Below are 93,244 nucleotides of genomic sequence, written 5' to 3' on the forward strand. Positions count from 1 at the left end.
CGCGGGAGGCCACGGCGTGCGCGATGCCCAGCGCCCACTGGTCCCAGTTCGGGCGCGGGCCGACCTGGCCGATCACCTTCGGGCTCATCAGGACCTGCTCTCAGCCGATCCGGTCGGCGCCAAGGGGGACGTCGTGCGTGCGGCACGCTCCCCGGTCCTATGCGCTGGCCGCGACGACGAGCACGAGCAGGGGTAGGTCAGATGGTGGCAGGTCCGCTGATCAGTAGTGGCCGGTCGCGAAGGCGTGCGAGCAGCGCGGTCAACGAGTTCGATCAGAGGCCTGGCCGTCGAGCACTTCAGCATGAGTTCCGAAGAGGTCATGCCAACCAGTCGTACCCCAACGGCTACCCCAACGAGCCTCGGTCCGTGACTATCCGCAGCAGCCCGTGAAGCCCTCTGACCAGCGGAAACGTACGTCTGAGGACGTGGACGAACCCTCTTCGGCCTCTTCACACCGAAGAGGTCACTGGTTCGAACCCAGTATCGCCCACCGAAGGAGAAGGCCCCTGACCAGCGGAAACGCTGGTCAGGGGCCTTCTGCGTCGTGTGACGTACGAGTCGCGCGTGCACCGTTCGGCTCGGAAGCCCGACGGGCGACTCCCGAGCCCTGGTGGCAGACGCGGTCAGGCTGTGGCGAGCGACTGTTCGACGCGCTCTGCGCTGCCGGTGACGAGCCCACGATCGATCGCTCGCCGGGACGCGAGCCACATCACGACCGCGACCAGGAGCACGGCCGACTCTGAGACGGTCAGTGACCAGACGATGCCCGAGAGCCCGAACCAGAGGTTCCCGAGGATCACGATCGGGATGAAGAGCACGCCCTGCGCCAACGAGATCACGATCGCCGGGGTGGCGCGCCCCGTGGCCTGGAAGAGCGAGGTGAGGAGTCCGGTGAACCCGTTCATGACCATCGCGACGAGCTGTGCCGTGAGGATCGTGACGCCGATCGCGAGCATCGACGGGTCGGCCGAGAAGGCGGAGAACAGTGGCCCACGGAAGGCGAGCACGGTCGCCGCCGAGACCAGGGAGATACCGCCCACCGCGAGCGCGGAGACGCGCACGGCCGAGCGGAGACGGTTCCGGTCCCCCTTGCCGTACGCGTAGGCGAGCAGCGGGAGGACGCCGAGCGTGATGCCCATGACGAGGAACTCGGGCACCTGGGCGATGCGGACCGCGACGCCCATGGCCCCGAGCGCGCTGTCACCGTAGGCGACGGCGAGGTTGTTGAGCACCAGGGACGTGACGATCAGGAAGGAGGCCTGGAGCAGCTCGCTCACGCCCACGCCGAAGACGGGCTTGAGCACGGCGGGGGAGAGCGTGAACCACCGTGGAGCGAGGCTCATGTGCTCGCTGTTGCGTTGCAGCCAGCGGACGAAGTAGGCGACGAGGCCGAGGTTCGACAGGCCCATCGCGAGGGCCGCGCCGGCGACGCCCTGGTGCAGCACGAGGATGAGCAGGACGTCGAGCACGACGTTCGCGACCGTGGAGCCGACGAGCCCGATCATGACCTGACGGGCGGCGCCCTCGGCGCGCACGAGCTGTTCGAGGCAGAACGCCGCGGTCAGCACCGGCACGAAGGCGAGCATGACGCCCACGTACGAGCTCGTCGCGGGCACGGCGGCGGCATCCGCGCCGAGGAGCGACACGAGAGGGTTCAGCAGGAGCAGACCGAGGCCGCCGAACACCGCCCCGGCGACCACCGACCCCCAGACGGCGAACGACGAGACGTGCTTGATCTCGCCCGCCGTCGCGGGATCGCGGTCCACCGCGCCGAGCATCCGGGAGACGAGCGCGCCGCCGCCGACGCCGAACACGCCGCCGATCGCCATGACGAGCCCGAGCAACGGCGTGCCGAGCGTGATCGCGGCGAGGAGAGCGCTGTCGTGCAGCGAGCCGATGAATCCGGCGTTGATGACGTTGTAGACGGCGCCGACGATCATCGCGGCCGCCATGGGCACGCACAGGTGCACCAGGGCGCGGACGATGGGCGCGGAGGCGAGGTACCAGTGGTTGGTGCCGACGTCGTCCGTCGTCACCGTGGGGTCTAGGGTGTTCGAGCTCATGACGGCTCCTTTCGGGCAGGTTCGATGGCGCGGCGGCGGACGCCGACGCGGCGAGGTGGGGCTGGTCGATCTGTGGGGTGGGGCGGCGGCGCCCTCGTGGCTACGAGCGGGTGGGCTGCGGCAGCTCCGCGGTGATCTTCGTGAGCAGGGCGAGTAAGGTGGCCCGCTCCTCGGGGGTCAGCGGGGCGAGGATCGTCTCGTCGGCCTCGGCCATCGCGACGTCGAAGCCGGCGATGAGCTCGGTTCCCGCCGGAGTGGCGAAGACACGCTTGCGGCGTTCGTCACCGCTCTGCGTGCGGCGCTCGATCAGGCCGCGGCGCTCGAGCCCCTGCAGGAGGCTCGAGACGCTCGCGGCGCTCGTGCGGCTGACCTCTGCGATGTCGCGCTGGATCGCCCCCGGGTTCTGCACGAGGTACCCGAGCACGAAGGCCTGCTCGTGGCTGAGGTCGCGCTCGCGGATCCAGTCCTCGCCGACCTTGCGCTGCGCCCATCCGATCCACCGGACCAGCTCGAGACTGCTGGAGAGTCTGATGCCCTGTTCGCTCATAGTTAGAACACTAACTGTTTGATCTCTAACCGTCAACCATCGAACTGATGGCTCGTACGCTTCCCGCCACCGGGCCCGACGGCGGCGACCTCCCTGACGAACGGCTGACGGCGTCGGACAGCGGCGAGACCTTCCCGGTCCACCTGACGGCGTCCCGAGGCATCCGAGGCATCCCGGAGGCCCGGCAACCGGGCTGCGCGCGACGACGGCGCCCCACCCGGTGCTTCGACCGGGTGGGGCGCCGTCGTCAGGATGTGGCGGCTGGCGCAGAACAGGGCGCCTCGTGTCAGGCCGCGGCGACCTCCCGCGGGAAGAGCCGCGCCATGACGTCCGACAGCGCGATGACCCCGGCGACCGAGGCGCCGTCGGTCACCACGGCGAGGTGGTTGCGGGTCTCGCGCATCTGGGCGAGAGCCGCGTAGACGGGCACGGACCGCTCGAGCGTGAAGGGCGGCCGCATGAGCTCTGCCGCGGGACGGTCGAGGCCCACGTCGAGGGTGTCGCGCACGTGCACGACCCCCGAGATGCTGGTGTCGTCCCCGAGCAGGATCCGCAGGTGGCCGGACGCGCGCGTGGCCTCCTGCACGTCGTGGACGGTGGCGTCGAGCGGGACCATGGTGGGCCTGCCCTGACCTGTGAGCAGGTCGCCCACGGTGAGGGTCTGCAGGTCCAGTGCCCCCGAGAGCTGGGCGAAGTACGCCGGGTCCAGGGCGCCGACGTTGGCCGAGTGCTCCACGAGGTGACGCAGGTCGTCGGCGCTCTGGCCCGAGGCGATCTGCCCCGTCGGCTCGACGCCGACCTTGACCAGGCACCAGTTGGCCATGTTGTTGAGCCCTGTGAGCAGGGGGCGGGTCAGCCACATGAAGCCGCGCATGGGGATGGCCAGCAGCGTGGCCGAGGTCTCGGGGTGAGCGATGGCCCACGACTTGGGGGCCATCTCGCCGACGACCAGGTGCAGGAACGTCACGATGATCAGCGCGAGGACGAACCCCGCGGCGTCCGCGACCCACAACGGGGCGCCCCACGCCTCGAACGCGGGCGTGAGCCAGTGGTGGACGGCCGGCTTGGTGATGGCGCCGAGCGCGAGCGTGCAGGCCGTGATGCCGAGCTGCGACCCGGCGAGCAGCACGGTCAGCTCGGTCGAGCTGCGCAGCGCGGCCCGCGCCGAGCGGCTGTTGGGGGCGGCGTCCTCGAGGCGGTGCCGCTTGGCGGCGAGCAGCGCGAACTCGACGGCGACGAAGAACGCGCTGAGCGCGATGATGACGACGGTGATGGCCACGACGACCCAGGGGTTGCTCATCGGTCGCCCTCCTCGGTCTCGGGCGTCGCGTCAGGCGCGGCGTCGGGTGCTGGCAGCGGTCGGTCGTCCGTCGGGAACGTCACACGGACCAGCGACGGGACGTGGCGCTCGACCTCGACCACGTCCACGCGCATCCAGGCGGGCTCCGGTTCCGCAGCGAGGGCGAGGTCGGCCGGGTCGAGCGGCAGCTCGACGACGATCCCCTCACCCGGTTCGAGCAGCGAGCCGTGCTGGTCGATCACGAGGCCCGCGATCGTCTCGTAGTCGCCCCGCGGCAGGTCGCGACCGATCGCGCGCTCGACCTCGTCGATGTGGGTGTCTCCGGGCATGACCCAGATCCCGTCGTCGTCGCGCGGGGCGATGGTGGGCGTCGCGGGGTCGTGCTCGTCGGTGATCTCCCCGACGAGCTCCTCGGCCAGGTCCTCTGCCGTCAGGACGCCGGCGAACCCGCCGTACTCGTCGATCACGCACGCGAGCTGGTTGCGGGTCTCGGTGAGCTCGCGCAGGGCGTCGGGCAGGCTCATCGCTGTCGGGACGACGACCACGGGGCGCATGAAGTCCTGGGTCGGGACGTCGTCGCCGTGCGTGGTCGTCAGGACGTCGACGAGGTGGACGACGCCCACGACCTGGTCGTCGTCGGCGAGCACCGGGTAGCGCGAGTGTCCCGCCGCCATCCGTGCCCGCACCTCCGCGAGGGTGTCGCCCGCGTGCACGACGTCGACGCGGGCGCGCGGGATCATGGCGTGCTCGACGTCGCGCTCGGGGAAGTCGAGGATGCGGTCCAGGAGGACCGAGAGCTCGCCGGGGAGGTCGCCGCTCTGCCGGGAGTCCGCGACGATGTGCTCGAGGTCACGGGCCGTCGCCGAGTGCTCGACGTCGTGGACCGGCTCGATCCGCAGCGCCTTGAGCAGGAGGTTCGAGGCCTGGTCGAAGATCTTGATGAGCCACCCGAACACGGCCAGGTAGATGGTCGTCGACCGGGCCAGCCACAGGGCGACCGGCTCGGGCCGGGCGATCGCGAGGTTCTTGGGGAAGAGCTCGCCGAAGATCATCTGGACGAACGTCGAGAACACCAGGGCCAGGACGGTGCCCACCGCGATGCCCACGCCGGTCGGGACGCCGACCCCGCCCAGGGCCTCGCCCAGGGACTCACCGACGAGCGGCTCGGCGACGTAGCCGACCAGCAGCCCGGTCACGGTGATGCCCAGCTGGGCGCCCGAGAGCATGAAGGACGTGCGCTTGGTGACGGCCAGGGCACGCTTGGCCCCCGCGTCGCCCGAGCCCGCGCGTGCGCTCAACCGTGACCGGTCGACCGCCATGTACGCGAACTCCTGGGCGACGAAATAGCCCGTCACGGCCGTGATCGCCACGATCACGACGACGCCGAGCAGGAGTGTCAGCACCCACATCAGAACCTGCACCCCCTCGTCGCAGCATCGGTGGCCGGCACAAGGGGGTTCGTACTGTCTGCGTCCATGTCTCTCTCAGATCGCGGGTGGATTCCGTCAGGTCAACGCGGAAGGGGGCCTGAGCGTTCCCAGGATCCCGCACGAGTTCTCCGCTGGGTCGCCCGCAGCCCCACGAGTGGTCGCCACGAGCGCTCGTCGCGGGCGGGAGGCGGCGACGTAGGGTGTGAGCGACGACCGACGGAGCGAGCGAGGAGATCGACATGGCTTCCACTGCCGCGGCCCAGGCGACCGTCAGCGACGTGCTGGCCGAGCTCGAGGCCCTGGAGGACCCCAAGATCCGTGCGGTGAACGAGCGCCACGGGGACGACCACGGCGTCAACCTCACCAGGCTGCGCGCGGTCGCGAAGAGCCTCAAGACCCAGCACGAGCTCGCGGAACAACTCTGGGAGACCGGAGACACCGCGGCGCGCCTCGTGGCGATCCTGGTCTGCCGCCCCAAGTCCTGGTCGGCCGCGGAGCTCGACGCCATGCTGCGCGACGCGCGTGTCCCCAAGGTGCACGGGTGGCTCGTGAGCTACGTCGTCAAGAAGAGCCCGCACGTCGAGGAGCTGCGCACCGCGTGGTTCGCCGACCCCGACCCGGTCGTCGCGAGCGCCGGGTGGGCGCTGACGACCGACCGCGTGGCGAAGTCCCCCGAGGGGATCGACCTGTCGGGGCTCCTCGACCGCATCGAGGCCGACATGAAGGACGCCCCTGAGCGCCTGCAGTGGGCCATGAACGAGTGCCTCGCGAACATCGGCATCCACCACCCCGAGCTGCGCGCCCGTGCGGTCGACATCGGCGAGCGGCTCGAGGTCCTCAAGGACTACCCGACGCCCCCGGGCTGCACGTCGCCGTTCGCGCCGACCTGGATCGCGGAGATCGTCCGGCGTCAGACGCAGGCCTAGCGGCCTCCGGTCACTGCCCGACGGCGGCACGCGCGCGCACCGCGAGAGAGACCACGGTCGCGACGGCCAGGAGGACCGTCGCGACGAGGAAGGTCGTCTGCATGCCGGCCGAGATCGAGGCCACCGTGGCGCCCTGGACCTCGACCGACCCGGTCGCCGCCGCGAACACGGCGCCCATGGCCGAGGCGCCCGCGATGAGGCCGAGGTTGCGCGAGAGGCTCAGGACGCCCGAGACGGTCCCACGGCGTCGTGCATCGGCCGTCCTCATGACGGCGGTGTTGTTCGCGGCCAGGAAGAGCTGGTAGCCAGGAGTCAGGACCACGAGCGCGAGCACGTATCCGGGCAGGCCCCAGGCGGGAGGCAGCACCACGAGCAGGACGGCCCCGGCCGTCATGGTCAGGAGAGCGACGGTCGTCATGGCGCCCGCGCCGGCACGGTCGACGCCCCTCCCGGCGACGACGCCGGTCAGCGCCGACACGACCGGCCCGACCGCGAGCGTGAGGCCGATCGCGGCCTCGTCGAGCCCCAGCCCGCCTGCGAGGTAGAAGGGGCCCACGACCAGGGTGCTCATCATCACGGTCGCGACGAGCAGGTTCATGAGCAGGCCACCGCTCAGGGCGCGGGAGCGCAGGAGCCCCCACGGCACGAGCGGTGCAGCCGTCCTGCGCTCGATCGCGACGAGCAGCGCGACGAGGACCGCTGCGCCCACGAGCAGCGGTCCGGCGCCGACCTGTGGGACGGCGTCAGGAGTCATCGCGAGGGCGCCCGCCACCAGGGCCGCCGTGAGCACGAGGGCGCCCGCGACGTCGAACCTCGCGCCCGACCGGGCCGGGGCGGGCTCGTCGCCGAGGCCGCGCCAGGTGAGCACGATGGCGACGCCCGCGAGCGGCAGCATGGCCACGAAGCCCGCCTGCCAGCCCGACGCGGCGATCAGCAGCCCGCCCCCGGCGGGCCCCAGCGCGGTCCCGACCGCCGAGGTCGTCCCCAGCAGCCCCATGGCCGCTCCGGTGCGTGCCTCGGGCACGACGTCCCGCACGAGTGCCAGGGGCAGCGCGATCATGACGGCGGCGCCGACCCCCTGCAGCGAGCGGGCCGCGACGAGCGCCGCGAGGGAGGGCGCCAGAGCGCACGCGAGCGTCGCGGCCGTGAACAGACCGAGGCCCCCGAGGAGCACACGCTGTCGCCCGAGGGCGTCACCGAGCCTCCCCACGGCGACCGCGGTCACGGTCATGGCCAGCAGGTACGCCAGGACGACCCACTGCACCCGGCCGAAGGGTGCTCCGAGCTCGTGCGCGAGCGTGGGCAGCGCGACGTTCGCGACGCTCGTGCCGAGCGAGGCCAGGAGCGTGGCGAGCGCGAGCGCACCCACGAGTCCTGACCGGGAGCGGGGTGCGTGCGGGGTGAGGTTCATACCGCCGAGGTTGCCGGTTCGACCCGGATCCGGCAATGCTCGTTGCCAGAACTGGGACAGCGTGGTGGGATGGTGCGATGGACGACCCCACGGCAGCGATCGGACGCGCACTCGACCAGGTCGGGCCACGGCTCGGTGCCCTCCGGCGGCGACGCGGGATCACCCTCGCGGCGCTCGCGGACACGACGGGCATCTCCAAGAGCACGCTGTCGCGGCTCGAGACCGGGGGGCGCAAGCCCAGCCTCGAGCTCCTCCTGCTGCTCGCACACGCCTACCGGGTACCGCTCGACGAGCTCGTGCGCGCCCCGGAGACGGGAGACCCCCGCATCCGGCTCACCCCGCGGAGGGTCAACGGCCGGGTGGTCGTGCCCCTGACCCGGCAGCCCGCGAGCCAGCACGCCTGGAAGATCCTCGTCCCGCGCAAGGCCGCCGAGCCCATGCTCACGACGCACGACGGCTACGAGTGGCTGTACGTGCTCACGGGCCGGCTGCGGCTCGTCGTGGGGGACCGGGACATCGTGCTCGACGCCGGGGAGGTCGCCGAGTTCGACACCCGCACGCCCCACTGGTTCGGCAGCACGGGCCAGGAGGGCGCCGAGGTGCTCAGCCTGTTCGGGCCGCAGGGCGAGCGGGCCCACACCCGCACCGACCTCACCCCCGACGACGCGTTCGGCCGCGAGGACACGACGAGCGTCACCGCCGCGCCCGGCACCAGTCCGGAGACGCTGCCCGACGGCGCGGCGCCCGCCCTCCCTGGTGCCGTGCCCTGACGCGCTGCCCGCGCTCGCCGTCCCGCCCCGCGTCCCGGGGCACGCCCGCCGCGGCCGTGACCCCGGGCACGTCCGGTCACCGCGCGACCGGCACGACCTCCCCGGTCACGGTGTCCGCGCGGAACGCCCGCTCGAAGCGGGCCTGCCCGGCCTGGACCGCGCACTCCACGCGCGCCTCGCCGCGGGCCACGTCGTCCGCGGTCACGGTGTACGTGGGCGTGAAGTACAGGGCGTCCTCGCCGGGGGCCAGGCGCACGGCCGGGAACTGGGCCGTCACGTCCCCGTCGAAGCTCCCGCTCAGCGCGGCCGTGACGGGCTCGTCGCCCTGGTGCCGGAAGCGCCCGGTGAACGCCAGGATGTCGCCGGCCCGCAGCCCCGGCGCGGCCGGGCCGTAGTTGGCGTCCTGGGCCTCGCGTGTGCCGAGCACCTGGTCGCCGTCGTACCCCTGACCGATCTCCTTCCAGGTGTGCACGCCCCAGTCGCCGCCCTCGGCCGAGATGACGTGCGACGCGCCCACGCTGACCCACTGCGCGGGGCGCCCCGGGGTGATCGAGCGCAGCACCATGGTGAAGTCGCCGCCGCCGTCGTCGTCGACGAACGTCTCGACGGCCTCCCCGAGGGCCGCGGGCGAGAGCGCCTCGGGCTCGACCCGCGCGAAGACGATCTCGCGGTACCCGTCACGCTCGTAGAGCACCCCGAGCGACCCGTCGGCGAGCACGGCTCCCGTCGAGTACGCGCTCGAGCCCGCGCAGATCGTCAGCGCGGGTCGCCAGCTCGCACCCTCGTCGTGCGACACGCTGAGCACGGTGTTGCGGCGCAGGTCGGCGTCGCAGTTGTTCGTCGCGAGCAGGGGAGCGGCCACGTCGGTCACGTCCCCGAGCCGCAGGACGCTCCCGTTGTCGCTCGGGTCGGGCAGGTCGTGCACGGGGTGCAGCGGCCCGTACGAGCGACCGCCGTCGGTCGAGACCGCCTGCAACCGGCACCCCTTCGCGCGCGAGCTCAGCAGCAGGCGACCATCGCGCAGCTCGACGACCTTGTTCTCGTTGGCCCCGGGGCCCGTGGGCTCGCCCAGCGTCCAGGTGTCGCCGTGGTCGTCCGAGTACGCCGACGCGGCGCGGATCTCGCCGCGCAGGAGCAGGACCATCTGCTGGACCAGGCGCCCGGCGAACGGTCCGGTCTCGATCTGGATCCCGGCGCCTGCCGCGGCGAACAGGCCCGTGACGCCCTGCGGCTTGAGCGAGGCCGTGACGCGGCGGTGGGTCCACGTCAAGCCGTCGTCGTCGGAGAACGACAGGTCGACGTGCTGGACGTCGTCCTCGGGCTCGATCCCCTCGACCGCCTCGAAGAACCCCGCGTGGGTCCCCGCCGAGTGGAAGCAGAAGATCCGCCCGGTCACCCTGTCCACGAGCAGGCTCGGGTCGCCGAACCCCTGGAGCCCCGTGCCGACGCGCACGTCCTGCTGGGGCTCCCAGGTGCGGCCGTGGTCGAGGCTGCGCCGGACCAGGAGGTCGATCGTGTTCGGCAGGTCGTCGAGGTTGGGGCGTCCGTCGTAGGCCGCGAGGACGGTTCCCCGCGTGGAGACGGCCAGGGCGGGGATGCGGTACTGGCGGTGTCCGCCGAGGCCGCGAGCGGCCAGCACCTGATGGGTGATTTCGTGGGGGTTCGTGCGCATCCTCCAGTTCTACCCCGTCGGACGCGGGGATCCACGCCGCGGCGGCCTCGCGTCGCGTCCTCGCGGCCTGCCCGACGGCGTAGCGCACCTCCGCGCGGAAGGTGCGCGACGCCGTCGGGCCGGGGAGGTCAGGCGCTCCGCCGGGCCGCGCGCGCGGGCGACCACGGGACCGCGCGGCCCGCGGCGAGCGAGGCCGGGACCGACAGGACCCGCTGGTTCGTGCTCCCGCGGAAGGGGAGCGTGAGGTCGCGTCGCGCGATCTCGAACCGGCCGTCGACCAGGACGTCGAGACCCGCGAGCAGCTCGCGCTGGTCGGGGGAGCCCGCGAGCAGCTCCTCGAACGTGTAGCCGCTCCAGCACCACACGTCCTTGGACGGGCCCGGCTGCGCGCGCAGGCGCCGCACGAGGCGCAGGCACACGCCCGTGTTGAGGAACGGCTCGCCGCCGAGCAGCGACAGACCCTGCACCGACTCGTGCGCGAGGTCCGCCAGGATGCGTTCCTCGAGCTCGTCGGTGTACGGGGAGCCGTAGCGAAAGCTCCAGGTCGCCTCGTTGAAGCAGCCCTCGCACGCGAACAGGCACCCGCTCACGTACAGGCTGCAGCGCACGCCCTCGCCGTCGACGAACACGAACGGCTTGTAGTCCGCGACGTAGCCCTGGCTGAGGCGCTCCGAGCGCCAGTGGGGCTGCGGGTCCCGCGGCACGACGGCCTCAGTCTTCCGCAGGGCTCGTGCGGGCTGCGGACTCCTCGCAGCTGGCCTCGCCGGCGACTCCGGTCATGCCGGCAGCTCCGACCTCGCCGAGGCTCACGGCCCCGGCCATGTGCTTGACGCGCGAGGAGATCTCGACGTGCCGGCCGTGCACCATGGGCCGCTGCTGCGGGTTGCCCAGGTACCCGCACGTGCGCTTGACGACGTCGCACGTGCGCGGGTCCGTGTTCCCGCAGCCCGGGCACGCGAAGCCGCGCGCGGTCGGCGTGAAGTCGCCCGCGTAGCCGCACGCGTAGCAGCGGTCGATCGGGGTGTTGGTGCCGAGGTACCCCACGCGGTCGTAGGCGTAGTCCCACACGGCCTCGAGCGCCTTGGGGTTCTGCTGGAGCACGGGGTACTCGCAGTAGTGGATGAAGCCGCCCGACGCATACTGCGGGTAGTCCATCTCGAAGTCGAGCTTCTCGAACGGCGTCGGGTCCTTGCGCACGTCGTAGTGGAAGCTGTTCGTGTAGTACTCCTTGTCGGTGATGTCCGCGACCTCGCCGAACTTCTCGCGGTCCATGCGGGCGAACCGGTCCGTCAGGCTCTCGCTCGGCGTCGAGTAGACGCTGAAGTGGTAGCCGTGCTCGGCCGTCCAGGCCCGGGTGTGCGCGTGCAGCTCACGGAGCACGCGCAGCGTGAGGGCCTTGGCCTCCGGGTCCTGCTCCCAGGCACCGCCGTAGAAGGCCGCGGCGACCTCGTAGAGCCCGATGTACCCGAGCGAGACCGTCGCACGCCCGGCGCGGAAGAGCTGGTCGACGTCGTCGTCGGGCGCGAGGCGCTCGCCGAACGCGCCGTGCACGTACAGGATCGGGGCGTTGCCCGGCACGGCCTGCTTGCAGCGCTCGATCCGGTACACGAGCGCGTCGCGCACCGTGACCAGGCGCTCTTCCAGCAGCGCCCAGAACGCCTCCTGGCTGCCCTGGGCCTCGAGGGCGATGCGGGGCAGGTTGAGCGTCACGACGCCGAGGTTCATGCGGCCCTCGACGACGTCGTTCCCGTCCTCGTCCTGCCAGCCCTGCAGGAACGAGCGGCAGCCCATGGGCATCTTGAAGCTGCCCGTGAGCTCGACGATCCTGTCGTAGCTCAGCACGTCGGGGTACATGCGCTTGGTGGCGCACTCGACCGCGAGCTCCTTGATGTCGTAGTTCTCGTCGCCCGGCTCGAGGTTGAGCCCGCGTCGCAACGTGTAGATGAGCTTGGGGAAGATCGCGGTGCGCCCCTCGGCCCCCAGACCCTTGATGCGGATCTGCAGGATCGCCCGCTGGATCTCGCGCTCGAGCCAGCTCGTGCCGAGCCCGAACCCGACCGAGGTGAACGGGGTCTGCCCGTTCGAGGTGAACAGCGTGTTGATCTCGTACTCGAGGCTCTGCATCGCGTCGTAGATGTCCTTGGACGTCTTGGCCCGTGCGTACGCGTCGTGCGTCGAGGCGTCCGGGAGCCACCGCTCGGCCTCGACGAGGTGCTTGGCGTGGTTCAGCGCGGCGTAGGGGGCCAGGAGCTCGTCGATCCGGTTGACCGAGCAGCCGCCGTACTGGCTCGAGGCGACGTTCGCGATGATCTGCGTGATCTGCGCCGCGGCCGTCTGGATCGAGCGGGGCGGCTCGACCTGGGCGTTGCCGATGCGGAAACCCTCGGACAGCATGGTCCGGAAGTCGATCAGGCAGCAGTTCGTCATGGGCGCGTAGGGGTGATAGTCGAGGTCGTGGTAGTGCAGGTCGCCCTTCTGGTGCGCGTTGGCGACGTGCGGGGGCAGCATGCGCAGCCCCACGGCCTTGCCCACGGCACCGGCCGTCAGGTCACGCTGGGTGTTGAAGACGTCCGAGTCCTTGTTGGCGTTCTCGTTGACGACGGCCGAGTCCTTGCTGATCAGACCGACGATCGAGTGGTTGAGGTCGGTCGACCGGCTGCGCGCGAAGTCCCGCTGGACCCGGTAGTCGATGTACGCCCGCGCCACCTCGTACTCGCGGGACTCGAGGAGCTCGTGCTCGACGACGGCCTGGATCTCGTAGATCTGGACGACCTCGGCGAAGCGCACCGAGATCTCCGCGACGACCCGCGCGAGCACGCCGTCGAGGGTCTGCTCGACGAACGGCGTGAGGTCTCCGTGGACGTCCTCGTAGGCCTTGCGAAGGGCCGCCCGGATGCGGGCGTCGTCGAACGCCAGGCGGCGCCCGTCCCGCTTGAGCACTGTCAGGGACGTCGCTCCCCGTGACGCGACGTCCTCGTCCTGCGCGACCTCGACCGGGCTCATGTGCGACCACAACCTCTCGACGGACGCCTCGGGCCGGCACGACCTCGCCGGCACGCCGAGGCGCGATGGGAACTAGATGTAGTAGCAATTACACCCGTGTCATCCCACATGTAGTGGCCAATCCCGGGCGAGCCGGGACCTTCCTCCCTGAGGTCGGGACGTTGGTCACCCGCGCCGTCGGACCAAGGGCCCGCGTGCGGCGGACGCCGGGTGGCGGTCGCCCGCACGTCGCCCCCGGCGTCGCAGGAGAGCCCGCGCGGCGTCCGGGTGTCGGGCCCGTCGGAAGCCTGGTAGACCGGCAGGGGGAGGGCGTGCAGCAGCGCCCGCGCACCGCTCGTGACGAAGGAGTGCCGGACATGACCCGTCGACACGTCTCGTGGGTGGGGGAGGACGACCCCGACCGCGTGGACACGGCGGTCCTCTCGCTCGGGGCAGACCGGTTCGAGTGCCTCGGGACCTCACGGGGACCGACCTACGTGACGGCCTGGTCCCTGACCACCGGGCCGCACTGGGTCACGCGCAGGCTCGAGGTGACGGTCCGGGGGCAGGGCTGGTCCCGCGACCTGCAGCTCGAGCGGGCGGGATCAGGGGAGTGGGGCGCGGAGGTCTCGCACTCCGGGGCGGCCCCGGTCGACCTCGGGACCCCCGGCATCGAGGCCCCGTCGTCGCTCGCGGGCGCGCTCGACTGCGACCTCGCGCTGTGCCCCGTGACGAACTCCATGCCGATCCTGCGCCTCGGGCTGCTGGGCGCCCGGGCGCCGGTCACGCCGACCTCCTTGACCATGGCCTGGGTCGAGGTCCCCTCGCTGCGGGTCGTGCGCAGCGAGCAGGTGTACGCCGCGAGCTCCCCGTACGACCCGACGGTCGGGCGCGGGGTCGTCACCTACACGAGCGCGACGCGCGACGTCACGGCCGACCTCACGGTCGACGCCGACGGCCTCGTGATCGACTACCCGCACCTCGCGCGCCGGGGCTGATCGACCCCGCGTCTCCGCGGCGCGCTCTTCGCCCGACCGGAGCGCACCTGCCTGCAGCACGAGCTGGTCGGACCGCACCCACCTGGAGGAGCTCATGGACGAGGCGACGCACGGCTGGGAGCTCATCGAGCCACCCGTCGCGGGGGACGAGGCCGCGACGCTCCTCGGCTCGCTCGAGCGTCAGCGCGCGACGTTCGCGTGGAAGGTCGGCGGCCTCGACGCCGAGGCGCTCGCGGTCAAGGTCGCGGCGTCCGAGATCACGCTGGGAGGGCTTCTCAAGCACCTCGCGTTCGTCGAGGAGCTGTGGTTCTCGACCACGCTCCACGGCCGCGCCCCGGGCCGGCCGTGGGACACGGTCGACTGGGACCGGGACCCGCAGTGGCCGTGGACCTCGGCGGCCCAGGACAGCCCGCAGTACCTGTACGACCTGTGGCGCACGGCTGTCGTCCGGGCGCGCGCGGCGATCGACGAGGCGCTCGCCGACGGCGGGCTCGACCACCGGGTCGTCTGGCAGCCCGGGAGCGACGGCGAGAAGTCCAGCCTGCGCCGCGTCCTGGTCGACCTGATCGAGGAGTATGCCCGGCACGTCGGGCACGCCGACCTGATCCGTGAGTCGATCGACGGCCTGGTCGGGGAGGACCCGCCCGGCGTGCCGGTGCTCTACCCGCTGCGCGGGCGCTGAGCCGTGTCTGGAGCGTCGGCGCGGCTCAGCTCCCGTCACGCAGGTCGCCCGGCGCACTGTCCTCCAGGACGATCCGGTCGAAGACCGCGGTGCACTCCTCGCCCAGGGGCGCCTGTGCGAGGAAGCCGATGCTCACGGGCAGGTCGGTGTAGAGCCGGAAGAGCCGGACGAACTCCCAGGTCTCGCCGTCGCGCGACGCGTGGAAGGCCCACGCGGGCCCGGTCCGCACGATCCGCAGGTGCACCGTCTCGTCGGCGACGTCCCACGAGTTGCAGTCGTCGGTGAACTCGTTCGTCACGGTCGAGACGACCATGGCCTGCCCCTGCGGAGACTGCTCGAAGCAGAGCTTGGCCCAGTGCCGCTCGTCGGCCCACAGGACCAGCGCGCCCGCGTCGAAGGTCGTGCGCCGGGTGGTCACCCGGACCCGCGCGGAGAGGGCTAGCTCGGCGGCGGCGTCGAACACCAGGGCCGGGGCCGCGTGCTGGGGCGGGGCGCCCAGGGCGTCGTCGGTCCAGTCGGTGCCGGCCGGTGCGGTGAGGGTCACGGCGTCGCCGTCGACCTGACCTGCGCCTTCGTGGGACAACCAGTGCAGCGTGGGGAGGGAGATCTTCGTCACGCGCACACCCTACCCACGTGAGCCCGCGACGTGGAAGCGCTCCCGCACCGCGCGTGTCCCGCACCGTGCGACGCCCGGAATCGCACCGTGCGACGAGGAGAGCCTCCTCCTGGTCGACGGCGTCGCACCCGCGGCGCAGGGCCCCTCGGACGCCCCCTGGCGGCTAGTCCTCGCGCGGCTCGAGGCGGAACGTCGCGGCGGCCGCCGTGGCTCCGGTCACCGAACCGACGATCGCCGGACCGTAGTGGTCGTACTTCGCGTGGTAGGCCGCGTCGACGGCCGGGTGCACGGTGCCGGGAGGTTCGACGAACGCGACGTCCTTCTCGATGCCACCGGCGCGGACGCGGCCTCGCGGGTCGGCCAGGGCGCGGCGGAACCATCCGTTCTCGCGGCCGTAGGCAGAGCGTACGTAGACGTCGTCCCCCACGCGCACGACCCAGATCGTCACGTACGGCCGCAGCGTCCCGTCGGGCCGCGCCGAGGAGACCTGCAGCTCCTCGGCCCGGCCGATCCTGTCCAGCTCCTCGGCGGTCCAGGCCGCCGTCGTCGGTCCCGTCATGGTGATCGCTCCTCGTGTCGGTCGATGGGTCGGTGCACGTCGTGGCCCGGACCAGGGTCCGGGGCAGGCCGCGGTATCGAACCTACGGCTGGAGGGTCCCGCGTGGGAGGTCGTGCTGGTACCAGGACCGGGACGTCACGACCGCCCGCCGACCACTGGGTGACGACAGGGCGGGGACGCCCCACGCCTTGCCACCCCTCGGGCGCGGCAGCAGACTCGACCGATGGAGAGCACCGAGACCGGCGCGGCGTCCGCACCGACCGACGCCGTGGTCCGCCCCGACCACAAGGCCACCCTGCACCGGTACCTCCAGGCCGCGCGCGACGCGCTCGTCTGGAAGCTGGAGGGGCTCGACGAACGGGCCGCACGCTGGCCCTGGACGCCCACGGGGACCAACCTGCTCGGCCTCGTCAAGCACGCTGCCGGGGTCGAGTTCGGCTACTTCGGGCAGACCTTCGGGCGCGGGTGGCCCACGCCCGACGACGTCCCGTGGATGGCCGAGGACGCCGCCGACGGGGAGGACAACGCCGACATGTGGGCGACGGTCGAGGAGTCGATCGGCTCGGTCGTGGACCTGTACCGCCGCGTCTGGGCGTTCGCCGACGAGACGATCGCGACCCTGGACCTGGACGCGACCGGCCGGGTGCCCTGGTGGCCCGACGACCGTTCCAGGATCACGCTGCTCCAGGTCATGGTGCACGTCACGAGCGACCTGGCCCGCCATGCGGGGCACGCCGACATCCTGCGCGAGCTCACCGACGGGAGCGCGGGTCTTCGGGCGGACCAAGACAACCTCCCACCGTTGTCGGCGCACGACTGGTCGGCCCACGTCGAGCGGTTGCGAGCCGTCGCGGACGAGGCGCAGCACCGCGCGGACGCGCGCCGCACCTGACCGGGGCGCCCGGTGGAGCCGACGGCGTCACGCGCGTGACGCCGTCGGGCCCCCGTGGTCCTGGGGCGTGCCGGGAGCACCCACGGCCACGGGCCTCCTGGCCTCCCGACGGGAGGCCGCCGTCCGCACGGCCGCCCACACGACCACACCCAGGCCCGCGCCGAGCACCGGGTAGGTCGCGGCGAGGCGGGCGAGCGAGAAGACGGTCACCGCGTGGTCGGTCGCGAGCAGCCGCACGACCGCTCCGAGCATCCCCGCCACGGCGCCGGCCGTCATGCTCAGGACCGCGGAGCGCAGGTGCTGCGGGGCGGCGACGGGCAGGGAGGCCCGCCACCAGCGCACCACGAGCGCCACGAGCACGACGAACCCGGCGAACGAGCTCCCGTGCTGGAGGTACTTGTACACCGCGACCCCGGCGACCGGGGTCCGCAGGACGTCCCAGGTCTGGACCGCGGTCCCGCGCAGGTGCGTGAAGTCGTCCCAGAGGACGTGGGTGAGGGTCCCCGCCACGGCGAACCCTGCGACGGCCACCGCGATCACCGGCGGGCCCGCGGCGCGGGTCGACACGTCGGGGGAGAGGGGCCTCCGCCGGGGCAGCGCGGCCAGGTAGGGCCCGCGGACCACGAGGACCCACAGGGCCGTGCAGGCCACGGCGAGGGCGAGGTCGACGGTCACGACGCCCAGCAGACGGTGCGTGGCGTGGGCCAGCTCGTCGGTCCCGGGCCACAGCACGTCGAGGAACAGGGGAGCGTCCGGGACCATCGCACCGATCGCGGACGCGGGCAGCGCCCAGAGGAGGAGAGCGGGGGAGAGCGCGCGCCTCGCCGGCCCTCCGGCGAGGGGGAGCGCGACCAGGGCATGGACAGGGGTGTAGGGCGCGGGCGACATGATGCCCGCTCGTCGAGCCGGCCGACAGGGGCTGCCAGGACATGGGCCGGAGGGTCGGAGTCGGACATCTCACACTTTGTGGACACTCTCTGGTTCGGAGGAAAATAGTGTGCCAAGCGCGTACCCTCCAACGGACCACCTCCATATGCGACTCACCATCAAGCCCAGACGACGGGTGGCTCCGGGTGATCTCAGCTCGACCGGGCGTGTCCTGCCCAGGAAGGATCCGCGGAGCGGCGGTAGTTTGCCCTGTGGTGAGGCACGAGCCTCGCCGCAGGACGTGACGCGAGGAGCCGAACATGGGTATCGACGAGGCGAAGGACAAGGCTGCGGCCGCTGCCGGCGAGGCCAAGGAAGGCCTGGGCGGCCTGCTAGACAAGGCCAAGGAGTTCCTGACCGACGACCGGATCGACGACGTCGCCGAGAAGATCAAGGGAATCGCGCCCGACTCGGTCGACGGCCACGTCGACACGCTCGCCGAGAAGGCCAAGGAAGTGAACGACTGACCGGGCGAGGAACGCACGGTACCGGCCGAGGTCGGTAACATCGGAGGGCGCCGCCGTCTGGCGGCGCCCTTTCGAATGCCCTGTTGAGCTGCTAGGAGCGCGCACCGTGTCAGACGTCGTATCGTCACCTTTGTCCATCACTCTCGACGGGGAACGGACCACGGTGGAGACGGGGACGACCGGCGCGGACCTGTTCTCGGGCCGCCGCGAGGTCGTCGTCCTCCGCGTGAACGGTGAGCTCAAGGACCTCGACACCCCCGTCGCCGAGGGTGACGAGGTCGAGGGCGTGACCATCGACTCGCCCGACGGGCTCGACGTGCTGCGTCACTCGGCCGCGCACGTCCTGGCCCAGGCCGTGCAGCAGGTCAACCCCGACGCCAAGCTCGGCATCGGCCCGCCCGTCCGCGACGGGTTCTACTACGACTTCGACGTCGAGACCCCGTTCACGCCCGAGGACCTCAAGGCCCTCGACAAGGTCATGGCGCGCATCATCAAGGACGGGCAGACGTTCAAGCGTCGTGTCGTCACCGACGACGAGGCCCGTGCCGAGCTCGCGAACGAGCCCTACAAGCTCGAGCTGATCGGCCTCAAGGGCTCCGGCTCGGCCGACGACGCAGCGGGGGAGGGTGTGTCGGTCGAGGTCGGTGCCGGCGAGCTCACCATCTACGACAACGTCCGTCGCGACGGCACGGTGGCCTGGAAGGACCTGTGCCGCGGCCCGCACCTGCCCAGCACGCGCCTCATCGGCAACGGCTTCCAGCTCATGCGCAGCGCGGCCGCCTACTGGCGCGGCAGCGAGAAGAACCCCCAGCTCCAGCGCGTGTACGGCACCGCCTGGCCCACCAAGGACGAGCTGCGCGCGTACACCGAGCGCCTCGCCGAGGCCGAGCGTCGTGACCACCGCCGCCTGGGCGTAGAGCTCGACCTCTTCTCGTTCCCGGACGAGATCGGCTCGGGGCTCGCGGTCTTCCACCCCAAGGGCGGGATCATCCGCAACGAGATGGAGGAGTACTCGCGCAAGCGCCACATCGAGGCGGGCTACTCGTTCGTCAACTCCCCGCACATCACCAAGGAGAAGCTCTACCAGGTCTCCGGGCACCTCGACTGGTACGCCGAGGGCATGTACCCCCCCATGCACCTTGACGAGGAGCGCGACGCGGACGGCACGCTGCGCCGCGCCGGTCAGAACTACTACCTCAAGCCCATGAACTGCCCCATGCACAACCTGATCTTCGACGCGCGTGGGCGTTCGTACCGTGAGCTGCCCCTGCGCCTCTTCGAGTTCGGGACGGTCTACCGCTACGAGAAGTCGGGCGTGGTGCACGGCCTGACCCGCGCCCGCGGGTTCACCCAGGACGACGCGCACATCTACTGCACGCGCGACCAGATGAAGTCCGAGCTCACGAACGCGCTGAACTTCGTCCTCGACCTGCTCAAGGACTACGGGCTCGACGACTTCTACCTCGAGCTCTCGACGCGCGACCCCGAGAAGTCCGTCGGCACCGACGACGCCTGGGAGGAAGCGACCGAGACGCTGCGCCAGGTCGCCGAGGAGTCCGGGCTCGACCTCGTGCCGGACCCGGGCGGCGCCGCGTTCTACGGGCCCAAGATCTCGGTCCAGGCCAAGGACGCGATCGGCCGCACCTGGCAGATGTCGACCATCCAGCTCGACTTCAACCTGCCGGAGAAGTTCGACCTCGAGTACCAGGCCTCGGACGGCACGCGTCAGCGCCCGGTCATGATCCACCGTGCGCTGTTCGGCTCGATCGAGCGCTTCTTCGCGGTGCTCACCGAGCACTACGCGGGTGCGTTCCCGGCCTGGCTCGCGCCGGTCCAGGTCGTGGCCGTCCCGGTCGCAGAGCCCTTCAACGACTACCTGGCCGACGTCGTCGCCCAGCTCGCCGCGCAGGGCATCCGCGCCGAGGTCGACTACTCGGACGACCGCTTCGGGAAGAAGATCCGCACGGCCAGCACCCAGAAGGTGCCGTTCGTGCTCATCGCCGGTGGCGAGGACGTCGAGGCCGGTGCGGTCTCGTTCCGCTACCGCGACGGACGCCAGGACAACGGCGTGCCCGTGGCCGAGGCCATCGAGCGGATCGTGTCTGCGGTCCGCGAGCGCAGCCAGGTCTGACGCGTGACGTCGGACGGCGCAGGGACGGGGTCGGGGTACTCCGTGGAGGGTCCGGAGGGGCATCCGCGGTTCGACGACGGGATGGACCGGCTGTGGACGCCGCACCGGATGGTCTACATCGGCGGTCAGGACAAGCCGGTCGACGACCGGTCGTCGTCGTGCCCCTTCTGCCGGATCCCTGCGCTGTCCGACGAGGACGGGCTGGTCGTGGCGCGGGGCACGTGGTGCTTCGTGGTGCTCAACCTGTACCCGTACAACCCGGGCCACCTGATGGTGTGCCCGTACCGGCACGTGTCGGACTACACGGACCTGACCCCCGAGGAGACCGACGAGCTGGCGCGGTTGTCGCAGCAGGCGATGCGCGTGACGCGTGCGGTGTCGGGCCCTGACGGCTTCAACCTGGGCATGAACCAGGGGGCGGTCGCCGGGGCCGGCATCGCGGCGCACCTGCACCAGCACGTGGTGCCGCGCTGGTCGGGGGACGCGAACTTCCTGCCGATCGTGGCCCACACCAAGGCCGTGCCGGAGCTGCTGGGGGACACCCGCGCGCGGCTCGCGGCGGCCTGGGAGGCTCATGGTGCGCCCGGCCCAGGACCGACGAACGACGACCCGGCGTCTCCTGCGACGCCCACACTCGAGGAGAGCTAGATGTTCGGGCGACTTCGCGCCGTCGTGACGCGTTTGTTCACGCCGGTCGCGGCCTTCCTGCTGCGGATCGGGGTCTCCCCGGACGCGGTGACGATCGTGGGCACGGTGGGCGTGGTGGCCTCCGCGCTGTGGCTGTTCCCCACGGGGCACCTGTTCGCGGGGACCATGGCGATCATGGTCTTCGCGTTCTCGGACGCGCTGGACGGCGTGATGGCGCGGCTGTCGGGGCGCTCGGGCCCGTGGGGGGCGTTCCTGGACTCGACGCTGGACCGGCTGGCCGACGCCGCGATCTTCACGGGGCTGATCGTGTGGTTCGTGCGCACCGAGAACACGTGGGGCATCACGGTGGGGCTCGCGTGCCTGGTCCTGGGGTCGGTGGTCCCGTACGCGCGGGCTCGGGCCGAGGGGCTGGGCATGACGGCCGCGGTCGGGATCGCGGAGCGGGCCGACCGGCTGGTCGTGACGCTCGTGGCTGCCGGCCTGGTGGGCCTGGGGCTGCCGGTGACCGTCCTGGTCGTGGTCCTGGGGCTGCTCGCGGCCGCGAGCGCCGTGACGGTGGTGCAGCGCATGGCGACGGTGCGTCGTCAGGCTGTCGCTGCTGCCGGGGCCGCCTCTGCGGGGGACGCTGCGGCGTCCGAGGGTGGTGCCTGAGGTGGGGGTGAGCGCGGACAAGGCGTTCACGTTCGCGTGGCGCAACGCGCACAAGGTGCCGGAGCCGGTGCTGCGTGGGTTGTTCACGGTGATCGCGGACGTGGCGTGGGCGACGCGCCGGGGTGGTGTGCCGCAGCTGGAGAAGAACTTGGCGCGGGTGCGCCCGGGGTTGGACGCGCGGGGGCTGCGCCGGTTGAGCCGGGCGGGCATGCGGTCGTACATGCGCTACTACCGGGAGGCGTTCACGCTGCCGGGGGCGTCGCCTGCGCAGATCGAGGCGCGGGTGCGTCTGGAGGGGTACGAGAACTGCCTGCAGTTCACGTCGCAGGGTGTGACGCCGTTGCTGGCGCTGGGGCACATGGGCAACTGGGACCTGGCGGGGGCGTATGCGACGCCGCACATCGCGCCGGTGCTGACGGTCGCGGAGCGGCTCAAGCCCGAGGAGCTGTTCCAGGAGTTCTTGGCGTTCCGCAACTCGTTGGGGATCGAGATCCTGGCGTTGGGCGACGGTGACGTGTTCCGTGAGCTGATGCGCGGGGCGCGGGGGCCGGGCAAGCTCATCCCGTTGCTCGCGGACCGTGACCTGACGGCGCGCGGTGTGGAGGTGGACCTGTTCGGTGAGCGGGCCCGGGTCGCGGCGGGTCCTGCGGCGCTGGCGGTCTCGACGGGGGCACCGTTGCTGACGGCGTCGATCCGGTACGAGCGTCTGACGGGTCCCCGTCGCCGGGCGGCGGGGACCCCGTGGGGGATCGTCATCCGGTTCTTCCCGCAGGTCGCGGTCCCGGACGGGGTGCCGCGCAGCGAGCGGGTCGCGGCGGTGACGCAGGCGTGGGTCGACCACCTGGAGGAGGCCATCGCCGCGGACCCGGAGGACTGGCACATGCTGCAGAAGGTGTTCGTGGCGGACCTGGACCCGGACCGGTACGCCCGGACCCGGGCGAAGGACGCGCAGGGTGCGACTGGTGGAGGGGCGGTGGGCTCGGCATGAGCCTGAAGATCGGGATCGTGTGCCCGTACTCGTTCGACGTGCCGGGTGGGGTGCAGTTCCACATCCGGGACCTGGCGGAGGCGCTCATGGCGCAGGGGCACGAGGTGTCGGTGCTGGCCCCTGCGGACGAGGACACTCCCATCCCGGACTACATCACGTCCGCGGGCCGTGCGGTGCCGGTCAAGTACAACGGGTCGGTGGCGCGCATGACGTTCGGTCCGGTCACTGCTGCGCGGGTGCGCCGGTGGTTGGACGCGGGCAAGTTCGACGTGCTGCACCTGCACGAGCCGGTCACGCCGTCGTTGAGCATGCTGGCGCTGTGGATCGCGCAGGGGCCGATCGTGGCGACGTTCCACACGGCGTTGATCCGTTCGCGCGCGCTGCAGGTGGTCTACCCGCTGGTGCGTCAGAGCCTGGAGAAGATCTCGGCGCGCATCGCGGTCTCGGAGGACGCCCGGCGCACCCTCGTGGAGCACATGGGGGGCGACGCGGTCGTGATCCCCAACGGCGTCTACGTCGACACGTTCGCGGACGCCGCGCCGTCGGCGAGGTGGCAGGGCACCCCGGACGCGCCGACCATCGCGTTCCTGGGGCGCCTGGACGAGCCGCGCAAGGGTCTGCCGGTCCTGACGGCCGCGATCCCCCGCATCCTCGAGGCCGTCCCGGGGGCCCGGTTCCTGATCGCGGGCCGCGGGGACCAGGGGCGCGCGGACGCGCTCGAGGCGTTGGGGGAGTCGGCGAGCGCCGTGGAGTTCCTGGGGTCGATCTCGGACGAGGAGAAGGCGTCGCTGCTGTCGTCGGTGGACGTGTACATCGCGCCGCAGACGGGTGGGGAGAGCTTCGGGATCGTGCTGGTCGAGGCGATGAGCGCGGGGGCGTGCGTGGTCGCCTCGGACCTGGGGGCTTTTCGGCGGGTGCTGGACGAGGGGCAGGCGGGGGCGTTGTTCCCGGTGGGGGACCCGGTCGCGTTGGCGGACACGGTGCTGCGGGTCCTGGCGGACCCGGCGGGCCGGGAGCGGTACTGCGAGCGGGCGATCTCGTTCGTGCGCCGGTTCGACTGGTCGACGGTGACGGCGGAGGTGCTCGCGGTGTACGAGATGGCGTTGGCGGCCTCGGACGCGGTGATCCCGGTGCACGAGGACCCGGCGTCGTTGCGCGGTGGTCGTCGTCTGGGGCTGTGGCCCCGTCCGGAGCAGGAGAGGAACCCGTCGTGACGTGGTCGGAGATCGCCATCATCGTGGTGGCCGTGGTCCTGGTCGCGGGGTGGGCCCTGTGGGTGGCCGCCTCGCGCCTGGACCGGTTGCACCGCAAGGTCATGGCCTCGCGCCTGGCGTTGGACGCACAGCTGGAGCGGCGGGCGTCGGCGGCGCTGGACCTGGCGGGGGCGGGGGAGCTGGACCCGGCGAGCTCGGTCCTGGTCGCGGAGGCGGCGTACGAGGTGCTGGACGACGACCTGCGCACGCGCGAGGTCGCGTCCGTGGTCCCGGGCCTGGCCGAGCTGGTGGCCTCGCCGGGGTCCGCTCCCGGGCCCGACGGCGCCTCCTCGCTCGAGCGGGCCCCTCGCCTGCTGGCGGGGGTGGGCGCCGAGCGGGCGCGGGCGGAGAGCGACCTGTCGGCGACGTTGCGCGCGGCCCTGGAGGACCCCGAGGAGGTGCGGGAGATCCGCGCCTCGCCTGTGGGGGCCGAGCTGCTCGCGGCGCTGGCCGGGGCCTGGTACCGGGCGCAGATCGCGCGCCGCTTCCACAACGAGGCCGTGGCCCAGACCCAGCGCCTGCGCCGCACCTGGTACGCCCGGGCGTTCTCGCTGGCCGGGCACGCGCCCATGCCGGTCACGGTCGAGCTCGACGACGCCTGGCCGCCCGCGCTCGACCGCAACCCCTGACCGGCCGGTCGGTTCGGGGGCTGCCCGAGGGGTGGGCGGACCTCCGTAGACTGGGCGGTGACGTGCAAGCATGTCGGCGGCGCGAGCGTGACCCCTGCTCGCGCGTCCCAACGTGAAGATGTGAGGTTTCGCGGTGTCCGTGGAGAATTCCGGCGAGAACAGCCCCCAGGTGACCGGCGACGTCGTCGGCTCGGCCAAGGTCAAGCGCGGCATGGCCGAGATGCTCAAGGGCGGCGTCATCATGGACGTCGTCACGCCCGAGCAGGCCAAGATCGCCGAGGACGCGGGCGCGGTGGCCGTCATGGCCCTCGAGCGCGTCCCGGCCGACATCCGCGCCCAGGGCGGGGTCTCGCGCATGAGCGACCCCGACATGATCGACGGCATCATCGCCGCGGTCTCGATCCCCGTCATGGCCAAGGCGCGCATCGGCCACTTCGTCGAGGCCCAGGTGCTGCAGGCCCTCGGCGTCGACTACATCGACGAGTCCGAGGTCCTGACCCCGGCCGACTACGCCAACCACATCGACAAGTGGGCGTTCGACGCACCGTTCGTTTGCGGGGCGACCAACCTGGGCGAGGCCCTGCGCCGCATCACCGAGGGCGCGGCCATGATCCGCTCCAAGGGCGAGGCCGGCACGGGCGACGTGTCCAACGCGACCACGCACATGCGCACCATCCGCGGCGAGATCCGCCGCCTGACCTCCCTGCCCGAGGACGAGCTGTTCGTCGCGGCCAAGGAGCTCCAGGCCCCGTACGAGCTCGTCAAGGAGATCGCCGCCACGGGCAAGCTGCCCGTGGTCATGTTCACCGCGGGCGGCATCGCGACCCCGGCCGACGCGGCCATGATGATGCAGCTCGGCGCGGAGGGCGTGTTCGTCGGCTCGGGCATCTTCAAGTCCGGCAACCCCGCCCAGCGCGCCGCGGCGATCGTCAAGGCCACCACGTTCTACGACGACCCGGCCGTCCTCGCGGACGTCTCGCGCGGCCTGGGCGAGGCCATGGTCGGCATCAACGTCGACGACATCCCCGTCCCGCACCGCCTGGCCGAGCGCGGCTGGTGACTCCCGTCGTGCTGCTGGTCCGGTGACCCCACGATGACCGGCACGCCCGGCCGTGTCCCGACCGGGGCGGGCGCACCCGTTGCGCCCGCCCCGGCGGCGCCCGCCGCCCCCGCTGCGCCCACCGAAGAGGTGTCGCCCACCGCGCTCGGACCCGACTGGGTCCTGGGCGCCGACGGCATGCGCCACCGGCGCGGGGCACGCGTCCTGCTGCTCGACGACGCCGGGCGCGTCCTGCTCGCCCGTGGCCACGACACCGACCAGCCCGAGCGGTCCTGGTGGTTCACGGTCGGCGGCGGGATCGAGCCCGGCGAGAGCGACCGTGACGCCGCCGTGCGCGAGGTCCTCGAGGAGACGGGCCTGCGCCTGGACCCCGCCGACCTGCAGGGACCCGTGTGGACCCGGTCGGCCGTCTTCGACTTCTACCGCGAACGCTGCCGCCAGGACGAGGTCTTCTACCTCGCCCGCATCACCAGCACCCAGGCCGCCGTGCCCCTGACGCGCGAGGGCTGGACCCAGATCGAGCACGACGTCGTCGACGAGATGCGCTGGTGGGCACTGCCCGAGCTGCGCGAGGTCACCATCGAGGTCTTCCCCGCCGGGCTGCCCGACCTCCTCGAACCCCTGCTCGACGGGTGGGACGGACGGACCCGCCACCTCGGCGAGGCCACCGAGTAGCCGACCGCGCCGCACCCGCGTCCCGAGAGGCGCCCCGCCGACCCGCGCTCGCGGCCGGGCTGCGCCCGCCCTCCGGCCGCGAGCGCCGTCGTCGGGCACCCCCGCACCGCGCGGCGGGCGGCGCGTACGATGGGCGATCGTGAAACCGGTCATTGGAGTCCTCGCCCTGCAGGGCGACGTCCGTGAGCACGTGGCCGCCCTCGAGGTGGCCGGTGCGCGCGCCGTCACCGTGCGGCGCCCCACCGAGCTCGCCGCGCTCGACGGCCTCGTGCTCCCCGGCGGTGAGTCGACGACGATCGACAAGCTGCTGCGGATCTTCGAGCTGTTCGACCCGCTGCGGGCCGCGATCGCCGCAGGTCTGCCGGTGTACGGCTCGTGCGCGGGCATGATCCTGCTCGCGGACCGGGTGCTGGGGGCGACCCACGACCAGCAGACCCTCGGTGGCCTGGACGTCACGGTGCGCCGCAACGCGTTCGGGCGTCAGGTCGACTCGTTCGAGTCGTCCGTGGAGATGACCGGGGTGCCGGGCGGGCCCGTGCCCGCCGCGTTCATCAGGGCCCCGTGGGTCGAGCAGGCCGGCCCGGGGGTCCAGGTCCTGGCGCGCACGCGCCACCGGGGCGCCTCTGTGCCCGCTGCGCCGGGCGCGGTGCCCGCCGCGGGCGCGGGCGAAGACGCAGGTAGAATCGTGGCAGTACGTCAGGGAACGTTGCTCGCCACCTCCTTCCACCCCGAGATCACGGGCGATGCGCGGGTGCACGAGCTCTTCGTCGCAATCGTGAAGGAGTAACAGGGGTATGTCAGGACACTCCAAGTGGGCTACGACCAAGCACAAGAAGGCCGTGATCGACGCCAAGCGCGGCAAGCTGTTCGCCAAGCTCATCAAGAACATCGAGGTCGCGGCCCGCACGGGCGGCGGGGACCTCGCCGGTAACCCCACGCTCTTCGACGCCGTCCAGAAGGCCAAGAAGTCCTCGGTCCCCAACGACAACATCGACCGCGCCCTCAAGCGCGGCTCGGGCCAGGAAGCCGGCGGCGCCGACTACCAGACGATCATGTACGAGGGCTACGGCACGGGCGGCATCGCGGTCCTGGTCGAGTGCCTCACGGACAACAAGAACCGTGCCGCCGCGGAGGTCCGCATCGCGTTCACGCGCAACGGGGGCCAGCTCGCGGACCCGGGCTCGGTGTCCTACCTGTTCTCCCGCAAGGGCGTCATCGTGGTCCCCAAGGAGGGCACCACCGAGGACGACGTGATGGAGGCCGTCCTGGAGGCGGGCGGCGAGGAGGTCACGGACGAGGGCGACACGTTCGAGGTCCTCACCGAGGCCACCGACCTGGTCGCTGTCCGCACCGCGCTGCAGGACGCCGGCATCGAGTACGACTCCGCGGACGTGGTCTTCCACCCGTCCATGGAGGTCGAGGTCGACGCCGAGGGCGCCCGCAAGATCCTGCGCCTGATCGACGCGCTCGAGGACAGCGACGACGTGCAGAACGTCTACGCGAACTTCACCGCGAGCGACGAGGTCATGGCCGAGCTCGAGAACGACGACTGACCCACCACCCGGTGTGACCAAGGGCTCCCGCGCGACCGCTCGCGTGGGAGCCCTTCGTCGTGGGTGGCGCGTGAGAAGGTGAGCGCGTGCGCGTGCTCGGAGTGGACCCAGGCCTGACCCGCTGCGGCGTGGGCGTCGTCGACTCGTTGCCCGGGCGGCGCGCGCAGATGGTCGCGGTCGGGGTCCTGCAGAGCCCCCCGGACATGTCGGTGGACCTGCGCCTGCTCACGATCTCCCAGCGCCTGGACGCCTGGATGGACGAGCACGTCCCGGACGTCGTGGCCGTCGAGCGGGTCTTCGCCCAGCACAACGTGAGCACCGTCATGGGCACCGCGCAGGTCGCGGGGCTCGCGATGGTCGCCGCGGCCCGCCGCGGGGTCCCGGTCGCGATGCACACCCCCAGCGAGGTCAAGGCCGCCGTGACCGGCACGGGCCGGGCGGACAAGATCCAGGTCCAGCGCATGGTCGCGCGCATCCTGGGCCTGGCCGAGCTGCCCAAGCCCGCGGACGCGGCCGACGCCCTGGCGCTGGCGATCTGCCACATGTGGCGCCCCGCGGGCGCGCTGCAGGGCGGGGACCGCCACCAGCTCACCCCGGCCCAGCGGGCGTGGGCCGCGGCAGAGCAGGCCTCGCGCGGCCCGCGCCGCTAGGTGCTCGCGGCAGGGGCACGTGCCGGGGGAGCGCGGTGCGGCGAGGTGCCCGACGGCGAGGCTCACCCGGGCGCACGCCCGCCCGTTGCTAGAGTGGCCGCAGTTTCGTACAGGTGTTCGGGGTCGGTCGCGCGCGGCCGGGGCCCGCGAGGATGCATGGAGGCACAGTGATCGCTTCGCTGTCGGGAACGGTGGCGAACGTCCGCCTGGACCGCGCTGTCATCGAGGTGGGCGGCGCCGGGGGAGCCGTGGGGTACCTCGTGCACGCGACCCCCGCGACGCTGTCCACGCTGCGTGTGGGGGAGGCCGCCCGCCTGTCCACGAGCATGGTCGTGCGCGAGGACTCGTTCACCCTGTTCGGGTTCGCCGACGACGACGAGCGCACCGTCTTCGAGGCCGTGCAGACCGTCAGCGGCGTCGGTCCGCGCCTGGCCCTGGCGATGCTCGCGGTCCACACGCCCGACGCCCTGCGCCGCGCCGTGGCCTCCGAGGACATCGCCGCGCTCATGCGCGTGCCCGGTATCGGGCGCAAGGGCGCCCAGCGCATCGCGCTCGAGCTCGGCGACCGGCTCGGGGCCCCCACGGGCACCGGTGACGGGACCGGCGAGGAGGCGGCAGGCACGGGCGGTGCCGTGGTCGACGACCAGCGCGACCAGGTCGTCCAGGCGCTCGTGGGGCTCGGCTGGAACCCCAAGGCCGCCGAGGACGCGCTCGCCACGGTGCTGGCCCAGGCCGGCGTCGACGTGGTCGCCCCCGACGAGATCGCGGGCGCCCTGCGCGCCTCGCTGCGCGTCCTGGGCGGCCCCCGTGGGTGACTTCGACCGCGTCGGGTACGCCGAGGGCGAGGAGCCCTTCACGTCCGAGCGGATCGTTGCGCCGGCCGCGGACGACCTCGAGCGCGCGGCCGAGGCCGCGCTGCGTCCCCGGCGGCTCGAGGAGTTCGTCGGCCAGCTCGTCGTGCGCGACCAGCTCTCCCTGGTCCTGCAGGCCGCGCTGGCCCGCGGAGCGACCCCCGACCACGTCCTGCTCTCGGGCCCTCCCGGGCTCGGCAAGACGACCCTCGCCATGATCATCGCGGCCGAGCTCGGCGCGTCCCTACGGGTGACGTCGGGCCCCGCGATCCAGCACGCGGGCGACCTCGCCGCGGTCCTGTCCTCCCTCGAGGAGGGCGAGGTCCTGTTCATCGACGAGATCCACCGGCTCGCGCGCCCCGCCGAGGAGCTGCTCTACGTCGCCATGGAGGACTTCCGGGTCGACGTGGTCGTGGGCAAGGGAGCGGGGGCGAGCGCGATCCCGCTGGCCCTGCCGCCGTTCACGGTCGTGGGGGCCACCACGCGCGCCGGGCTGCTGCCCGCGCCGCTGCGCGACCGGTTCGGGTTCACCGGGCACCTCGACTTCTACTCGCCCGACGAGCTCCAGCGCGTCCTGGTCCGCTCGGCCGGCCTGCTCGGCGTCCGGCTCGACGCCGACGCCGCCCACGAGATCGCGGGCCGCTCGCGCGGCACCCCCCGCATCGCCAACCGCCTGCTGCGCCGCGTGCGCGACTGGGCCCAGGTGCGCGGCGACGGCTCGCTGGACCTGCGGGCCGCGCGGGCGGCGCTCGAGGTCTACGAGGTCGACGAGCTCGGCATGGACCGCCTCGACCGGGCCGTGCTCGGCGCGCTGTGCACCCGCTTCAACGGCGGCCCCGTGGGGCTGAGCACCCTGGCCGTGACCGTGGGCGAGGAGGCGGAGACCGTCGAGACCGTCGTCGAGCCCTTCCTCGTGCGCGAAGGGCTGATCGGGCGCACCCCGCGCGGGCGCGTCGCGACCGCGGCTGCCTGGGCGCACCTCGGGCTCACACCCCCCGACCCCCTCGCGCCCCGCGGCCCGGGCGGCCTGACGGGGGGACGGAACGGCTCCGGACGGACGGGGCGAACCCTGTTCGACACCGGGGCCTAGACTGGGGGAGTCTGAGCGGCGGAACTCCACGGTCGTACGGTTCGTTGGTGATCCGTACGCGTGCGCCTAGACTGCCGCGCAGATCCCAGCACAGAACAGGAATCGGTTACCCCGTCATGGACTTCAGTCTCATCCTCATCCTCGCCCTCGCCGCAGGTGCGATGTTCCTCATGACCAACCGGTCGCGCAAGGCCCAGAAGGAAGCAGCAGCCTTCCGGACCAACCTGGCCCCCGGCCAGGAGGTCATGACCGGTTCCGGCCTGTTCGGCACCATCGTCGCGGTCGACGAGGAGAAGGACATCATCACGATCGAGTCCACCCCCGGCAACCAGTCCCGCTGGCTGCGGGCAGCGATCGCCAAGCTCGTCGAGCCGCCCGTCGCCGAGGACCCGGCAGAGGACGACGAGGACGGCTCGGTCCTGGGGGACACCGACCCGACCTCGACGGTCGACGACGTGCTCGACGTCCCGGACGACCTGTCCGGACTGACGGACAAGCCGGGGGACAAGCGGGACGACGGCACCGACAGCAAGTGACACACGTCGCGCCCCGATCCCGGGGCGCGACGTCGATCCGCGTCATCGCACGCTCGATGTCGCGCGCACGAGAAGAGACGGATAGTTGGCCACCTCCAACACACGACGCGCCAGGCCCGTACGTACCCTGGTGATCCTCGCTGCACTGATCGTCGCGTTGTTCGCGTCGATCTTCGCCGGCACCAAGTGGTCGGACGCGAGCACCACGCCCGGACTCGCCCTCGACCTGGAGGGCGGCACGCAGATCATCCTGACGCCGATCGCCTCCGAGGGGCAGGTCACCGACGAGACGATCCAGCAGGCGATCAACGTGATCCGCCAGCGTGTCGACTCCTCGGGAGTCACCGAGGCCGAGATCACCAGCCAGGGCAAGAACATCGTCGTCGGGCTGCCCGGCACCCCGAGCGACGAGACGCTCGACCTCGTGCGGAAGTCCGCGCAGATGCGGTTCCGCCCGGTCCTGACGTACGGAGCACCCACCCCGGTGGCCTCCGAGACGCAGGCCGAGGAGCCCACCGCGCCCACCGCGCCCGTGACCCCCACGAGCCCCAGCGACCTGGCCCAGATCACCCCGGAGATCCAGGCCCAGTTCGACGCGCTCGACTGCACCGACCCCAAGAACCTGACGGGCGGCACCGGTGACGACGCCGACGCCCCGCTCGTCACGTGCGCCGACGACGGCACGGTCAAGTACATCCTGGGCCCGGTCGAGATCGAGGGCACCGAGATCTCCAACGCGAGCTCGGGCCTCGGCACCACGGCCCAGGGCGTCAGCACCGGCCAGTGGGTCGTCAACATCGAGTTCAACGCCGAGGGCACCAAGGCCTTCCGCGACACCACCACGCGCCTGGTCGCGCTGCCTGCCCCGCAGAACGCGTTCGCCATGGTCCTCGACGGGCTCGTCATCTCCGCCCCGACGGCCAACGTCGCGATCCAGGACGGCAAGGCCGAGATCTCCGGCAACTTCACCCGCGAGAGCGCCGCGCTGCTGGCCAACCAGCTCAACTTCGGTTCGCTCCCGCTGACCTTCGAGGTCCAGAGCGAGCAGCAGATCTCCGCGACGCTCGGCAGCGAGCAGCTCGAGAAGGGCCTCATCGCCGGCGCGATCGGACTGCTGCTGGTCGTCATCTACTCGCTCTTCCAGTACCGGGCCCTCGGCCTGGTCACGGTGGCCTCGCTCGGCATCGCGGCCGTGCTCACCCTCGGGGTGATCCTGCTGCTGTCCTGGACGATCGGGTACCGGCTCTCCCTGCCCGGTGTCGCGGGCATCATCGTCGCGATCGGCATCACCGCGGACTCGTTCATCGTGTACTTCGAACGCATCCGCGACGAGCTGCGCGACGGACGTACCCTGAACTCGGCCGTCGAGAAGGGCTGGGACCGCGCACGGCGCACCATCCTGGCTTCGGACGCGGTCAACTTCCTCGCTGCGGTCGTGCTGTACTTCCTCGCCGTGGGCGGCGTGCGCGGCTTCGCGTTCACGCTGGGTCTGACGACGCTGATCGACCTGATCGTCGTCTTCATGTTCACGCACCCGGTCATGCAGCTGCTCGCACGCACCAAGTTCTTCGCGAACGGGCACCCTGCCTCGGGCCTCGACCCGCGCCGCCTCGGCGCGAGCGCCCGGTACGCCGGGCGCGGACGGGTCGCCCGGCCGGGCGCCGAAGGCACCCAGGACGCACCCGTGAGCGACGCGTCGAGCGACGAACCCTTCGGCAGCCCCACGCGGGAGAAGGTCGGCGCGAGCGTCGGCACCGCCACGGCGGGCGAGGGGACCCGGCAGACGATCGCCGAGCGCCGCGCGGCCGCACGGCGCGCGGCCGAGTCCGGCTCGACCACCACCGACTCCTCGACCGAGGGCGACAAGAACGAGGAGAACCTCTGATGGCGCAGGGATTCGCCCAGTGGGGCAACGACCTCTACACGGGGCGCAAGTCCTACCAGATCGTCGGCAACCGCCGCCGCTTCTACATCGTCGCGATCGTCATGGTGCTCCTGTCGTTCGGGGTCCTGCTCACCAAGGGCTTCAACCTCGGCATCGACTTCCGCGGCGGCTCCGAGTTCGTCGTCTCGAACGTCAGCGACACGAGCCAGCAGCCCGCGATCGACGCCGTGTCCGAGGTCGCCCCCGCCGAGGTGCCGCGCGTCACGACGGTCGGCGGCAGCGCCATCCGCGTCCAGACCGACCGCCTGACGGCGGACGAGGTCACCGAGGTGCGGGACGCGCTCGCCGGCGCCTACGACGTGACCGAGAACGACGTCACGACCGCGTTCATCGGCCCCAGCTGGGGCAAGGACGTCTCGCAGAAGGCCATCACGGGCCTGATCGTCTTCCTCGCGCTCGTGGGCGTGGTCATGACGATCTACTTCCGCAACTGGCGCATGGCCGCGGCTGCGCTCATCGCGCTCTTCCACGACCTCATCATCACGGTCGGGATCTACGCGGCGATCGGCTGGGAGGTCACCCCGGCGACCGTGATCGGCTTCCTGACGATCCTCGGGTACTCGATCTACGACACCGTCGTGGTCTTCGACAAGGTCCGCGAGAACACGGCCGGCATCCTCGACCAGACCCGCAGCACCTACGCCGAGCGCGCGAACCTCGCGGTCAACCAGACGCTCGTCCGGTCGATCAACACCTCGGTCGTGGCCCTGCTGCCCGTCAGCGCCATCCTGTTCATCGGCGCGTTCCTGCTCGGTGCCGGCACGCTGCGTGACATCGCGCTCGCGCTGTTCGTCGGCATGGCCGTGGGTGCCTACTCCTCGATCTTCCTGGCCACGCCCCTGGAGGTCTCGCTGCGCGAGCGCGAGCCCGCCATCAAGGAGCACACCCAGAAGGTCCTGGACAAGCGTGCCGCGCTCGTCGCCGAGGCGGCCGAGGGCACGGGCGGCGCCTCGCGCGACGCCCAGCTCGCCGCGGCCGGGGTCCAGGCCACGGGCCAGCTCCAGCCGGGATCGCACCAGGGCGTCAAGGCGCAGCCGCGACGCAAGCGGGGGCACTGACCCTCATGAGCACCAGCAGCATCCTGCCCGTCGGACTGACGGGCCTGGGGTCCGAGCGCGCGGCCGAGGTCCTCGGACTGATCCGCGACGTCCCGGACTACCCCCAGCCCGGCGTCACGTTCCGTGACATCACCGGTCTGCTCGCCGACGGCAGGGCGCTGGGCGACGTGGTCGACTCCCTCGCGGCATTCGCCGCGGGGGGCGTCGACCTCGTCGCCGGTCTCGAGGCCCGCGGCTTCCTGATCGGCGCACCGCTCGCCACACGCCTCGGGGTCGGCTTCCTGCCGCTGCGCAAGGCCGGCAAGCTCCCGCCGCCCACCGAGACCGTGACCTACGACCTCGAGTACGGCACGGCGTCGATCGAGCTGCGCACGGGCACCCTCCCGCAGGGCGCGCGCGTCCTGATCGTCGACGACGTCCTGGCCACGGGCGGCACCGCCGCCGCGGGGGTCGAGCTGGTCGAGCGCTGCGGGGGCGTCGTCGCGGGGGTCGCGTTCCTCCTCGAGCTCGACGGCCTCGGCGGGCGCGCGCGGCTCGCAGGCCACCAGGTCGACACGCTCCTGCGCGTGGAGTCGTAGGATTGCCACTCCGACGGACGTCGAGATTCTCCGGCGACCAGGGAGAGGAGGCACGCATGAGCGAAGAGACACGGACGGGTCGATCGTCCGGTGAGAGCGGGCCGTCCTCGGCGGCGCGCGTACGCTCGCGCCTCGTGCGGTTCGGTGTGCGGGGGAGCCAGGGCGGCACGCCCGCCCTCGAACCGGTGCTGCAGGCGGTACGTACCAACCACCCCAAGTCCGACCTCTCGGTGATCGAGCGGGCGTACGCGACGGCGGAGAAGGCCCACCGCGGCCAGATGCGCAAGAGCGGCGACCCGTATATCACCCACCCGGTCGCGGTCGCCACGATCCTCGCAGACCTCGGCTTCGACGGCGCGACGCTGGCCGCGGCGCTGCTCCACGACACGGTCGAGGACACCGAGTACTCGCTCGAGCGCCTCACCGAGGAGTACGGCGAAGAGATCGCGATGCTCGTCGACGGCGTCACCAAGCTCGACAAGGTGACCTACGGCGACGCGGCCCAGGCCGAGACCGTGCGCAAGATGGTCGTGGCCATGGCCCGCGACATCCGCGTGCTGGTCATCAAGCTGGCCGACCGCCTGCACAACGCCCGCACCTGGAAGTTCGTGCCGTCCTCCTCGGCCGAGCGCAAGGCGCGCGAGACCCTCGAGATCTACGCGCCCCTGGCCCACCGCCTGGGCATGAACACCATCAAGTGGGAGCTCGAGGACCTGTCGTTCGCGACCCTCTACCCCAAGGTGTACGAGGAGATCGTCCACCTGGTCGCCGAGCGCGCCCCGGCCCGCGAGGAGTACCTCGCCGTGGTCCGCGAGCAGGTCACGGCGGACCTGCGCACCGCCAAGATCAAGGCGACCGTGACCGGCCGCCCCAAGCACTACTACTCGATCTACCAGAAGATGATCGTGCGCGGGCACGACTTCGCGGAGATCTACGACCTGGTCGGCGCACGCGTCCTCGTGGACACGGTGCGCGACTGCTACGCGGCGCTCGGTGCGCTGCACGCGCGATGGAACCCGGTGCCGGGCCGGTTCAAGGACTACATCGCGATGCCCAAGTTCAACATGTACCAGTCGCTGCACACCACGGTGATCGGCCCCGGCGGCAAGCCCGTCGAGATCCAGATCCGTACGCACGACATGCACCGCCGCGCGGAGTACGGCGTCGCGGCGCACTGGAAGTACAAGGAGATCGCCAAGGCGAGCGGGGCTCCCGAGCCCGCGCAGAACGACATGGCCTGGCTGCGCCAGCTCGTGGACTGGCAGCGCGAGACTGCGGACCCCTCGGAGTTCCTGGACTCGCTGCGCTTCGAGATCGGCGGCGCGGAGGTCTACGTCTTCACGCCCAAGGGCGACGTCATCGCGCTGCCCGCGGGGTCGACCCCGGTCGACTTCTCCTACGCCGTGCACACCGAGGTCGGGCACCGCACCATGGGGGCCCGGGTCAACGGTCGCCTGGTGCCGCTCGACTCGACGCTCGAGAACGGCGACGTCGTCGACGTCCTGACGTCCAAGTCGGAGACCGCCGGGCCCAGCCGCGACTGGCTCGCGTTCGTCAACAGCCCCCGCGCGCGCAACAAGATCCGCCAGTGGTTCTCCAAGGAGCGCCGCGAGGAGGCCGTCGAGCACGGCAAGACCGCGATCGCCAAGGCCATGCGCAAGCAGAACCTGCCCATCCAGCGCCTGCTCAGCCACGAGTCGCTCGTGGCGCTCGCCAACGAGATGCGCTACCCCGACGTCTCGGCGCTCTACGCCGCGATCGGCGAGGGACAGGTCTCGGCCGCGAGCGTCGTGCAGAAGCTCGTGCACGCCATGGGCGGCGAGGACGGCGCGTCCGAGGACCTCGCGGAGGTCGCCCGCCCCGGGCACACCTCGCGCCGCCCCCGCACGGGCGACCCGGGCGTGGTCGTCAAGGGCGTGGACGACATCTGGGTCAAGCTCGCCAAGTGCTGCACCCCGGTGCCGGGCGACGAGATCATCGGCTTCATCACGCGCGGCCAGGGCGTCAGCGTCCACCGCGCGGACTGCGCCAACGTCGTCGGGCTGCGCAACCAGCCCGAGCGCATCGTCGAGGTCGACTGGACCACGGGCAGCAATGCCCTGTTCCTGGTCCAGATCCAGGTCGAGGCCCTGGACCGCTCGCGTCTGCTCTCGGACGTGACCCGGGTCCTGTCGGACCACCACGTCAACATCCTGTCCGCGACCGTCTCCACCTCGAACGACCGGGTCGCGATGTCCCGGTTCGTGTTCGAGATGGCCGAGCCCGGGCACCTGGCCACGGTCCTGTCCGCGGTCCGCAAGATCGACGGGGTGTTCGACGTCTACCGCATCACGGGCTCCAAGGCGGCCGAGCAGCCTCAGCTGCCGGCCTGACCCCGGGCACTACCGAACGCCCCACGTGCCCGACGACGTCGCGCACGTGGGGCGTTCGTCGTCCGGGCGAGGGGCCCGCTCGACGTGTGCCACGGTGCCCCCGGTGGCAGCATCGGGGGATGGACCTGCCCGTGCTCCCGCCTACGCTGCCCATGCTCGCCAAGTCGGTCTCGGGCGTCCCGGACCCCGCCGCGGTCGACGGCGGGCTCGTCTTCGAGCCCAAGTGGGACGGCTTCCGCGCGATCGTCTACCGTGACGGCGACGAGGTCCGCCTCGACAGCCGCAGCGCCAAGCCCATGGAGCGCTACTTCCCGGACGTCGTGGCGGCCGTGCTCGACGCGTTGCCCGAGCGGTGCGTGGTCGACGGCGAGATCGTGCTCGCCCAGGGCGGCAGGCTGGACTTCGAGGCACTCCAGCAGCGCATCCACCCCGCGGCTTCGCGCGTCGCCCGCCTGGCCGCCGAGACGCCGGCGAGCCTCGTGGTGTTCGACCTGCTGGCGCTGGGGGACGACGACGTCACGCAGGAGCCGCTGAGCCGGCGCCAGGAGCTCCTCGCGGGGCTGGGGCTCGACGGCCCGCACGTGCACCTGACCCCCCGCACGACGGACCGTGCCGTGGCCCAGGACTGGTTCGCGGTCTTCGAGGGCGCGGGCCTCGACGGCGTCGTCGCCAAGCCGCTCGCCGCGCCCTACCAGCCCAACAAGCGGGTCATGCTCAAGGTCAAGCACGAGCGCACGGCGGACGTGGTGCTCGCGGGATACCGGCTGCACAAGACCTCGACCCCCGAGGACCCGCTCGTGGGCTCGCTGCTGCTGGGCCTGTACGACGACGCGGGAGCTCTGCAGTTCGTCGGGGTGGCGGCGTCGTTCCCCATGGCGCGTCGGGCCGAGCTCGTGGCGGAGCTGGCGCCGCTCGTGCTGGACCCCGGGAGCCCCGAGGCCGCCGAGCACCCCTGGGCGGGGTGGGAGAGCCCAGGGTCCGGACGCATGCCCGGCGCGCAGTCGCGGTGGAGCGGCACCAAGGACCTGTCGTTCGTGCCGCTGCGCGTCGAGAAGGTCCTCGAGGTGGCCTACGACCACATGGAGGGGTCCCGGTTCCGGCACACGGTCCAGCTCCGGCGCTGGCGCACGGACCGGGAGCCCGGCTCGTGCACGTACGAGCAGCTCGAGGAGCCCGTGAGCTACCGGCTCGACGAGCTGCTTCCGGGGGCGCCGGGGGCAGCGTGAGCGGACGCCGTCGCCGTCGCCGGCTGATGCACCCGGGCTCGGTGGTCACGGAACCGGAACGACGCAAGGACCGACTGCGCAGGCATCGGCGAGGGTCACTCCTGTCCACCGAGCGGCTGGGGGCTTGGTAGGGACGGGGAAGGAGTGCGCGCTGGGCCGGACCGGGTCGGGACTGCCCCGGGATACCGCGCCTGCAGGTCGCCGTCGAACAGTCGCCAGCAGAAGTCGTTCATCCGGGCCGCCGTGGGAGCGTGCCGGGCCAGGACGCGCGCCACTGCCACCGGCACCTCCGGCGGGATGTCGCCGCTCGCGCACCGACGCACGGTGGCGTTGCGTGCAGCAAGGCCGCCGCTGGCCGGCAACGGCACATCGCACACCGTGGTGACCAGCCAGTTGACCAGTCGCATCGCCGCATAGTCGGCATCGTGGTCGACGTGGTCCGCGACGAAGTCACGCTCGGCGTCCGACAGGTCGAAACGAGGCGAGGTGGCCAGCCCGAGGTCGACGAGGTAGATCTGGTCGTCGTCGGCCCGCAGGTTGCCGAAGTGTCCGTCCAAGTGCAGCACCTCCCTGCGACGCAGGAACGCGACGGCCTCGAAGAGCTGCCGCTCGAACGTCTCGACGCTCTCCGCCGGGTTCTCCAGCCTCTCGACCAGCCGGTCGGGGAGGTGCTCGAGAAAGAGCACGAGGCTGGAGGTCGCGTCGGCCAGCTCCTCGAAGCGGGTCCGGACTGCCGGGTCGCCTCCGAACTGGGCGACGACCGCCTCGATGTCCTGATGCTCGGGCGCGACCGGTGGGCGTCCCGGGAGCACCCGCCAGTGGTGCAGCAGGGCGAAGGACTCCGACTCGCCGCCGAGGACACCTTCGGTGACGGTGACGTTCGCGGCCAGCTCGCGCCACGCGCCGAAGCCCGGGCCGGCGAGTCGGTGCATGCCGTACTGACAGAAGGTCGGCAGGTCGAACAGGTTCGTTGTGCTGTGCGGATGCGCCAGTTCACGGTCGGTGATCGGGACTCGCTTGGCGAACACCGTGATGCCGTCGACGTCGAGCACGCAGGTGCCACCGCCGACCCCCACCCCGCTGGTCGGTGCATCACGGAGGAACGCGGACAGCTCGTCGTCGTCGCGGGCGGCGAGCGAGGTTGACGCGAGGTCGTGACGGGCACGACGGGTGCTGAGCATCACGCCATTGTGCCCGCAGCTGGGCAGTGAACTCTGGGGCCAGGCGCTGGACCGGCGGCCCGGGCCCCGAAGAGACGTGCACGAGCGGTCGAGGCACGCGGAGAGCGGTCAAGCCTTCTCCTCGTGCTCCTCGTGCTCCTCGTGCCGCGAGGCGTCCTTGCTGGGCTGGACCCGCTTGGGCTCGCCCGCCATCTTGGGGTGCTCGGGAGGGTAGGGCAGGTCGCCGAGCCCGTGGTCGCGCTCGTCGCGCGCCGCGAGCTCGAGCGCTGCCTCGAGCGAGTACCGCTCGCCGGGGCTCGTGGCGTCGAGGCGTGCATGCAGGTCGCCGACCTCGGCGAAGCGCGCCGGCATGGTCAGGACGTCGAAGTCGTCGGGCCCGACGTCGGGCACCTCCTCCCAGTGCAGCGGGGCCGAGACCGTGGCGCGGGCGTTGGCACGGATCGAGTAGGCCGAGGCGATCGTGCGGTCGCGGGCCATCTGGTTGTAGTCGACGAAGATCTTCTCGCCCCGCTCCTCCTTCCACCACTTCGTGGTGACCTGGTCCGGCAGGCGGCGCTCGAGCTCGCGCCCGATCGCGATGGTCGCCCGGCGTGCCTCGACGAAGCCCCAGCTCGGCGTGATGGGGACGAACACGTGCAGACCGCGCCCGCCTGACGTCTTGGGGAACCCCTCGAGCCCCAGCTCGGTGAGTACCTCGCGCAGGTGCGGCGCCACCCGGGCCGCGTCCGAGTAGTCGGTCCCGGGCTGGGGGTCCAGGTCGATGCGGAGCTGGTCGGGAGCCTCGACGTCGGCCCCTGTGACCGGCCACGGGTGGAACGTGAGGGTGCCGAGGTTCGCGGCCCAGAGCACCACCGCGAGCTCGGTGGGCCGCACCTCGTCGGCGGTGCGGCCGCTGGGGAACGCGATCCGGGCGGTCTCGACGTAGTCCGGGGCACCCTGGGGCAGCCGCTTCTGGAAGAACGCGTCGCCGGTGCTGTCGGTGCGCGTGCTGAGCCTGGCCCCCTCGAACATGCCCTTGGGCCAGCGCTCGAGCGTCGTGGGCCGTTCGCGCAGCGCCGCGAGGATCCCCGGACCGACCGTCTGGAAGTACGTGACGACGTCGAGCTTGGTGAGCCCGCGGCCCGGGAAGACGACACGGTCCGGGCTCGTGACGCGCACGGTGCGTCCGTCGACGTCGAGCTCGACCGCCGGGGTCGTGGAACGAGGCATCTGTTCACGGTAGACGGGGGCCGGGCTCGCCGCCTGCGGGCGCGGCCCGCAGCCGTCCGGCGAGCGCGTCCAGGACCCGTCGGGCCCTGGGCGCGCCGGTGCGCCGAGACCGCAGGTCGAGCGAGTCCCGGACCGCGTCGAGGTCGAGCTCGCACCGTGCCACGAGCGCGAGCAGGACAGGGCTGCTGGCCTGCGGGTCGTGCAGGCACGCGAGGTCCAGGGCCGTGCGCTCGATCGTCGTCACCAGGACGCCCCCGATCAGCGCGACCTCGGTGCGCAGGAGGGCGCTCTGCCGCGGGGCGCGCCCGGGCAGCGGCGGCGGGCGGTGGACGCCGAGCGGGTGGATCACCTCGACCGTCGAGGGAGCAGGCGTCCCGCCGTGCACCCACGCGGCGCTCAGGCCGCCGACCACGGTGCGCTCGGGCACGAGGTGAGCCAGGGAGGCCGCACGGACCGCGGGGGTGAGCGGCGTCGTCGGGCGGACGGCGACGTCTCCCCGGACGCGCACCAACGCCCCCGAGCGGACCAGGTCCGCGAACGCGACGGCGCCGCCGACGTGCGCCGGCCGCACGAGCTCGGGCGCGGGCGGCACACGGACGGCCATGGCGACGTCCGCCGGGTGGTGCGGTCCCGCAGCTGCGGTGCCCGGTGGGAGGGGCGCGAGGGCGCGGGGAGCGTTGCCGGTGGACATGGGGCCAGCCTGGCGCCCCGTCCGGACATGCGCGAGGGGCCCGGTCGGGCCTGTGGAAACTCTCGTCGTCCACAGGCCCGACGGGGCCCCTCGGGTGGTGCAGGATCAGCCGCGGGAGTCCTCGGCGGCCTTCACGACCTGCTCGAGCCAGGCGCGGCGAGCCGTGATCGAGGACTCGATCTCGGCGATCTTGCGCTTGTCGCCCTTGGCCGTCGCAGCGGCGAGGTCCTCCTCGAGGCCCGCGATCGCGGACTCGAGCTGGGCGGCCGCGCCCTCGGCGCGCGCACGCGTCTCAGGGTTGGAGCGCGACCACTGGGACTGCTCGGCGTCGCGGACCGCGGTCTCGACCGCGCGCAGGCGGGCCTCGACGCGCTGGATGTCGGCGCGAGGAACCTTGCCGGCGTCCTCCCACTTCTCCTGGATGTCCCGCAGGGCCGTCTTGGCCTGCGCGAGGTCCGTCACGGGGACGAGCTTCTCGGCCTGCTCCAGCAGGGCCTCCTTGACGACCAGGTTCTCCGCGTACTCGGCGTCCGTGGCCGCGTTGAGCGCGTCCCGGGCCTCGAAGAACGCGTCCTGCGCCGCACGGAAGCGGGCCCACAGGGCGTCGTCGTCGCGGCGGTTGGCGCGCCCGGCGGCCTTCCACTCGGTCATGAGGTCGCGGAAAGCGCCGGCCGTGGCGCCCCAGTCCGTGCTGTTCTGCAGGGCCTCGGCCCGCTGCACGAGCTTCTCCTTGACCTCCTTCGCGGAGGAGTTGCGCTGCTCGAGCTCGGCGAAGTAGTGCCGACGCTCGCGGTCGAAGGCCGTGCGGGCGTGGCTGAAGCGCTTCCAGAGCGCCTCCTCGCTGGCGCGGTCGATCCTCGGCCCGTTGCGCTGGGCGTCCTTCCACTGGTCGAGCAGCTTGCGCAGCTCCTCGCCCGCGGGACGCCACTGGATGCGCGCCGGGTCCGTGGAGGCGATCTTCTCGGCTGCCTCGATGATCTCGGTGCGGGCGGCGAGCGCCGCCTCCTTGGCAGCGTTGCGCTCGGCCTCGAGCTCGGCGCGGCGCGCAGCCGCGACCGTGCGCAGCGACTCCACGTGCGCGCGCAGGCCGTCCAGGTCGCCGACGGCCGAGGGCTCGGCGGTCTCCTCGCCGAGCTTGGCGAGGGTCGAGTCGATCTCCTTGACGGACAGGTCCGTACCGGTCAGCCGGGCCTCGAAGAGCGCGACCTTGGCCTGCAGGTCCAGGTAGCGACGCACGTAGAGAGCGAGCGCCTCCTCGGGGGTGACCCCGGGGAACTGCCCGACGCTGCGCTCGCCCGCGGCCTCGGTCACGTAGACCGTGCCCTCCTCGTCGACGCGGCCGAACCCGGCCGCGGCCTTCGCGGCGGCGCTGTCGTCAGGGATGACCGCCGCGGCCGCGGCCGGGGCGATCGACGCGGCGGCAGGGGTCGCAGCAGCCGGGGCACCCGGGCGCGGGGGCCGGGGCACCGGGACGGCGCTCGGCTTGGGCGCGGGGCTGGGCTTGGGGGCCGGCGCCGCCTCAGGGGCGTCGGCCGCGGGAGCCTGCTCGGCCTCGGCCTCGGCGACGGGGGCCGGTGCGGCGTCCGTCTCGTCCGCTGCAGGTGCGGCGTCGGTGACCTCAGCGTCGGTGTCGGCCGTGGCCTCGGAAGGAGCCTCGTCCGCGACGGGCGCGGCTTCCTCGACGGAGGGGGCCTCGTCGGCTGCTGCCACGGGCGCGTCGGTCTCGACGGTCTCCGTGGCGGCGGGTGCCTCGGCGCCCTCGGCCGGTTCAGCGACCGCCGGCACCTCGACCTGCTCCGTTGCGGTGGCCTCCTCGGATGCCTGCGCCGGAGAGTTCGCGTGGTTCTCGGTGCTCTCGCTCACTGGGTCTCAACTCCTTCGATGGTGACCGGGGTCGCGGGGGAGCCGTCAGGGGCCCCGTCCGCTGTCCCCGCGTCAGCGACTGCTCGGACGACGTCCAAGCCGGATGTGATCTTGCCGAAAACTGTGTACCCACCGGTGTCGGTCGGCAAGGTGGTGTCCTCGTAGACGAGGAAGAACTGGCTGCCGTGGGAGTCCGTGGTCTGGGCACGGGCCATGGCGATGGTGCCTGCGGGGAAGAACCCGTCCTCGGGCGTGTTCTCGACGGGCCCGAACGAGTAGCCCGGACCCCCGGTCCCGGTGCCCGTCGGGTCGCCGCACTGCAGGACGAAGATCCCCGAGGTCGTCAGGCGGTGGCACTGCGTGCCGTCGAAGAACTCGCCCTGGGCGAGCGAGACGAAGCTCGCGACGGTCTGAGGAGCGGCCTGCCCGTCGAGCGTGAACTCGATGTCGCCCGCGCTGGTGCGCAGCTCGCCCGTCCACTCGCGGTCCTCTGCGGCGGAAGGGGGAGGGAGCGTGAAGGTCTTGTCGGTCGCGACGGCGTCCGAGTTCGCGGAGAGTGCCAGCACGACGACACCACCCACGACGGCGAGCGCGGCGACCGCGCCGACGATGGTCCACGTCCGCTGCTTGCGGGCGCGAGCCTGCGCCTGACGCTGGGTCCACTTCTCCTCGCGGCGGCGGGCACGCTCGCGTTCGCGCTTGCTCGTCGTCACCCCAACTCCTTCGTCTCACGTCACGGGCCGCTCCGCGTGCGGGCGCGAGGGCGCGTTCTGTGCACGGGTGATCCACGGTTTCAGAGGACAGTCTAGGCATCGGGAGCGTTCTGGCGCCGTGTCGTGCCGCCTTTCAGGTCACGGTCCGGTATCAGGTGCCCTCTTTGCGTGGGTCGTTACTGTCGTCCCATGGACCTCTTCCTCGTGGTGGCCCCCGTGTTCGGCACCAACTGCACGCTCGTCGTGCCGGGCCCCGAGGGAACGCTGCCCGACGACGTCGCGCGCCCCTGCGTGATCGTCGACGCAGGAGCCGGGGTCGTCCCGGGCGTCGTGGAGCTCGTGCGCGAGCAGGGGCTCGCGCCTCGCGCGGTCCTGGCCACGCACGGGCACGCCGACCACACCTGGGACGCGGCGGAGCTGTGCGCGCTCTACGGCGTCCCGTTCTGGATCCACGCGGCAGATGCCTACCGGCTCGCCGACCCTCTGGGCACGATCGAGAGCGCCCCGCCCGCGGGGCCCGACGGCCGGGTCGTGCCCGGCCCCCTGGCCGCGGCGCTCGCCGCGGGCGGGGCACGGGTCGAGGACTACCGGGCTCCGGGCGACGTGCGCACCTTCGGTACGGCCGGCGAGCCGGGGGCCGGGGCCCGCGAACGGCTCGACCTCGACGGCGTCCTGGTCGACGCCCTGCACGCTCCGGGGCACACCCAGGGCTCGACGCTCTACCTGCCCGTCGCGCTGGGACCCGACCCGCGCGGCGACGGTGGCACGGCGAACGACGGCGACACAATGAACGACACAGACCGCGGCGCCCAGGCCGGGGTCGTGCTCGCGGGGGACGTCCTGTTCGCAGGGTCGGTGGGGCGCACCGACCTGCCCGGCGGCGACGGCGAGACCATGCAGCGAACCCTGCGCGACGTCGTCGGGCGCCTCGACGACGCCCTCCAGGTGGTCCCGGGCCACGGGCCGCTGACCACGATCGGCCGCGAGCGCCGGACCAACCCGTACCTGCGCGGTCTGTGAGCGGATTGCTCGTCCGGTCCGGGAGTCTGGAAAGATCGGGTCCCATGGCCCGACCTACACCTCTCTCCGGTTTCCCCGAATGGCTCCCTGCTGGACGCGTCGTGGAGCAGCACGTGCTCGACACGCTGCGTCGCACGTTCGAGCTCCATGGTTTCGCGGGGATCGAGACGCGAGCCGTCGAGCCCCTGGACCAGCTGCTGCGCAAGGGCGAGACCTCCAAGGAGGTGTACGTGCTGCGCCGGCTCCAGGAGGAGGCGGCGGAGGGGGCCGCGGACGAGCGGTCGGGCAAGGCCGACAAGCAGCTCGGCCTGCACTTCGACCTGACGGTGCCGTTCGCGCGCTACGTGCTGGAGAACGCCGGTCACCTGGCGTTCCCGTTCAAGCGTCACCAGATCCAGAAGGTGTGGCGCGGCGAGCGTCCCCAGGACGGGCGCTTCCGTGAGTTCGTGCAGGCGGACATCGACGTCGTGGGTGCGGGCGAGCTGCCCTACCACTTCGAGGTCGAGCTGCCGCTGGTCATGGCCGAGGCGCTGGGCGAGCTGCGCGCGATCGGTGTGCCCGAGGTCCGCATCCTGGTGAACAACCGCAAGGTCGCCGAGGGCTTCTACCGCGGGCTGGGCCTGGACGACGTCGAGGGCGTGCTGCGCAGCATCGACAAGCTCGACAAGATCGGCCCGGACAAGGTCGGGGCGCTGCTGGTCGCCGAGACGGGCGCGACGCCCGAGCAGGCGGCTGCGTGCCTGGCGCTCGCGGCGATCTCCGGCTCGGACGCGAGCGTCGCGGAGCGGGTGCGGGCGCTCGCGGTCGGCCACGGCGTGACCTCGGAGCTGCTCGAGGAGGGCCTGCGCGAGCTGTCGGCGCTGATCGACGCGGCGGCCGTGCGGGCGCCGGGGGTCGTGGTCGCCGACCTCAAGATCGCGCGCGGCCTGGACTACTACACGGGCTCGGTCTACGAGACGGTGCTGGTGGGGCACGAGCAGCTCGGGTCGATCTGCTCGGGCGGGCGCTACGACACCCTGGCCTCGGACGGTGCGAACACCTACCCGGGGGTGGGGTTGTCGATCGGCGTCTCGCGCCTGGTCTCGCGCCTGCTGAGCGCGGGCCTGGTCCGCTCGACGCGCTCGGTGCCGAGCGCGGTCGTGGTCGCGGTCACGAGCGAGGAGACGCGTCCCGCGTCGGACGCGGTCGCGGTGGCGCTGCGTTCGCGGGGCATCCCGGTCGAGGTCGCGCCGAGCGCGGCCAAGTTCGGCAAGCAGATCAAGTTCGCCGACCGGCGCGGCATCCCGTTCGTGTGGTTCCCCGCGGGGATCGGCGCGGACGGCGAGGTCGTGCCGCACCAGGTCAAGGACATCCGCTCGGGCGAGCAGGTCGCCGCTGACCCGGCGGTGTGGGCCCCGGCCGAGGAAGACCTGTGGCCGCGGGTGGTGCCCGCGGGGGAGTGAGCCCGCTGCCTGGGTGCTGACCCGGGTGGGCGCGCGTGAGGCCCGGCAGGGGTTCCCTGCCGGGCCTTGCGCGTATCGATGCTCAGCGGCATTTCGCGCACTTCCCGCTTCCTCGACGGCGTCTCGCTCGCGGGCACGACGATCCTGCCCGTCACGACGCACGCCATGAGCGGCCTCGGCCGGGCGCCCGAGGTCTACGCGACCCTCGCTCCCGACGCGGTCGTGGGCGAGGGGCTCGCGGTGCGCGGGGAGCGTGTCGCCGACGCCGGGCCGGAGATCGACCGCTGGGTGCGGGCGGCGGGGATCGGCTGAGTCGTCCGAGGCGGATCGGGACCGCATCGACAACAGCATCGAACATGTGTTCGAATGGTGCGATGAGGTGGGACGGGCAGGCGATCACGGCGGACGACGGCGCGCTGCCCGGGCTCGGCCGCATGGCGGGGCTCGTGCGGACCGTGCACACCCCGGAGTTCGCCGGGGTCACGTTCCACGAGGTGCTCGCCAAGAGCGCGCTGTCCAAGGTGCCGGGGGAATCCCGCATGCCGTTCACCTGGACGATCAACCCGTACCGCGGATGCTCCCATGCGTGCTCCTACTGCTTTGCCCGCCCCTCGCACCGCTACCTCGACATGAACCCCGGCGAGGACTTCGACAGCCAGATCGTCGTGAAGATGAACGTCGCCGAGGTGCTGCGGGCCGAGCTCGCCAAGCCGTCCTGGGCGGGCGACGCAGTCGCGCTCGGCACCAACACCGACCCCTACCAGCGCGCCGAGGGACGCTACCGGCTCATGCCCGGGATCATCGACGCCCTCGAGGCCGCGCGCACGCCGTTCTCGATCCTCACCAAGGGCACGCTCCTGCGCCGAGACCTCCCGCGCCTTACGCAGGCGGCGCAGAGCGTGGACGTGGGCATCGGGGTCTCCTTGGCCTTCGTCGACGAGGACCTCCAGCAGGCCGTCGAGCCCGGGACGCCCACGCCGCGCGCCCGCCTCGACCTGATCCGCGCCGCCCGGGGTGCCGGGCTGCCGTGCGGGGTCATGATCGCCCCGGTCCTGCCGTGGCTCACCGACTCGACCGACCACCTCACGCGCCTGCTCGACGCGGTCCACGAGGCCGGCGCGACCGGCGCCACGGTCCTCCCGCTGTTCCTCAAGCCCGGCACCCGCGAGTGGTTCATGGCCTGGCTGCGCCGCGACCACCCCGAGCGGGTAGCGGGGTACGAACGCATCTACGCGGGCGGGTCGTACGCGAGCCGCGCGTACCGGGACTGGCTGTGGGACCGGGTGCGACCCCTGCTCGTCGAGCGCGGGTTCGCGAGCGCAGGGCACCGCGCCCAGGCGCGCACGTCCGGCCACGCCCGGACCGCCTGGCACCCCGAGACCCCCGGCGACAGAGCGCGGCCCGACGAGGGCGACTACCCGGTCGGGAGTCTGGTGACGCAGCACCGGGACAGCGGCAGGCCGCCAGGACGCACGGGCACGAGCGCGGCCGCGAGCGCCGAGCAGCTGCTCTTCTAGGTTCCCCGCGCGAATCGGGCAAAACCTGCTATCTTGCCGCCAGTCACACCATGGCGCGGATGCCGATGCCTCGCCGGTGCCCTTGTGATCGGCCGAGGATCCCCGCATGCCCAGGAAGCGCCCGAGCGCGGCACCGCCGCCCGTGCCCCCGTTGTTCACGACCGAAGAGACCCATCCCGAGATCGCCTCGATGCAGGCCGTGGCAGCCACAGAAGACTGGGCCGCGGTCGCCGCCCTCCTGGAGGAGCTGAGCCCGGTGGACCGGGACTTCGCCCTGAGGTACCTCTCCGACGTCGAGGGGGTCGAGGGACTGCTGGAGCGGGCCTTGGAGGACGACCCCCGCGACCCGTTGCTGCGGACCCTCCTCGCCGAGCGATACGTCCACATCGGGTGGGGGATCCGTAGCCGGTACCGCGCCGAGCACGTGTCTCGCGAACAGTTCGCGCAGTTCCACGACTGGCTGCGCAGAGCCGAGCAGATCCTCCTCGAGGTCTGCGCGGAGCACCCGACCTTCGTCCTCGCGTGGGACGTGCGTCTGACGACGGCCCGGGGGCTCGAGCTCGGGCACTCCGAGGCCCGCCGTCGCTACGGACGCTTGGCGTCGCTCGACCCGCACAGCTACGTCGCGCAGAAGGCGCTGCTCCAGCAGCTGTGCCCCAAGTGGAGCGGGAGCTGGGAGGACGCGCACGGGTTCGCGACCGAGTGCGCGGAGTCTGCCCCCGCCGGCGCGCCGAACGGGGCGGTCGTGGCGCTCGCGCACATCGAGCACTGGCTCGAGCTGGACCCGCCCGAGAAGGAGAGGTACATGGCGAGCGCTGCCGTCCGTGACGACCTCCGCCGGGCGGCTGCGCGGTCCGTGCGGCATCCCGAGCACCGGGAGGACTTCCACTCGGTCGGGGCGCACAACGCGTTCGCCCTGGCCTTCCTGCTCGGGGACCACGCGGAGGATGCCGCGGCGCACCTCCGGGTGATCGGCAACCGCGCCTCAGGCGCACCGTGGGACTACGTCGACGACCCCGTCACGTACTTCAGCTACTTCCGTGACGCCGCGCTGGCCGCGGGCTGAGAGGGATCGACATGTCCGCACAGATCGACATCGCCGCGCAGGGCACGCAGGAAGAGGTCGTCGCGGGCGGCCTCGCCGCGCTCGCCTCCGTGGCGCACATGGTCAGCTCCTCGACGGTCGACGGCATCCCGGTGCTGTTCGCGGCGCGTGCGATCGAGCAGGACGGGCAGCGCACCGCCGGCCTGTTCTTCCGGGTGGGGAGCGCGGACGAGACGCTCGCGACCGCCGGGATCACCCATCTCGTGGAGCACCTGGCGCTGCACGGCCGCCAGCTCGCGGAGGGGCACCACAACGGCGTGACGGCCGAGGGGTACACCCTGTTCCACGTGCACGGGACCGACGAGGAGGTCGTGGCCTATCTCAACGGCGTGTGCGCGGCGCTCACCGACCTTCCGACGAGCCGGATGGACGTCGAGAAGCAGATCCTGCGGACCGAGGCGCAGCGCCGGGCGGGCGGGCCCTTCCGCCCCATGCGTCAATGGCGCTACGGCGCTCAGACCTACGGACTGGCCGGGTACGACGAGCTGGGCACCCGCCGGCTCGGCGCCGACGACGTGCGAGCCTGGGCCGGGGAGCGGTTCACGCGGGACAACGCCGTGCTGTTCGTCACGGGCGACGCGCTTCCTGAGGGGCTGGACCTGTCGCTGCCCTCCGGCGCGCGGATCCCGGCACCCACGGCGAGCAGCGCGCTGCCGCAGACTCCGGCGTTCTTCCAGGGGGAGGACGGGCACGTCGTGCTGGACGCCGTCGTGGAGCGGTCGGCGGCCGCGATCGTGCTGGCGCAGGTCGCTGCGCGCGCACTCTTCCGCGACCTGCGAGAGGTGGGCGGGTACTCGTACACCGCGGACGGCGACTACTCCCGGCGAGACGCCACGCACGCCACGTTCACGTTGTACGCCGACGCGTTGCCCCAGCAGCAGGGCGCAGTCGTCGGCGGCATGATCGACACCCTTGCCCGGCTCCGGCTCGGGGTGATCGAGCAGGCCGAGCTCGACGCCGTGCGGGTGCCGCTGCTCAAGTGGCTCGACTCGCCGGATCTTGCGGCTGACCTGCTGCCGACGTACGCGCTCGACGTCCTGCTCGAACACCCGGTGAAGACTCCGGAGACGTCTCGGGCCGAGCTCGAGGCCGTCACGGTCGAGGACCTGCGCCGGGTTGCGGAGGACGTCTGGGCGGGGGCTCTGCTCCAGGTGCCGGGACGGGCCGGGGCCGAGTGGGCGGGCCTGGCCGTCGCGCCGCAGTGGTCGGCGGCCGCTGTCGAGGGGATCCGCTACCCGCGCGTCGACAACCCGGACGTCGCCCTCGTGATCGGGTTGGCGGGAGTCAGCCTGACGACCCCGGACGGTGCGGCGACGGTCCTCTTCGAGGATTGCCAGCTCCTGTCGGCGAGACCCGACGGGGCCCGCCATCTGATCGGGGCCGACGGCTTCGCCGTCGCGATCGAGCCCACCCTGCACGTCGGCCTGAACGGCCCCTCGATCGAGCAGGGCGTTGACGCCCGCGTGCCCGAGCACCTGGTCGCCAGACTCCCCGCCCGTGACCCGCAGGAGATTCCCCAGCCGCGCCCGCCCACGCAGGACGTGGGTGCACGCGCTGGGATCGGCGGGTGGATCGACCGGCACCTCGACCTGAGCGTGAACCTGCTGCGTCAGGTGTTCCTCGTCGTGCTCGCGCTCGGGGTGGTCGTCACCCTGCAGACCGAGTTCGTCGGGAGCGCCCTGGTCGTCCTGCTCCTGGTCTGGGGCATCGTGCAGGGAAGCGTGGGGATCGCGTGGTGGCTCGCCGTGAGAAGGCGGCGTGAGGTGGGTGCGGCACGGAGGTGAAGAGGCCGCTCCGAGCCAGGTAGCGGGCTCCGTACGTCGACGTCCCGTGGCAGGGAGACGTTCGGAGCCCGACCGACGCCGACGACGTCCCGGCGAGGAGTGGGACGGGCCGGACAGCGAAGGAGTCTGGGGCCTCGCTCTCCGAGGGCTGTGCCCCACGCGGTGGACGTCCGACCATCCCGGGCTCGCGAGCGACCTGTCGTTGGTGGACGAGGTGCCGCGCCGGCTCGGGTTGCCACGTGCTGCCAGCGACCAGCGAGGAGCTGCCGAGCGCCCTGGGCTCGAGTGGACCCTGCCTGCGCTCGAGGACGGCGAGGTCGCGGTCCTCGCGTGCGCCGTCTCCTGGACGCCGTACGACGCGGAGTCGGTGTGGGCCTGGCTGTCCGTGGACGTCGGGCCGGAGTACGTGGTCCGCCACGCGATGCGCCCGGCGCCCGTCCGCTGAACGCGACGTCCCGGCGGACGCCCGCGCTCAGTCCTGCGCGAGCCGTGCCGGGAACCCGCCCGTGGCCACGGGGCCCCAGCCGGTGATCGTCACGCGCAGCAGCGACTTGCCCTGCGCGACCATGGCCCGGCGGTACTCGTCCCAGTCGGGGTGCTCCCCGGCGATCGAGCGGTAGTACTCGACGAGGGGCTCGACCGAGTCGGGCAGGTCGATCACCTCGGCCGTGCCGTCGACCTGGACCCAGGCGTCGTCGAAGTCCTCGCCCAGGATGCACAGCGAGGCGGCGGGGTCGCGCCGCAGGTTCACGGCCTTGGCGCGGTCGGGGTAGGTCGAGACCACGACGCGCCCCTCGCCGTCGACCCCGTACGCGACGGGGCTCATCTGCGGGGCGCCGCCCGCGCGCCGGGTGAGCAGCACGGCCCGCCGGTTGGCGCGCAGGAACGCGACGAGCTCTGCGCGTCCGATCCGGTCCGTGGTCGCGATCCGCCTGGCCATGCGTGCCTCCTGGGGAGAGTTCTCCTGAACGTGGTCCGCCCACAGACTAGACTCGTCCGCGTGCGTCGTCTGCGCACTCCCCACTCCCATCCCGGGACGCCACTGTGCGCCCCGGCATGTTCCGGAAGGACTCTCCGTGCTTCGCACCCACACAGCCGGCTCCCTGCGGGCCGAGCAGATCGGTCAGACCGTCACCCTCACCGGTTGGGTCGATCGTCGCCGCGATCACGGTGGGGTGGCCTTCATCGACCTGCGCGACGCCTCGGGCATCGCCCAGGTCGTCATCCGTGACGAGGCGATCGCGCACCCGCTGCGCGCCGAGTTCGTGCTCCAGGTCACCGGTGAGGTCTCCCGGCGCCCCGAGGGCAACGAGAACAAGAACCTCCCCACGGGTGAGGTCGAGGTCGTGGCGAGCGACGTCGTCGTGCTCAACGAGTCCGCCCCGCTGCCGTTCCAGGTCTCCACGGCCCTCGAGGGCACCGAGGTCATCGGCGAGGAGGCGCGCCTCAAGCACCGCTACCTGGACCTGCGCCGCCCCACCCCGTCCCACGCCCTGCGCCTGCGCGCCAAGGCCAACCAGGCCGCTCGCCGCGTGCTCGACGCGCAGGACTTCGTGGAGATCGAGACCCCGACCCTGACCCGCTCGACCCCGGAGGGCGCCCGCGACTTCCTGGTGCCCGCGCGCCTGGCCCCGGGCTCCTGGTACGCGCTGCCGCAGTCGCCGCAGCTGTTCAAGCAGCTGCTCATGGTCTCGGGCATGGAGCGCTACTACCAGATCGCCCGCTGCTACCGCGACGAGGACTTCCGCGCGGACCGTCAGCCCGAGTTCACGCAGCTCGACGTCGAGATGAGCTTCGTCGAGCAGGACGACGTGATCGCGCTCGGCGAGAAGATCCTCGTCGCGCTGTGGGACCTCATCGGGTACAAGATCCCCACGCCCATCCCGCGCATGACGTTCCACGACGCGATGCGCCTGTACGGCTCGGACAAGCCGGACCTGCGCTTCGGCAACCCGCTCGTCGAGCTCACGGACTACTTCAAGGACACCCCGTTCCGCGTCTTCCAGGCCGAGTACGTGGGCGCCGTCGTCATGGCGGGCGGGGCCTCGCAGCCGCGCCGCCAGTTCGACGCCTGGCAGGAGTGGGCCAAGCAGCGCGGGGCCAAGGGCCTGGCGTACGTGACGTTCCAGGAGGACGGGACCCTCGCCGGCCCGGTCGCCAAGAACCTCTCGGAGGCCGAGCGCGAGGGCCTGCGCGACGCGACCGGCGCACAGCCGGGCGACGCGGTGTTCTTCGCCGCGGGCCGGACCAACGAGTCGCGCGCCCTGCTGGGCGCAGCCCGTCAGGAGATCGCCAAGCGCACCGGGCAGATCGACGAGGACGCGTGGGCGTTCGTCTGGATCGTCGACGCCCCGCTGTTCAAGCCGACCGGCGAGGCCGCCGACGAGGGCGACGTCGCGCTGGGCAACTCGGCCTGGACGGCGGTGCACCACGCGTTCACCTCGCCCACGCCCGAGTGGATCGACACGTTCGAGCAGAACCCTGGCGAGGCGCTCGCGTACGCGTACGACATCGTGTGCAACGGCAACGAGATCGGCGGCGGCTCGATCCGTATCCACCGCCGCGACGTCCAGGAGCGCGTGTTCGCGGTCATGGGCATCGGCGAGGAGGAGGCACAGGAGAAGTTCGGCTTCCTGCTCGACGCCTTCGCGTTCGGCGCCCCGCCGCACGGCGGCATCGCGTTCGGCTGGGACCGCATCGTGGCGCTGCTGACGAAGTCGGAGTCGATCCGCGACGTCATCGCGTTCCCCAAGTCGGGCGGCGGGTTCGACCCGCTGACGCAGGCGCCCGCGCCCATCACGGCGCAGCAGCGCAAGGAGGCGGGCGTCGACGCCAAGCCCAAGGCCGCGCCCGCACCGGACACCGCTGCAGACACCGACGCCGCTCCTGCCGTCACCGGGAAGGCGTGACCGCCCCGGACACCCGCACGCAGGCAAGGACGCTGGGAGGCTCGACCGGTCTGACGGACCGGTGGGCCTCCCACCCCTTTGTCCTGACGGACCTCGCGGAGTGGGACGTGCGCGGGGTGTGGCAGGACGAGCAGGCGTGCGTGCTGAGCGTGGCGCTCGCGGCCCCGGCGGCCGGGATCGAGGGGCCCGACGGCGCCGCTCGCCCCGCGCAGGCCGTCGGCCTGTGGGGCGTGGGGTCGGCCGGGGCGACGGCGGACCTGCTGGCCCGCGTCGTGGGCTCGGGCGCGATCGGCGACCGTGTGGTCAGCGCGGGGCTGCCGCGCGGGACGCTCGGCCTCCTGGCGGACCGCGTCGCTGGCGAGGACCTGCCGGCCGTCCTGCGCGACGGCGACGGACGGTCGGTGTCGAGCTGGGACTTCCTCGCCACGCGCGAGGCCCCCGCCGCCCAGCCGGGCGAGGATCGGGTCGAGGCCCTGACCGGGCCGTCGGCCGCGGCCGAGGTGCGCGCGTGCCTGGACGTCGCGAACCCGCTCGCGGAGATGAGCCCCGAGGACCCGTGGGCCCGCTGGTGGGGCTGGCGCGACCCGGACGGTGCGTTGCGCGGGGTCGTCGGAGCCCGGCAGGTCGAGCCGGGCACGCCCTGGGCGCTGGGCAGCATCGCGACCGACCCCGCCTGGCGGGGGCACGGCATCGCCGCGGCCACCACGGCCGTCGTGACCCGGGCCGGGCTGGCGGAGGCCGGCTGGGTGACCCTGGGCATGTACGCCGACAACGCCGCGGCACGCCGCGTCTACACCCGGCTGGGCTACGCCGTGGTGCAGGAGTTCGAGAGCCGCCACTGACCCGGCCTGCCATCGGGTGCGGAGCTCTCGTGCCACACGCCCGGCGTGTCGCACGAGAGCTCCGCACTCGACGGAGCAGGGGGCAGCGCCGGTCAGTGCGTGATCGAGAACCTCGAGTACAACCACCTGAGGTGCTTGGGGGCCCACCAGTTGGCCCGGCCCAGGAGCGTCATGGTGGCCGGCACCAGCAGGATCCGCACGATCGTCGCGTCGATGAAGACCGCAACCGCCAGCGCGAACCCGACCTCCTTGATGACGAGGAGCTCGCCGAACACGAAGCCCGCGAAGACCACGATGATGATGGCCGCGGCCGAGGTGATGATGCGCCCGGACCGCTGCAGGCCCAGCCGCACGGCCTCGTCGTTGGACAGCCCCGCGTCGTGCAGCTCCTTGATGCGCGAGAGCAGGAAGACCTCGTAGTCCATGGCCAGGCCGAACGCGAACGCGATCACGAGCGCCACGACGTAGGTCTCGATCCCGCCCGCCGACGAGAAGTCCAGCACCCCCTCGAGGTGCCCCTCCTGGAACACCCACACGAGCACGCCCAGAGACGCGGCCAGCGACAGCGCGTTGGTCAGCAGCGCCTTGACCGGGATGAGCACCGAGCCCGTCATGAGGAACAGCAGCACGAACGTCGCCACCACGACGATCCCCACGGCCCACCACACCCGGTCCGCGAGCGCCGCCCGGAAGTCGACCTGCCCGGCCGCCTGGCCCGTGACGTAGAAGTCGAAGCCGGGGTCCAGGGCCCGCACCTCGTCCACCACGGCCACGGCCTCGGGGCCGCCCGCGTCGTCGGTGTCGACATGGACCCCGACGACCGCGTGGTCGGTGCCGACGGCGACCGCCGGGTCGACCCGCTCGACGTGCTCGAGGCCCGCGATCTCCTCGGCCCAGGCCTGGGCCTGCTCGGGCGTGGAGTCGGTCACGACGCGCAGGTCGGGGGCCTCGGACGCGGGGAACTGGGCGGTGACCTCGTCGACGAACTCGCGCTGGGGCGAGCTCTGGGGCAGGAGCTCGATGCCCGAGTTGCGCATCTGCAGCCCCAGGACGGGCAGCGCCAGGACGATCAGGACCGCCACGGTGCCGAGCATGACCCACACCGGGTGGCGCTGGACGCGTCCGGTCAGGCGGGAGAAGACGCCCTCGTCGGACTGGACGTCGGCGGTGCGCGCCAGGACGGCCCGCAGGCCGGGGACGCGGCTGAGGACGCTGGGGGCCACCAGCCGGTGCCCGGCGAGGGCGAGCAGCGCGGGCACGAGCGTCATGGCGGTGGCCACGGCGATCAGGATGATCGCGAGCCCGGCCGCGCCGATCGCCCGCAGGATGTCGGGCTCGAAGACCATGAGTCCCGCGATGGAGATGGCGACGGTCAGCGCCGAGAAGGCGACGGTCCGCCCCGCGGTGGCCATGGTGCGCACGACCGCAGTCGTGACCTCGGTCCGGGCCGCGGGGTCCGGGGTGCCGGCCGGGGAGGGGTCCCGCTCGTCGACGAGCCGGTGCAGCTCCTCGCGGAAGCGCGAGACGATCAGCAGCCCGTAGTCGATCGACAGGCCCAGGCCCAGCAGCGTCACGACGTTGACGACCGACGCGTCGATCGTGAGCGGGTACGACAGGGCGAGCAGGACGCCCAGGCCCGCGCCGATCGAGGCGATGGCCCCGGCCATGGGCATCGCGGCCGCGAGGAACCCGCCGAAGACGAGCACCATGACGAGCAGCGCGATGGGCAGGGCGATCATCTCGCCCGTGGTGAGGTCCTTCTCGACCTGGGACGTGATGGCCTCGACGATCAGGTCGTTGCTCGAGACGAGCCCCGTCGCGCCCGGCGCGGCCTCGGCCAGGTCCGCGGGAACGGCCTCGAGGCGTTCGACGACGTCGCTCGCCGCGACGGCCGTGGTCTGCTCGTCGAGGCCCGCCTCGAGCGTGACCGACACCAGGAACCCGTCCCCGTCGGCCGCGACGAGGGACTGGGCGGCCTCGGTCTCGACGCCCCCGGGGATCACGAACGGGTCGACGACCGTCGCGACCCCGGTGATCGCGTCGAGCTGCTGGTGCACGGGGTCCATGGCCTCGGCGACCGCGGGGTCGGCCGGGTCGGCGCCGCTCACGAGCAGCGAGATCTCCTCGCCCGTCGTGTCCTGGTCGGTCAGGATCTGCGTCCCGCGCTCGCTCTGCGAGCCCGGGACGGCGGGCTCACCCGTGGTCAGGCGGTCGAACAGGCTCTCGCCGTGGACCCCCACGACGGCGAGCGCGAAGCCGAGGACGGTCAGCACGACCCAGACGGCGACGGTCAGGCGGGGACGGTGGGCGACGGCGCGCCCCAGGCTCTCGAACACCCGGTCAGCATGGCACCTCGGCCGGGACCTCGCCGGGTCGTGCAGGATGTGAGCGGACCGCTCCCACGGTGTGCGACGGCACGGTGCGACAGGGCCCTCGGGGCACGGCGTGGCGCAGGCTCGTGGACGGGTGCGGCAGGTGCCGTGCCGACCTGCCCGGGCCCGCCCGCGCGAGCGCCGGTGCGGGCCGGCACGAGGCCGCCCGAGCGGGCGCGTGTCGGTGCGTGTGGGTGGCGGTGCGTAGGCTCGGGGCATGCTTCCCGGGATGGACCTGTTCGACGCCGCGACCTCCGGCACCCAGGGGACACCCCGCCCGGGGCCGGGCTCGCCCCTCGCTGTGCGCATGCGCCCCGCGGCCCTCGAGGAGGTGGCCGGGCAGGAGCACCTGCTGGTCGCCGGCTCGCCGCTGCGACGCCTGATCGACGTGGACGGACCCGGCGCCTCGCGCGCGGCCCCCGGCTCGGTCATCCTGTGGGGCCCGCCCGGCACGGGCAAGACGACCCTCGCCTACCTCATCGCCTCGACCTCCGGCCGGCGCTTCGTCGAGCTCTCGGCCGTGACCGCGGGCGTCAAGGACGTGCGCCAGGTCATCGACGACGCCCGGCGCCGCCTGGCCACGGGCGGCGAGGAGACCGTCCTGTTCATCGACGAGGTCCACCGCTTCTCCAAGTCCCAGCAGGACGCGCTGCTGCCCAGCGTGGAGAACCGCTGGGTCACCCTCGTGGCGGCCACCACCGAGAACCCGAGCTTCTCGGTCAACTCGCCGCTGCTCTCGCGCTCCCTCCTGCTGACCCTCAAGCCCCTCACGTCCGGCGACGTGCGCGCCCTGGTGCGGCGCGCGCTCGTCGACGAACGCGGTCTGGGCGGGGCCGTCACGCTCGCGGAGGAGGCCGAGGAGCACCTGGTCCGCCTCGCGGGCGGCGACGCCCGCAAGGCCCTGACGATCCTCGAGGCCGCCGCGGGCGCCGCGCTCTCGGAGGTGCCGGACGCCCCGGTGCGCACCACGGGTCCGGACGACGACGCGCCGGACCCGGGCGACGCCGTCGGGCCGGCGGCCACGGACGGTCCGGGGGAGGGGACGGATACGCCTGACAGTGCGGGCGACGACGGGTCCGAGCCCGCCGAGACCGCAGAGGCGCCGGCGAGCACGCGACCCAGCGGCACCGTGGTCGTCGACCTCGAGACCATGGAGCGCGCGATCGACGTCGCCGCGGTCCGCTACGACCGCGACGGCGACCAGCACTACGACGTCACGAGCGCCTTCATCAAGTCCGTGCGCGGATCCGACGTCGACGCGTCCCTGCACTACCTGGCACGCATGATCGCCGCGGGCGAGGACCCCCGGTTCATCGCCCGGCGCATCGTCATCTCGGCCGCGGAGGACGTCGGCATGGCCGACCCCAGCGCCCTGCAGACCGCGGTCGCCGCGGCCCAGGCCGTCGCGCTCATCGGCATGCCGGAGGCCCGGATCATCCTCGCCGAGGCCGTCGTGCACCTCGCGACGGCCCCCAAGTCCAACGCGGCCTACCTCGGGATCGACGCGGCGCTCGCGGACGTGCGGGCCGGCAAGGTCGGCACGGTGCCCGCTCACCTGCGCGACGCCCACTACGCGGGGGCCAAGGAGCTCGGGCACGGCAAGGGGTACAAGTACGCGCACGACGCCCCGCACGCGGTCGCGCGCCAGCAGTACCTGCCGGACGTCCTGCAGGGCACCCGCTACTACACCCCCACCGACCGCGGGTTCGAGCGCTCGGTGACCGAGCGGCTCGAGCGGATCCGGCAGATCCTGGGCGACTGAGGGCCGGCGGACAGAGCGAGGGCCGGTCGCCGTCAGGTCGCCGGGGCCCGTGACCAGGGCACGGACCGCCCCCCGCGCCCCGTGCGGTAGACTTCTCAGGTTGTCTCCGCCCGTCAGGGCAGGGACGGCCACCTGGGACCTCGGCCCCGCAGCCCCGCAGGACACCCTCGACGCACGTCGAGGGGAGTCGCATCCTCACGGATCACGGCGGTGGCTCATCGGCTGGTCCCGCACCCGGCAATCCGCACGGGTGTGACGTCAAGAACACGACAGGACAGGAACACACTGTGTCTTCAGTGACTCGTTCGCGCCGCCAGGTTCGCCTGAGCCGCGCGCTGGGCCTCGCGCTCACGCCCAAGGCAGTCAAGCACTTCGAGAAGCGTCCCTACCCGCCCGGTGAGCACGGCCGTGCCCGTCGCCGCACCGAGTCGGACTACGCGGTCCGTCTGCGCGAGAAGCAGCGTCTGCGCGCCCAGTACGCGCTCCGCGAGAAGCAGATGGCCCGTGCCTACGAGGACGCTCGCAAGGACGCCGGTCTGACCGGTGAGGCCCTGGTCGAGAACCTCGAGATGCGTCTCGACGCCCTCGTGCTGCGCTCCGGCTTCGCCCGCACCATCCTGCAGGCACGCCAGGCCGTCGGCCACCGCCACATCCTCGTCGACGGCAAGATCGTCGACCGCCCCTCGTTCAAGGTCAAGCCGGGTCAGACGATCCAGGTCAAGCCGAAGAGCCAGGCCACCACGCCGTTCCAGGTCGCCGCTGCCGGTGCGCACCGCGACGTCCTGCCGGCCGTCCCGGCCTACCTCGACGTCCAGCTCGAGAAGCTGAGCGCCGTCCTGGTGCGTCGCCCCAAGCGCGTCGAGGTCCCCGTGACCTGCGAGGTCCAGCTCGTCGTCGAGTACTACGCTCGCTGATCCTCCTGCGCGGCTGCTGCCGCGTGCCTGCACGAACGCCTCGCTCACCGCTTCGACGGGGAGCGGGGCGTTCGTGCATCCGGGTAAGGTTTCGCGAGGCGTGCCGCTCGTCGCGTCGCGCCATCGAAGGAGGAGCAGGAGATGTCCGTAGGAGATGTGGCCGGGCTGATCGCCGCCATCGCATTCGTGCTGCTGGTCGGGGTCCTCGCGGTTCCTCTGGTCAAGCTCGGCCGGGTCCTCGACGAGGCCCGCGTGAGCATCAAGGAGGTCACGGACCACTCGGTGCCGATCCTCGACGAGGCCGCGACCACGGTCGCGACCACGAACAGCCAGCTCGTCAAGGTCGACACGATCACGACGTCCGCGGCCCAGGTCAGCGAGAACGTCTCGGCGCTGACCGGGCTGTACGCGGCGACCTTCGGGGCCCCGCTCGTCAAGGTCGCGGCGTTCACCTACGGCGTACGCCAGGCCTTCGCTCGCGCCTCGGGGCGCTCGGGCCCGCGGGCCGGTCGCTGATGCGACGGGTCTTCTGGGTCGGTGTCGGCGTCGCCATCACGGTCGTCGTGGTGGTCAAGGGGCGTCAGGTGATCGCGCGCTACGCGCCCGCCTCGCTCGTCGACCAGGCGACCGACCAGGTCAACGCGCTCGGGGAGAAGGCGACGGGCTTCGTCGCGGTCTTCCGCGAGGAGTTCCGTACCGCGCGCGACGCCCGCGAGGCCGAGCTGCTCGCGGCCCTGCTCGCGGAGGGCCAGCCGCACCCCGACGACGTGCGCGCGGCCCGCGCCGCCCGGCGCGAGCGCACGGGCAGCCCCGACATCGACGACGACGAGGACCTCCTGGGGTACTCGTTCTACTGATCCACCTGCCGGACCACCCCCGCCGGCCGACCTCCGCCCGTCGCGCAGCGCGCACGGTCCGGGAGGGAAGCAGCGCGGGAACATACTTGTTCTAGCCGGTGCCGGCCGCCCAGCGGCGTGCCCCGGCCCGTTCCATCACCGACCTCCGAAGGACATCATGCGTACCGCCGAGATCCGCAAGCGTTGGCTCGACTACTTCGCCGCCCAGGACCACACCGTCGTGCCCTCGGCGTCGCTCATCTCGCCGGACCCGTCGACCCTGTTCACCATCGCGGGCATGGTGCCGTTCATCCCGTACATGACGGGTGAGCAGACCGCGCCCTGGCAGCGTGCGACGAGCGTGCAGAAGTGCGTGCGCACGCTCGACATCGAGGACGTGGGCAAGACCACGCGCCACGGCACGTTCTTCCAGATGAACGGGAACTTCTCGTTCGGGGACTACTTCAAGGAAGGTGCCATCACCTACGCCTGGGACCTCATCACGCGGTCGCAGGACGAGGGCGGCTACGGCATCCCCGAGGACAAGATCTGGGTGACCGTCTTCCACGAGGACGACGAGGCGCGCCGGCTCTGGAAGAAGATCGCCGGTCTGCCGGACGAGCGCATCCAGGGCCTCGGCATGGGACCCAACTACTGGTCCACGGGTGCCCGTGGGCCCGCTGGCCCGTGCTCCGAGATCTTCTACGACCGCGGCCCGGCCTACGGCCCCGACGGCGGCCCCGCGATCGACCTCGCGGGCGACCGGTTCCTGGAGATCTGGAACCTCGTCTTCATGCAGTACGAGCGCGGGGACGGTGGGACCAAGGAGTCCTTCCCCATCCTGGGCGAGCTCACGAAGAAGAACATCGACACCGGCATGGGCCTCGAGCGCGTCGCGTTCGTCCTGCAGGGCGTCGACAACATGTACGAGATCGACGAGGTCTTCCCCGTCATCGCCGCGGCCCAGGAGCTGTCCGGCAAGCGCTACGGCGCGGACACCGACGACGACGTGCGCATGCGCGTGGTGGCCGACCACGTCCGCTCGGCCCTCATGATCATCAGCGACGGCGTGCGCCCCTCGAACGAGGGCCGCGGCTACGTCCTGCGCCGGCTGCTGCGCCGCTCGGTGCGCGCCATGCGCCTGCTGGGCGTCGAGGACCCCTCGCTGCCCCAGCTGTTCCCCGTCTCGCGCGACGCCATGCAGGCCTCCTACCCGGAGGTCGGCGCCGACTTCGAGCGCATCTCCCAGATCGCCTACGCCGAGGAGGAGGCGTTCCGCCGCACCCTGACCTCGGGCACCACGATCCTGGACACCGCGGTCGCGGCCGCCAAGACCACGGCCGGGGCGGGTGGCACGCCCGTCCTGCCCGGCGACCAGGCGTTCGCCCTGCACGACACGTACGGCTTCCCGATCGACCTGACCCTCGAGATGGCCGCCGAGCAGGGCGTCCAGGTAGACGAGAAGGCGTTCCGCGCCCTCATGCAGGAGCAGCGCACGCGCGCTCGTGCCGACGCGCTCGCCAAGCGCACGGGCGGGGTGGACACCGCGGCCTACGAGGCGCTGCAGAGCGAGCTCGCGCGCCCCGTGGAGTTCCTCGGCTACACCGACGCCACGGCGTCGGTCAACGTCGTGGGCCTCCTGGTCGACGGCGTGCCCTCCCCGGCCGCGACGGCCCCGGCCGACGTCGAGGTCGTGCTCGACCGCACGCCGTTCTACGCCGAGGCCGGTGGCCAGCTCGCCGACCACGGGACGATCGTGCTCGACGGCGGCGCGACCATCGAGGTCGACGACGTGCAGCGCCCCATCAAGGGCTTCTCGGTCCACCGTGGACGCCTCGTCGAGGGCGTCGTGGCGCTGGGGGACCCCGGCACCGCGCAGATCGACACGGCGCGTCGCAAGGCGATCAGCCGCGCCCACACCGCGACGCACATGATCCACAAGTCCATCCAAGAGGCCCTGGGCAAGGACGCGACGCAGGCCGGCTCGGAGAACGCCCCGAGCCGCATCCGCTTCGACTTCCGCGCCTCGAGCGCCGTGCCCGCGGGGGTCCTGTCCGAGGTCGAGGAGCGCGTCAACACCCAGCTCGCCGAGAACCTCGAGGTCACGGACAAGGTCATGCCCATCGCCGAGGCCAAGGCGCTGGGCGCCATGGCGCTGTTCGGCGAGAAGTACGGCGACCAGGTGCGCGTCGTCTCGATCGGCGGCGACTGGTCGCGCGAGCTGTGCGCGGGCACGCACGTCAAGCAGTCCGGCCAGCTCGGCCTGGTCACGCTGCTCGGCGAGTCCTCGATCGGTTCGGGCGTGCGTCGCGTCGACGCCCTGGTCGGCGACGGCGCCTACGGCTTCCAGGCCAAGGAGCACGCCCTGGTGGGGCAGCTCACGGGCCTGCTCAACGTGCGCACCGAGGAGCTGCCGGACCGGGTGAGCTCGCTCGTCTCGCGCCTGCGTGACGCGGAGAAGGAGCTCGGCGCGCTGCGTCAGGCCCAGCTCCTGGCCGCGGCCTCGAACCTCGCGGCCGGTGCGGAGACCGTGGGCACCACGCGCGTCGTGGTGCACGACGCGGGCGAGGTCGCCTCGGCCGACGACCTGCGCGCGCTCGCGCTCGACGTGCGCGGACGCCTCGCGGACTCCGCACCGAGCGTCGTCGCGGTCGGCGGCGTGAGCAAGGAGCGACCCCAGGTCGTCATCGTCACCAACGCGCCGGCGCGCGAGGCGGGCCTGCGGGCCGGCGCCCTCGCGAAGAAGGCGTCGGGCGTGCTCGGCGGCGGCGGCGGCGGCAAGGACGACATGGCCCAGGGGGGCGGCACCGACGTGTCCGCGCTCCCGGCCGCCCTCGCGGGCATCCGCGACGACGTCGCCTCGGCGCTCTGAGCGGCGACCGGGTGACGTTCGACGAGCACCAGGCGGGCGTCCCTCTCCCGAGGGGCGCCCGCCTGGGCGTCGACGTGGGCAGCGTCCGGGTCGGGCTCGCCACGAGCGACCCCGACGGCCTGATCGCGACCCCCGTCGAGACGCTGGCGCGCGACCTCAAGACCGCAGTTCCGGCGCCCGACGACGCCGCGTCCCCCCTGCCGAGCGACGTCGCCCGGATCGCGGCGGAAGTGGAGGAACGAGGTGCACGTGTGGTGTACATCGGGCTCCCTCGCCATCTTTCCGGGGCAGAAGGTGCCGCCACCCAGGGGGCACGTGCGTACGCTGGACTGGTGGCCCGTGCCATCGCACCCGTCCCGGTGCACCTCGTCGACGAACGGATGACGACCGTCAGCGCCCACCAGGCGTTGAGGGCCTCGGGCCGTGCCGGGCGCAAGCAGCGCTCTGTCGTGGACCAGGCGGCGGCGGTTATCATCCTCCAGACCGCTCTGGACCGTGAGCGGAGCGCGGGGGCGCGCGCTGGAGAGTACGTAGAACGTTGATCGTCGTGACGTGGCAAGGACCGCCGCGCACGCACTCGTCAGGAGGCAACCTCCCGTGACCGACCTATTCGAACGCCCGCCGGTGCAGCACGAGCAACCGACCCGGGCGTCCCGCTCGGGTGGCAGGGACCGCAGGGCCGCGAAGAAGCGCGCCCAGCGTCGGCGTCGTCGCACCCTCATCGTGGTGGTGGCGCTGCTGCTCGTCGGCGGGGCCGGGTACTACCTGGTCTCGAACGCGTCGAGCCTGCTGGGCTTCGAGAACCCGTTCGCCGCCTCGGACTACGAGGGCCAGGGGGTCGACCCGGTCGACGTCACGATCGAGCCGGGCTCGACCGGGGCGGTCATCGGGCAGACGCTCGTCGACGCCGGGGTGGTGAAGTCGGTCAAGGCGTTCACGGACGCCTACAAGGCCAACCCCGAGGCGAGCAAGATCCAGCCGGGCAACTTCACCATGCTCACCGAGATGAAGGCCTCGGCCGCCGTGGCGCTGCTGCTCTCCAAGGAGAGCAAGAACGAGATGAAGCTGACGATCCCCGAGGGCTTCACCAAGGCGCAGGTCATCGACCGCGCCGTGTCGGTGACCGGGAAGCCGGTCGAGGAGTTCGAGGCCGCCATGGCGGATCCTGCTGCCGTGGGCCTCCCGGCCGAGGCCGGAGGCAACTTCGAGGGCTGGTTCTTCCCGTCGACGTACCTGCTCGAGCCCGACGACACGCCCGCGACCATCGTGGCCAACATGGTTGCGGCGACCGTGAGCAACCTCGACGCGCTGGGGGTCGCGCCCGCGGACCGGCAGACGGTCATCACCAAGGCGTCCCTGGTCGAGCGTGAGGCCAAGGCCGACGCGGACCGCCCCAAGATGGCCCGGGCGATCGAGAACAGGCTCGAACGAGACATGACCCTCGACATCGATGCCGCGGTGGCGTTCGGCCTCGGCAAGCCAGGCACCGAGATCACGCTCGCCGACAAGGCGAACACCGACAACCTCTACAACCTCTACAGGCACAGGGGGCTGCCGCCGGGCCCCATCGCGTCACCGGGGAAGGCCTCGGTCGAGGCCATCCTGAACCCGGAACCCGGGGACTGGCTCTTCTGGGTCGCCGTCAACCTCGATACCGGCGAGACCAAGTTCTCGTCCACGATGGCCGAGCACCAGCGGTACGTCAACGAGCTGCGCGCGTGGCAGGCGGAGAACCCGTGACGGAGGCGACGCACCGCGCCGCCGTCCTGGGCCACCCCGTGGCCCACTCGCTCTCGCCCGTCCTGCACTCGGCCGCGTACCGCGCCCTGGGGCTGGACAGGTGGGAGTACACCGCGGTCGACGTGACCGAGGAGCGGCTGCGCGGCTTCGTGGACGGCCTCGACGACGCGTGGGCGGGCCTGAGCCTGACCATGCCGCTCAAGCAGGTCGTGTTCGAGCTGCTCGACCACGTCGAGCCGCTCGCCGAGGTCGTGGGGGCCGTCAACACGGTCCTGTTCCAGCCCACGGGCTCCGGGCGGACCCTGGTCGGGGCCAACACGGACGTCCACGGCCTGGTCGCGGCGCTGCGCGAGGGGCTGGGCAGCGGCCCGGGGGAGCGGCCGGTCGTGTCCGCCGTCGTGCTGGGGGCCGGGGCGACGGCCGCCTCGACCCTGGCGGCGCTCGCCGAGCTGGGCTGCACGTCCCCGACCGTGCTGGTGCGTTCGCTCGGGCGCACGGGCGGCCTCCAGCGGGCCGCGCACCGGATGGGCGTCACCCCGCGCTTCGAGCTGCTGGACCCGGCGACCGCGCGCGTGCGCGACGTCGACGTGGTCGTGTCGACCCTGCCCTCGCGGGCGGCAGACCCGGTCGCGGAGGCGCTCACCGCGCACGCCGCGGCGGGGGGCCCCGCCCCGCGAGGCGTCCTGCTCGACGTGGTCTACGACCCCCGCCCGACGGCGCTGTCCCGGGCCTGGGCGGCCGGGTCGCCGGACCGGGAGGGCTTGGTCGTGGGCGGCGAGCGCATGCTCCTGCACCAGGCGGCCGAGCAGGTACGCCTGATGACGGGCCAGGTCGCGCCGCTGGCCGCGATGGCCGCAGCCCTCGAGGAGGCGCTCGCCCCGAGCGTCGCCGGGGCCTGACTCAGCCGGTCAGGAGCACCGGGCCCACGACCCCTGCTCCCCAGAGCGCTCCGAGGGCGGCGCCCGTCAGCATGAACGGGCCGAACGGGATCAGGGTCCGTCGTCCTGCACGCCGCGTGGCGAGCAGGACGACGGCTGCCAGGCCACCCAGGAGGAAGGCCGCGCTCGCGCCGACCACGAGCTCGGACCAGCCGAACCACGCGAGGTAGGCGCCGAGCAGCCCCGCGAGCTTGACGTCCCCGAACCCGAGCCCCGACGGGGCGAGGGCCAGGAGGACGTAGGCACCGTAGAGGACCAGGCCGCCGGCCAGCGCGCGGACCGGTGAGCCGTCGTCGGGCCCGAGGAGGCTCGCCGCTCCCAGCAGCACCGCCAGGACCGGGTACGCCGGCAGGACGAGCGCGTTCGGCAGGCGGTGCGTGCGCACGTCGATCACCGCGAGGGCCGAGCCCAGGGTCGCGAGGAAGGCCGTCGCGGGCAGCGAGGCCGGTGGGTGGCCGACGTGCACGGCCCCCGCGACCGTCAGGATCGTCACGGGGACACCCACGGCCCAGATCGTGGCACGGTGCGCACCGACCTCGTCGCGTGCGCGGTGCCACAACGGGACCTGGGGGCCCGCTGGCCCCCGGTCGACGCCCGGAGCCGTGCTCGCCCCGTCCTGTCCCGGCGCGACGGCCGGACTCCCGCCCCCTGCGTTCGTCATCCGGCGAACCTAGCGCAGCGCGCAGGGCGCTCACCGGCGTCGTCCACAGGCCGCGCCCGCGGTGCTGACCGGTCGTCCGACCGGTCCGCACTGCGGGCGGGTTCGGGGCGGGCGCGTGCGGCGTGGGAGGATTCTGCTCATGCTTCGTTGGTTGACATCGGGTGAGTCGCACGGTCCGGCGCTGGTCGGCATCCTGGAAGGGCTGCCCGCAGGGGTCGAGCTCGTGACGAAGGACGTGCAGGACGCGCTCGCGCGCCGCCGTCTGGGCTACGGGCGCGGCGCGCGCATGAAGTTCGAGCAGGACGAGGTCCGCATCCTCGCGGGGCTGCGCCTCGGTCTCACGCAGGGTGGCCCGCTCGCGATCGAGATCGGCAACACCGAGTGGCCCAAGTGGGTCGACGTCATGAGCGCGGACCCCGTGCCCGCGGAGGCGCTGCAGGTCGACGCCGGGACGGGGGACGTCCGCGAGATCGCGCGCAACCGCCCGCTCACGCGCCCTCGCCCCGGGCACGCGGACCTGATCGGCATGCGCAAGTACGCGTTCGACGACGCGCGGCCGGTCCTGGAGCGCGCCTCGGCGCGCGAGACCGCGACCCGCGTCGCGCTCGGCGTGGCCGCGGCCAGGTTCCTCGAGCAGGCCGTGGGGATCCGCCTGGTCTCGCACGTCGTGGGCATCGGCACGGTCGACGTCCCCGAGGACGCGGCCCTCCCGCAGCCTCAGGACGTCGAGCGCCTCGACGCGGACCCGGTGCGCTGCTTCGACCCCGCGAGCTCGGCGGCAATGGTCGCGGAGATCGACGAGTGCCACAAGGACGGTGACACCCTGGGTGGTGTGGTCGAGGTCCTGGCCTACGGCGTCCCGTCGGGGCTCGGCACCTACGTCCAGTCGGACCGCCGGCTCGACGCACGCCTCGCGGCCGTGCTCATGGGCATCCAGGCGATCAAGGGCGTCGAGGTCGGCGACGGCTTCCGCACCGCGCGCCGGCGCGGGTCGCAGGCCCACGACGAGATCGTGCGCGGCGAGGACGGCCACCTGCACCGCCTGAGCAACCGTGCGGGCGGCGTCGAGGGGGGCATGTCCAACGGCGAGGTCCTGCGCGTGCGCGCGGCCATGAAGCCCATCTCGACCGTCCCCCGCGCCCTGGCGACGGTCGACGTCGCGACGGGCGAGCCCGCCAAGGCCCAGCACCAGCGCTCGGACGTCTGCGCGGTGCCGCCCGCGGCGGTCGTGGCCGAGGCCATGGTCGCGCTGGTCCTCGCGGAGGCCGTCCTGGAGAAGTTCGGCGGCGACTCGGTCGTCGAGGTCCGCCGCAACGTCGAGGGCTACCTGTCCTCCGTACCCGAGCTGCTGCGCTGAGATGACGTCGAGCACCGGCCCCCGCGTCGTCCTGATCGGCCCTCCCGGCTGCGGCAAGTCGACCGTCGCGGGGGTGCTGTCCGAACGCCTCGGGCTGGCCGCGCGCGACACCGACACCGACGTGGAGGTCGTCGCGGGCAAGTCCGTCGCGGACGTCTTCCTCGAGGACGGCGAACCGCGCTTCCGCGCGCTCGAGCGCGAGGCCGTGACCCAGGCCCTCGCGGTCCACGAGGGGGTGCTCGCCCTCGGCGGCGGCGCGGTCCTCGACGAGTACACCCAGGCGGCGCTCGAGGCCTACGCGGCCGCCGGAGGGGTCGTGGTGTTCCTCGACGTCTCCCTGGCGCACGCGGGGCCGCGCGTCGGGTTCAACCAGGCGCGTCCGCTGCTGCTCGGCAACCCGCGCGCCAAGTGGCAGGCGCTCATGGACGGGCGGCGCCCCGTCTACGAGCGGCTCGCCACGCTGCGGGTCCTGACGGACGCCCGCACCCCGGGCCAGGTGGCCCACGAGATCGAGACAGCACTCGGCGAGGCGCCCTCCGCGGCGCGCGCCGACACCACGAGGAGCGAGCAGTGACCGACCAGCAGGAGACCGTGAGCACAGCACCGGAGGACGAGCAGGGCCGGCCGGCCACGCCCGCCCGCGTCCGGGTGGAGGGCGACCAGCCCTACGACGTCCTCATCGGCCGGCACCTCCTGGGCGAGCTGCCCTCGATGCTCGGGCCGGACGTCCGCCGGGTGCTCGTGATCCACCCGGCCGCGCTCGCGACCTCGGCGGACACGGTCCGCGAGGACCTGCTCGCGGTGGGCTACGAGGCGTACATCGCCGAGGTCCCCGACGCCGAGGAGGCCAAGACCGCGCAGGTCGCCGCGTTCCTGTGGCAGGTCCTGGGACAGGCGGACTTCACGCGCAGCGACGCGATCGTCTCGGTCGGCGGGGGAGCCACGACGGACCTCGCGGGCTTCGTCGCGGCGACCTGGCTGCGCGGGATCAAGGTCGTGCACGTCCCCACGACGCTGCTGGCCATGGTGGATGCGGCCGTGGGCGGCAAGACGGGCATCAACACGGCCGAGGGCAAGAACCTCGTGGGCGCGTTCCACCCGCCCGCGGGCGTGCTCTGCGACGTCGCCTCGCTCGAGTCGCTGCCCAAGTTCGACTTCGTCGCCGGGCTCGCCGAGATCGTCAAGACCGGCTTCATCGCCGACCCGCGGATCCTCGAGCTCGTCGAGGAGAACATCGACGAGCTCAAGAGCTGGGGCGGGGCCACGGTGCCCGCGTCGACGTGGGCCGTCGTCGTCGAGCTCATCGAACGCTCGGTCGCGGTCAAGGCGCGCGTCGTGGGGGAGGACCTCAAGGAGGCCGGCCTGCGCGAGATCCTCAACTACGGCCACACCCTGGGCCACGCGGTCGAGCTCACCGAGCGCTACGCGTGGCGCCACGGCGCGGCCGTGTCGGTCGGCATGGTCTTTGCCGCCGAGCTCTCGCGCCTCGCGGGACGCCTCGACGACGCGACCGTGGACCGTCACCGCGAGATCCTCGGCAACCTCGGGCTGCCCCTGACCTACCGGGGGGACCGCTGGGAGCAGCTCCTGTCGGCCATGCGCCGCGACAAGAAGTCCCGCGGCGACCTGCTCCGCTTCGTGGTCCTCGACGGGATCGGCAAGCCCTCGCGCCTCGAGGGGCCGGACCCGGCGCTCCTCGCGGCCGCGTACGCCGAGATCGCGATCGACGCGCCCCGCGGTGGGCCGATCGCCCTCTGACGCGACGTCGTCGGGCCTCCTGCGGAGCCGCCACGACGCACCACGGCCCGTCCCCCCCACCGGTGGGGGGACGGGCCGTTCGCCGTCTCGGTCGCGGCGCGCTCGGGGCCGGCCTCAGGCCCAGCGCCCCCGCGCGAGGAGGACCTCGCGCAGCAGGTCGGCGCGGTCCGTCACGATCCCGTCGACCCCCAGGCCGACCAGCCGCCCCATCTCGAGGGGGTCGTTGATCGTCCACACGTGCACCTGGCGGCCCGCGGCGTGCGCGGCCGCGACCGTCCGGGCGTCCACGACCGTCAACGGGCCCTGCCTCTCGGGGACCTGCAGGCAGTCGGCGCCGCGCAGCGCCCAGGACGCGAGCGCGCCGAACGGGGACCGCGGTGCCCCGGCCCGGGCCGCGAGCAGGAACGCCGCCACCTCGCTCGTGCCCGTCGAGGTCGCCACGGGCCGGGTCAGGCGCTCGACCGTCCGTCGCCTGCGCGCCGGGGAGAACGAGGCGACGCACACGCGCTCGTGCGCCCGCGTGCGCTCGATCGCCGCAGCGACCGGCCCGACGGCCGAGTCCGCCTTCACGTCGACGTTGACCCGCAGGTCCGGCCAGGTCCCCAGGACGTCCTCCAGCAGAGGGACCGGCTCGACGCCCCCGATCCGCGCGTCGCGCACCCGAGCCCATGGCAGGTCCGCGACCATCCCCGTGCCGTCCGTCGTGCGGTCCAGGCTCGCGTCGTGCAGGGCCACCGCGACGCCGTCGGACGTCGCGTGCGCGTCCGTCTCGACGTACCCGAACCCGAGCGCTCGGGCCGCGGCGAACGCCGCGAGCGAGTTCTCGAGCCCGTCGAGCGAGAACCCGCGGTGAGCGAGCGCCACGAACCCCGTGGGGGAGTCGAGGTAGGGGTGACGCCAGGCCCCGGGGCGACCGCCGCGCAGGTCCGTGCGGCTCATCGGGTCGGGCCTACGGCACGCCCGCCGTGCCCCAGACGCCCCGGATGCGCCAGCCGGGCGTCGAGCCAGGTCAGCATCGAGGTCAGGTAGGCCTCGCGCGGTCCGTCCGCGGACAGCGTCAGGTCGTGCACCCCGCCCTCGATCGAACGGATCGTCACGTCCGGTCCCACGCGCGGGGCCAGACGCGCGATCTGCTCGACGTCCAGGACCGTGTCCTGCTCGTCGAGCAGGGGGTTGGTCAGGTCGTCGGGCCCCGAGCTCGCCGAGTGGGCCACGAGCACGGGGCACGCGACGTCGAGCCCGCGCGCGAGCCGCGCCTGCCCCTGGCGCACGGCCCGCAGCCACCCGGCCCGGACCGGGACACCGTCAGGACGCTTGAGCTCCGGGTCGAAGTCCCACCGGCCCCCGTTCGCTGCGAGCAGGTGCGTCGCGTACGCCGAGGGCGCGGCGCTGAGCACCGCCAGGGGAGACCACGGCCCGACGGCGTCGAGCACCCTGGTCGCGATCGTCCGGTTCAGCCAGCTCGAGTTGAGGTCGAGGAACGGCGAGTCCAGCACGAGCGCGTCGATCAGATGCTGCCGACGGTGCGCGTGCGCCCACAACGGTGCCACCAGGCCCCCCGTCGAGTGCGCGTGCACCACCAGGGGCAGACCGGGGTGCAGCCCGCGGACGGCCGCGACCGCGACCGACAGGTCCGTGGCAGGCTCCCGCAGGTCCTCGACGAAGTGCGGGACCTGCCCAGGCCGCAAGGAGCGCCCCGCGGCCCGAAGGTCCACGGCGAAGAACGCGTAGCCCGCGTCCTCGACCGCCCGGGCCAGGTGGTCCTGGAAGAAGTAGTCGTTGTAGCCGTGGACGTGCAGGAACACGCCCCTGCGCCGTCCGGCGTCCTCCGGCGCCCCGGGCGTGCGGCGCACGAGCGTCGCGACGGGAGGCGGACCGGGCTCGGGAGCGAGCTCCGGACCCGCGTCGGCGTCGTGCACCGTGGACCGCCCCACGGCCTCGCGGGCGCTCGCGGCCCGGCCAGGAAGGGGCGGGACGAGCGACAGGAGTCCCGCGCGCACCCCGGGAGGAGGGCCGCCCGTGGCGAGCGTCGCGGCCTCGAAGCCGGCGAGCAGGTGGTCGGGTCGCCAGGCGAGCCCTGCGCGCGGCCCCGAGGCATCTCCGGGGGCCCGCTCGTCGGTCGTCCTGAGGGGCTCCGTCACGCCTGGTCCTTCATCGCTGGTCCTCTGTCATCGCCGGTCCTCCGTGCTTGCCGTTCCCGCAGTGCTCGCGGGCACCGTCACGAGGTCCTTGCCGCCGTCGACGCCGTCCCCGGCCGGGAAGCGCACGAACAGCATGAGCACGAGCCCGACGAGGATCACGGCGACGATCCCCAGGATGCCCCAGAACTGCTCGCCCGACACGGCGACCATGGTCGCGAACGCCATCGGCGCGAGGAAGCTCGCGGCGCGGCCCGTGGTCGCGTACAGGCCGAACGCCTCGGCCTCACGCCCCTCGTCGCTGATACGGCCCAGGAGGGCACGGCTGGCGGACTGGGCCGGGCCGACGAACGCGCACAGCAGCAGGCCCCAGACCCAGAAGACGTTCGCGCCGCCGTCGTGCTGGACGAAGACGGCCGTGCCGGAGATCACCAGACCCACGAGCGAGCCCAGGATCACGCGACGTGGGCCGATCTTGTCGTCGAGCCAGCCGGCCGCGATCGTCGAGAGCCCCGCGACGACGTTCGCGGCGATCGCGAACACGATGACCTCGCTCGCGCTGAACCCGAACGTGCCCGAGGCGATCACCGCCCCGAACGTGAAGACGCCCGCCAGGCCGTCGCGGTAGACGGCGCTCGCGACGAGGTAGCCGAGCGTCGAACGACGCGTGCGCCACAGGTGGACGAGGTCTCGGCCGAGCTTGCGGTACGCGCCCACGACACCGATCGGCGCGGACCCTCCCGGGCGCGGCGTCTCCGGGACGGCCAGGAGCACCGGGATCGCGAACACCGCGAACCACAGGGCCGAGAGCAGGACGCTCACCCGGATGTCCATGCCGTCCGTGCCCGTGACGCCGAACCAGCCGACCTCGGGGTTGATGAAACCGACGAACAGCACCAGCAGCAGCACGATCCCGCCGACGTAGCCCGCACCCCAGCCGATGCCGCTGATGCGCCCGATCGTGCGAGGCGTCGAGATGTCGAGCAGCAGGGCGTTGTACGCCACCGAGGCCAGCTCGAAGAAGACGTTGCCCGCCGAGAGGAGCACGACGCCCAGGATCACGGCGTCGGACAGCGAACCGGGGACGGGCTGCACGAAGAACATGGCGACCATGGCCGCGACGGTCGCCGCGGTGTTGACGCCGAGCCACACCTTGCGCCGGCCCGAGGCGTCCGCGAGCGCCCCGAGCGCGGGGGCGAGCAGGGCGATGAGCGCGCCGGCGATCGTCAGGCCCCACCCGAGCCAGGCCGTGTGGTCGGCCATGACCGCGTCGGGGTCGGCAGCTCCCGCCTCGACGAACGCGTCGCTCGTGATCCAGCGCGTGAAGACGAACGTCGTGACGACGGCGTTGAACGCGGCCGAGCCCCAGTCCCACAGGGACCAGGCGAGGACCTGGCGTCTGCCGACGACGGGGGAGGGCGAGGCGGCGTCCGCGGCGGGGGAGAGGCCGCTGTCGGCCTCGTGGCCGGGTGTGGCGGGGGTCACGTTCTGGTGATCTGGCACGCGCGCATCGTAGACCGTCCGGCGGGCGTGAGGGTGAACGGCGGGGGCCGGGCCGTTGGACGGTCACGACGGGGGAGACCTCGGCCCCGCTAGGCTCTGCGCATGACTCGCGTCCTCATCCTCAACGGTCCCAACCTCGGTCGCCTGGGCGTCCGCGAGCCCGACGTCTACGGGGCGGCGTCCTACGCCGACCTGGTCGCGGCGGGCGAGCGCTGGGGCGCGGAGAACGACCTCGAGGTCCAGGTCCGCCAGACGGACGACGAGTCGGAGCTGGTCGGCTGGTTGCACGGCGCGGTCGACGACGGCGCGCACGTGGTGCTCAACCCCGCGGCGTTCACGCACTACTCGTACGCTTTGCGGGACGCAGCGGCGCAGGTGACCAAGGCAGGCCTGCTGCTCGTCGAGGTGCACCTGAGCAACCCCGCGGCACGCGAGGAGTTCCGCCACAACTCGGTCATCGGCGGGGTGGCGACGGGCACCGTGGCCGGGTTCGGGTTCGACTCGTACCGCCTCGCGGTCCTGGCGATCGTGTCGCGGCTGGCGGCCTAGATCCCGCCGCATCAAGCCCTGAGGCTTGAGCAGAGAGAATCAAGTTCTACCCCTTGAGGAAGGTAGATCAAGGGTCTACCGTGGAGGGATGTTCGTCCTGACAGTGGACCAGAGAGCCAGCACCCGCCGGGGAGACCTCGTGCCGGACCTGCTCGGCCGCCTCGCGCCCTACGAGGGCCGCGCGGGGGTCGTCATCCCCTTCGACCGGACCGTCGGCGACGAGGTGCAGGCCGTGCTCGACGACGCCGCGCTCGTCGTGGAGCTCGTCCTCGCCCTGGGCAGGTGGGGAGGCTGGAGCACGGGTCTCGGCATCGGTCAGGTGCTTCCCGGGCCCGACGGGCGTCTGCCCCGGGCCTCGCGCGAGGCGTCCGGGTCGGCGTTCGTCCACGCCCGCGCCGCGGTCGAGCGGGCCAAGACCCGCGGCAGCGCCGTCCCGTCGGCAGTCGAAGGACCCGACCCGGCGGCGGCCGGCGAGGTCGAGGCGCTCCTGCGGCTCCTGCTCGCGGTGGGCGCCCGGCGCACCCCGGCGGGCTGGGAGGTCGTCGACGCGCTCGCGCGTGTGGGTGGCACCCAGAAGGATGTGGCCCGGGACCTCGGGATCAGCGAGCAGGCCGTGAGCCAACGCCTGCGCGCGAGCCTGTGGTCCGAGGAAGCGGCCGTCCGGCCGGTCGTGACGAGACTCCTGCAGGAGGCAGACGCGTGAGCTTCGCATCAGGGATGGCCGTGGCAGGGGTCGTGGTCGCGACCCTCCTGCTCAGCGTGCTGGGCGGCATGCTCGTCACGCCGTGGGTCCTGCGGGCCGCGGCGCGCCGCTCCGAGATCGAGGGGGAGGTCCCTCCGGCCAGGGACCCGGGCCCCGTCCCTCCGCCGCCCGGACACGTCGTCCCGGCCGCAGGGGCGACCACGGCGCCGAGCGCTCCCGTCCCTCCGCCGCCGGCCGTCGGCGTGCCTGCCGGGCCGGCGGGGCCACCCGTGTCGTCCCTGTCGGCCCCGGCCGTCCCGCCCGCCGCACCCGACCCGGCGGCCGGAGCGGCGCCGTCGGACCCTGGCGGGCCCCTCGGCGACGAGGCCGTCCAGACCCTGCGCGGCGGCACGTGGATCGGGATCCTCGAGCGCCTCGCGATCACGGGCTGCCTGCTCGCCGGGTACCCCGCGGGGGTCGCGTTCGTGGTCGCGATCAAGGGCCTGGGGCGCTACCCCGAGCTGCGCGACCACCCCGTCGCAGCCGAGCGCTTCATGATCGGCACCCTGGCCTCGATGATCTGGGCCGGAGCGACCGGAATCCTGGGCGCAGCGATCCTTGGTCTCCTCCGGTAGACTGGACCGGGCCTTTCGCGGCCCCCGGGAACGCCGCAGCGCTCGAACGCTGCTGTCGGCGCGGGGAGCCCGCCAGGAAGGGCCCGCTACCGCCAGGGCGCGCACCCGAACGTGTGCGCATCAGTGGATCGCACGTGGCTCCCACCGCGAGACACCCCGACGGCAGCCCCATGACAACGCGACAGGAAGACCGAACGTGGCGACGACCAACGACATCAAGAACGGCACCGTGCTCAAGCTCGACGGCCAGCTGTGGACGATCATCGAGTTCCAGCACGTCAAGCCCGGCAAGGGTGGCGCCTTCGTTCGCACCAAGATGAAGAACGTCCTGTCCGGCAAGACCGTCGACAAGACCTTCAACGCCGGCCTCAAGATCGAGACCGCGAACGTCGACAAGCGCGACATGCAGTACCTGTACAAGGACGGCGAGGACTTCGTCTTCATGGACACGTCCACGTACGACCAGATCACGGTCCCGGCCGCGACCGTCGGCGACGCCGCGGACTACATGCTCGAGAGCCAGAGCGCGCTCGTCGCGACGAACGAGGGCGTGCCGCTCTACGTCGAGCTGCCCCCGTCGGTCGTCCTCGAGATCACCTACACCGAGCCGGGCCTGCAGGGCGACCGCTCCACGGGTGGCACCAAGCCCGCGACGCTCGAGACCGGCGCGCAGATCCAGGTCCCGCTGTTCCTCGAGCAGGGCACCAAGGTCAAGGTCGACACCCGCGACGGCTCCTACCTGGGGCGCGTGAACGACTGACGTGGGTGCTCGAACCAAGGCACGCAAGCGCGCGCTCGACGTCCTCTTCGAGGCCGAGCAGCGCCAGCTGGACCCGCAGACCCTTCTCGCCGACCGGATCGTCGACTCGGGCAGCCAGACGCCCCTGCCGCAGTACACCGTGGACCTCGTCGAGGGCGTCCTGGCGCACCGCGAGCGGATCGACGAGCTGCTCGAGACCTACTCGCACGGGTGGACCCTCGAGCGCATGCCCGCGGTCGACCGCGCGCTCCTGCGCATCGGCAGCTGGGAGATCCTCTACAACGACGACGTCCCCGACGCCGTCGCGATCGACGAGGCCGTCGACCTCGCCCGTGAGCTCTCGACGGACGACTCGCCGAGCTTCGTCAACGGCCTGCTGGCCCGCATCGAGGAGATGAAGCCGACGATCCTGGCCTGAGCCAGGTCGGCCGGCAGTACCTCACGCCACCTCGGTGGCACGACGTGCCCCCGGACGCCGGTCCCGCCCTCGTGGCGGGGCCGGCGTCCGTGCATCCGGGACTGCGGTCGGGTCTGCACCGAGCGACCGGCTGCCCGGCCGCCCGGCTGCCTGCCTGCCCCGCTGGCCGCACTGTGACCAACGACGCCTGCCCACCCCGTGAGAAGCGCCGGGGCCCGCCCCGGCCGGGCGGTAGGGTGAAGGAGTCAGATTTCCTTTAAGGCCCGTCCAGTGAGGCGGGGAAGGGGGTCGCCAGAATGAGTTCTGGGCCTGCCGTACCATCTTCCGTTCCACCCGTCACCCCCGAGGACACCTCGGCCGGCGTGACCACCGTTCTCGGCGAGACCGAGATCGCGCGGGCACTGACCCGCATCGCCCACGAGATCGTCGAGCGCAACAAGGGCGCGCACGACGTGGTCCTCCTGGGCATCCCCACCCGAGGCGTCCCCCTGGCCGTGCGGCTCGCCGAGCGCCTCGCGACGATCGAGCCGGGTCTCGACACCGCGAGCATCGTGGGCGAGCTCGACGTCACCATGTACCGCGACGACCTGCACAAGCACCCGGTCCGCACCATCGGCGCGACCCGCCTGCCGGCCTCCGGGATCGACGGCAAGGTCGTCGTCCTGGTCGACGACGTGCTGTTCTCCGGTCGCACCATCCGCGCGGCGCTCGACGCGATCAGCGACGTCGGCCGCCCCCGCGCGGTCCAGCTCGCCGCGCTGGTCGACCGCGGGCACCGCGAGCTGCCGATCCGCCCCGACTACGTGGGCAAGAACCTGCCCACCTCCCTCTCCGAGCGTGTGAGCGTGCGCCTCGTCGAGACCGACGGGCCTGTCGACGGCGCCGCCACGGGTGAGCCCGTGGTCGACGCGGTCCTCATCAGCCAGCGGCCCACCACGTCCAGCGAGGGCACCCGATGAAGCACCTGCTGTCCACCGCGGACCTCTCGCGCACCGACGCGATCCGCATCCTCGACACGGCCGCCCAGATGGCCGCGACGCAGTCGCGCGAGATCAAGAAGCTCCCGACGCTGCGCGGTCGCACGGTCGTCAACCTGTTCTTCGAGGACTCGACGCGTACCCGGATCTCGTTCGAGACCGCGGCCAAGCGGTTGTCGGCCGACGTCATCAACTTCTCGGCCAAGGGGTCGAGCGTCTCCAAGGGCGAGTCGCTCAAGGACACGGCCCTGACCCTGCAGGCCATGGGCGCCGACGCGGTCGTGATCCGCCACCAGGCCTCGGGCGCCCCGCACACGCTCGCGCACGCCGGCTGGGTCGACTCGGCGGTCGTCAACGCGGGCGACGGGATGCACCAGCACCCCACGCAGGCGCTGCTCGACGCGTTCACCATGCGCCGCCACCTGGTGGGGCGCGGCGCCGCGGGGGCCTCGATCACCGGCGACCCCACCGGCCAGGACCTCGCGGGCCTGCGGGTCGCGATCGTCGGCGACGTGCTGCACTCGCGCGTGGCACGCTCCAACGTCCACCTGCTGCACACGCTCGGTGCGAAGGTCACCCTGGTGGCCCCGCCCACGCTCGTGCCCGTGGGCGTCGAGACCTGGCCGTGCGACGTCTCCTACCACCTCGACGAGGTCCTCGCGGAGACCGCCCCGGACGCCGTGATGATGCTCCGCGTCCAGCGCGAGCGCATGAGCGGCTCGGGAGCCGGTGGGGGAGCGTTCTTCCCCAACCCGCTCGAGTACACGCGCAACTTCGGGCTCGACGGGCGCCGCCTGGCGCTCCTGCCCGACCACACCATCGTCATGCACCCCGGCCCCATGAACCGTGGCCTGGAGATCTCGGCGGAGGCCGCCGACTCACCGCGCGCGGTGATCGTCGAGCAGGTCGCCAACGGGGTCGCGGTGCGCATGGCCGTCCTCTACCTGCTCCTCGCGGGCGACGCTTCCACGGAAAGGGCTGGACTCGAATGAGCGAGCAGACCACGAACCCCACCTACGTCCTGCAGGGCGCGGCCCCGCTGGGCGCCGACCCGGTCGACCTGGTCCTCGCGGGCGGCGTCATCACCGAGGTCCGCGCGACGAACAGCCCCGTCGCGGACGGTGAGACCGTCGTCGACGCGACCGGCCTGGTCGCCCTTCCCGGCCTCGTCGACCTGCACACGCACCTGCGCGAGCCGGGGCGCGAGGACGCCGAGACCATCGTCTCGGGCACGCGCGCCGCAGCCGTGGGCGGCTTCACCGCCGTGCACGCCATGGCCAACACGACCCCGGTCGCGGACACCGCGGGCGTCGTCGAGCAGGTCTGGCGGATCGGGCGCGACGCAGGCTGGGTCGACGTCCACCCGGTCGGCGCGGTCAGCGTGGGCCTCGAGGGCCACCACCTCGCCGAGATCGGCGCCATGGCCGACTCGGCCGCACGCGTGCGCGTGTTCTCGGACGACGGCAAGTGCGTCTGGGACCCCATCCTGATGCGCCGCGCCCTGGAGTACGTCAAGGCGTTCGACGGCGTCGTGGCCCAGCACGCGCAGGAGCCCCGCCTCACGGAGGGCGCCCAGATGAACGAGGGCGTCGTCTCGGCCGAGCTCGGCCTCGCGGGCTGGCCCGCGGTCGCCGAGGAGGCGATCATCGCGCGTGACGTGCTGCTCGCCGAGCACGTGGGCTCGCGCCTGCACGTGTGCCACCTGTCCACGGCCGGCTCGGTCGAGATCATCCGCTGGGCCAAGGGCCGCGGGATCGACGTGACGGCCGAGGTCACCCCGCACCACCTCATCCTCACCGACGAGCTCGCGCGCGACTACGACCCGACGTTCAAGGTCAACCCTCCGCTGCGTACCGCGGCGGACGTCGAGGCCGTGCGCCAGGGCCTGGCCGACGGCACGATCGACATCGTCGCGACCGACCACGCCCCGCACACGCGCGAGGACAAGGACTGCGAGTGGGCCGCGGCCGCGTTCGGCATGACGGGCCTGGAGACGGCCCTGAGCGTCGTGCAGGAGACCATGGTCGACTCGGGCCGCATGACCTGGGCGGACGTGGCGCGCGTCCTGTCGGCCGCGCCCGCGCGCATCGGCCGCATCGACGAGGGCCCGACGGCGCAGGGTCGCCCCCTCGAGGTCGGCGAGCCCGCCAACGTGGTCCTCGTGGACCCGGCGGCCCGGCGCGTGGTCGACGGCTCGGCGCAGGCCACGGCGAGCACCAACACGCCCTTCCAGGGCTACGAGCTCCCGGGACGGGTCGTCGCGACGTTCCTGCGCGGGCGCGCGACCGTCCTGGACGGCGCCCCGGTCGAGCAGGTCGCGGGGGTCCGCTCGTGAACCTCCCCCTGCCCGTCGCGGTCGGCATCTGGGTCGTCATCGGCCTGGTCCTGCTCACGGTCGTCTTCGTGGGCCTCAAGCGCCTGACGACCCGCACGGCCCAGACCGTCCCCGCCCCGCCGGCCGTCCCCGAGGGCGACCTGGGCGAGGTCCTGGCCGGCCCCGTGACCGCGGTCTACGTCTCCAGCACGCTCGCGGGGGACTGGCTCGCCCGCGTCGGGGCGCACCGTCTCGGCTTCCGGTCGAACGCGACCGTGACCGTGCACCGCACCGGAGTCCTGGTCTCCCGCCAGGGCGCCCCCGACCTCTTCCTGGCCGCGAGCGCCCTCGAGGCCGTCTCGCTGGCCCCCGGGATGGCGGGCAAGTACGTGGGCAAGGACGGCCTGGTCGTGCTGACCTGGACCGTCCCCGCGGCCGGGGACGCGCCCGCCACACGCCTGGATACTGGACTGCGGACCCAGCAGACCGCCGACCGTGCCACCCTCCTGAACGCCGTGCGCGAGCTTCTTCCCGCCGCCGACGGCGCACCGAACGACGACTCGAAGGAGCCGCAGCAGTGAGCATCTCGACCCCCAGCACGGACGCCCAGGCCGACGACCGGACCGCGGTCCTGGTCCTCGAGGACGGCACGACCCTGACGGGCCTGGCCTACGGGGCCCGTGGCACGACGTTCGGCGAGATCGTCTTCAACACCGGCATGACCGGCTACCAGGAGACGCTGACCGACCCGTCCTACCACCGGCAGATCGTCGTCATGACGGCCCCCCACATCGGGAACACGGGAGTCAACGACGAGGACGCCGAGTCGACCCGCATCTGGGTCAGCGGCTACGTGGTGCGCGACCCTGCGCGCCGCGCCTCGAACTGGCGCGCGACGCGCTCGCTCGACGAGGACCTCGCGGCGCAGGGCGTCGTGGGCATCAGCTCGATCGACACGCGTGCCCTCACGCGCCACCTGCGCGAGCTCGGCACCATGCGTGCGGGCATCTTCTCGGGCGAGGACCTGCGTCGCGGCGGCTACCCGCGCCCCACGGAGGAGCTCGTCGAGCTCGTCCGCTCGGCCCCGGCCATGACGGGCGCGGACCTGGCCCGCGAGGTCAGCACGCCCGAGGCGTACGTCGTGGAGCCCTCGGGCGAGCACGCCGGCCAGGAGCCGGTCGCGACGGTCGTCGCGGTCGACCTGGGCATCAAGGCCATGACGCCCCAGCGCCTCGCCGAGCGCGGCGTGCGGGTGCACGTCGTGCCGAGCACGACCACGATCGACCAGATCGTCGCGCTCGCGCCCGACGGCGTGTTCTTCTCCAACGGCCCGGGCGACCCGGGCGCGGCGACGACCGAGGTCGAGCTGCTGCGCGCGGTCCTCGACCGCGGCATCCCGTACTTCGGCATCTGCTTCGGCAACCAGATCCTGGGCCGCGCGCTCGGGTACGGCACCTACAAGCTCGGCTACGGCCACCGCGGCATCAACCAGCCGGTGCTCGACCGCACCACGGGCAAGGTCGAGGTCACCGCGCACAACCACGGCTTCGCCGTCGACGCCCCGCGCGACGGGGAGTCGGTCGCCCCGCACGACGGCGGGCGCTACGGCCGCGTCGTCGTCTCGCACATCGGTCTCAACGACCAGGTCGTCGAGGGGCTCGCGTGCCTCGACCGCCCGGCCTTCTCGGTGCAGTACCACCCCGAGGCCGCCGCGGGCCCGCACGACGCCGCCTACCTCTTCGACCGCTTCCTCGACCTGATGCGCGACTCCGCAGGGGCCTCCGGCTCCGCGACGAACGCCGCCCCGGTCACCCCGTCCTCCGAAAGTGAGATCTGAGCCGTGCCTCGCAGAACTGACATCTCCAGCGTCCTGGTGATCGGCTCCGGGCCGATCGTCATCGGCCAGGCGTGCGAGTTCGACTACTCGGGCACGCAGGCCTGCCGCGTCCTGAAGGAGGAGGGCCTGCGGGTCATCCTCGTCAACTCGAACCCCGCCACGATCATGACGGACCCCGAGTTCGCCGACGCGACCTACGTCGAGCCCATCACGACCGAGGTCCTGACGACCATCATCGCCAAGGAGCGCCCCGACGCGCTGCTCGCGACCCTCGGCGGCCAGACGGCCCTCAACGCCGCGATCGCGCTCGACGAGGCCGGCGTCCTCGCGCAGTACGACGTCGAGCTCATCGGGGCGAACATCGCCGCGATCGAGAAGGGCGAGGACCGCCAGCAGTTCAAGGAGGTCGTCGAGAAGTGCGGCGGCGAGAGCGCCCGCTCGGAGATCATCCACACGATCGACGAGGCCATCGCGGCCGCCGACTCGCTCGGCTACCCCATGGTCGTGCGCCCCTCCTTCACCATGGGCGGTCTCGGCTCGGGCATCGCCTACGACGAGCAGGACCTGCGCCGCATCGTGGGCCAGGGCCTGCACTACTCGCCCACGACCGAGGTGCTCCTCGAGGAGTCGATCCTCGGCTGGAAGGAGTACGAGCTCGAGCTCATGCGCGACACCGCGGACAACGTGGTGGTCGTGTGCTCGATCGAGAACGTGGACCCGGTCGGCGTGCACACGGGCGACTCGGTCACGGTCGCCCCGGCGCTCACGCTCACGGACCGCGAGTTCCAGAAGCTGCGCGACATCGGCATCGCGGTCATCCGCGAGGTCGGCGTCGACACGGGCGGCTGCAACATCCAGTACGCGGTGCACCCCGACACGGGCCGGATCATCGTCATCGAGATGAACCCGCGCGTCTCGCGCTCCTCGGCGCTGGCGTCCAAGGCCACGGGGTTCCCGATCGCGAAGATCGCCGCGAAGCTCGCGGTGGGCTACACGCTCGACGAGATCCCCAACGACATCACGCAGGTCACGCCCGCGTCGTTCGAGCCCACGCTCGACTACGTCGTGGTCAAGGTCCCGCGCTTCGCGTTCGAGAAGTTCCCGGCCGCGGACCCGACGCTCTCGACGACCATGAAGTCGGTCGGCGAGGCCATGGCCATGGGCCGCAACTTCACCGAGGCGCTCGGCAAGGCCATGCGGTCGATCGACAAGGCCGGCTCGGTCTTCCACTGGGACGGCGAGCCCGTCTCGGGCGAGGCGCTCGACGAGCTCCTGGCGGAGATCGCCCGCCCGACCGAGGGCCGCCTGGTCGCGACCCAGCAGGCGCTGCGCGCCGGCGCGAGCCTCGAGCAGGTCTTCGAGGCCACCAAGATCGACCCGTGGTTCCTGGACCAGATCCAGCTCATCAACGAGGTCGCCGAGTCGGTCGCCTCGGCCGACGCGCTCACGCGCGACGTGCTGCTCGAGGCCAAGCGCCACGGCCTGTCGGACCCGCAGATCGCGAAGCTGCGCGGCATGGGTGCGGCGGGGGAGTCCACGGTCCGCGAGGTCCGGTACGCGCTCGACGTGCGCCCGGTCTACAAGACGGTCGACACGTGCGCGGCCGAGTTCGCGGCCAAGACGCCGTACCACTACTCGTCCTACGACCTCGAGTCCGAGGTCGCGCCGCGCGAGCGTCCCGCGGTCCTGATCCTGGGCTCGGGCCCCAACCGCATCGGTCAGGGCATCGAGTTCGACTACTCGTGCGTGCACGCGACCCTCGCGCTCAAGGACGAGTACGAGACCGTCATGGTCAACTGCAACCCGGAGACCGTCTCGACGGACTACGACACCTCGGACCGCCTCTACTTCGAGCCGCTCACGTTCGAGGACGTCCTCGAGGTCTACCAGGCCGAGCTCGCCGCGGGACCCGTCGCGGGCATCATCGTGCAGCTCGGCGGCCAGACCCCGCTGAGCCTCGCGCAGCGCCTGGCCGACGCGGGCCTGCCCATCCTCGGCACCTCGCCCGAGGCCATCGACGCAGCCGAGGACCGTGGCGTGTTCGGTCGCGTCCTGGCCGAGGCGGGCCTGCCCGCCCCGGCGTTCGGCACGGCGACGTCCCTGGCCGAGGCCCAGGAGATCGCCGAGGGCATCGGCTACCCGGTGCTCGTGCGTCCCTCCTACGTGCTCGGTGGGCGCGGCATGGAGATCGTCTACTCGGCCGAGCAGCTCACGGGCTACGTCGAGCGTGCGCTGCACGCCGCCGCGACCGACGACCGCACCACGACGGGCTCGCTGCCCGCGCCGCTGCTCATCGACCGCTTCCTCGACGACGCGATGGAGATCGACGTCGACGCGCTCTACGACGGCACCGAGATGTACCTCGGCGGCGTCATGGAGCACATCGAGGAGGCCGGCATCCACTCGGGCGACTCGGCCTGCGTGCTGCCCCCCGTCTCGCTGAGCGAGGCCGAGATCGAGCGCATCCGCCGCTCGACCGAGGCCATCGCCAAGGGCGTGGGCGTGCGCGGCCTGCTCAACGTGCAGTACGCGCTGGTCTCGGACGTCCTGTACGTCCTGGAGGCCAACCCGCGCGCCTCGCGCACGGTCCCGTTCGTCTCCAAGGCCACGGGAGTCTCGCTGGCCAAGGCCGCTGCCCGCGTCATGGTGGGCGAGTCGATCGCCGACCTGCGCGCGAGCGGCATCCTGCCCGCCGAGGGCGACGGCGGCACGCTCGACCTCGACGCCCCCATCGCGGTCAAGGAGGCCGTGCTGCCGTTCAAGCGGTTCCGCACGACCGACGGCATCGTGGTCGACACGGTCCTGGGCCCGGAGATGCGCTCGACGGGTGAGGTCATGGGCTTCGACCGCGACTTCCCGCGCGCGTTCGCCAAGTCCCAGGCGGCGGCCTTCGGCGGCCTGCCGACCACGGGCTCGGTCTTCGTGTCGGTCGCGGACCGCGACAAGCGTTCGATCGTCTTCCCGATCAAGCGCCTCACGGAGCTGGGCTTCGAGATCCTCGCGACCCAGGGCACCGCGGGCGTCCTGCGCCGCAACGGCATCCCGGCCACGATCGTGCGCAAGTTCTCCTCGGGCCGCGGCGCGGACGGTGAGCCGACGATCGTCGACCTCATCACCGAGGGCAAGGTCGACATGGTCATCAACACGCCGTCAGGCCAGGGCGCACGCGCCGACGGCTACGAGATCCGCGCGGCCACGACCGCCGCGGACAAGCCGATCGTCACGACGACCCAGCAGCTCGCTGCCGCGGTCCAGGGCATCGAGGCCGTGCTCGCGGGCCCGTTCGACGTGTGGAGCCTGCAGGAGCACATGACGGCCACGGCCGCGCGGCACGCCGCGGCGGACGCGTGAGCGCCGCCGTGACCCCGGCCCGTCGCCCCTTCGGGGAGCGGCTCGCCGCGGCCATGGACTCCCTCGGGCCGCTGTGCGTGGGCATCGACCCGCACCCGGGCCTGCTCGCGGCGTGGGGCCTGCCCGACGACGCCACGGGGGTCCGTGAGTTCGGCCTGCGGGTCGTGGAGGCCGTGGGTGGGCACGTCGCTGCCCTCAAGCCGCAGTCAGCGCTGTTCGAGCGCCACGGCTCGCGCGGGGTCGCAGCGCTCGAGGAGGTCCTGGCCGCTGCGGCGGCCGCGGGGCCGACCGGGACGCTGACGATCGTCGACGCCAAGCGCGGCGACATCGGGTCGACCATGGCGGGGTACGCGGACGCCTACCTGCGCGACGGCTCGCCGCTCGCGGGTGACGCGCTGACGGTCTCGCCGTACCTGGGCTTCGGGTCGCTGACCCCGGCCGTGGAGGCCGCGCTCGAGACGGGGCGCGGGCTGTTCGTGCTGTGCCTGACGTCCAACCCGGAGGGCGCTTCGGTCCAGCACGCCCGCACGGGCGCCGGGGCCGACGTCCGCTCGGTCGCCGCGCGCATCGCGGCGGAGGCCGCGGCCCTCAACGAGGGCGCGGACCCGCTCGGGTCGATCGGCCTGGTCGTGGGCGCGACCATCGGCGACGCGGCGCGCAACACCGGGGTGGACCTGCCGGCCGTCAACGGCCCGCTCCTGGCTCCCGGGGTCGGTGCGCAGGGCGCTGGCGCGGCCGAGCTCGCCGCGGTGTTCGGCGACGCTCGTCGACAGGTGCTCGCGTCGACCTCGCGCGGTGTGCTCGCGGCCGGGCCCGACGCCGCCTCGCTCCTCGAGGCGGCACGGACGGCCTCGCGCGAGGCGGCCGACGCGCTGCGCGGCTGAGAACCAGCAGCGCGCTCGCAGACGTCCGAGGGGGCGCCCACCGATTCCGGTGGGCGCCCCCTCGGACGTGGGGCGGCTCTTGACGCGACCTGACAGACTCGCCCCATGACCTCCTCCCTCGCTGCTCACGCCCGGACGAACGACCCCGGAGCCCTCGACATCCCCGGGACCTGGAACGCACGCGACGTGGGTGGCCGCGCCGTGCCGGTCGGCGCCACCGAGCCGTTGCGTACCGGGGTCCTGCTGCGCACCGCCGGCCTGTCCCGGCTGACGCCCGAGGGCGTGGCTGCGCTCGAGGCCCTCGGCGTGACCGTCGACCTCGACCTGCGTGGCGAGGACGAGGTCGAGCGCGACGGGCAGGACGTCGTCCCGGCGACCACGCGGGTGGTGCCCCGGCGGATGGACCCGGGCGCCGGCGTCGGGCACGCGCTGCGCGCCTCGAGCGACGGGGCAGGCAGCGACGACGCCGAGGACTCCGAGGAACGGTCGGCCGACACCGCCGCGATGATCGGTCAGCTGATCGGTTCGAAGGATCCGCAGGCGCTGGCCCGTGCCATGATGCACGGCGTCTATGCGACGTTCGTCACCGACCCGGGGATCCGTCGGACGGTCGGGGCGGCCCTGCAGGACGTCGCGGACGCCGACGGTGCGGTCGTCGTGCACTGCTCGGCGGGAAAGGACCGCACGGGATGGATCGTCGCCCTGGTCCAGCACGTCTGCGGCGTGAGCGACGAGGACCGGCTCGCCGAGTACCTCGCGAGCGCCGCCGCGGTCGATGGCATGGCGGCCGTGATCCCCCCGATCCCCGGGCTCGACAAGGAGGCGCTGACGCCGCTGCTGGGCGTCGAGCCCGAGTACCTGCAGGGAGCGTGGACGCTCGCCGAGCAGGAGTTCGGGAGCATCGACGGATACCTCGACGCGTGCGGCGTCGAGCCTGCGACCAGGGAGAAGATCGTCAGGAAGTTCGCTGCTCAGGGCGTGTGAACGTTGCCTGACCTGCCAGGTGTGACTAGTTTCGAAGGTGTCGAGGTCGCCACCGGGGCTCGTGATCCGGTCGGCGGCCCCGGTGCACGTGTGGGCCCATCCGTCTGAGGACAAGTAGGTGACTTGCGTGGCACTACCATCCCTGACCCCCGAGCAGCGCGCGGCCAATCTCGAGAAGGCGGCCGAGGCGCGTCGAGCTCGCGCCGAGGTCAAGAACCGGCTGAAGTACTCCCAGGGCTCTCTCGCCGAGGTGATCGAGCAGGGCCGCACCGACGACGTGATCGGCAAGCTGCGCGTCGTCGCGCTGCTGGAGTCGCTCCCCGGCGTAGGTAAGGTGAAGGCCCGGGCGATCATGGAAGAGATCGGGATCGCCGAGACGCGTCGCGTCCGCGGGCTGGGACCCCACCAGTCCGCGGCGCTCATCGAGAGGTTTGGCTGACATTTCCGCTTCACCCGCTGCGCCGGTTGCCTCGTCACCCGCCGCACCACAGCACCCTGCCCGCCTGACCGTCCTGGCGGGCCCGACCGCCGTCGGGAAGGGGACCGTGTCCGCGGACATCCGCGCCCGCTACCCGCAGGTGTGGCTGTCCGTGTCCGCGACGACCCGTGAGGCACGCCCCGGCGAGGTGGACGGTGTCCACTACCACTTCATCTCGACCGAGGAGTTCGACCGCATGGTCGCCCAGGGCGAGATGCTCGAGTGGGCCGTGGTGCACGGACGCAACCGGTACGGCACCCCGCGTCGCCCGGTCGAGGAGAAGCTCGCGGCGGGCGTGCCCGCCCTGCTGGAGATCGACCTGCAGGGGGCACGTCAGGTCCGCGCCTCGATGCCGGAGGCGCGGTTCGTGTTCCTCGCCCCGCCCAGCTGGGAGGAGCTCGAGCGACGCCTCGTGGGGCGCGGCACGGAGGGCCCCGAGGAGCGCGAGCGCCGCCTGGCGACCGCGCGCGTCGAGCTGGCCGCCGAGCCGGAGTTCGACGTCGTGATCGTCAACGACGAGGTGCACCGCGCGACCGACGCGCTCGTCGAGGCCATGGGGCTGACGCCCGTCGCCTGAGAGGTTGCCGCAGAACGCGCACGGGGAGGGCCGTCGGGCAGGACGGACCGGTCCTCCCGAGGATTTGTGCGTGCCCAGTAGACTGGTCGTCAGGCGCGTGCGTGCTGAGCGCGCGCAACCTCGTGATCCACCCAGCCGTACCCGATCCGCACGTCGTACCTGAACCATCCATCCTGCACCGGCTCTGACAGGCCGTCGCAGGTCCCCCTGACTCACGGAGTGAGACTGTGTCCGGAACCATCGCCGCCCCCGAGGGCATCACCGACCCGCCCATCGACAAGCTGCTGGAGCGCGCCGACTCCAAGTACGCGCTCGTGATCTACGCCGCCAAGCGCGCACGCCAGATCAACGCGTACTACTCGCAGCTCAACGAGGGCCTGCTGGAGAACGTGGGCCCGCTCGTCGAGACCCGCAACCAGGAGAAGCCGCTGTCGATCGCGATGCGCGAGATCAACCAGGGCCTGCTCACCATCGAGACCGTGGACGTCCCGGCTCCCTGATCGTCGACCGCCTCCGGGCGGACGGACGTTCCGTGCGAGGCGTGGGCGCGAGGGAGGGCTCGTACCGATGAGGATCCTGCTGGGTGTCAGCGGGGGAGTGGCGGCCTACAAGGCCGTCCTCCTGCTGCGTCTCCTGCGTGAGCAGGGGCACCGGGTGCGAGTCGTCCCCACCGCGTCCGCGCTGCGCTTCGTGGGTGCGCCCACGTTCGAGGCGCTCTCGGGCGAGAAGGTCAGTACCGAGGTGTTCGACGACGTCCCGCAGGTCGCGCACGTCGCGCTCGGCCAGGGCGCGGACCTGGTGATCGTCGCCCCCGCCACGGCGGACCTCCTCGCGCGCGCGGCCGCCGGCCGCGCGGACGACCTGCTGACCTCGACCCTCCTGACGGTGCACTGCCCCGTGGTCATGGCCCCGGCCATGCACACGGAGATGTGGCAGCACCCGGCGACCGTGGCCAACGTCGCGACGCTGCGCTCGCGCGGCGTCCACGTGATCGAGCCGGCCAGCGGCCGGCTCACGGGCAAGGACACGGGCCCCGGGCGCCTGCCCGAGCCCGAGGACATCGCTCGCCTCGCGCTCGAGGTCGCCGGCCGGGCGGGGGCCCGCGGGGCTCCCCAGGACCTGGCCGGCCTGCACGTGGTCGTCTCGGCCGGAGGCACGCGCGAACCCATCGACCCGGTGCGTTTCATCGGGAACCTGTCGAGCGGACGCCAGGGCGTCGCGCTCGCGCGTGCGGCCCAGGACCGGGGCGCACGCGTGACCCTCGTCGCGGCGAACCTCACCGAGCCCCTCGACGGGATCGAGGACGTCGTGCGCGTCGGGTCGACCGCCGAGCTGCGGGACGCGGTCCGCGCGGCCGCGCCGGGCGCCGACGTGGTGGTCATGACGGCTGCGGTCGCGGACTTCCGCCCCGCACGCACCCCGGGCGCCAAGATCAAGAAGGTGCCGGGCCAGGGGCCCGCGCCCATCGAGCTCGTCGAGAACCCGGACATCCTGGCCGAGCTGGCGCGCGAACGCCTGCGCCCCGGGCAGGTCGTGGTCGGGTTCGCGGCCGAGACCGGCGACGAGACCGGGGACGTCCTGCACCACGGTCGCGCCAAGGCGCGCCGCAAGGGCGCCGACCTGCTGGTGATCAACCCGGTCGGTGGCGGCCGAGGGTTCGGCACGGACAGCAACGAGGTCACGATCGTCGACGCGCAGGGCGAGACCGTCGCCCAGGCCGCCGGGTCCAAGCGCGAGGTCGCGGACGCGGTGTGGGACGCGGTCCTCAAGCTCTCCCCACCGCTGGCAGCGACCACGGACTGAGACGCCGGTCATGTCTCAGTGGCCGGATGCCGCGTATCACCTGGCGGGACAGTACGCTGGATCCCATGAGTTCTGACGACCTGCGCCTGTTCACGTCCGAGTCCGTGACGGAAGGCCACCCGGACAAGGTCTGTGACCAGATCTCCGACGCGATCCTCGATGCGCTCCTCGAGCAGGACCCCACCTCGCGTGTCGCGGTCGAGACCATGGTCACCACGGGTCTGGTCCACGTCGCGGGAGAGGTCACGACCAACGCGTACGTCGAGATCCCGCAGATCATCCGCGACGTCGTCCGGGGGATCGGCTACACCTCGTCCGCGATCGGCTTCGACGGCGACTCGTGCGGCGTCTCGGTCTCGATCGGCCAGCAGTCCCCGGACATCGCCCAGGGCGTCGACAAGAGCCTGGAGGAGCGAGATGACTCCTCGGGCCCGAGCATCTCGCGTGACCCGCTCGACGCCCAGGGCGCCGGCGACCAGGGCCTGATGTTCGGCTACGCGAGCGACGAGACCCCCACGCTCCTGCCGTTGCCGATCTTCCTCGCGCACCGCCTGGCCGAGCGTCTCGCCCTGGTCCGCAAGGACGGGTCGCTGCCGGGACTGCGCCCCGACGGCAAGACGCAGGTGACCATCGGCTACGACGGCGACCGCGCGGTCCGCCTCGACACCGTGGTGCTCTCGACCCAGCACGACGAGGACGTCCTGCAGGAGACGCTGCGCGCACAGGTCGCCGAGCTCGTCGTGGCCCCGGTCCTCGAAGGGCTCGACCTGGACGTCGCCGACTTCCGCCTGCTCGTGAACCCGACCGGCAAGTTCGTGATCGGCGGCCCCCAGGGTGATGCGGGGCTCACGGGCCGCAAGATCATCGTCGACACCTACGGCGGCATGGCCCGTCACGGCGGTGGCGCGTTCTCGGGCAAGGACCCGTCGAAGGTCGACCGTTCGGCCGCCTACGCCACGCGCTGGGTCGCCAAGAACGTCGTCGCGGCCGGGCTCGCGCGCCGCTGCGAGGTCCAGGTCGCGTACGCGATCGGCAAGGCGCACCCCGTGGGCCTGTACGTCGAGACGTTCGGCACCGAGACGGTCCCGGTCGAGCGCATCCGTGCCGCGATCGACGAGGTCTTCGACCTGCGCCCGGCCGCGATCATCGCGGACCTGGACCTGCTGCGCCCCATCTACTCCCAGACCGCGGCCTACGGGCACTTCGGTCGCGAGCTGCCCGACTTCACGTGGGAGCGCACGGACCGCGTCGCCGCGCTCCAGGCCGCGGTCTGAGCCGCGGCGGGCGGTTCGCCCGGTGTGGGTGGCGCGTGCTGAGATAGGGCGATGACCAGCCAGGACACCGCTAGCGAGGACGCGGGCGAGCAGCTCACGCTGCTCCCCGCTCCCGAGGCGGCCGCGCGTGCTGCGCGGTCCCCGGGCAAGGGGGCACGGCCGGTGGGGGCGCTCGAGATCTCGAGCGACCTGCCCGTGGCCCGCGTGGTCCTCGACCTGTCTCCGCACCACCTGGACCGCACGTTCGACTACCTGGTGCCGGCCGCGATGGCCGCGGGCGTCCAGCCCGGGGTCCGCGTCAAGGCGCGGTTCGGGCCGCAGGAGGTGGACGGGTTCGTCCTGGCCCGGGCCGAGCACAGCGACCACGACGGCCGTCTCGTGCCGCTCAAGCGCCTCGTCTCTCCCGAGCAGGTGCTCACCCCGCAGGTCGCGCAGCTGTGCCGCACGGTCGCCGACCACTACGCGGGCACCCTCTCGGACGTCCTGCGCCTCGCGGTCCCGCCGCGTCACGCGCGGTCGGAAGCGGCGCCGTCGGGCAGCGAGCCCGTCGTCCCGGACGCCCCGGACGCTCCGGCGGACCCGAGCGCCGACGCCCCGGGGGGCGCGAGCGCCCCGGAGCCCGCAGGGCCCGGCGCCCGCGCGGGTGCACGTGACCTCGCGGCGCCCTCGGAGGCAGTGGGCGCGCCTGCGGGGCCGGCGCGCCCCTCCGAGTGGGCCCCCTACCGCGGCGGTGCCGCGTTCCTGAACCACCTGGTCGGCGGGTCGGGCCCGCGTGCGGTCTGGACGGCCCTGCCGGGCCGCGTGGCCGACGGCGTGCCCGTCCAGGGCGTCCGGGCCGCGGGCGGTCGCGGGGCGGGCGACGAGGACCCGGCGCAGGCCGTCCAGCACTGGGCACTGGCCCTGGCCGAGGCCGTGCGCGCGACCGTGACGGGCGGGCGCGGGGCGCTCGTCGTCCTGCCCGACGCGCGGGACGTCGACCAGATGGCGCGCGCGCTCGAGCTCGCCGGCTACACGGCCCGCACAGCCCGCCAGGACGGGCAGTTCGTGCGGCTCACCGCGGACGAGGGCCCCTCGCCGCGCTACCGCAGCTTCCTCGCGGCGCTGCGGGGCGAGGTGCCGATCGTGATCGGCACGCGGGCCGCGGCCTTCGCGCCCGTCCAGGACCTGGGCCTCGTGGCGTGCTGGAACGACGGCGAGGAGACCCTCGCCGAGCCCCGCTCGCCCTACCCGCACGCGCGCGAGGTCCTCGCGCTGCGCAGCGAGCTGGAGGGGGCCGCGTTCCTGCTCGGCTCGGTCAGCCGCACGGTGCAGGCCCAGGCGCTGCTCGAGTCGGGCTGGGCCCGGGAGGTCGCGGCGCCGCGCGAGGTGCTGCGCGCGCGGGCCCCGCGGGTGCGGGCGCTGACGTCGGTCGAGCTCGCGTCGGAGGGCGCAGGGGCCGCAGCGCGCCTGCCGAGCGCCGCGTGGCGTGCCGTGCGGGACGCGCTCGGCGCCGGGCCGGTGCTGGTCCAGGTCCCGCGCGCCGGGTACATGCCCGTGGTGGCGTGCGCCCGTTGCCGCACGGCCGCGCACTGCGGCACGTGCCACGGGCCGCTCATGCTGCCCGGGCCCGGGGCGCCGCCGCAGTGCGCGTGGTGCGGGGCCCTGGCCGGGGCGTGGTCGTGCGACGAGTGCCACTGGACGGGCCTGCGCTCGGTGCGCGTCGGGTCGGGACGCACGGCCGAGGAGCTCGGCCGTGCCTTCCCGGGCGTGGCGGTGCGCGTCTCGGGGGCGAGCGCCCCGGGCGGGGTGATCGCCGCCGTCGGGCCGCGCCCCGCCGTGGTCGTGGCGACCCCGGGCGCCGAGCCGGTGGCCGAGGGCGGCTACGCCGCCGCGCTGCTGCTCGACGCGGCGCTGAGCACCGCGCACGTGGGGCTCGCGGTCGCCCAGGACGCCCTGCACCGCTGGCTCGCGGCCGCGGGCCTGGTGCGCTCGGCGCGCGAGGGCGGCCAGGTGCTGCTCGTGGGCGACGCGGCCCCGGGGCCCACCAACGCCCTGGTGCGCTGGGACCCGGCGGGGTTCGCGGACCGCGAGCTGGCCGAGCGCCGCGAGCTCGACCTGCCGCCCGCGGTGCGGGTCGCCGCGGTCACGGGCGACCGGCAGGCCGTGGACGCGGTCGTGGCGCGGGTGGGCCTGGCGGACGCCTCGACGACGCTCGGGCCCGTGGAGGTCGCCGAGGCCGCGGGGCGCCCCGCGCGCGGCGGCCCGGCGCGCGACCCGTCGCTGCAGCCGCCCGTGCGCACGATCGTGCGTGTGCCGCTGCGCGAGGGGCGCCGGCTCGCGCGCGAGCTCTCGGCCTCCCTCGCGGTGCGCTCGGCGAAGCGAGAGGGTGGGACCGTCCGCGTCCAGCTCGACCCCAAGGAGATGCTGTGAACCCCACCACGCCCCCGCCCCCGAGCGACAGCTCCCCCATGACGAGCGC

General features: G+C 72.8%; 86 protein-coding genes. 64 read left to right on the plus strand and 22 right to left on the minus strand.

Annotated elements, in window-relative coordinates; all coding sequences use genetic code 11:
• Positions 1 to 623: 623 nt before the first annotated feature.
• The 4 genes from OERS_RS06215 to OERS_RS06230 form a co-directional block, all read right to left on the minus strand.
• Positions 624 to 2,063 carry an MATE family efflux transporter gene (locus tag OERS_RS06215; protein ID WP_068625148.1) on the minus strand — a complete coding sequence of 480 codons (1,440 nt, stop codon included), beginning with the start codon at positions 2,061 to 2,063 and terminating at the stop codon, positions 624 to 626.
• A 100-nt stretch (positions 2,064 to 2,163) separates the two neighbouring features.
• Complete coding sequence (locus OERS_RS06220; protein WP_056652197.1) at positions 2,164 to 2,610, minus strand: MarR family winged helix-turn-helix transcriptional regulator; 447 nt, start codon at positions 2,608 to 2,610, stop codon at positions 2,164 to 2,166.
• A 286-nt stretch (positions 2,611 to 2,896) separates the two neighbouring features.
• The gene (locus OERS_RS06225) at positions 2,897 to 3,910 is read right to left on the minus strand and encodes a hemolysin family protein (protein WP_056652194.1); all 1,014 of its coding nucleotides are present in this window, start codon (positions 3,908 to 3,910) and stop codon (positions 2,897 to 2,899) included.
• The gene (locus OERS_RS06230; protein ID WP_068625149.1) at positions 3,907 to 5,319 is read right to left on the minus strand and encodes a hemolysin family protein; all 1,413 of its coding nucleotides are present in this window, start codon (positions 5,317 to 5,319) and stop codon (positions 3,907 to 3,909) included. Before OERS_RS06230 ends, OERS_RS06225 begins: the two co-directional genes overlap by 4 nt.
• 260 nt (positions 5,320 to 5,579) lie before the next feature.
• Here OERS_RS06230 and OERS_RS06235 point away from each other — a divergent pair, with 260 nt between their 5' ends.
• The gene (locus OERS_RS06235; protein WP_068625150.1) at positions 5,580 to 6,266 is read left to right on the plus strand and encodes a DNA alkylation repair protein; all 687 of its coding nucleotides are present in this window, start codon (positions 5,580 to 5,582) and stop codon (positions 6,264 to 6,266) included.
• Positions 6,267 to 6,276: 10 nt separating this feature from the next.
• Here the strand turns inward: OERS_RS06235 and OERS_RS06240 are convergent, their stop codons facing one another.
• Complete coding sequence (locus OERS_RS06240; protein WP_068625151.1) at positions 6,277 to 7,677, minus strand: MFS transporter; 1,401 nt, start codon at positions 7,675 to 7,677, stop codon at positions 6,277 to 6,279.
• Between the two features lie 77 nt (positions 7,678 to 7,754).
• Here OERS_RS06240 and OERS_RS06245 point away from each other — a divergent pair, with 77 nt between their 5' ends.
• On the plus strand, positions 7,755 to 8,447 hold the full coding sequence (locus OERS_RS06245) for a helix-turn-helix domain-containing protein (RefSeq protein ID WP_068625152.1): 693 nt from the start codon (positions 7,755 to 7,757) through the stop codon (positions 8,445 to 8,447).
• A gap of 76 nt (positions 8,448 to 8,523) precedes the next feature.
• Here OERS_RS06245 and OERS_RS06250 read toward each other — a convergent pair whose 3' ends face one another.
• The 3 genes from OERS_RS06250 to nrdD form a co-directional block, all read right to left on the minus strand.
• Positions 8,524 to 10,119 carry a sialidase family protein gene (locus OERS_RS06250; RefSeq protein WP_068625153.1) on the minus strand — a complete coding sequence of 532 codons (1,596 nt, stop codon included), beginning with the start codon at positions 10,117 to 10,119 and terminating at the stop codon, positions 8,524 to 8,526.
• A 128-nt stretch (positions 10,120 to 10,247) separates the two neighbouring features.
• Entirely contained in the window at positions 10,248 to 10,823 is a 576-nt protein-coding gene (gene nrdG, locus OERS_RS06255; RefSeq protein WP_068625154.1) for an anaerobic ribonucleoside-triphosphate reductase activating protein, read from the minus strand.
• A gap of 7 nt (positions 10,824 to 10,830) precedes the next feature.
• Positions 10,831 to 13,122 carry an anaerobic ribonucleoside-triphosphate reductase gene (nrdD, locus tag OERS_RS06260; RefSeq protein ID WP_083201268.1) on the minus strand — a complete coding sequence of 764 codons (2,292 nt, stop codon included), beginning with the start codon at positions 13,120 to 13,122 and terminating at the stop codon, positions 10,831 to 10,833.
• A 356-nt stretch (positions 13,123 to 13,478) separates the two neighbouring features.
• On the opposite strand from nrdD, the gene OERS_RS06265 reads away from it, so the two are divergent.
• Both OERS_RS06265 and OERS_RS06270 read left to right on the plus strand, forming a co-directional pair.
• Positions 13,479 to 14,099, plus strand: coding sequence for a putative glycolipid-binding domain-containing protein (locus tag OERS_RS06265; RefSeq protein WP_068625155.1), 621 nt, complete (start codon positions 13,479 to 13,481; stop codon positions 14,097 to 14,099).
• A gap of 94 nt (positions 14,100 to 14,193) precedes the next feature.
• Positions 14,194 to 14,781 carry a DinB family protein gene (locus OERS_RS06270; RefSeq protein WP_068625156.1) on the plus strand — a complete coding sequence of 196 codons (588 nt, stop codon included), beginning with the start codon at positions 14,194 to 14,196 and terminating at the stop codon, positions 14,779 to 14,781.
• A 25-nt stretch (positions 14,782 to 14,806) separates the two neighbouring features.
• Here the strand turns inward: OERS_RS06270 and OERS_RS06275 are convergent, their stop codons facing one another.
• Together OERS_RS06275 and OERS_RS06280 are read right to left on the minus strand one after the other, a co-directional pair.
• Complete coding sequence (locus OERS_RS06275; RefSeq protein WP_248948404.1) at positions 14,807 to 15,397, minus strand: DUF1349 domain-containing protein; 591 nt, start codon at positions 15,395 to 15,397, stop codon at positions 14,807 to 14,809.
• A 163-nt stretch (positions 15,398 to 15,560) separates the two neighbouring features.
• Complete coding sequence (locus tag OERS_RS06280; protein WP_068625158.1) at positions 15,561 to 15,956, minus strand: DUF2255 family protein; 396 nt, start codon at positions 15,954 to 15,956, stop codon at positions 15,561 to 15,563.
• A 223-nt stretch (positions 15,957 to 16,179) separates the two neighbouring features.
• Here OERS_RS06280 and OERS_RS06285 point away from each other — a divergent pair, with 223 nt between their 5' ends.
• Positions 16,180 to 16,848: a DinB family protein gene (locus tag OERS_RS06285; RefSeq protein WP_068625159.1), complete on the plus strand. Its 669-nt coding sequence runs from the start codon at positions 16,180 to 16,182 to the stop codon at positions 16,846 to 16,848.
• A 27-nt stretch (positions 16,849 to 16,875) separates the two neighbouring features.
• On the opposite strand, the gene OERS_RS06290 is transcribed toward OERS_RS06285, so the two are convergent.
• Positions 16,876 to 17,736, minus strand: coding sequence for a DUF4184 family protein (locus tag OERS_RS06290; protein ID WP_068625160.1), 861 nt, complete (start codon positions 17,734 to 17,736; stop codon positions 16,876 to 16,878).
• A gap of 299 nt (positions 17,737 to 18,035) precedes the next feature.
• On the opposite strand from OERS_RS06290, the gene OERS_RS06295 reads away from it, so the two are divergent.
• The 20 genes from OERS_RS06295 (at position 18,036) to OERS_RS06390 (ending at position 38,136) form a co-directional block, all read left to right on the plus strand.
• Positions 18,036 to 18,242: a hypothetical protein gene (locus OERS_RS06295; RefSeq protein ID WP_056652140.1), complete on the plus strand. Its 207-nt coding sequence runs from the start codon at positions 18,036 to 18,038 to the stop codon at positions 18,240 to 18,242.
• Between the two features lie 130 nt (positions 18,243 to 18,372).
• Positions 18,373 to 20,373: a threonine--tRNA ligase gene (gene thrS, locus OERS_RS06300; protein WP_056652137.1), complete on the plus strand. Its 2,001-nt coding sequence runs from the start codon at positions 18,373 to 18,375 to the stop codon at positions 20,371 to 20,373.
• An 81-nt stretch (positions 20,374 to 20,454) separates the two neighbouring features.
• Positions 20,455 to 21,021, plus strand: a complete 567-nt coding sequence (locus OERS_RS06305; RefSeq protein WP_056652340.1) for an HIT family protein — start codon at positions 20,455 to 20,457, stop codon at positions 21,019 to 21,021.
• A complete protein-coding gene (pgsA, locus tag OERS_RS06310; protein ID WP_068625161.1) occupies positions 21,022 to 21,672 on the plus strand; it encodes a phosphatidylinositol phosphate synthase in 651 nt (216 codons plus the stop codon).
• 1 nt (position 21,673) lies between these two features.
• Positions 21,674 to 22,660 carry a phosphatidylinositol mannoside acyltransferase gene (locus tag OERS_RS06315; protein ID WP_056652129.1) on the plus strand — a complete coding sequence of 329 codons (987 nt, stop codon included), beginning with the start codon at positions 21,674 to 21,676 and terminating at the stop codon, positions 22,658 to 22,660.
• A 2-nt stretch (positions 22,661 to 22,662) separates the two neighbouring features.
• On the plus strand, positions 22,663 to 23,874 hold the full coding sequence (locus tag OERS_RS06320; protein WP_169834195.1) for a glycosyltransferase family 4 protein: 1,212 nt from the start codon (positions 22,663 to 22,665) through the stop codon (positions 23,872 to 23,874).
• Positions 23,871 to 24,542, plus strand: a complete 672-nt coding sequence (locus OERS_RS06325; protein ID WP_068625163.1) for a hypothetical protein — start codon at positions 23,871 to 23,873, stop codon at positions 24,540 to 24,542. Before OERS_RS06320 ends, OERS_RS06325 begins: the two co-directional genes overlap by 4 nt.
• A 133-nt stretch (positions 24,543 to 24,675) precedes the next feature.
• Positions 24,676 to 25,602, plus strand: coding sequence for a pyridoxal 5'-phosphate synthase lyase subunit PdxS (pdxS, locus tag OERS_RS06330; RefSeq protein ID WP_369800599.1), 927 nt, complete (start codon positions 24,676 to 24,678; stop codon positions 25,600 to 25,602).
• A gap of 33 nt (positions 25,603 to 25,635) precedes the next feature.
• Positions 25,636 to 26,277 (plus strand): NUDIX hydrolase, encoded by a 642-nt coding sequence (locus OERS_RS06335; protein ID WP_068625164.1) that lies wholly within the window; start codon positions 25,636 to 25,638, stop codon positions 26,275 to 26,277.
• Positions 26,278 to 26,413: 136 nt separating this feature from the next.
• Positions 26,414 to 27,064, plus strand: a complete 651-nt coding sequence (gene pdxT / locus OERS_RS06340; RefSeq protein WP_056652335.1) for a pyridoxal 5'-phosphate synthase glutaminase subunit PdxT — start codon at positions 26,414 to 26,416, stop codon at positions 27,062 to 27,064.
• Between the two features lie 7 nt (positions 27,065 to 27,071).
• Positions 27,072 to 27,830: a YebC/PmpR family DNA-binding transcriptional regulator gene (locus OERS_RS06345; RefSeq protein ID WP_056652119.1), complete on the plus strand. Its 759-nt coding sequence runs from the start codon at positions 27,072 to 27,074 to the stop codon at positions 27,828 to 27,830.
• 86 nt (positions 27,831 to 27,916) lie between these two features.
• Complete coding sequence (ruvC, locus tag OERS_RS06350; protein ID WP_068625165.1) at positions 27,917 to 28,480, plus strand: crossover junction endodeoxyribonuclease RuvC; 564 nt, start codon at positions 27,917 to 27,919, stop codon at positions 28,478 to 28,480.
• A gap of 167 nt (positions 28,481 to 28,647) precedes the next feature.
• Positions 28,648 to 29,295, plus strand: a complete 648-nt coding sequence (gene ruvA, locus OERS_RS06355) for a Holliday junction branch migration protein RuvA (RefSeq protein WP_068625166.1) — start codon at positions 28,648 to 28,650, stop codon at positions 29,293 to 29,295.
• 52 nt (positions 29,296 to 29,347) lie between these two features.
• Complete coding sequence (gene ruvB, locus OERS_RS06360) at positions 29,348 to 30,421, plus strand: Holliday junction branch migration DNA helicase RuvB (RefSeq protein ID WP_369800611.1); 1,074 nt, start codon at positions 29,348 to 29,350, stop codon at positions 30,419 to 30,421.
• Between the two features lie 116 nt (positions 30,422 to 30,537).
• A complete protein-coding gene (yajC, locus tag OERS_RS06365; RefSeq protein WP_068625167.1) occupies positions 30,538 to 30,957 on the plus strand; it encodes a preprotein translocase subunit YajC in 420 nt (139 codons plus the stop codon).
• A gap of 130 nt (positions 30,958 to 31,087) precedes the next feature.
• Positions 31,088 to 32,842 carry a protein translocase subunit SecD gene (secD, locus tag OERS_RS06370; protein ID WP_248948406.1) on the plus strand — a complete coding sequence of 585 codons (1,755 nt, stop codon included), beginning with the start codon at positions 31,088 to 31,090 and terminating at the stop codon, positions 32,840 to 32,842.
• Positions 32,842 to 33,960: a protein translocase subunit SecF gene (secF, locus tag OERS_RS06375; RefSeq protein ID WP_056652101.1), complete on the plus strand. Its 1,119-nt coding sequence runs from the start codon at positions 32,842 to 32,844 to the stop codon at positions 33,958 to 33,960. The genes secD and secF overlap by 1 nt, the downstream gene beginning before the upstream one ends.
• 5 nt (positions 33,961 to 33,965) lie before the next feature.
• Entirely contained in the window at positions 33,966 to 34,538 is a 573-nt protein-coding gene (locus OERS_RS06380) for an adenine phosphoribosyltransferase (protein WP_056652098.1), read from the plus strand.
• Positions 34,539 to 34,594: 56 nt separating this feature from the next.
• Positions 34,595 to 36,910 (plus strand): RelA/SpoT family protein, encoded by a 2,316-nt coding sequence (locus OERS_RS06385; RefSeq protein ID WP_068625169.1) that lies wholly within the window; start codon positions 34,595 to 34,597, stop codon positions 36,908 to 36,910.
• Positions 36,911 to 37,029: 119 nt separating this feature from the next.
• Positions 37,030 to 38,136, plus strand: coding sequence for an ATP-dependent DNA ligase (locus OERS_RS06390; RefSeq protein ID WP_068625170.1), 1,107 nt, complete (start codon positions 37,030 to 37,032; stop codon positions 38,134 to 38,136).
• 95 nt (positions 38,137 to 38,231) lie between these two features.
• On the opposite strand, the gene OERS_RS06395 is transcribed toward OERS_RS06390, so the two are convergent.
• The 5 genes from OERS_RS06395 to OERS_RS06415 all read right to left on the minus strand — a co-directional run bounded on the left by OERS_RS06395 (position 38,232) and on the right by OERS_RS06415 (position 43,793).
• Positions 38,232 to 39,188: a protein kinase family protein gene (locus OERS_RS06395; RefSeq protein ID WP_211268441.1), complete on the minus strand. Its 957-nt coding sequence runs from the start codon at positions 39,186 to 39,188 to the stop codon at positions 38,232 to 38,234.
• A 237-nt stretch (positions 39,189 to 39,425) separates the two neighbouring features.
• Entirely contained in the window at positions 39,426 to 40,526 is a 1,101-nt protein-coding gene (ligD, locus tag OERS_RS06400; protein ID WP_068625171.1) for a non-homologous end-joining DNA ligase, read from the minus strand.
• A gap of 4 nt (positions 40,527 to 40,530) precedes the next feature.
• Positions 40,531 to 41,217 carry a hypothetical protein gene (locus tag OERS_RS06405; protein ID WP_068625172.1) on the minus strand — a complete coding sequence of 229 codons (687 nt, stop codon included), beginning with the start codon at positions 41,215 to 41,217 and terminating at the stop codon, positions 40,531 to 40,533.
• Between the two features lie 105 nt (positions 41,218 to 41,322).
• Positions 41,323 to 43,080, minus strand: coding sequence for a DUF349 domain-containing protein (locus tag OERS_RS06410; RefSeq protein WP_068625173.1), 1,758 nt, complete (start codon positions 43,078 to 43,080; stop codon positions 41,323 to 41,325).
• Positions 43,077 to 43,793, minus strand: coding sequence for a peptidylprolyl isomerase (locus tag OERS_RS06415; RefSeq protein WP_056652081.1), 717 nt, complete (start codon positions 43,791 to 43,793; stop codon positions 43,077 to 43,079). Before OERS_RS06415 ends, OERS_RS06410 begins: the two co-directional genes overlap by 4 nt.
• A gap of 189 nt (positions 43,794 to 43,982) precedes the next feature.
• Between OERS_RS06415 and OERS_RS06420 the strand changes: the two genes are divergently transcribed.
• From OERS_RS06420 to OERS_RS21035, 7 genes are all read left to right on the plus strand, one after another.
• On the plus strand, positions 43,983 to 44,813 hold the full coding sequence (locus OERS_RS06420) for an MBL fold metallo-hydrolase (protein WP_068625174.1): 831 nt from the start codon (positions 43,983 to 43,985) through the stop codon (positions 44,811 to 44,813).
• A gap of 44 nt (positions 44,814 to 44,857) precedes the next feature.
• Positions 44,858 to 46,255 carry a histidine--tRNA ligase gene (hisS, locus tag OERS_RS06425; RefSeq protein ID WP_068625175.1) on the plus strand — a complete coding sequence of 466 codons (1,398 nt, stop codon included), beginning with the start codon at positions 44,858 to 44,860 and terminating at the stop codon, positions 46,253 to 46,255.
• A gap of 78 nt (positions 46,256 to 46,333) precedes the next feature.
• Complete coding sequence (locus OERS_RS06430; protein ID WP_068625176.1) at positions 46,334 to 46,567, plus strand: NADPH-dependent FMN reductase family protein; 234 nt, start codon at positions 46,334 to 46,336, stop codon at positions 46,565 to 46,567.
• A 62-nt stretch (positions 46,568 to 46,629) separates the two neighbouring features.
• The gene (locus OERS_RS06435; protein WP_068625177.1) at positions 46,630 to 47,772 is read left to right on the plus strand and encodes an Rv2578c family radical SAM protein; all 1,143 of its coding nucleotides are present in this window, start codon (positions 46,630 to 46,632) and stop codon (positions 47,770 to 47,772) included.
• Positions 47,773 to 47,878: 106 nt separating this feature from the next.
• Positions 47,879 to 48,838, plus strand: coding sequence for a hypothetical protein (locus tag OERS_RS06440; RefSeq protein ID WP_211268442.1), 960 nt, complete (start codon positions 47,879 to 47,881; stop codon positions 48,836 to 48,838).
• 11 nt (positions 48,839 to 48,849) lie between these two features.
• The gene (locus tag OERS_RS06445) at positions 48,850 to 50,661 is read left to right on the plus strand and encodes a M16 family metallopeptidase (protein WP_211268443.1); all 1,812 of its coding nucleotides are present in this window, start codon (positions 48,850 to 48,852) and stop codon (positions 50,659 to 50,661) included.
• A 46-nt stretch (positions 50,662 to 50,707) separates the two neighbouring features.
• Positions 50,708 to 51,106, plus strand: a complete 399-nt coding sequence (locus OERS_RS21035) for a hypothetical protein (protein ID WP_139107721.1) — start codon at positions 50,708 to 50,710, stop codon at positions 51,104 to 51,106.
• Between the two features lie 27 nt (positions 51,107 to 51,133).
• On the opposite strand, the gene OERS_RS06455 is transcribed toward OERS_RS21035, so the two are convergent.
• Positions 51,134 to 51,601, minus strand: a complete 468-nt coding sequence (locus tag OERS_RS06455; RefSeq protein ID WP_068625180.1) for a PPOX class F420-dependent oxidoreductase — start codon at positions 51,599 to 51,601, stop codon at positions 51,134 to 51,136.
• Positions 51,602 to 51,737: 136 nt separating this feature from the next.
• Between OERS_RS06455 and aspS the strand changes: the two genes are divergently transcribed.
• Together aspS and OERS_RS06465 are read left to right on the plus strand one after the other, a co-directional pair.
• Entirely contained in the window at positions 51,738 to 53,570 is a 1,833-nt protein-coding gene (gene aspS / locus OERS_RS06460) for an aspartate--tRNA ligase (RefSeq protein ID WP_068625181.1), read from the plus strand.
• A complete protein-coding gene (locus OERS_RS06465; RefSeq protein ID WP_139107722.1) occupies positions 53,567 to 54,412 on the plus strand; it encodes a GNAT family N-acetyltransferase in 846 nt (281 codons plus the stop codon). Before aspS ends, OERS_RS06465 begins: the two co-directional genes overlap by 4 nt.
• A 92-nt stretch (positions 54,413 to 54,504) precedes the next feature.
• Here OERS_RS06465 and OERS_RS06470 read toward each other — a convergent pair whose 3' ends face one another.
• Positions 54,505 to 56,748 carry an MMPL family transporter gene (locus OERS_RS06470; RefSeq protein WP_068625182.1) on the minus strand — a complete coding sequence of 748 codons (2,244 nt, stop codon included), beginning with the start codon at positions 56,746 to 56,748 and terminating at the stop codon, positions 54,505 to 54,507.
• A 265-nt stretch (positions 56,749 to 57,013) separates the two neighbouring features.
• On the opposite strand from OERS_RS06470, the gene OERS_RS06475 reads away from it, so the two are divergent.
• The 8 genes from OERS_RS06475 to OERS_RS06510 all read left to right on the plus strand — a co-directional run bounded on the left by OERS_RS06475 (position 57,014) and on the right by OERS_RS06510 (position 65,807).
• Positions 57,014 to 58,546 carry a replication-associated recombination protein A gene (locus OERS_RS06475; RefSeq protein ID WP_068625183.1) on the plus strand — a complete coding sequence of 511 codons (1,533 nt, stop codon included), beginning with the start codon at positions 57,014 to 57,016 and terminating at the stop codon, positions 58,544 to 58,546.
• 287 nt (positions 58,547 to 58,833) lie between these two features.
• Positions 58,834 to 59,460, plus strand: a complete 627-nt coding sequence (rpsD, locus tag OERS_RS06480) for a 30S ribosomal protein S4 (protein WP_056652049.1) — start codon at positions 58,834 to 58,836, stop codon at positions 59,458 to 59,460.
• A gap of 141 nt (positions 59,461 to 59,601) precedes the next feature.
• Positions 59,602 to 59,976 (plus strand): DUF948 domain-containing protein, encoded by a 375-nt coding sequence (locus OERS_RS06485; RefSeq protein ID WP_056652045.1) that lies wholly within the window; start codon positions 59,602 to 59,604, stop codon positions 59,974 to 59,976.
• Positions 59,976 to 60,317, plus strand: coding sequence for a hypothetical protein (locus OERS_RS06490; RefSeq protein WP_056652041.1), 342 nt, complete (start codon positions 59,976 to 59,978; stop codon positions 60,315 to 60,317). Before OERS_RS06485 ends, OERS_RS06490 begins: the two co-directional genes overlap by 1 nt.
• A 157-nt stretch (positions 60,318 to 60,474) precedes the next feature.
• Positions 60,475 to 63,168, plus strand: coding sequence for an alanine--tRNA ligase (gene alaS, locus OERS_RS06495; protein ID WP_056652038.1), 2,694 nt, complete (start codon positions 60,475 to 60,477; stop codon positions 63,166 to 63,168).
• Between the two features lie 11 nt (positions 63,169 to 63,179).
• Complete coding sequence (gene ruvX, locus OERS_RS06500) at positions 63,180 to 63,710, plus strand: Holliday junction resolvase RuvX (RefSeq protein ID WP_068625184.1); 531 nt, start codon at positions 63,180 to 63,182, stop codon at positions 63,708 to 63,710.
• A gap of 55 nt (positions 63,711 to 63,765) precedes the next feature.
• Positions 63,766 to 64,908: an endolytic transglycosylase MltG gene (mltG, locus tag OERS_RS06505; RefSeq protein WP_068625185.1), complete on the plus strand. Its 1,143-nt coding sequence runs from the start codon at positions 63,766 to 63,768 to the stop codon at positions 64,906 to 64,908.
• Positions 64,905 to 65,807 (plus strand): shikimate dehydrogenase, encoded by a 903-nt coding sequence (locus OERS_RS06510; protein WP_068625186.1) that lies wholly within the window; start codon positions 64,905 to 64,907, stop codon positions 65,805 to 65,807. Before mltG ends, OERS_RS06510 begins: the two co-directional genes overlap by 4 nt.
• A 1-nt stretch (position 65,808) precedes the next feature.
• Here the strand turns inward: OERS_RS06510 and OERS_RS06515 are convergent, their stop codons facing one another.
• Entirely contained in the window at positions 65,809 to 66,507 is a 699-nt protein-coding gene (locus tag OERS_RS06515; RefSeq protein WP_082848955.1) for a prepilin peptidase, read from the minus strand.
• 139 nt (positions 66,508 to 66,646) lie between these two features.
• On the opposite strand from OERS_RS06515, the gene aroC reads away from it, so the two are divergent.
• Genes aroC through aroB form a run of 3 tightly spaced genes read left to right on the plus strand, consistent with a single transcriptional unit; the run spans position 66,647 to position 69,622 of the window.
• On the plus strand, positions 66,647 to 67,864 hold the full coding sequence (gene aroC, locus OERS_RS06520; protein WP_056652026.1) for a chorismate synthase: 1,218 nt from the start codon (positions 66,647 to 66,649) through the stop codon (positions 67,862 to 67,864).
• A gap of 1 nt (position 67,865) precedes the next feature.
• Entirely contained in the window at positions 67,866 to 68,438 is a 573-nt protein-coding gene (locus OERS_RS06525) for a shikimate kinase (protein WP_056652024.1), read from the plus strand.
• Between the two features lie 17 nt (positions 68,439 to 68,455).
• Positions 68,456 to 69,622, plus strand: coding sequence for a 3-dehydroquinate synthase (gene aroB, locus OERS_RS06530; protein ID WP_056652329.1), 1,167 nt, complete (start codon positions 68,456 to 68,458; stop codon positions 69,620 to 69,622).
• 114 nt (positions 69,623 to 69,736) lie between these two features.
• Here the strand turns inward: aroB and OERS_RS06535 are convergent, their stop codons facing one another.
• The 3 genes from OERS_RS06535 to OERS_RS06545 are packed head-to-tail and all read right to left on the minus strand — an operon-like array spanning position 69,737 to position 73,263.
• Entirely contained in the window at positions 69,737 to 70,561 is an 825-nt protein-coding gene (locus tag OERS_RS06535) for a glycerophosphodiester phosphodiesterase family protein (RefSeq protein WP_068625187.1), read from the minus strand.
• Positions 70,558 to 71,763 carry an alpha/beta hydrolase gene (locus OERS_RS06540; RefSeq protein ID WP_248948408.1) on the minus strand — a complete coding sequence of 402 codons (1,206 nt, stop codon included), beginning with the start codon at positions 71,761 to 71,763 and terminating at the stop codon, positions 70,558 to 70,560. Before OERS_RS06540 ends, OERS_RS06535 begins: the two co-directional genes overlap by 4 nt.
• 27 nt (positions 71,764 to 71,790) lie before the next feature.
• Positions 71,791 to 73,263: an MFS transporter gene (locus OERS_RS06545; protein WP_248948410.1), complete on the minus strand. Its 1,473-nt coding sequence runs from the start codon at positions 73,261 to 73,263 to the stop codon at positions 71,791 to 71,793.
• Between the two features lie 102 nt (positions 73,264 to 73,365).
• On the opposite strand from OERS_RS06545, the gene OERS_RS06550 reads away from it, so the two are divergent.
• The 19 genes from OERS_RS06550 to OERS_RS06640 all read left to right on the plus strand — a co-directional run bounded on the left by OERS_RS06550 (position 73,366) and on the right by OERS_RS06640 (position 93,195).
• On the plus strand, positions 73,366 to 73,812 hold the full coding sequence (locus tag OERS_RS06550) for a type II 3-dehydroquinate dehydratase (protein ID WP_056652020.1): 447 nt from the start codon (positions 73,366 to 73,368) through the stop codon (positions 73,810 to 73,812).
• A gap of 88 nt (positions 73,813 to 73,900) precedes the next feature.
• Positions 73,901 to 74,515: a hypothetical protein gene (locus OERS_RS06555; RefSeq protein WP_068625188.1), complete on the plus strand. Its 615-nt coding sequence runs from the start codon at positions 73,901 to 73,903 to the stop codon at positions 74,513 to 74,515.
• A complete protein-coding gene (locus OERS_RS06560) occupies positions 74,512 to 75,129 on the plus strand; it encodes a hypothetical protein (RefSeq protein WP_248948412.1) in 618 nt (205 codons plus the stop codon). The genes OERS_RS06555 and OERS_RS06560 overlap by 4 nt, the downstream gene beginning before the upstream one ends.
• A gap of 196 nt (positions 75,130 to 75,325) precedes the next feature.
• Positions 75,326 to 75,889, plus strand: a complete 564-nt coding sequence (gene efp, locus OERS_RS06565; RefSeq protein ID WP_056652011.1) for an elongation factor P — start codon at positions 75,326 to 75,328, stop codon at positions 75,887 to 75,889.
• A 1-nt stretch (position 75,890) separates the two neighbouring features.
• Entirely contained in the window at positions 75,891 to 76,307 is a 417-nt protein-coding gene (nusB, locus tag OERS_RS06570) for a transcription antitermination factor NusB (protein WP_056652009.1), read from the plus strand.
• 296 nt (positions 76,308 to 76,603) lie between these two features.
• Positions 76,604 to 77,266 carry a bifunctional pyr operon transcriptional regulator/uracil phosphoribosyltransferase PyrR gene (pyrR, locus tag OERS_RS06575; protein WP_068625190.1) on the plus strand — a complete coding sequence of 221 codons (663 nt, stop codon included), beginning with the start codon at positions 76,604 to 76,606 and terminating at the stop codon, positions 77,264 to 77,266.
• Entirely contained in the window at positions 77,263 to 78,276 is a 1,014-nt protein-coding gene (locus OERS_RS06580) for an aspartate carbamoyltransferase catalytic subunit (protein WP_068625191.1), read from the plus strand. The genes pyrR and OERS_RS06580 overlap by 4 nt, the downstream gene beginning before the upstream one ends.
• Entirely contained in the window at positions 78,273 to 79,619 is a 1,347-nt protein-coding gene (locus tag OERS_RS06585; protein WP_068625192.1) for a dihydroorotase, read from the plus strand. Before OERS_RS06580 ends, OERS_RS06585 begins: the two co-directional genes overlap by 4 nt.
• Positions 79,616 to 80,179, plus strand: coding sequence for a PH-like domain-containing protein (locus tag OERS_RS06590; RefSeq protein WP_231907732.1), 564 nt, complete (start codon positions 79,616 to 79,618; stop codon positions 80,177 to 80,179). Before OERS_RS06585 ends, OERS_RS06590 begins: the two co-directional genes overlap by 4 nt.
• On the plus strand, positions 80,176 to 81,435 hold the full coding sequence (gene carA / locus OERS_RS06595; protein WP_056651997.1) for a glutamine-hydrolyzing carbamoyl-phosphate synthase small subunit: 1,260 nt from the start codon (positions 80,176 to 80,178) through the stop codon (positions 81,433 to 81,435). The genes OERS_RS06590 and carA overlap by 4 nt, the downstream gene beginning before the upstream one ends.
• A gap of 3 nt (positions 81,436 to 81,438) precedes the next feature.
• On the plus strand, positions 81,439 to 84,786 hold the full coding sequence (carB, locus tag OERS_RS06600; protein WP_068625193.1) for a carbamoyl-phosphate synthase large subunit: 3,348 nt from the start codon (positions 81,439 to 81,441) through the stop codon (positions 84,784 to 84,786).
• Positions 84,783 to 85,670, plus strand: coding sequence for an orotidine-5'-phosphate decarboxylase (gene pyrF, locus OERS_RS06605; protein WP_068625194.1), 888 nt, complete (start codon positions 84,783 to 84,785; stop codon positions 85,668 to 85,670). Before carB ends, pyrF begins: the two co-directional genes overlap by 4 nt.
• 105 nt (positions 85,671 to 85,775) lie before the next feature.
• Positions 85,776 to 86,654, plus strand: coding sequence for a tyrosine-protein phosphatase (locus OERS_RS06610; RefSeq protein WP_068625195.1), 879 nt, complete (start codon positions 85,776 to 85,778; stop codon positions 86,652 to 86,654).
• A 127-nt stretch (positions 86,655 to 86,781) separates the two neighbouring features.
• A complete protein-coding gene (mihF, locus tag OERS_RS06615) occupies positions 86,782 to 87,093 on the plus strand; it encodes an integration host factor, actinobacterial type (RefSeq protein ID WP_056651986.1) in 312 nt (103 codons plus the stop codon).
• 1 nt (position 87,094) lies between these two features.
• Positions 87,095 to 87,709 carry a guanylate kinase gene (gmk, locus tag OERS_RS06620; protein WP_139107725.1) on the plus strand — a complete coding sequence of 205 codons (615 nt, stop codon included), beginning with the start codon at positions 87,095 to 87,097 and terminating at the stop codon, positions 87,707 to 87,709.
• 227 nt (positions 87,710 to 87,936) lie between these two features.
• Positions 87,937 to 88,209 carry a DNA-directed RNA polymerase subunit omega gene (rpoZ, locus tag OERS_RS06625; RefSeq protein WP_056651983.1) on the plus strand — a complete coding sequence of 91 codons (273 nt, stop codon included), beginning with the start codon at positions 87,937 to 87,939 and terminating at the stop codon, positions 88,207 to 88,209.
• A gap of 67 nt (positions 88,210 to 88,276) precedes the next feature.
• Complete coding sequence (coaBC, locus tag OERS_RS06630; protein WP_068625196.1) at positions 88,277 to 89,512, plus strand: bifunctional phosphopantothenoylcysteine decarboxylase/phosphopantothenate--cysteine ligase CoaBC; 1,236 nt, start codon at positions 88,277 to 88,279, stop codon at positions 89,510 to 89,512.
• Positions 89,513 to 89,577: 65 nt separating this feature from the next.
• The gene (metK, locus tag OERS_RS06635) at positions 89,578 to 90,786 is read left to right on the plus strand and encodes a methionine adenosyltransferase (RefSeq protein WP_068625197.1); all 1,209 of its coding nucleotides are present in this window, start codon (positions 89,578 to 89,580) and stop codon (positions 90,784 to 90,786) included.
• Between the two features lie 51 nt (positions 90,787 to 90,837).
• Positions 90,838 to 93,195, plus strand: coding sequence for a primosomal protein N' (locus OERS_RS06640; RefSeq protein ID WP_068625198.1), 2,358 nt, complete (start codon positions 90,838 to 90,840; stop codon positions 93,193 to 93,195).
• Positions 93,196 to 93,244 lie beyond the last annotated feature (49 nt).

Source organism: Oerskovia enterophila, from assembly GCF_001692445.1.
GTDB classification, from domain to species: domain Bacteria; phylum Actinomycetota; class Actinomycetes; order Actinomycetales; family Cellulomonadaceae; genus Oerskovia; species Oerskovia enterophila.

Excerpts from the sequence above, each read along its gene's own strand:
- OERS_RS06640 (WP_068625198.1), top strand. The coding sequence starts at position 90,838 with ATGACCAGCCAGGACACCGCTAGCGAGGACGCGGGCGAGCAGCTCACG.
- OERS_RS06250 (WP_068625153.1), bottom strand. The coding sequence starts at position 10,119 with ATGCGCACGAACCCCCACGAAATCACCCATCAGGTGCTGGCCGCTCGC.
- OERS_RS06215 (WP_068625148.1), bottom strand. The coding sequence starts at position 2,063 with ATGAGCTCGAACACCCTAGACCCCACGGTGACGACGGACGACGTCGGC.
- OERS_RS06335 (WP_068625164.1), top strand. The coding sequence starts at position 25,636 with ATGACCGGCACGCCCGGCCGTGTCCCGACCGGGGCGGGCGCACCCGTT.
- OERS_RS06515 (WP_082848955.1), bottom strand. The coding sequence starts at position 66,507 with ATGACGAACGCAGGGGGCGGGAGTCCGGCCGTCGCGCCGGGACAGGAC.
- aroC (WP_056652026.1), top strand. The coding sequence starts at position 66,647 with ATGCTTCGTTGGTTGACATCGGGTGAGTCGCACGGTCCGGCGCTGGTC.
- OERS_RS06525 (WP_056652024.1), top strand. The coding sequence starts at position 67,866 with ATGACGTCGAGCACCGGCCCCCGCGTCGTCCTGATCGGCCCTCCCGGC.
- OERS_RS06385 (WP_068625169.1), top strand. The coding sequence starts at position 34,595 with ATGAGCGAAGAGACACGGACGGGTCGATCGTCCGGTGAGAGCGGGCCG.
- OERS_RS06550 (WP_056652020.1), top strand. The coding sequence starts at position 73,366 with ATGACTCGCGTCCTCATCCTCAACGGTCCCAACCTCGGTCGCCTGGGC.
- OERS_RS06610 (WP_068625195.1), top strand. The coding sequence starts at position 85,776 with ATGACCTCCTCCCTCGCTGCTCACGCCCGGACGAACGACCCCGGAGCC.
- pgsA (WP_068625161.1), top strand. The coding sequence starts at position 21,022 with ATGTTCGGGCGACTTCGCGCCGTCGTGACGCGTTTGTTCACGCCGGTC.
- OERS_RS06285 (WP_068625159.1), top strand. The coding sequence starts at position 16,180 with ATGGAGAGCACCGAGACCGGCGCGGCGTCCGCACCGACCGACGCCGTG.
- OERS_RS06225 (WP_056652194.1), bottom strand. The coding sequence starts at position 3,910 with ATGAGCAACCCCTGGGTCGTCGTGGCCATCACCGTCGTCATCATCGCG.
- alaS (WP_056652038.1), top strand. The coding sequence starts at position 60,475 with ATGCGTACCGCCGAGATCCGCAAGCGTTGGCTCGACTACTTCGCCGCC.
- OERS_RS06235 (WP_068625150.1), top strand. The coding sequence starts at position 5,580 with ATGGCTTCCACTGCCGCGGCCCAGGCGACCGTCAGCGACGTGCTGGCC.
- ligD (WP_068625171.1), bottom strand. The coding sequence starts at position 40,526 with ATGCCTCGTTCCACGACCCCGGCGGTCGAGCTCGACGTCGACGGACGC.
- OERS_RS06485 (WP_056652045.1), top strand. The coding sequence starts at position 59,602 with ATGTCCGTAGGAGATGTGGCCGGGCTGATCGCCGCCATCGCATTCGTG.
- OERS_RS06345 (WP_056652119.1), top strand. The coding sequence starts at position 27,072 with ATGTCAGGACACTCCAAGTGGGCTACGACCAAGCACAAGAAGGCCGTG.
- coaBC (WP_068625196.1), top strand. The coding sequence starts at position 88,277 with ATGAGGATCCTGCTGGGTGTCAGCGGGGGAGTGGCGGCCTACAAGGCC.
- metK (WP_068625197.1), top strand. The coding sequence starts at position 89,578 with ATGAGTTCTGACGACCTGCGCCTGTTCACGTCCGAGTCCGTGACGGAA.
- OERS_RS06440 (WP_211268442.1), top strand. The coding sequence starts at position 47,879 with ATGCCCAGGAAGCGCCCGAGCGCGGCACCGCCGCCCGTGCCCCCGTTG.
- OERS_RS06290 (WP_068625160.1), bottom strand. The coding sequence starts at position 17,736 with ATGTCGCCCGCGCCCTACACCCCTGTCCATGCCCTGGTCGCGCTCCCC.
- OERS_RS06240 (WP_068625151.1), bottom strand. The coding sequence starts at position 7,677 with ATGAACCTCACCCCGCACGCACCCCGCTCCCGGTCAGGACTCGTGGGT.
- OERS_RS06305 (WP_056652340.1), top strand. The coding sequence starts at position 20,455 with ATGGACCGGCTGTGGACGCCGCACCGGATGGTCTACATCGGCGGTCAG.
- OERS_RS06220 (WP_056652197.1), bottom strand. The coding sequence starts at position 2,610 with ATGAGCGAACAGGGCATCAGACTCTCCAGCAGTCTCGAGCTGGTCCGG.
- OERS_RS06265 (WP_068625155.1), top strand. The coding sequence starts at position 13,479 with ATGACCCGTCGACACGTCTCGTGGGTGGGGGAGGACGACCCCGACCGC.
- OERS_RS06445 (WP_211268443.1), top strand. The coding sequence starts at position 48,850 with ATGTCCGCACAGATCGACATCGCCGCGCAGGGCACGCAGGAAGAGGTC.
- secF (WP_056652101.1), top strand. The coding sequence starts at position 32,842 with ATGGCGCAGGGATTCGCCCAGTGGGGCAACGACCTCTACACGGGGCGC.
- OERS_RS06295 (WP_056652140.1), top strand. The coding sequence starts at position 18,036 with ATGGGTATCGACGAGGCGAAGGACAAGGCTGCGGCCGCTGCCGGCGAG.
- OERS_RS06490 (WP_056652041.1), top strand. The coding sequence starts at position 59,976 with ATGCGACGGGTCTTCTGGGTCGGTGTCGGCGTCGCCATCACGGTCGTC.
- OERS_RS06380 (WP_056652098.1), top strand. The coding sequence starts at position 33,966 with ATGAGCACCAGCAGCATCCTGCCCGTCGGACTGACGGGCCTGGGGTCC.
- yajC (WP_068625167.1), top strand. The coding sequence starts at position 30,538 with ATGGACTTCAGTCTCATCCTCATCCTCGCCCTCGCCGCAGGTGCGATG.
- OERS_RS06430 (WP_068625176.1), top strand. The coding sequence starts at position 46,334 with ATGCTCAGCGGCATTTCGCGCACTTCCCGCTTCCTCGACGGCGTCTCG.
- OERS_RS06405 (WP_068625172.1), bottom strand. The coding sequence starts at position 41,217 with ATGTCCACCGGCAACGCTCCCCGCGCCCTCGCGCCCCTCCCACCGGGC.
- OERS_RS06455 (WP_068625180.1), bottom strand. The coding sequence starts at position 51,601 with ATGGCCAGGCGGATCGCGACCACGGACCGGATCGGACGCGCAGAGCTC.
- OERS_RS06535 (WP_068625187.1), bottom strand. The coding sequence starts at position 70,561 with ATGAGCCGCACGGACCTGCGCGGCGGTCGCCCCGGGGCCTGGCGTCAC.
- OERS_RS06390 (WP_068625170.1), top strand. The coding sequence starts at position 37,030 with ATGGACCTGCCCGTGCTCCCGCCTACGCTGCCCATGCTCGCCAAGTCG.
- pyrR (WP_068625190.1), top strand. The coding sequence starts at position 76,604 with ATGAGTTCTGGGCCTGCCGTACCATCTTCCGTTCCACCCGTCACCCCC.
- OERS_RS06435 (WP_068625177.1), top strand. The coding sequence starts at position 46,630 with ATGAGGTGGGACGGGCAGGCGATCACGGCGGACGACGGCGCGCTGCCC.
- OERS_RS06475 (WP_068625183.1), top strand. The coding sequence starts at position 57,014 with ATGGACCTGTTCGACGCCGCGACCTCCGGCACCCAGGGGACACCCCGC.
- hisS (WP_068625175.1), top strand. The coding sequence starts at position 44,858 with ATGGCCCGACCTACACCTCTCTCCGGTTTCCCCGAATGGCTCCCTGCT.
- OERS_RS06555 (WP_068625188.1), top strand. The coding sequence starts at position 73,901 with ATGTTCGTCCTGACAGTGGACCAGAGAGCCAGCACCCGCCGGGGAGAC.
- OERS_RS06230 (WP_068625149.1), bottom strand. The coding sequence starts at position 5,319 with ATGTGGGTGCTGACACTCCTGCTCGGCGTCGTCGTGATCGTGGCGATC.
- OERS_RS06420 (WP_068625174.1), top strand. The coding sequence starts at position 43,983 with ATGGACCTCTTCCTCGTGGTGGCCCCCGTGTTCGGCACCAACTGCACG.
- nrdD (WP_083201268.1), bottom strand. The coding sequence starts at position 13,122 with ATGAGCCCGGTCGAGGTCGCGCAGGACGAGGACGTCGCGTCACGGGGA.
- OERS_RS06580 (WP_068625191.1), top strand. The coding sequence starts at position 77,263 with ATGAAGCACCTGCTGTCCACCGCGGACCTCTCGCGCACCGACGCGATC.
- OERS_RS06270 (WP_068625156.1), top strand. The coding sequence starts at position 14,194 with ATGGACGAGGCGACGCACGGCTGGGAGCTCATCGAGCCACCCGTCGCG.
- OERS_RS06585 (WP_068625192.1), top strand. The coding sequence starts at position 78,273 with ATGAGCGAGCAGACCACGAACCCCACCTACGTCCTGCAGGGCGCGGCC.
- OERS_RS06245 (WP_068625152.1), top strand. The coding sequence starts at position 7,755 with ATGGACGACCCCACGGCAGCGATCGGACGCGCACTCGACCAGGTCGGG.
- OERS_RS06280 (WP_068625158.1), bottom strand. The coding sequence starts at position 15,956 with ATGACGGGACCGACGACGGCGGCCTGGACCGCCGAGGAGCTGGACAGG.